This is a genomic window from Alloalcanivorax xenomutans (genome assembly GCF_032810065.1).
In the GTDB taxonomy this organism is placed as follows: Bacteria; Pseudomonadota; Gammaproteobacteria; order Pseudomonadales; family Alcanivoracaceae; genus Alloalcanivorax; species Alloalcanivorax xenomutans.
The window spans coordinates 1656637-1771640 of record NZ_CP136538.1 but is presented as its reverse complement, the minus strand read 5'-3'; the positions used below and the strand labels follow the sequence as shown (position 1 = coordinate 1771640).

Annotated in this window: 107 protein-coding genes (2 of these 107 only partly in view); 24 read left to right on the top strand and 83 right to left on the bottom strand. The window is 59.3% G+C overall.

Annotated features, from left to right (window positions below; genetic code table 11):
* The 3 genes from RYH70_RS08355 to RYH70_RS08345 all read right to left on the bottom strand — a co-directional run.
* Nucleotides 1-1122, bottom strand: partial view of a hypothetical protein gene (locus RYH70_RS08355; RefSeq protein ID WP_284456180.1) — the 5' portion only. The gene continues 144 nt to the left of window position 1, outside the view; the window shows 1122 of its 1266 coding nt (coding positions 1-1122); the start codon lies at nt 1120-1122; its stop codon lies off the left edge, out of view.
* A gap of 14 nt (nt 1123-1136) precedes the next feature.
* Nucleotides 1137-2519: a phosphomannomutase/phosphoglucomutase gene (locus tag RYH70_RS08350; protein WP_317010055.1), complete on the bottom strand. Its 1383-nt coding sequence runs from the start codon at nt 2517-2519 to the stop codon at nt 1137-1139.
* Nucleotides 2520-2684: 165 nt separating this feature from the next.
* On the bottom strand, nt 2685-3836 hold the full coding sequence (locus RYH70_RS08345; RefSeq protein WP_317010054.1) for an MFS transporter: 1152 nt from the start codon (nt 3834-3836) through the stop codon (nt 2685-2687).
* Nucleotides 3837-4146: 310 nt separating this feature from the next.
* Here RYH70_RS08345 and RYH70_RS08340 point away from each other — a divergent pair, with 310 nt between their 5' ends.
* Nucleotides 4147-5538 (top strand): aminotransferase-like domain-containing protein, encoded by a 1392-nt coding sequence (locus tag RYH70_RS08340; RefSeq protein WP_022996160.1) that lies wholly within the window; start codon nt 4147-4149, stop codon nt 5536-5538.
* A gap of 124 nt (nt 5539-5662) precedes the next feature.
* Here the strand turns inward: RYH70_RS08340 and RYH70_RS08335 are convergent, their stop codons facing one another.
* From RYH70_RS08335 to galE, 4 genes are all read right to left on the bottom strand, one after another.
* Nucleotides 5663-7636, bottom strand: a complete 1974-nt coding sequence (locus tag RYH70_RS08335) for a polysaccharide biosynthesis protein (RefSeq protein ID WP_317010053.1) — start codon at nt 7634-7636, stop codon at nt 5663-5665.
* A gap of 699 nt (nt 7637-8335) precedes the next feature.
* Nucleotides 8336-9112 (bottom strand): ElyC/SanA/YdcF family protein, encoded by a 777-nt coding sequence (locus RYH70_RS08330; protein WP_317010052.1) that lies wholly within the window; start codon nt 9110-9112, stop codon nt 8336-8338.
* Nucleotides 9113-9130: 18 nt separating this feature from the next.
* Nucleotides 9131-9745: an acetyltransferase gene (locus tag RYH70_RS08325; protein WP_022997485.1), complete on the bottom strand. Its 615-nt coding sequence runs from the start codon at nt 9743-9745 to the stop codon at nt 9131-9133.
* Nucleotides 9746-9945: 200 nt separating this feature from the next.
* A complete protein-coding gene (gene galE, locus RYH70_RS08320; RefSeq protein WP_026950035.1) occupies nt 9946-10956 on the bottom strand; it encodes a UDP-glucose 4-epimerase GalE in 1011 nt (336 codons plus the stop codon).
* Between the two features lie 233 nt (nt 10957-11189).
* On the opposite strand from galE, the gene RYH70_RS08315 reads away from it, so the two are divergent.
* The 8 genes from RYH70_RS08315 to RYH70_RS08280 all read left to right on the top strand — a co-directional run bounded on the left by RYH70_RS08315 (nt 11190) and on the right by RYH70_RS08280 (nt 18331).
* Entirely contained in the window at nt 11190-12854 is a 1665-nt protein-coding gene (locus tag RYH70_RS08315; RefSeq protein ID WP_317010051.1) for an AMP-binding protein, read from the top strand.
* Nucleotides 12851-14020: a thiolase C-terminal domain-containing protein gene (locus tag RYH70_RS08310; protein ID WP_317010050.1), complete on the top strand. Its 1170-nt coding sequence runs from the start codon at nt 12851-12853 to the stop codon at nt 14018-14020. Before RYH70_RS08315 ends, RYH70_RS08310 begins: the two co-directional genes overlap by 4 nt.
* A gap of 26 nt (nt 14021-14046) precedes the next feature.
* Entirely contained in the window at nt 14047-14469 is a 423-nt protein-coding gene (locus tag RYH70_RS08305; RefSeq protein ID WP_317010049.1) for a Zn-ribbon domain-containing OB-fold protein, read from the top strand.
* A gap of 148 nt (nt 14470-14617) precedes the next feature.
* The gene (locus RYH70_RS08300) at nt 14618-15754 is read left to right on the top strand and encodes a type 2 periplasmic-binding domain-containing protein (protein ID WP_317010048.1); all 1137 of its coding nucleotides are present in this window, start codon (nt 14618-14620) and stop codon (nt 15752-15754) included.
* A 2-nt stretch (nt 15755-15756) separates the two neighbouring features.
* Nucleotides 15757-16287 (top strand): TRAP transporter small permease subunit, encoded by a 531-nt coding sequence (locus RYH70_RS08295; RefSeq protein ID WP_317010047.1) that lies wholly within the window; start codon nt 15757-15759, stop codon nt 16285-16287.
* Complete coding sequence (locus tag RYH70_RS08290) at nt 16280-17602, top strand: TRAP transporter large permease (RefSeq protein WP_055100611.1); 1323 nt, start codon at nt 16280-16282, stop codon at nt 17600-17602. Before RYH70_RS08295 ends, RYH70_RS08290 begins: the two co-directional genes overlap by 8 nt.
* A 64-nt stretch (nt 17603-17666) precedes the next feature.
* Nucleotides 17667-17969: a type II toxin-antitoxin system HigB family toxin gene (locus RYH70_RS08285; protein WP_258954074.1), complete on the top strand. Its 303-nt coding sequence runs from the start codon at nt 17667-17669 to the stop codon at nt 17967-17969.
* Complete coding sequence (locus tag RYH70_RS08280) at nt 17966-18331, top strand: helix-turn-helix domain-containing protein (RefSeq protein ID WP_022997494.1); 366 nt, start codon at nt 17966-17968, stop codon at nt 18329-18331. Before RYH70_RS08285 ends, RYH70_RS08280 begins: the two co-directional genes overlap by 4 nt.
* 494 nt (nt 18332-18825) lie before the next feature.
* Here RYH70_RS08280 and RYH70_RS08275 read toward each other — a convergent pair whose 3' ends face one another.
* From RYH70_RS08275 to RYH70_RS08255, 5 genes are all read right to left on the bottom strand, one after another.
* Complete coding sequence (locus RYH70_RS08275; protein WP_394356130.1) at nt 18826-19383, bottom strand: Fic family protein; 558 nt, start codon at nt 19381-19383, stop codon at nt 18826-18828.
* Between the two features lie 42 nt (nt 19384-19425).
* The gene (locus tag RYH70_RS08270) at nt 19426-19710 is read right to left on the bottom strand and encodes a type II toxin-antitoxin system RelE/ParE family toxin (RefSeq protein ID WP_022997496.1); all 285 of its coding nucleotides are present in this window, start codon (nt 19708-19710) and stop codon (nt 19426-19428) included.
* A complete protein-coding gene (locus tag RYH70_RS08265; RefSeq protein WP_022997497.1) occupies nt 19710-19997 on the bottom strand; it encodes a CopG family ribbon-helix-helix protein in 288 nt (95 codons plus the stop codon). The genes RYH70_RS08270 and RYH70_RS08265 overlap by 1 nt, the downstream gene beginning before the upstream one ends.
* A 345-nt stretch (nt 19998-20342) precedes the next feature.
* Nucleotides 20343-20963 (bottom strand): hypothetical protein, encoded by a 621-nt coding sequence (locus tag RYH70_RS08260; protein ID WP_317010046.1) that lies wholly within the window; start codon nt 20961-20963, stop codon nt 20343-20345.
* A gap of 348 nt (nt 20964-21311) precedes the next feature.
* Nucleotides 21312-21551 carry a hypothetical protein gene (locus RYH70_RS08255; protein WP_317010045.1) on the bottom strand — a complete coding sequence of 80 codons (240 nt, stop codon included), beginning with the start codon at nt 21549-21551 and terminating at the stop codon, nt 21312-21314.
* 144 nt (nt 21552-21695) lie between these two features.
* Between RYH70_RS08255 and hxsB the strand changes: the two genes are divergently transcribed.
* From hxsB to hxsA, 3 genes are read left to right on the top strand one after another with little or no spacing between them, the layout of a single operon-like run.
* Complete coding sequence (gene hxsB, locus RYH70_RS08250; protein ID WP_317010044.1) at nt 21696-23132, top strand: His-Xaa-Ser system radical SAM maturase HxsB; 1437 nt, start codon at nt 21696-21698, stop codon at nt 23130-23132.
* 3 nt (nt 23133-23135) lie between these two features.
* A complete protein-coding gene (hxsC, locus tag RYH70_RS08245; RefSeq protein ID WP_317010043.1) occupies nt 23136-24257 on the top strand; it encodes a His-Xaa-Ser system radical SAM maturase HxsC in 1122 nt (373 codons plus the stop codon).
* Nucleotides 24257-24862, top strand: a complete 606-nt coding sequence (gene hxsA, locus RYH70_RS08240) for a His-Xaa-Ser repeat protein HxsA (protein WP_317010042.1) — start codon at nt 24257-24259, stop codon at nt 24860-24862. The genes hxsC and hxsA overlap by 1 nt, the downstream gene beginning before the upstream one ends.
* A 209-nt stretch (nt 24863-25071) precedes the next feature.
* On the opposite strand, the gene RYH70_RS08235 is transcribed toward hxsA, so the two are convergent.
* The 24 genes from RYH70_RS08235 to rfaH form a co-directional block, all read right to left on the bottom strand.
* Complete coding sequence (locus RYH70_RS08235; RefSeq protein ID WP_317010041.1) at nt 25072-26331, bottom strand: O-antigen ligase family protein; 1260 nt, start codon at nt 26329-26331, stop codon at nt 25072-25074.
* Nucleotides 26332-26574: 243 nt separating this feature from the next.
* A complete protein-coding gene (locus RYH70_RS08230; protein WP_317010040.1) occupies nt 26575-27960 on the bottom strand; it encodes a lipopolysaccharide biosynthesis protein in 1386 nt (461 codons plus the stop codon).
* A 180-nt stretch (nt 27961-28140) separates the two neighbouring features.
* Nucleotides 28141-29316, bottom strand: a complete 1176-nt coding sequence (locus RYH70_RS08225) for a DegT/DnrJ/EryC1/StrS family aminotransferase (protein ID WP_317010039.1) — start codon at nt 29314-29316, stop codon at nt 28141-28143.
* A 57-nt stretch (nt 29317-29373) separates the two neighbouring features.
* A complete protein-coding gene (locus tag RYH70_RS08220) occupies nt 29374-29988 on the bottom strand; it encodes a sugar transferase (RefSeq protein WP_317010038.1) in 615 nt (204 codons plus the stop codon).
* Nucleotides 29989-29992: 4 nt separating this feature from the next.
* Nucleotides 29993-30850: a sulfotransferase family protein gene (locus tag RYH70_RS08215; protein WP_317010037.1), complete on the bottom strand. Its 858-nt coding sequence runs from the start codon at nt 30848-30850 to the stop codon at nt 29993-29995.
* Between the two features lie 2 nt (nt 30851-30852).
* Nucleotides 30853-32073, bottom strand: a complete 1221-nt coding sequence (locus RYH70_RS08210; RefSeq protein ID WP_317010036.1) for a glycosyltransferase family 4 protein — start codon at nt 32071-32073, stop codon at nt 30853-30855.
* Between the two features lie 7 nt (nt 32074-32080).
* Nucleotides 32081-33229: a non-hydrolyzing UDP-N-acetylglucosamine 2-epimerase gene (gene wecB, locus RYH70_RS08205; protein ID WP_317010035.1), complete on the bottom strand. Its 1149-nt coding sequence runs from the start codon at nt 33227-33229 to the stop codon at nt 32081-32083.
* A gap of 3 nt (nt 33230-33232) precedes the next feature.
* Nucleotides 33233-34354, bottom strand: coding sequence for a polysaccharide biosynthesis C-terminal domain-containing protein (locus RYH70_RS08200; protein WP_317010034.1), 1122 nt, complete (start codon nt 34352-34354; stop codon nt 33233-33235).
* 11 nt (nt 34355-34365) lie between these two features.
* Complete coding sequence (locus tag RYH70_RS08195; RefSeq protein WP_317010033.1) at nt 34366-35385, bottom strand: SDR family NAD(P)-dependent oxidoreductase; 1020 nt, start codon at nt 35383-35385, stop codon at nt 34366-34368.
* A 2-nt stretch (nt 35386-35387) separates the two neighbouring features.
* Nucleotides 35388-35945 carry a DapH/DapD/GlmU-related protein gene (locus RYH70_RS08190; RefSeq protein ID WP_317010032.1) on the bottom strand — a complete coding sequence of 186 codons (558 nt, stop codon included), beginning with the start codon at nt 35943-35945 and terminating at the stop codon, nt 35388-35390.
* Nucleotides 35905-37023 carry a glycosyltransferase gene (locus RYH70_RS08185; protein WP_317010031.1) on the bottom strand — a complete coding sequence of 373 codons (1119 nt, stop codon included), beginning with the start codon at nt 37021-37023 and terminating at the stop codon, nt 35905-35907. The genes RYH70_RS08190 and RYH70_RS08185 overlap by 41 nt, the downstream gene beginning before the upstream one ends.
* 12 nt (nt 37024-37035) lie before the next feature.
* Nucleotides 37036-38427 carry a hypothetical protein gene (locus tag RYH70_RS08180; RefSeq protein ID WP_317010030.1) on the bottom strand — a complete coding sequence of 464 codons (1392 nt, stop codon included), beginning with the start codon at nt 38425-38427 and terminating at the stop codon, nt 37036-37038.
* Between the two features lie 9 nt (nt 38428-38436).
* Nucleotides 38437-39306 (bottom strand): sulfotransferase family protein, encoded by an 870-nt coding sequence (locus RYH70_RS08175; RefSeq protein WP_317010029.1) that lies wholly within the window; start codon nt 39304-39306, stop codon nt 38437-38439.
* Nucleotide 39307: 1 nt separating this feature from the next.
* Nucleotides 39308-40582 (bottom strand): UDP-N-acetyl-D-mannosamine dehydrogenase, encoded by a 1275-nt coding sequence (gene wecC, locus RYH70_RS08170; protein ID WP_317010028.1) that lies wholly within the window; start codon nt 40580-40582, stop codon nt 39308-39310.
* 84 nt (nt 40583-40666) lie between these two features.
* Nucleotides 40667-41800 (bottom strand): non-hydrolyzing UDP-N-acetylglucosamine 2-epimerase, encoded by a 1134-nt coding sequence (gene wecB / locus RYH70_RS08165; protein WP_317010166.1) that lies wholly within the window; start codon nt 41798-41800, stop codon nt 40667-40669.
* 267 nt (nt 41801-42067) lie between these two features.
* The gene (locus RYH70_RS08160) at nt 42068-43276 is read right to left on the bottom strand and encodes a type II toxin-antitoxin system HipA family toxin (protein WP_317010027.1); all 1209 of its coding nucleotides are present in this window, start codon (nt 43274-43276) and stop codon (nt 42068-42070) included.
* Complete coding sequence (locus RYH70_RS08155; protein WP_063140798.1) at nt 43264-43515, bottom strand: helix-turn-helix domain-containing protein; 252 nt, start codon at nt 43513-43515, stop codon at nt 43264-43266. Before RYH70_RS08155 ends, RYH70_RS08160 begins: the two co-directional genes overlap by 13 nt.
* 200 nt (nt 43516-43715) lie before the next feature.
* Complete coding sequence (locus tag RYH70_RS08150) at nt 43716-45155, bottom strand: MBL fold metallo-hydrolase (RefSeq protein ID WP_317010026.1); 1440 nt, start codon at nt 45153-45155, stop codon at nt 43716-43718.
* Nucleotides 45156-45444: 289 nt separating this feature from the next.
* Nucleotides 45445-45750, bottom strand: a complete 306-nt coding sequence (locus tag RYH70_RS08145; RefSeq protein WP_233924904.1) for a hypothetical protein — start codon at nt 45748-45750, stop codon at nt 45445-45447.
* Nucleotides 45722-45883, bottom strand: a complete 162-nt coding sequence (locus RYH70_RS08140; protein ID WP_167374824.1) for a hypothetical protein — start codon at nt 45881-45883, stop codon at nt 45722-45724. The genes RYH70_RS08145 and RYH70_RS08140 overlap by 29 nt, the downstream gene beginning before the upstream one ends.
* On the bottom strand, nt 45873-46415 hold the full coding sequence (gene abiEi / locus RYH70_RS08135; RefSeq protein ID WP_317010025.1) for a type IV toxin-antitoxin system AbiEi family antitoxin: 543 nt from the start codon (nt 46413-46415) through the stop codon (nt 45873-45875). Before abiEi ends, RYH70_RS08140 begins: the two co-directional genes overlap by 11 nt.
* Before the next feature lie 445 nt (nt 46416-46860).
* Nucleotides 46861-47247 (bottom strand): type II toxin-antitoxin system VapC family toxin, encoded by a 387-nt coding sequence (locus RYH70_RS08130; RefSeq protein ID WP_063140808.1) that lies wholly within the window; start codon nt 47245-47247, stop codon nt 46861-46863.
* Nucleotides 47244-47471, bottom strand: a complete 228-nt coding sequence (locus tag RYH70_RS08125; RefSeq protein WP_063140810.1) for a type II toxin-antitoxin system Phd/YefM family antitoxin — start codon at nt 47469-47471, stop codon at nt 47244-47246. Before RYH70_RS08125 ends, RYH70_RS08130 begins: the two co-directional genes overlap by 4 nt.
* Nucleotides 47472-47742: 271 nt before the next feature.
* Nucleotides 47743-48267, bottom strand: coding sequence for a transcription/translation regulatory transformer protein RfaH (rfaH, locus tag RYH70_RS08120; protein WP_317010024.1), 525 nt, complete (start codon nt 48265-48267; stop codon nt 47743-47745).
* Between the two features lie 668 nt (nt 48268-48935).
* Between rfaH and cysC the strand changes: the two genes are divergently transcribed.
* Nucleotides 48936-49553 carry an adenylyl-sulfate kinase gene (gene cysC / locus RYH70_RS08115; protein ID WP_063140814.1) on the top strand — a complete coding sequence of 206 codons (618 nt, stop codon included), beginning with the start codon at nt 48936-48938 and terminating at the stop codon, nt 49551-49553.
* A 126-nt stretch (nt 49554-49679) separates the two neighbouring features.
* Here cysC and RYH70_RS08110 read toward each other — a convergent pair whose 3' ends face one another.
* From RYH70_RS08110 to RYH70_RS08065, 10 genes are all read right to left on the bottom strand, one after another.
* Nucleotides 49680-51452: an SLC13 family permease gene (locus RYH70_RS08110; RefSeq protein WP_317010023.1), complete on the bottom strand. Its 1773-nt coding sequence runs from the start codon at nt 51450-51452 to the stop codon at nt 49680-49682.
* Between the two features lie 209 nt (nt 51453-51661).
* Nucleotides 51662-53872, bottom strand: coding sequence for a polysaccharide biosynthesis tyrosine autokinase (locus RYH70_RS08105; protein WP_317010022.1), 2211 nt, complete (start codon nt 53870-53872; stop codon nt 51662-51664).
* A gap of 22 nt (nt 53873-53894) precedes the next feature.
* Nucleotides 53895-54323 (bottom strand): low molecular weight protein-tyrosine-phosphatase, encoded by a 429-nt coding sequence (locus RYH70_RS08100; RefSeq protein WP_317010021.1) that lies wholly within the window; start codon nt 54321-54323, stop codon nt 53895-53897.
* Nucleotides 54323-55456, bottom strand: coding sequence for a polysaccharide export protein (locus tag RYH70_RS08095; protein ID WP_317010020.1), 1134 nt, complete (start codon nt 55454-55456; stop codon nt 54323-54325). Before RYH70_RS08095 ends, RYH70_RS08100 begins: the two co-directional genes overlap by 1 nt.
* A gap of 18 nt (nt 55457-55474) precedes the next feature.
* The gene (locus tag RYH70_RS08090; RefSeq protein ID WP_317010019.1) at nt 55475-56974 is read right to left on the bottom strand and encodes a capsule assembly Wzi family protein; all 1500 of its coding nucleotides are present in this window, start codon (nt 56972-56974) and stop codon (nt 55475-55477) included.
* A 397-nt stretch (nt 56975-57371) separates the two neighbouring features.
* Nucleotides 57372-57779, bottom strand: a complete 408-nt coding sequence (locus RYH70_RS08085) for a DUF1330 domain-containing protein (RefSeq protein WP_022997549.1) — start codon at nt 57777-57779, stop codon at nt 57372-57374.
* Between the two features lie 355 nt (nt 57780-58134).
* On the bottom strand, nt 58135-58746 hold the full coding sequence (locus RYH70_RS08080; RefSeq protein ID WP_317010018.1) for a YigZ family protein: 612 nt from the start codon (nt 58744-58746) through the stop codon (nt 58135-58137).
* A gap of 213 nt (nt 58747-58959) precedes the next feature.
* On the bottom strand, nt 58960-59934 hold the full coding sequence (locus tag RYH70_RS08075; RefSeq protein WP_317010017.1) for a quinone oxidoreductase family protein: 975 nt from the start codon (nt 59932-59934) through the stop codon (nt 58960-58962).
* A 276-nt stretch (nt 59935-60210) separates the two neighbouring features.
* Nucleotides 60211-60666, bottom strand: coding sequence for an REP-associated tyrosine transposase (locus RYH70_RS08070; RefSeq protein WP_317010016.1), 456 nt, complete (start codon nt 60664-60666; stop codon nt 60211-60213).
* A 185-nt stretch (nt 60667-60851) separates the two neighbouring features.
* On the bottom strand, nt 60852-61628 hold the full coding sequence (locus tag RYH70_RS08065; RefSeq protein ID WP_317010015.1) for a helix-turn-helix transcriptional regulator: 777 nt from the start codon (nt 61626-61628) through the stop codon (nt 60852-60854).
* Between the two features lie 111 nt (nt 61629-61739).
* Here RYH70_RS08065 and RYH70_RS08060 point away from each other — a divergent pair, with 111 nt between their 5' ends.
* Nucleotides 61740-62003 carry a hypothetical protein gene (locus tag RYH70_RS08060; protein WP_317010014.1) on the top strand — a complete coding sequence of 88 codons (264 nt, stop codon included), beginning with the start codon at nt 61740-61742 and terminating at the stop codon, nt 62001-62003.
* The gene (locus RYH70_RS08055; RefSeq protein WP_284456216.1) at nt 62000-62398 is read left to right on the top strand and encodes a GntR family transcriptional regulator; all 399 of its coding nucleotides are present in this window, start codon (nt 62000-62002) and stop codon (nt 62396-62398) included. Before RYH70_RS08060 ends, RYH70_RS08055 begins: the two co-directional genes overlap by 4 nt.
* Before the next feature lie 749 nt (nt 62399-63147).
* Here the strand turns inward: RYH70_RS08055 and RYH70_RS08050 are convergent.
* The 4 genes from RYH70_RS08050 to RYH70_RS08035 form a co-directional block, all read right to left on the bottom strand.
* On the bottom strand, nt 63148-63993 hold the full coding sequence (locus RYH70_RS08050; protein ID WP_080530753.1) for a YbaY family lipoprotein: 846 nt from the start codon (nt 63991-63993) through the stop codon (nt 63148-63150).
* Between the two features lie 148 nt (nt 63994-64141).
* Nucleotides 64142-64570, bottom strand: coding sequence for an organic hydroperoxide resistance protein (locus tag RYH70_RS08045; RefSeq protein ID WP_022994211.1), 429 nt, complete (start codon nt 64568-64570; stop codon nt 64142-64144).
* A gap of 89 nt (nt 64571-64659) precedes the next feature.
* The gene (locus RYH70_RS08040; protein ID WP_022994210.1) at nt 64660-65106 is read right to left on the bottom strand and encodes a MarR family winged helix-turn-helix transcriptional regulator; all 447 of its coding nucleotides are present in this window, start codon (nt 65104-65106) and stop codon (nt 64660-64662) included.
* Nucleotides 65107-65326: 220 nt separating this feature from the next.
* Complete coding sequence (locus RYH70_RS08035) at nt 65327-66535, bottom strand: 3-oxoadipyl-CoA thiolase (protein ID WP_284456217.1); 1209 nt, start codon at nt 66533-66535, stop codon at nt 65327-65329.
* 307 nt (nt 66536-66842) lie between these two features.
* On the opposite strand from RYH70_RS08035, the gene RYH70_RS08030 reads away from it, so the two are divergent.
* The 3 genes from RYH70_RS08030 to RYH70_RS08020 all read left to right on the top strand — a co-directional run bounded on the left by RYH70_RS08030 (nt 66843) and on the right by RYH70_RS08020 (nt 70229).
* Nucleotides 66843-67994: an acyl-CoA dehydrogenase family protein gene (locus tag RYH70_RS08030; protein ID WP_022994208.1), complete on the top strand. Its 1152-nt coding sequence runs from the start codon at nt 66843-66845 to the stop codon at nt 67992-67994.
* 129 nt (nt 67995-68123) lie between these two features.
* Nucleotides 68124-69539: a hypothetical protein gene (locus tag RYH70_RS08025; protein ID WP_317010013.1), complete on the top strand. Its 1416-nt coding sequence runs from the start codon at nt 68124-68126 to the stop codon at nt 69537-69539.
* A 387-nt stretch (nt 69540-69926) separates the two neighbouring features.
* Nucleotides 69927-70229 (top strand): helix-turn-helix domain-containing protein, encoded by a 303-nt coding sequence (locus RYH70_RS08020; RefSeq protein WP_163121372.1) that lies wholly within the window; start codon nt 69927-69929, stop codon nt 70227-70229.
* A 106-nt stretch (nt 70230-70335) separates the two neighbouring features.
* Here the strand turns inward: RYH70_RS08020 and RYH70_RS08015 are convergent, their stop codons facing one another.
* From RYH70_RS08015 to RYH70_RS07975, 9 genes are all read right to left on the bottom strand, one after another.
* Nucleotides 70336-71118, bottom strand: a complete 783-nt coding sequence (locus tag RYH70_RS08015) for a citryl-CoA lyase (protein ID WP_055100585.1) — start codon at nt 71116-71118, stop codon at nt 70336-70338.
* 206 nt (nt 71119-71324) lie between these two features.
* Nucleotides 71325-73274 (bottom strand): TRAP transporter permease, encoded by a 1950-nt coding sequence (locus tag RYH70_RS08010; RefSeq protein ID WP_317010012.1) that lies wholly within the window; start codon nt 73272-73274, stop codon nt 71325-71327.
* Between the two features lie 88 nt (nt 73275-73362).
* Nucleotides 73363-74502, bottom strand: a complete 1140-nt coding sequence (locus tag RYH70_RS08005) for a TAXI family TRAP transporter solute-binding subunit (RefSeq protein WP_317010011.1) — start codon at nt 74500-74502, stop codon at nt 73363-73365.
* A 451-nt stretch (nt 74503-74953) separates the two neighbouring features.
* Entirely contained in the window at nt 74954-75874 is a 921-nt protein-coding gene (locus tag RYH70_RS08000) for an SDR family NAD(P)-dependent oxidoreductase (protein WP_080530749.1), read from the bottom strand.
* A 27-nt stretch (nt 75875-75901) separates the two neighbouring features.
* Nucleotides 75902-77059 carry an acyl-CoA dehydrogenase family protein gene (locus RYH70_RS07995; RefSeq protein WP_026948912.1) on the bottom strand — a complete coding sequence of 386 codons (1158 nt, stop codon included), beginning with the start codon at nt 77057-77059 and terminating at the stop codon, nt 75902-75904.
* 2 nt (nt 77060-77061) lie between these two features.
* Complete coding sequence (locus tag RYH70_RS07990) at nt 77062-77826, bottom strand: enoyl-CoA hydratase/isomerase family protein (protein ID WP_026948913.1); 765 nt, start codon at nt 77824-77826, stop codon at nt 77062-77064.
* Nucleotides 77826-78893, bottom strand: coding sequence for an acyl-CoA dehydrogenase family protein (locus tag RYH70_RS07985; RefSeq protein WP_035450817.1), 1068 nt, complete (start codon nt 78891-78893; stop codon nt 77826-77828). Before RYH70_RS07985 ends, RYH70_RS07990 begins: the two co-directional genes overlap by 1 nt.
* Nucleotides 78894-78958: 65 nt before the next feature.
* Nucleotides 78959-79801 carry a MaoC/PaaZ C-terminal domain-containing protein gene (locus RYH70_RS07980; RefSeq protein WP_022994197.1) on the bottom strand — a complete coding sequence of 281 codons (843 nt, stop codon included), beginning with the start codon at nt 79799-79801 and terminating at the stop codon, nt 78959-78961.
* Between the two features lie 7 nt (nt 79802-79808).
* On the bottom strand, nt 79809-81941 hold the full coding sequence (locus RYH70_RS07975; RefSeq protein WP_317010010.1) for an acetate--CoA ligase family protein: 2133 nt from the start codon (nt 81939-81941) through the stop codon (nt 79809-79811).
* Nucleotides 81942-82326: 385 nt separating this feature from the next.
* On the opposite strand from RYH70_RS07975, the gene RYH70_RS07970 reads away from it, so the two are divergent.
* The 3 genes from RYH70_RS07970 (at nt 82327) to RYH70_RS07960 (ending at nt 83921) form a co-directional block, all read left to right on the top strand.
* On the top strand, nt 82327-83163 hold the full coding sequence (locus RYH70_RS07970; RefSeq protein WP_317010009.1) for an IclR family transcriptional regulator: 837 nt from the start codon (nt 82327-82329) through the stop codon (nt 83161-83163).
* Nucleotides 83164-83259: 96 nt separating this feature from the next.
* Nucleotides 83260-83502, top strand: coding sequence for a FitA-like ribbon-helix-helix domain-containing protein (locus RYH70_RS07965; RefSeq protein ID WP_022994194.1), 243 nt, complete (start codon nt 83260-83262; stop codon nt 83500-83502).
* A complete protein-coding gene (locus RYH70_RS07960) occupies nt 83499-83921 on the top strand; it encodes a type II toxin-antitoxin system VapC family toxin (protein WP_317010008.1) in 423 nt (140 codons plus the stop codon). Before RYH70_RS07965 ends, RYH70_RS07960 begins: the two co-directional genes overlap by 4 nt.
* 231 nt (nt 83922-84152) lie before the next feature.
* On the opposite strand, the gene RYH70_RS07955 is transcribed toward RYH70_RS07960, so the two are convergent.
* Nucleotides 84153-85175: an MBL fold metallo-hydrolase gene (locus RYH70_RS07955; protein WP_026948917.1), complete on the bottom strand. Its 1023-nt coding sequence runs from the start codon at nt 85173-85175 to the stop codon at nt 84153-84155.
* Nucleotides 85176-85338: 163 nt separating this feature from the next.
* Between RYH70_RS07955 and RYH70_RS07950 the strand changes: the two genes are divergently transcribed.
* Together RYH70_RS07950 and RYH70_RS07945 are read left to right on the top strand one after the other, a co-directional pair.
* Nucleotides 85339-86298, top strand: coding sequence for a zinc-binding dehydrogenase (locus RYH70_RS07950; RefSeq protein WP_063140851.1), 960 nt, complete (start codon nt 85339-85341; stop codon nt 86296-86298).
* Nucleotides 86299-86545: 247 nt separating this feature from the next.
* A complete protein-coding gene (locus RYH70_RS07945) occupies nt 86546-87304 on the top strand; it encodes a class II aldolase/adducin family protein (RefSeq protein ID WP_026948919.1) in 759 nt (252 codons plus the stop codon).
* An 89-nt stretch (nt 87305-87393) separates the two neighbouring features.
* Here the strand turns inward: RYH70_RS07945 and RYH70_RS07940 are convergent, their stop codons facing one another.
* The 23 genes from RYH70_RS07940 to RYH70_RS07830 all read right to left on the bottom strand — a co-directional run bounded on the left by RYH70_RS07940 (nt 87394) and on the right by RYH70_RS07830 (nt 114588).
* Nucleotides 87394-89688 carry an NADP-dependent malic enzyme gene (locus RYH70_RS07940; protein WP_026948920.1) on the bottom strand — a complete coding sequence of 765 codons (2295 nt, stop codon included), beginning with the start codon at nt 89686-89688 and terminating at the stop codon, nt 87394-87396.
* 162 nt (nt 89689-89850) lie between these two features.
* Nucleotides 89851-90261: a type II toxin-antitoxin system tRNA(fMet)-specific endonuclease VapC gene (gene vapC / locus RYH70_RS07935; RefSeq protein WP_317010007.1), complete on the bottom strand. Its 411-nt coding sequence runs from the start codon at nt 90259-90261 to the stop codon at nt 89851-89853.
* A gap of 5 nt (nt 90262-90266) precedes the next feature.
* A complete protein-coding gene (locus RYH70_RS07930) occupies nt 90267-90500 on the bottom strand; it encodes an AbrB/MazE/SpoVT family DNA-binding domain-containing protein (protein ID WP_063142050.1) in 234 nt (77 codons plus the stop codon).
* A gap of 72 nt (nt 90501-90572) precedes the next feature.
* On the bottom strand, nt 90573-92186 hold the full coding sequence (locus RYH70_RS07925) for a PepSY-associated TM helix domain-containing protein (protein ID WP_284456223.1): 1614 nt from the start codon (nt 92184-92186) through the stop codon (nt 90573-90575).
* 1 nt (nt 92187) lies between these two features.
* A complete protein-coding gene (locus RYH70_RS07920) occupies nt 92188-92493 on the bottom strand; it encodes a hypothetical protein (RefSeq protein ID WP_284456224.1) in 306 nt (101 codons plus the stop codon).
* Complete coding sequence (locus RYH70_RS07915) at nt 92493-92753, bottom strand: hypothetical protein (protein ID WP_055100577.1); 261 nt, start codon at nt 92751-92753, stop codon at nt 92493-92495. Before RYH70_RS07915 ends, RYH70_RS07920 begins: the two co-directional genes overlap by 1 nt.
* 13 nt (nt 92754-92766) lie before the next feature.
* Nucleotides 92767-95244: a TonB-dependent siderophore receptor gene (locus RYH70_RS07910; protein ID WP_284456225.1), complete on the bottom strand. Its 2478-nt coding sequence runs from the start codon at nt 95242-95244 to the stop codon at nt 92767-92769.
* 146 nt (nt 95245-95390) lie between these two features.
* Complete coding sequence (locus RYH70_RS07905; protein ID WP_022994072.1) at nt 95391-96311, bottom strand: ketopantoate reductase family protein; 921 nt, start codon at nt 96309-96311, stop codon at nt 95391-95393.
* Nucleotides 96311-97750 carry an MDR family MFS transporter gene (locus RYH70_RS07900; protein WP_080531860.1) on the bottom strand — a complete coding sequence of 480 codons (1440 nt, stop codon included), beginning with the start codon at nt 97748-97750 and terminating at the stop codon, nt 96311-96313. Before RYH70_RS07900 ends, RYH70_RS07905 begins: the two co-directional genes overlap by 1 nt.
* A gap of 337 nt (nt 97751-98087) precedes the next feature.
* Nucleotides 98088-99116, bottom strand: coding sequence for an NADP-dependent oxidoreductase (locus tag RYH70_RS07895; protein WP_022994070.1), 1029 nt, complete (start codon nt 99114-99116; stop codon nt 98088-98090).
* 151 nt (nt 99117-99267) lie between these two features.
* Nucleotides 99268-100407, bottom strand: coding sequence for an acyl-CoA dehydrogenase family protein (locus tag RYH70_RS07890; RefSeq protein ID WP_022994069.1), 1140 nt, complete (start codon nt 100405-100407; stop codon nt 99268-99270).
* A 10-nt stretch (nt 100408-100417) separates the two neighbouring features.
* Entirely contained in the window at nt 100418-101614 is a 1197-nt protein-coding gene (locus RYH70_RS07885; RefSeq protein WP_022994068.1) for an acyl-CoA dehydrogenase family protein, read from the bottom strand.
* Nucleotides 101615-101692: 78 nt separating this feature from the next.
* Nucleotides 101693-103777, bottom strand: a complete 2085-nt coding sequence (locus RYH70_RS07880) for a 3-hydroxyacyl-CoA dehydrogenase NAD-binding domain-containing protein (protein WP_317010006.1) — start codon at nt 103775-103777, stop codon at nt 101693-101695.
* 325 nt (nt 103778-104102) lie between these two features.
* Nucleotides 104103-105266 (bottom strand): ABC transporter substrate-binding protein, encoded by a 1164-nt coding sequence (locus RYH70_RS07875; RefSeq protein ID WP_063140161.1) that lies wholly within the window; start codon nt 105264-105266, stop codon nt 104103-104105.
* 117 nt (nt 105267-105383) lie between these two features.
* A complete protein-coding gene (locus RYH70_RS07870; protein ID WP_317010005.1) occupies nt 105384-106091 on the bottom strand; it encodes an ABC transporter ATP-binding protein in 708 nt (235 codons plus the stop codon).
* On the bottom strand, nt 106078-106845 hold the full coding sequence (locus RYH70_RS07865; RefSeq protein WP_022994064.1) for an ABC transporter ATP-binding protein: 768 nt from the start codon (nt 106843-106845) through the stop codon (nt 106078-106080). Before RYH70_RS07865 ends, RYH70_RS07870 begins: the two co-directional genes overlap by 14 nt.
* Nucleotides 106838-107893 carry a branched-chain amino acid ABC transporter permease gene (locus RYH70_RS07860; protein WP_317010004.1) on the bottom strand — a complete coding sequence of 352 codons (1056 nt, stop codon included), beginning with the start codon at nt 107891-107893 and terminating at the stop codon, nt 106838-106840. Before RYH70_RS07860 ends, RYH70_RS07865 begins: the two co-directional genes overlap by 8 nt.
* On the bottom strand, nt 107893-108756 hold the full coding sequence (locus tag RYH70_RS07855; protein ID WP_022994062.1) for a branched-chain amino acid ABC transporter permease: 864 nt from the start codon (nt 108754-108756) through the stop codon (nt 107893-107895). Before RYH70_RS07855 ends, RYH70_RS07860 begins: the two co-directional genes overlap by 1 nt.
* 280 nt (nt 108757-109036) lie before the next feature.
* Nucleotides 109037-110713, bottom strand: coding sequence for a long-chain fatty acid--CoA ligase (locus RYH70_RS07850; protein ID WP_022994061.1), 1677 nt, complete (start codon nt 110711-110713; stop codon nt 109037-109039).
* A gap of 305 nt (nt 110714-111018) precedes the next feature.
* Entirely contained in the window at nt 111019-111789 is a 771-nt protein-coding gene (gene surE, locus RYH70_RS07845) for a 5'/3'-nucleotidase SurE (protein ID WP_022994060.1), read from the bottom strand.
* Between the two features lie 93 nt (nt 111790-111882).
* Entirely contained in the window at nt 111883-112941 is a 1059-nt protein-coding gene (locus RYH70_RS07840; protein ID WP_026948926.1) for a phosphotransferase family protein, read from the bottom strand.
* An 81-nt stretch (nt 112942-113022) separates the two neighbouring features.
* Complete coding sequence (locus RYH70_RS07835) at nt 113023-113787, bottom strand: SDR family NAD(P)-dependent oxidoreductase (RefSeq protein ID WP_022994058.1); 765 nt, start codon at nt 113785-113787, stop codon at nt 113023-113025.
* Nucleotides 113788-113940: 153 nt separating this feature from the next.
* Entirely contained in the window at nt 113941-114588 is a 648-nt protein-coding gene (locus RYH70_RS07830) for a TetR family transcriptional regulator (RefSeq protein WP_022994057.1), read from the bottom strand.
* A 159-nt stretch (nt 114589-114747) separates the two neighbouring features.
* On the opposite strand from RYH70_RS07830, the gene RYH70_RS07825 reads away from it, so the two are divergent.
* Nucleotides 114748-115004, top strand: the 5' portion of a protein-coding gene (locus RYH70_RS07825; RefSeq protein WP_317010003.1) for an efflux RND transporter periplasmic adaptor subunit. It continues 943 nt past the right edge of the window; the window shows 257 of its 1200 coding nt (coding positions 1-257); its start codon is at nt 114748-114750; the stop codon falls past the right edge of the window.

Here is a 115004-nt window from a genome sequence, read left to right as displayed (position 1 = left end):
TCGCAGACTCTTCGCGTCCAAACACTGACCTCTTATTTTTTTAAAAAATACCAGAAGGGGAATAAAGAACAACCCTGAAAAACCCACGAACCCGGCAACCCCTTGATCAGACAGCACTTGCAAATAGGCCATATGAATGACCATATCAATACCATACGCGGGCACAGTCGTGCTAAGAACACCTCCCCCCCATGGGAAATTGTCTACCGCCTGGTATATTCCTGAAAGAAGCATATCGAGCCTGGTAACATCAGCACTCAGAACATATTCCGCAGTGTTTGCTCGTTCTGGAAGCGATGAGTCAAGGCTTGAACTAGAAGCGGTCAACCAGTCATTGGTCGCCTGCCACAATATTGGCTTTGCAACGGAAGACACAAGCAGTATCACAGCCAGCATGCAACCTGCCTTCAACCAAAAAGAACCACCCTCCTTTATTACAAATCTGCTCATTAATCCCATAACAGGAATTATCAGTATCGTGAAAAGAAACCCCGTTCTACTTCCATCCAAAACAATCAGTGACATTGCCACAATAAACCAAAAAACATGTTTTAAATTTGCTTTCTTAAAAACAGCCAAGGCCGCCCACGGCATCAAGTAGATTCCCACCTTCCACAGTATCCCAGGAAATGCCACAGCAGTGCCAAATCTACCAGGATAAAAGTGCAACCCTTCTTGCCATCTAAACAAGATCAATCCCCAAAGAACCACCAGTGAGAAAACGGATGCAATCTTCAATCCCTTAACGATCATATCGATACTAGGCTGCAACACAACCAGGATAGCCAGAAGAGCCGCCAGGGCGCTGTATTTTAGAAAGGAGGATACAGCAAAGATATCGGACACCAGCCAAGAGGTGATAAATGACGCCATATACAACAAGAAAAAGACCAGCATTACTCGCCATTGTTTTTCCATGTTCTCGGTGGAAAAAAAGAGGCTTCTGGTTTTCAATTTACGCGCCAAAATCAGGATAAATGGCACACAAATCATCACCCAATAAGCGAAAATTCCCACTATTTCTCTCAAGTTCTCAAGAGATGAGAGCAGCACCATAGCAACCACAGATACACATAAAATCTTAGCCCCTTTCAATTCGAGGCCTGGGTTTTTAAATTCCATTCAAAACCACCAAGTCAGAATTCCAAAGCTTCCTTCATCGCAATTTCGACCTTATCACTTATCCTTTTTCTTATATTCTCCAAAGCTTCTTTGGACGCTCCCTCAAACCTTAAGACAAGCTTAGGCGAAGTATTGGATGCTCTACATAAACCCCAGCCATCTTCGTAATCAATCCTAATACCGTCCATATCAGTAATTATACCTGGCTCATCAACACATAGACGCCTGAGTCTTTCAATGACGACAAACTTCTTTTCCTCGGCGACATTCACTGTTATTTCAGGGGTTGAGAAGAGCGTTGGATACCTATTGAAAAAATCCAGAGGTTTTCCCCCGCCGCTATCAACAGCACGCAACAATCTTATTGCAGCAACAATAGGATCGTCGACACCAAACCAATCATCCTGAAAGTAAAAATGCCCGCTCATTTCACCAGCAAGCAACGCGTGGGACTCCCTCATCTTCGCTTTAATCGGAGAGTGACCCGTTTGACACATCTCAGCCCTTCCTCCCGCCCTCTGTATTACATCAAATACGGCGGAAGTACATTTCACATCGAACAAAATCTTTGCTCCCGGACAACGGCTCAGCAGATCCTCCGCCAGGGCCATCAAAACAATGTCGGAATAAATTGTGCTACCATCGGGTAATACTACACCGAGCCTGTCAGCATCTCCGTCAAAGGCAAAACCAAAGTCCGCTTTCTCTCTCAAAACCACATCTTTGAGCTCGGTCATATACTCGGGAATACTTGGATCAGGATGGTGATTTGGGAAGCGGCCATCGACATCCTCGAATAGCGTAGTTATCGAACACCCCAGCTCGGAGAAGATTCTAGGCGCAAGGATTCCACCCACACCATTTCCGAAATCAAGAACTAATTTGAACTTTTTATTTGGCGCAGCGTGGTGTCTAAGAACTTCAAAAATATAATCTTCCTTGATATCAATCTCCTTGTATTTTCCGAGACCATAATTCAAATTACCAGTCTCCACTCTTTCCTTGAGCTTGGTCAACTCGGCCCCACCTAGAGACTTACCTTTCAACAGAACCTTGAAACCATTATAGTCTCGTGGATTGTGGCTTCCGGTTACCATCACACCTGAAGCCCAATGCCGCCCCGAGCAAACAGCAAAATATAAAGCAGGAGATGGCAGCATCCCCAGATCCACGACATTGCACCCTGAGCTTCGTATACCGTCAATAAGGCAGCTCGCCAATGCCGGAGTCGACAATCGTCCGTCTCTGCCGACCATCACATCAGCTTCATTATGCTCCAGCACCTCTGAACCTATGGCCTTCCCTATCCAATACGCAGCATGATCATCCAGGTCCTCTCCATAAACCCCCCGAATGTCGTAAGCTCTAAATATCGTATCGGACAGCATCAATGACATACTAACCCTCGGCCTTGGGTGGATCAGCAAAGCATTCTATACGCTTCCTTCTCACACTGCTCCCCATAGAGATTCCCTTCCTAGTCATTAGTGCCAGGGACTCTGTAAAAAGTTTTTCTGCTGTGAACGAGAGCTCCCCTGCGCTACGTACCAAATGACCTGAAGCTAATGCACCATCGCTTTTCTCCCCTCATAAAAGGTGCAGATTAGCAGTATGCCAACCAAGCAAGTCAGCGTTACGCCGAATGTCTGAAGTGCGAAGGAGTGACCCAACCAATCCACCAGCACCCCGGTCACCATCACCGGCAGGATGAAACCGAAGTAGGCCATCAGGAAGAACCCGGCGCTGGCCGCGGCACGGCGTTCCTCGCCCAGCGCCAGCACGGCGCTGAGGCCGCCCAGGTAAATGAAGCCATAGCAGGCGCTGCTCGCCAGCACCGCGCCCGCCAGCACGCCGGCGAATTGCCCGTGCAGCGCTCCCCAGGCGATCAGAGCGTAGGCCACCGGCAGGATCAGCAGTCCGATGCGGGTGGAAATGCGCGATGGCAGCAGCCGGGCCAGGGGCTGGAACAGCACGCCGCAGCTGCAAGTGGCCAGCACCGCGAAGCCGGACCACTCGCTCAGGCCGTGCTTTTGCAGTGCCGAAGGCAGGATGGCGATGACCAGCCCCACCGTGCCCCAGGCCAGCAGGATCGCCCATCCGAAGATCAACGAACCCGCCGGGAAGAACGGTAGCCGGGCCAGCGGCGCTAGGCTTGATCTGGCCGCGTCATCCCTCAGGCCAGCGACCAGCACAAAGGCCAGCGCCGCGGCCAGCAGATAAAGTGGAAAACTGGGCGGTGTCAGGCTACTGGCTTGTAGCAGAAACAGGCTGGTCACCGCCGGGCCCAGACCGAAGCCCAGAGAGGTGGCGGCGGTGACCCAGTTGGCGGCACGCCGGTGGTCCCCACCGGAGAACAGGTCATACATGTAACCGGGCGCCACGCTGGAGGCCAGCGCCGTGGCCACCCCGACCAGGAAACGGGCGGCGCCCAGGGCCAGAATTCCCGGGGCGACCAGGGTCAGCGTCGTCGCCATCAGACACAATACCAGCGCCGCCAGAATCAGCGGCTTGCGCCCTACCCGCTCCGACAAGCCATTCAACGCCAACAGCACGGGGATGATGCCGAATACGTAGCAAGCGAAAGCCACCGTGGTGGCTCCCACGCCAACACCGTCCTTGGCGGCCAGGGCGCTATACAGCGGCGCCTGGAGGTTGGAAGCGGAGGTGATGATGCAGAGGGCAAAAGCCAAACGCAGGGCGTCGAAACGGCGCATAACGGACCTTGAGAAAACGGGATACATGGGCCGCCTCACTCGGGCACGCATGCGCGCCCCGACCTGGGCGGGACCACACCATGGTCGTATTCGCCGGATTCGACGGTAAGGTACACTTGGCTCTGGTTATTGATGAACTGTTCCGGGTTTTCCGGTAACGGTCGCGGGTATCGCGGTCTGTAAGCCACTGTGGGAGCTTGCCTGCAAGCTCCCACAGCAGCCCTGTAGCGGCCTCTGAATTCAGGCGAATCGGGGCTCCACAAGAATTCGCTTGCAAGCAAGCTTCCCACAACGGCCTTAAGGACTTGGCATGAAGCTGGATATGGACCCGGACTCGGGGCTTCCCATAGCGCTGCAAATCGAAGACGGAATCCGCCACTGGATCGTGCGAAACGGCGCCGGTGGCGGCAGCCGGCTGCCGTCCATACGCCGCCTCTCCAGTGAGTTGCATGTGAGCCGCAACGCCGCCATTGAAGCCTATGAACGCCTGGTGGCTCAGGGGCTGGTACGTTCCAAGCCCGGGTCCGGCTTCTACGTGGCGGATGGCGCCGCCAGAATGCTGGCCGGCACCGAGCCGGTCTCCGAGGAGGAGGTCGCCGACGATCGCTGGAGCCTGTTTCAGAGCGACGCTTCCACGCTGAAGCTCGGCTGCGGCTGGCTGCCGGGCAGTTGGCTGGAAGTGGAAGACCTCTCCTACGCCATCCGCCAGGTCACCCGCCAGGACAGCGCCGGTATCCTCGATTACAGCACGCCCCTCGGCACCCCGGAGTTGCGTTCACTGATCAGAGAGCGCCTTCGGCTGCTCGGTATCGACGCCGGCACTCAGCAGATCCTGCTTACCGGCGGCGGCAGTCATGCTCTGGACCTGCTGGTGCGGCTGCTGCTGAAGCCTGGCGACACCGTGTTCGTGGAATCGCCGGGTTACTACAATCTGCTCGGCCTGCTGAAGCTGCAGCAGGTGCAGGTAGTGGGGGTGCCTCGGCTGGCCGGCGGGCCCGACCCGGAGCGCATGGCGCACCTGCTCAAGACCCACAAACCCAAACTGTTTTTCACCAACAGCGTGTTCCAGAACCCCACCGGCACCACTCTGGCGCCAACCTTTGCCCACCGCATCCTGCAACTGGCGGAGCAGCACGACTTCCAGATCGTCGAGGACGATATTTATGCCGACTTTCAACATGAGCCGACACTACGTCTGGCGGCCCTCGACGGCCTCAGGCGGGTGATCTATCTCGGCAGCTTCTCGAAAAGCCTTTCCAGCTCACTGAGGGTGGGATTTATCGCCGCGGCACCGGCGCGGATCAAGCCGCTGGTGGACATCAAAATGCTGACCAGCATTTCCGCCTCCCGTTTCTCCGAGCAGGTGGTCATGACCATGTTGCACAACGGCGCCTACCGCAAGCTGGTGGAACGGCTGCGCACTCGGCTTTCAGCGCAAATGGTCACCGCCCTCAACCTGGTGCGGTCGGCGGGCTGGGAGGTGCATTCCGAACCAGCGGGAGGCATGTTCATCTGGGCCCGTTATCCGGGCGTGGCGGATTCGCAAAAACTGGTGGATCTGGCCCGGCAATCCGGCGTCAGCCTGTCCCCGGGGCACCTGTTCCTGCCCGGTGAAACGGCCTCGCCCTGGTTGAGGCTCAATGTGGCTTATACCCGTGACCGGCGGGCGATACGGTTTTTGAATGATCCGCTGGGAATGTGATCGCCCTTTCGACGGCTTGTTTCTCAGCCGCTGTGGGAGCCTGCCTGCAGGCGAATGGGCTTCAAGCCCAAAAGATTCGCCTGCAGGCAGGCTCCCACAGCGGCTCGAAAAAGATTGAAGGAACTCAGTGCGTTGGCGAAGGCGCCTTGTAGGGAGCCGCCTTCTTGTGCACGGCCTGATCGGCGGTCGGCCGCAGAACCGGAGCGTCGTCGTCATCCTGACGTGGCTGGTAGCCGTTCACATAAGACCGCAGCAGAGCACGCAGAGCATCCTGATCACCGCGTTCCAGCGCGGTACGGAAACGGTCCAACGCCTCGTTGATCTCAGCCGGCGTCAACTTCTCTTCGTGGGCCTGCATGATCATCTCATGCTCGGTTTCGATAGAGCACTCACCGATCAGCAGTTCCTCATACAACTTTTCACCAGGACGCAAACCGGAGAACACCACTTCAATGTCACCGTCCGGGTTGGTGGCGTCGCGCACACTCATCCCCATCAAACGAATCATGGTGGTGGCCAGATCCATGATCCGCACCGGCTCGCCCATATCGAGCACGAACACCTCACCGCCCTTGGCCATGGCACCGGCCTGAATCACCAGCTGGGCCGCCTCGGGAATGGTCATGAAGTAACGGATCACGTCCGGATGGGTCACCGTCACCGGGCCACCTTGCATGATCTGCTTACGGAACAACGGCACCACCGAGCCGGAAGAACCCAGCACGTTACCGAACCGCACCATGGAGAAAATGGTGTTGTCGCTGCTGCTGGCCAGGGACTGCAGTACCAGTTCGGCGAAGCGTTTGGTGGCCCCCATCACGTTGGTGGGCCGCACCGCCTTGTCGGTGGAAATCAGAATGAAATGCCGTACTCCGGCATCCCGCGCCCCTTCGGCGGCGGCCAGGGTGCCAATGATATTGTTGCGCACCCCGGCGTCCGGGTTGGCCTCGACAATGGGAACGTGCTTGTAGGCAGCCGCATGGTAAAGGGTATCAATGCGTTGTTCCTCGCACAGGCTCTTTACCAGCCCCCGGTTCACCACGGACCCCAGCATCGGCACCAGTTCGATGTCCTTACCGCTCTCCCGCAGCACCCCGCTCAGTTCCCGCTCGATGTCGTACAGCGCCACCTCGCTCTGCTCCAGCAGCACCAGGCGGCTCGGGTTCAACTTCAGAATCTGGCGGCACAACTCGGACCCGATGGAGCCGCCAGCGCCGGTCACCATCACATGCTTGCCGCTGATACAGCGGCTTAACAGATCCAGCCGCGGCGGCACCGCGTCGCGACCCAGCAAATCCTCGATGGCGACATCCTGAATCTCTTCCAGACGCGCCTTGCCGCTGGCGATATCAGCGAAGGCCGGTACCGTCTGCACCCGCACATCCAGTTTCTCCAGCCAGCTCACCACCGCCATGCGACGCTGCCGGGACAGATTCGGCATCGCCAGCAACACGGTGCGAATACGCTCTTCCGCCACCGCCTGTTTCAAGGTCAGACGATCCACCACCGGCACACCGGAGAGCAAAGTGCCTTGTTTGCCCGGATCGTCATCCACCACTAAAACCGGATGCAGCTCCCGCCCTTGTTGTAAAGCGGTAACCAATTGTCCTCCGGCGCCACCGGCGCCATAAACCGCCACCGGCTCGGTGGTAAAATAGCCGGACATAATCCGGTACAGGAACCGCCGTGCCAAAAAACGGCTGGATCCCAAATACAACACGCCCAGGGCCCAGAAAATCAAAAACACGGACCGTGGCACCATCGCCGGCACCATATAGGAGAGGCTCGCTAAAACCACCACCGTGGCGGTCATGCCAAGCACCACCGACCAAGCCACCTCGGCGCCAAGGTAACGGACAATGGAACGGTAAAATCCAAGGAGATAGAGCGCGGGCAGTCCCACCAGCACGGTCAGCGGGAATAACCAAACATCTTCGATTGGCGGGAACAGATTGCCGAAACGCAAGGCGTAGGCGGTCCACAACATTACCGGCAGTGCCACCGCGTCCGCCATCAGCATGATGGCCCTTTTTTGCCAGCGGGAGCACTTGAGCACCCGAGCCACGGCACTGTGCAGTGGTGATGAAGCGGTATGCATAGGACCTGTCCTTAGTCGTCTCAATGTCAACGAAAGAGAGCCATTATCATGTGATGCAGTTCACACTTCCAGGCCCGCACGTAACGTTTTATAGCCCGCGCGTTAGGTAAACCGAGTGTAAATGTGAATGCGTGACACTCTTTGTGACGCACCCACGACGCCCTGCTGTTTTTGCAATAATTTAACGTTTTTACAGCAACCGGCTGAGCAGGAAAATCCCCCATTCAGGGGATTGACAACATCTGTCCGAATCCTTCCGGCGAAGGGGCGATATAATAGCAGGTTTAATACCCAAGGAAGTGTTCGAAAACGACATTTTTGTAACAGGGGAAAGAGCAACGTCGGCTCAGGAAGCAACACTCCGCAACATTTGGTAATTGTAATCGGCGTGGTGACGCGGCATGCTCGGATTATCGCGCAATGGATGAGCAACAACATGGATGTGGCCGGAGCGTGATGATCAAAGCTTTCTTTACGACATTATCTCCTTTTGATTTCGCATTCCGCGCCTCTTTCAGAGGCGCATTTTATTTCATATTTCCCCACATATCCTGAACATAGCTACGAAGCCGCTGTGGGAGCTTGCCTGCAAGCGAACGGGCTCTTGGTCCCCAACAGATTCGCTTGCAGGCAAGCTCCCACGGACAGGGCGGGCTCCCACAGCGGCTTCGTAGTCCTGTCTGTGGAAAGCTGCAGTTACTACCGCGTGTCCCCCTGCCACCAGGCACCCAGCCTCTCCCACCAGCTCAGTTCCAGCACATAGAGCGGCTCCGCCCCTGGCAAACGGTCCCCCCAGTGCGCCCGCCCCAGCCCCGGGGTCCAGTAGGGCCCGGCCGGCGCCGGCACCGCATCAATGCCATGCTGGCGAAACAGCGCCAACGCCCTCGGCATGTGCAGCGCCGACGTCACCAGGATCACTCGCTCTTCCGGCGGCACCCAGCGGGCCACCGCCCGGGCTTCCTGTTCCGTATTCAGCGCATCCGGGGAGCGCCAGATCGCTTCCTCCGGCACGCCCCAGGCCATCGCTACCTCCGCCATGGCATCCGCCGAGGTCACGGTGTCCGGAGCAGCGTCCGGGGCGCCTCCGGATACGATCAGCCTGGCCGAGGGTTGCAGTTGAAACTGGCGCACCCCTTCGGCCAGCCGGGCCAGGGAATGGGGTCGTAATCGGGAAGGCGGCGGCAACGCAGGATCATCCAGAGCGCCCCCGCCGAGCACCACCACCCAGGATGCCGGCGGCGGCGTGGTCAGTGGCGGATAGGCGTGTTCAAGAGAGCCGCCGAGCCAGCGGGCGGTGCCCGGCATGGTGAACAGTAACAGCAGCACCGTGCCCATGGTGACCATGGCCAGCGCCCAACGGCGCGCCCGGCCCCACCAAAGCAACACCGTGCCGCAGATCAGAAGCAGCAATACCGGCGACACCGGCATCGCCAAGGAGGCCACGACCTTGGCCCATTGAAAAGTGTCCAGAGTCATCGGGGGAAAACGGGCTCCTTATCGCGCCGGCACACCCATGATGGTGACGCCGTCGGGCACATCGTGCAGCACCACGGCCCCCGCGCCCACCACCACGTTAGCGCCAATGGTGACCCCCTCCTTCACCACCGCGCCAATGCCAATGAAGCTGCCCTCCCCCACGGTCACATCACTGGCCAGATGCACGCCGGGGCAGACATGGACACAAGCGGCCAGCCGGCAATCCCGGTCCACCGTGGCCCCGGTATTGACGATGCAGCCCATGCCCAGTACGCAATCCACGTTGACCACGGCGCTGGCGAACACCACGCTGCCCGCGCCCATCTCCGCGAACCGGCTCACCGACGCATGGGGATGAACGATGGTCGCCAGGGTCGCCCCCGACTCCAGCAGTTCCGACAGTTTCTGCAAGCGGACATTATTGCGCCCGATACCGACGGTCACCGAATCCATGGCGCCGAGTTCCTCCAGCAGCTCGCCACTGCGACCAGAAACCTGCCAGCGCCCATTGGTCTGCTTCCTGGGCCAGGCGTCATCGTAAAAAGCGATTTTGCGCCACCCGGACGCAATGGCGGTATCGGCGATGACTTTGCCGTGCCCCCCGGCTCCCAGAATCCCCAATGAACGCGTCATGGCAACCTCCTTGGTCTGGTCAAAGCGTCCTTTCCTTGTATCACCGACCCGCACCACACGCCAGCGGGATTACATTGCTGCTGCTCTGTAGCGCCTCTGTGGGAGCCAGCCTGCTGGCGAATGGTCTTGTCTCCAATCACCGCAACAATTCGCTTGCAGGCAAGCTCCCGCAAAAAGCCTACAAAGCGTCGGGACGGCGCCTAGCGATACCCCTCGGGATTACTCTCCTGCCAGCGCCAATGGTCCGCGCACATGGCGTCCACGCCACGGGTGGCTTTCCAGCCCAGTACCTGTTCCGCGTGAGTCGGGTCCGCATAGCACACCGCCACGTCACCGGGCCGGCGCTCGACGATGTCGTAGGGAATATCGCGACCGCTGGCGCGGGCAAAGGCCCGCACCATATCCAGCACACTGTAACCCTGGCCGGTGCCCAGATTGGTGGTGATCAGCCCCGGACCGGTCAGCGCCTCCAGCGCCGCCAGATGGCCCTGAGCCAGATCCATGACATGGATGTAATCCCGCACGCCAGTGCCATCCGGCGTGTTGTAATCACCTCCGAAAACACGCAGTTTTTCACGCTTGCCCACCGCCACCTGGGCAATATAAGGCATCAGATTATTCGGCTCGCCGTTGGGATCCTCGCCGATACGACCGCTCTCGTGCGCCCCCACCGGGTTGAAATAACGCAGCAACGCCAACCCCCAGGACGGCTCGGCGCGATAAAGATCGCGCAGCATGTCCTCGATGTGGAGCTTGGTGGCGCCATAGGGATTGGTGGCGCTGAGCGGGAAATCCTCGCGGATCGGCACCGTGGCGGGATCACCGTAGACGGTGGCGGAAGAGCTGAACACCAAGCGGCGAACGCCAGTCTTCTCCATCGCCTCCAGCAGGCGAATCGTACCCACCACGTTGCAATCGTAATAACGCAGCGGTTGAGCCACGGACTCGCCCACCGCCTTCAGGCCGGCGAAATGCACCACCGCTTCCACCTGGTGATCCCGCAACACCTGCTCCATGAGCCCGCCGTCACGGATGTCCCCTTCCACCAGCGCCACGCTTTTGCCCGCCAGAGCTTCCACCCGGCGCAGCGATTCGGCGCTGCTGTTGCTGAAGTTATCCACCACCACCACCCGGTGGCCCGCTTCCAACAGCAGCAATACCGTGTGAGAGCCGATATAACCGGCACCACCGGTGACCAATACCGTCGCCATCTTGATTCCTTCTCCTTTGTACGCGTCCTGGATGCTTGGAGTGGTTGCTACCTTAATCGTTTCCCACGGAGAGGGCTACGAAGCCGATGTGGGAAGCTTGGTAGCTCCTCTGTGGGAGCCAGCCACCTCACCCGCATACGTCTAGCCAGTTGACGCAAGAACAGGAGTGTCGCCCGTTCTAGGCTGACCGGTCAGTCGAGCCTGCCCTTCCTCGCCAACAAGGAGAACCGATCATGGCCAGCGAGCCGTCTCTGTTGCACAAAACCATTCCCGACGTGGCCCGGGACGCGGCCGAGCAATGGCCGGACGGTGTCGCGCTGCGTTATCACGGAGAATCGATCACCTTCGCACAGCAATACCAACGGGCCTGCGCGTTGGCCAAGGGACTGAGCAACCTGGGTATCGGGCCCGGCGATCACGTGGCCACCCTGATCGGCGGCCGGCCGGAATGGTTCTATCTGTCCTACGCCATCAGCCTGCTGGGAGCGGTGATCGTGCCGATCAACGTGACCTTCCGCCGCCAGGAACTGGAACACGTGCTGCGCTGCGCCGACGTCAAGGCGCTGGTGACCATGGACGAATTCCGCGACGTGGACTATCTGGCCCTGTTCTCCGAACTGCTGCCGGAACGGGTCGCCGCCGCGCCGGGCTTCCTGCACAGCCAACGCTTCCCCCATCTGAAAACCGTGGTGACACTGAGCCCGGCGGGCAGCACCCACGATGGCTGTTTCGACTTCAACGACGTCATGCGCTCCGGCGCCCACGTGCGGCCATCGGAAGTGGAAGCCTGGTTCGCCCGGCTCTCCCCCAGCGCACCGTCCTATATTCTGTTCACCTCCGGCAGCACCGCCTTCCCGAAACCGGCGTTGCGCAGCCACGGCAGCAACGTCGCCATCGCCGGTCATCTTTATCAATCCACCTTTCGCATGAAACCCGGTGACCGCCAGCTCGGCATGTCGCCCTTCTACCATGTCGGCGGCTGCATCTATACCACCCTGGGCAACGCCTTGTTCGGCGCCACCACGGTGCTGATGGACTACTTCGAAGCGGGCCACGCCCTGAAGCTGATCCGCGAGGAAGGCATCACCTGCATGGGCGGCTTCGACACCCACTACCGGGCCATGTCGGCGCACCCGGACTTCGCCGATACCGACGTCAGCAAGGTCGACCGCATCATGCTGGCCTGCGGTCCCGAGTGGTACGACAAAGTTCGCGAGCTGGGCTTTGGCCACACCTCGGTCACCCACCATTACGGCTTTACCGAAGGCACCTCGGTGGCGGTGCCGCCGGAAGAAAACGACGAGGTCGTGCGCAAGAACAGTAACGGCCGCCCTTTCCCCGGCTGCGAAGTAAAAATCGTGCACCCGGAAACCGGCCGCGAATGCGCCGCCGACGAGCCCGGAGAAATCTGCGTGCGCGGCTGGTCGCTGTTCCTCGGCTACTACAAGATGCCGAAGCAAACCGCCGAGAGCATGGACGACGAAGGCTTCTTCCACACCGGCGACTACGGCTGGAAAGACGCCGGTGGCAACGTCTACTACCGGGGCCGTTTCAAGCAGATGGTGAAAACCGGCGGCGAGAATGTGTCGCAGCGGGAAGTGGAAATGTTCCTGGAACAGCACCCGCATATTGCCACCGTGCAAGTGGTCGGCGTTCCCGACGACCGCTGGGGCGAAGCCGTTACCGCGGTGGTGGAAACCCACCCCGGCAAGGATTTGGAACTGGAAACCCTGAAAGCCTTCTGCAAGGAACGCATCGCCGGCTTCAAGATACCCAAACACCTGGTGGCGGTAACGCGGGAAGAATGGCCGATCACCCTCACCGGCAAGTTCGATAAGCCGGCACTGCGCACCCTGGCCATGGATAAACTGGGTCTGAACACCGGGGCCGCGTCATGAGCCGCTATCGACCGGACACCGCCGCCATCGCCGGCATTGGCGAAACCGAATACACCCGGGGCACCGACAAAAGCGGCCTGCAACTGCTGATGGAAGCCTCGCTGAAAGCCTGCGCCGACGCCGGTATCGAAAGCAGCGCGGTGGATGGCCTGGTGATGACCTCACGGGTGGGCACCAACGAGGACTTCGTCGCCGGCCTGGGCATCACCGATCTGAAGTTCCACGCCCACATCAAGATCGGTGGCGCCAGCCCGGTGGCCGGGTTGCACCTGGCCTGCCACGCGGTGGCCTCGGGCATCGCCGAACGGGTGCTGGTCAGCGCCGGCCGCAACGCTTACAGCAGCATGCGCCTGGGTGCCACCGACTCCGGCCCCCGGGTGGTGTGGCCCGGCGACGACATCCGCCGCAACCTGGAATACCCCTACGGCATGATCGCGCCGATGCAGTGGTACAGCCTGCACGCCAACCGCTGGTTCCATGAAACCAACGCCAGCCGCGAAGGGATGGCCACGGTGGCCTTGAACACCCGCCGTCACGCCCACCTCAATCCGCGCGCCTGGTTCCGTGATCGGCCCATGAGCCGGGAGGACTACGACGCCTCCCCGATGCTGGTAACGCCGTTCAAGCTGCTGGATGTGTGCCTGGAAACCGACGGCGCCGCCGCCATTCTGGTCACCCGCGCCGACGCCGCGCGCCGCGCCGGTGGCAAGCCGCCGGTGTACGTGGCGGCCACCGCCGAAGGCCATCCCGATTCCCCGGACGATCTCAGCAATCGCCCGGACATTCTCGGCATGGGCATCGGCAAGGCGGCACCGCGGGCGCTGGACATCGCCGGCATCCGCCTGGACGAACTGGATTTCGCCGAGATCTATGACTGCTTCACCTTCATCGTGCTGCGGCAACTGGAGGAAATCGGCTTCTGCCAGCGCGGCGAGGCGCCGGACTTCGTCGCCAACGGCCGCATCGCCCTGGGCGGAGAATTACCGCTGAACACCCACGGCGGCTTGCTCTCCCAGGCGCATATCTCCGGCATGAACCATGTGGTGGAGGCGGTGCGCCAACTGCGCGGCGACGCTGGCCAGGCCCAGGTGGCCGGCGCCCATCTCGGCCTGGTCACCGGCTATGGCGATTTCGGCGACGGCGCCATCGCCATCCTGCACAACTAATGGTCACAGGACCCAGCGAGGACACCATGGGTAACCCCGTTCAACGCCCCCAGCCCGACATCGAGGATCCACTCTATCAGCCGCACTTCCAGGGCCTGAAAGAGCAGCAACTGCGGGTACAACAATGCGACGCCTGCGGTCAGTTGCAATGGCCGCCCCGGGACCTGTGCAAACAGTGCCACGGCGACCGTTTCCACTGGCCGGTCATGCCTGATCAGGCGGTGGTCTACACCTACTCCGTGGTGTACCGCGCGCCCCATCCCTGGTTCAAGGAGCATCTCCCCTACGCCATCGTCGTCGCCGAACTGGAAAACGGCTTAAGACTGCTCGGTAACGCCTTCGGCGCAGACGTGGAGAAGATCCAATGCGGCGTGCGTGTGAAAGCGCACTTTCAGCACGACGAGGACAGCGGTGTCTGCTTTTTGCAGTGGGTGCCCACGACGAGTTAATCGAAGCCGCTGTGGGAAGCTGCCTTGGCAGCGAATTGCTTTCCTGCCGTTGGCGATTCGCTTGCAAGCAAGTCTCCCACAGCGGCTTCGTAGGCAGAACAAAGCGAATCAACCAACGCCATTCCTAAAACAAATCCAGGAGCGTTCCATGAATCCCATCAAAACAATGCTGATCGGCATCACCGCACTCACCCTGTTCACCCTGGCCGGCTGCTCCAGCGAAGCCGGTGATGCCGCCGATACCAACACCGAGAAGAGCACAGCAACCTCCCAAGAAACCTTCACCTGGAAAATGGTCAGCACCTGGAGCGACACCTCCCGCTCCGGCGAATACGAGCAGGAATTCGTCGACCTGGTGGACCAGCTCAGCAACGGCCGTTTGAAGATCAAGCGGTATTCCCAGGGCCAATTGGTGAGCCCGACCCAGGTACTCGACACCGTCAGCAAAGGCACCGTGCAAGCCGGTGGCGACTGGCCCAACTACTGGTCCGGCAAGAACACCGCCTTCGATCTGCTTGGCTCCCACGTAATGGGCTTCAGCGGCTACGATTTCTTTCAGTGGATCTACGCCGCCGGCGGCCTGGAGCAATACAATCGCATCTACGGCAAATTCAACACCGTCTACTTCCCGATCACCACTCTGAGCACCGAATCCGGCATCCGCTCCAACGTGCCGATCCGCGGCCTGGAAGATTACAAAGGACTCAAGGTGCGCATCGCCGGCCTGATCCAGACCCGGGTAATGACCGAGCTCGGCGCCTCGCCGGTATCCATCGGCGTCTATGACGTTTATGAAGCCTTGCAACGGGGCGTGGTGGACGCCGGCGAAGTGGGCGGCCCGGATTCCGACGAAATCCTGCACCTGCAGGACGTCACCAAATACTGGTCCACCCCGGGCTGGCACCAGAGCGCGGCGGTCTATGGTATCGCCATCAACAAGGACGCCTGGAACGAACTGCCCGAGGACCTGCAACACATCGTCGCCACCGCCAGCGAAGCGATCATGGCCCGCTCCACCGCCGTCCGCAACTATGTGGACGGTGTCGCCGCGCACCGCTTCGAGGACGAGTACGGCATCGAGGTCAACCAAATGCCCGACGAAGATCTGAAAACCATCGAAGGCATCGTCAACAAAGCGGTACGCGACATCGCCGCCAAGAACCCGGACTTCCAGGAAGTGCTGGAAAGCCAGCAAGCCTACCTCAAAGCCTACGCGCCCTACCGCCGCATGCAGGGCCCCTGGAGCTTCGGCACCAATGAACTCAACGGCTACCGGCTGGATTGATCATGCAGGCCATACGCCACCTTATCCGTATTCTCGACGGCATCAGCGACTGGGTTGGCCGCATCGGCGCCTGGTCGGTGCTGGCGATGATGCTGGTCACCGTGTTCGAAGTGGTCAGCCGCCGGGTCTTCAACGCCCCCGGCATCTGGGCCTTCGAGACCATCACCATGCTGTTCGGCTTCCACTTCATGATCGTGGCCGCCTATGCCCTGTTGCATCGCAGCATCGTCTCCGTGGACCTGCTCTACGAGCACCTGGGCCCGCGCGCGCAGGCGCTGCTCAGCATCGTCAGCTACCTGGTGCTGTTCTTCCCGTTCGTGATCACCGTGGCGGCCCACGGCATCGCCTTCACCGAGTATTCCTGGTCCATGGGCGAAACCAGCAACACCGCCTTCGCGCCACTTCTGTATCCGTTCAAGGCGGTGATTCCGGTCTGCTTCGCCCTGCTGGCGCTGCAAGGCCTCTCGGAAACCCTCAAACACCTTCTGGTACTGATCGAAGGCGGCGACCAGCCGGAGGCGCAACATGAATGAAGTCTGGATCATCGCCGGCATGTTCGCCGCACTGCTGCTGGGCATCGCCACCGGCCACCCGATCGCCTTCGTGTTCGGCGGTATCGCCATGCTGTTCGGTCTCACCAGCTGGGGCACCGGCATCATCGACATTTTTGTCAGCGCCGTGTTCTCCACCATGAACAACTACACCCTGGTGGCGATCCCGCTGTTCACCCTGATGGCCAACTTCCTGTCACGATCGGCGGTGGCGGAAGGTCTGTTCGAATCACTGCGCTACCTGCTGGGCCCGGTCCGCGGCGGACTGGCGGTGGCGGTGATCGTGGTCTCCACCATCTTCGCCGCCACCACCGGCATCGTCGGCGCCTCGGTGGTCACCATGGGGCTGCTGGCCGCCCCGGTGCTGGAAAAATACGGCTACCGCAAGGAAATCTCCGCCGGGGTGATCACCGCCGGCGGCACCCTGGGCGTACTGATCCCGCCCAGCATCATGCTGATCGTCATGGGCAATGAAGCGGAGCTGTCGGTGGGCAAGCTGTTCCTGGCCGCCATCGTGCCAGGGCTGCTGTTGTCGCTATGCTACGTGCTGTACGTGCTGGGGCTGTGCTGGCGCTACCCGGAACGCGGCCCCGCGCTCAGCCCGGAAGAAGCCGCCGCCATGCCGGTTGGCAAACGCATCAGCGGCGCGCTGGTCAATCTGGTGCCACCGGTGATTCTGGTGGCGGCGGTGCTCGGCTCGATCTTCTCCGGCTGGGCCACCCCCACCGAAGCCTCCGGCGTCGGCGCCTTCGTCGCTCTGCTGATGACCATCGCCTACGGCCGCTTCAGCCTCACCATGCTCAAGGAATCGGTGCAGGAAACCGCCAAGATCACCGCCATGGCGATGGTCACCATTGTCGGCGCGGTGTGCTTCACCGCCCTGTTCCACAGCATGGACGGCGACCAGATCATCGTCGATTTCGTCAGCCATCTGAACCTGAACAAATGGGGCGTCTACCTGGTGATCATGGTGCTGACGTTCGTCCTCGGCGCCTTCATCGACTGGATCGCCATCGTGCTGATCCTGTTCCCGATCTTCCTGCCGCTGATCCGGCAATACGATCTGGACCCGCTGTGGGTGATCACCTGCGTGGCGGTGATGCTGCAAACCGCCTTCCTGACCCCGCCGGTGGGCGGCAGCCTGTTCTACTTCAAGGGCGTGGCACCACCGGGCATGCAATGGGGCCACATCCTGCGCGGCGCCCTGCCCTTCGTGGCGGTGATGCTGGTGGTGGTGGTGCTGATTTCCCTGTTCCCGCAACTGGTGCTGTGGCTGCCCGGGCAGGCGAAGTTCTGAAGCGTCCAGGCAGTTCACTTGACTCCCAATATGGGAGGGCGTATTTTCTCCCAAAAAGGGAGGAATGATGAGAGTCATCGCCAAACGGACGGTAAAGGCGTTTTGGGAACAGCCGGGGCACAGCGACGCTCAAACGCCTCTCATCGAGTGGTACAACATGCTGCTAAAAGCGACATGGGCTACCCCGAATGAGCTGAAGGCCGACATCGCCACAGCCAGCATTCTTAAAGGAGGGCGTGTGGCCTTCAATATAGGGGGGAACAAATACCGGGTGATCGTTGCGATCCGGTATGACAAACAGATTGCCTGGGTACGCTTCATTGGTACCCACGCTCAGTATGATGAGGTTGATGCGGAGACAATATGATGAATATTCAGCCGATCCATACCGACGCCGATCTGGAGCGCGCCTTTGCTCGCATGGAGCAGCTGTGGACCGCCGAAGAAGGCTCGGAGGAAGCCGATGAGCTGGAGGTACTGTCCATTCTGATCGAGAAGTACGAGGATGAGCACTACCCCATCGGCCCATCCGATCCAATTGAAGCCATTAAATTCCGAATGGAACAATTAGGGCTTACCAACCAGGACTTGGAGCCCTACATAGGTTCCAGTGGCCGGGTTTCCGAAGTCTTGAACCGGAAAAGAGGGCTCAGCCTGAATATGATCCGGCGTCTCCATCACGGTCTGAGAATTCCCTATGAAAGCCTGATGAGCGACGCCGCCGCCTAGCCGGAGCGTTCCAACTGCCCCAGCACCGGAAGCCGCATTCGCCAGCAGGCTGGCTCCCACGGATTACGCCACGGAGCCGCTGTGGGAGGCTTGCTTGCAAGCGAATTGCCAACGGCAGGGAAAATAATTCGCTGCCAAGCGGAGCGCCGCCCGGGCAGCTCCCACAGGGGCTTCGTAGTTGAGGTTCCTGTGGGAGCCAGCCCGCTGGCGAATGCGGCTTCCGGTGCCAGGATTCGCTTGCAAGCGGAGCGCCGCCCGGCAAGCCTCCCACAGCGGCTCCGAATTCAGGCCCGAGCCCCTTCTCCCCCACCCTCCGGCGTCGCCTTCAACAAACACCAGCACGCCGTCAGCACCCCGAGAAAGCCGGACAACCCGCGCACGTCCCGCAACAGGGACTGCGTCAGCCCGCGACCGTATCAAAGACACCACCGTTGAACTGAATGAGGGGCACCTGAGCGGGTTTCAGCATGATGTACTCAAAATGTTGTTCGGAATCAGTTTGGTTTAGAGGATGCCAATGCAGCGCGGCCTTTTTCCGTTAAGCGGTATTGCTGCAAGCGGCTATTGGGTTTGTCTGGCAGGGTGTATTCAATATAGCCTTCCGACAATGCTGGGCGGAGGTAGAGTTTTTCAAAATTATCACGACCTCGAAGCCCAAGGGTATTCATCATCTCCTTACGGCTCATTGGCACTTGCAACACCGCAATGAGCTTGGCGACTTGCCCTGTGACTTGCCCTCCCACTCTTCCAGCCTCACCCATCGGCATACTCAATCGCACAAACTGGGACACGAAAGTAAACTGCTCCCGAGAGTAGGCTTTAAGAATGCGCGGCATGGAATAGCCGGAAAAGAAATCCTCCTGCTCTTTGCCAGGATGGATAATCGCCGCCGAGGTGAATCGCCCCGGTTTTGTCGGAGGCTCCAAACCTTGAGAGGATGGAGCAATGAGCAAACCAATGAGATACCCCCCAGAGTTCCGGGAGCGGGCTATGCGGATGCTGCTGGAGCAGCAAGATAAATACGACGCCCAGTGGGCAGCGATGAACTCCATCGCGGCCAAGGCAGCTTCCCACAGTGTGAGCTACGAAGCCTTCTACTCTTGATCAGGCGGCCACAGGCGCGCTGTATGCACGACGTTCAGCACACGAACCTGGCCTTCCACGACTTCATATACAAACATGTAACTGGGATGGACGACCAACTCTTGAGTACCTGGAGCACGGCCAGGCCGCCCGCCGTCGGGATGATCCAACAGCAACGCGGCCTTGTCGGAAAACAACGCATCAAGCCTCAAGGCCGCCAGCGGATTTTCCGACTCTATGTAATCGTAAATGTCATCACGGTCCTGTATTGCCTCTGGCGTCCAAACCAGCTCCATCACTTCGCCTTCGCCAAGCGAGCGCGAGTTGCGGCACGGCGGGCAGCAAACCTGGCCTCAACATCAGCGTCAGGGATGAGGTTCCCTGCTTCCGCCGAGGCTCGTGATTGCTCCACCTTGGTAATCAGCCAGTCGTCGTAATCCTGTGCTTTCTGCTGCCGCGCCACATAGTCACGCATGAAGTCGCGCAGAAGCTGGGCCCCAGTGCGGTCGTGAGCTTTGGCCGCACTGGCGAATTCCGCTTTCAGACCTTCATCGACCCGAAAGGTGAAGGTAGCATCGCTCATGACATTCCTCCCATGTGTTACATATTAAATACAAGGTAACACATTAATCCGTGGCGTCGCTACCTCCTGCCGCGGCCAGCCAACCGTCCCTTCTCTCCCAACCTCCGGCGGCTCTTTCAATAAACAGCCGGATAACCTACCCAAGGGTTCCAAGAACACTATGGCGCGGAGAGAAAGGTGGGGATGTCAGCCGGAGCGGCAGTTGGTGTAAGCCGTTGCCGTCACTTTGTAGGAGATCAATCGGTGGGAGGCTCGCGCAGTATCGTGGTCCGTGGATCGCGATGTCCAGTGCTTAAGCCCTGGCGAAAAGTAGCGGGAAGCCACCATCCAGCGCTGCCGGCACCGCTATGCGCCGTCCTCTTCCGAACGCAGCCTCCCAATAATCGAACGCAGAAGATAATCCGCGCCTGGCGGCACCGAATCGTCTGACGGAACCAGCCCTCCAACCGTTGAATCATTGCGACGAGAAAGGTGGCTCTCCCGGATCATACGTCCGATCATCCGATTGTGATGGGCCGGTCCGAGTACGTTGAATACGAGCGACACGAACTCCCGGCGCAGTTCATATAAAACCCGAGACACATCAACCTCGCTATCCGTACCCTTATTAAGCACCCGAACCGCGGCCACCAAAGGGTCCAGGGCAGCATGCCGGAGCCCCTGGTACGCAAGTGGCTTGTTCCTGCCGTAGTCCACGCTTTGATTTGGGAAATAGAACCGCCCCACCTCCACCAAAGCTGAGATATTGCGGGCAAAGGAATGCCTGTCTTGTGCCGTACACTCCTCGTCCATAACGGCATAGGTCGCGTGTGAAAGCTCCCCAATCGCCTTCTCGGCCCAGGAACGCACTTCCCGCATCCACTCCGCGACGGCGAATTCCGACCGCCGGCCAAGCCGGTAGCTCATCAAACAAGCCGCAAGCGCAATCACGACGCCAAGGATATTAACGAGTATGGAAAAGTTCACAGCCCCCCCTTTGTATCCTGCAATAGCAGATGGAAATAGCTTCCGTCACGATGAAACAACGGTATCGCGACTGGAGATTGTTCTTCGATTTAGTATTTGATCATATCAGGCCCGGCGCCTCCACGTGCACATGCCTCAATCCACTCCACAGCAGTAAACTGGAAACCTTTGAGGCAGCCTTCGCCGAGCTTGGCAAGTATGTGGAAATGCGAGTCGCATAGCTTGCCAGCAGGCTGGCTCCCACAGAAACCTCAACTACGAAGCCGCTGTGGGAGCCAGCCTGCTGGCGAATACGGCCTCCGGTGTCAGGATTCGCTTGCAGGCAAGCTTCCCACAGCGGCTCCGCACTCAGGCCTGAGTCCCTTCTCTCGCACCCTCCGGCGTTGCCTTCAACAAACACCAGCACGCCGTCAGCATCCCGAGAAAGCCGGACAGCCCGCGCACATCCCGCAACAGAGACTGGGTCAGCCCGAAGCCGATGAACGCCACCACCACGATCACTTCGGACACCGCCAGGGCTCTGCCCTGAATGTCCTTGCGGCGGCACAGATTGCGGGCGAAAACACCATGGGCTTCTTTGGGCACCATACCCCAGTATGCAAACCTACTACTACAGGACCCCAAAATGTGATATTAGTCACAACATTGGGGGTGTAGAGGGCTACCAACCCTTATCATCAGAGCAATACGCAATCGGCAGACCAGTTCATAATAAGAGTCGAGAGAATTGCGATGACCTACTCTTCATCACTATTACCATATAATTTACGGTGCCTTGGGGAACATTGGCTCGCCGTGAGTTCGTCAGGCGACCATATCTTTTTGGATGATGCAGAAGCCGAATCTCTACGCGCTGGAGATCCGCAATCCCTGCCTTTATCAACGCAGGCGGCCCTCAAATCCCGCTTTTTCTTACGCTCAGAGCCAGAGAGTCTGGGTAGCGCCCGTCTTTTGGCTGCGCGCCGTTCAGCCCGACACGAGACACTGAAGACTGGACCAAGTCTCCACATCATTGTGCCAACGCTACAATGCGCCCACTCTTGTCAATACTGTCAAGTAAGTCGGGCTCTTGAAGATAATGGCCACACCATGCCTTTAAATGATCTCTACGCTGCCTGCGACAGTATCTTCGACAGCAACGCACCAGCGCTGACCATCGAGTTTCAAGGGGGAGATCCTCTGCTCAGATATGACTTGGTTCAGGCCGCCATATTACGGATAGTGGCGAGAAACGAGGTAGAGAAGCGGTCCATACGTTTCGTGGTTGCTTCGACCTTACATCAGTTAAACGAAGACATGTGTGACTTCTTCAAACAACACCAGGTTTACCTGTCTACAAGTCTGGACGGCCCTGCCTCCCTTCATAACCAAAACAGACCGACCCCAACACGTGATTCATATCAGAAAACCATACGGGGAATCGGCTTGGCACGGCAGCATATCGGGAAAGACAGCGTCTCTGCACTCATGACAACGGCCCAAATATCCTTGAAACACCCAGAGGTCATTGTGGATGAGTACGCCTATCAGCAGCTCCCAGAGATATTCTTAAGACCATTGAGTCTTTATGGATTCGCCAAGAGAAATCAAACGCGATTGGGATATACACTGAATCAATTCCAGATGTTCTATGAGCGGGCACTAGACCGCATCATCGAGTGGAATCGGCGAGGTGTCTATCTCAGAGAAGTCTATGCATCCATAATCTTGAACAAGATTCTATCCCCCTTTGATAATGGCTATGTGGACCTACAAAGTCCCACCGGAGCAGGTTCCAGCGTTCTTGTTTACAACTATGATGGTTATGTTTACCCCAGCGATGAAGCTCGGATGCTTGCGGAAACCGGAGACACATCATTAAGACTCGGAAAGATAGGAACATCCCTTGCCAAGCTCCAAGAGAGTCCTATCCAGCAATCGCTGATTCAAGCCAGCCTGATCGAACACTCCCGTGACTGCCGGACTTGCGTGTACAACCCCTTCTGCTCACCCAATCCCGTGGATGCTCAGGCGCAACTACATGACCTGTACGCCCCAGCATCCAGCACCGAGCATTGTCAGCGACACCTTTGGCTCTTTGATCTTTTTTATCGGCGCATACGCCAAGCCGACGATAACCTCCTGGATCTCTACTACTCCTGGGCGCAACCAGATAGTGTAGGAGAATAAGACATGCGCAAAACCACCGTTCAATGTTCAGAGTGGGCTGCCCCGGGGGTATGGAGAGTCATTGCCCCAAAGGAGATTGCGAACCAATGGCGGGATGATTTGCGGTTTCTGGTTCTCCTTGATGACGACAAGGACCAAGAAGCCGTCGATGCTCTTCACCGGCGGGGGCTACCCAATATCGCATGGCTAAAAACGGCAGGCTGCAAACCCGGAGATGTCGTAGCACTGACACAATCGCGCAAGGCCATCGTGCTCATACGGGACGGGGACCGACATCACTCACTACAACTTACCAACCGTTGTAATAGCTATTGTCTCATGTGCTCACAACCGCCAACCACACATAATGACGATTGGATGGTGGAAGAAGCCATGGAGGTGATACGTCACATGAAGGCCTCTCCGGCGGTATTGGGATTTAGTGGAGGAGAGCCGACATTATTGCGGGAGAAGTTAAGAAACGTAATTGACTGGGTAGCCATCCACCATCCAACCACGGAACTGGAAGTTCTTACCAATGCACGCCTGCTAAAGGACTTTCCCCTGTGCAAGATACTGAGCGAAGGCAGCCCTCCGGTATCCTGGCTTGTCCCCATATATGGACATGCGGACTTTCTGCATGATTTCGTCGTTCAATCCCCTGGTGCATTCGAAGACACGTTACAAGGCATCCTTAACCTGCAAGCTCTCCGTCAACCGATACAGCTGCGTATAGTACTCATTCCTCAGGTTTTGAATATTCTCCCTGAGCTCGCACTTTTTATAGGACGAAACCTGCCTTTTGTAAGAGAAGTTGCCTTGATGGCCTGCGAGTCCATAGGATTCGCGTTGGCGAACCGCGAGCAATGCGAGACCGACCTGACAAACTGGTGGCCAGCCTTAATGAGCTCTGGTCGTATTTTGCAGCGCCATGCAGTGCCCTTCCTCTTCATGAACACCCCATTATGCGCCCTTCCCGAGGAGCTCCGACCACACGCACATAAAAGTATCTCCGATTGGAAAAACGTTTACATGGACGATTGCTCAGTTTGCACAGCCCAACCGGACTGCTCGGGCTTCTTTTCATGGCATGAACGCGGCTGGAAGCCCACAAAAAAAATAAAAGTCATCCAGGAGGCATTATAATGAGCCGCTTTATAAAATCTCTTACCCTGTTTATCGCCAGCGCGGGGTCACTTATCGCCAAGCCGGGCTTCAGCACCGTTGGCACACCGTATCTCACCCCCGGTGCATTCGATAACCTCGATCCAGTTTCATTGCGTCCACTGAATTTCGACCATGAGAACCAGTTCGCTGCCCATAGATCGCACTCAAGCCATAGGTCCCACTCAAGTCACAGATCTCACTCCAGTCATCGATCCCATTACTCCGGGTCCAGTGGACGCAGCACCTATTCAGCACCTCCTCCTGCCTACCATGCTCCCGCATCCCCCCAAGTGGCCCCATCATCCGGGTCGTCGGCGGGTACGGCCAACCGCTTACTGACCCCAAGCTCTCAAGGAAGCAGATCAACGGCGGATTCGAGCTACCAGGAGAAACTCAAATTACAGGTCATGCGTGTGCAAATCGAACTTACATCCCGGCGTCTATATTCCGGGGATATTGATGGGCTTCTTGGGCCCGCTACAAAAGCAGCGCTAAAACGGTTTCAAACCAGTCAATCACTACCTGCCAATGGGTTGATGACAACGGCCACCTTGAATGCTCTGGGTATCCCTGCAGTGCAGTGAGATATTCCTCGCACAGTTGTGATTAAACACGTTGACACGCTCATCACCACTCGTGACCGGAAGGTCGATCTAAAGCAGGCTGGCACCCACAGAAACCTCGACTACGAAACCGCTGTGGGAGCCAGCCTGCTGGCGAATGCGGCTTCCGGTGCCAGGATTCGCTTGCAGGCGGAGCGCCGCCCGGCAAACTTCCCACAGCGGCTCCGAATTCAGGCCCGAGCCCCTTCTCTCCCACCCTCCGGCGTCGCCTTCAACAAACACCAGCACGCCGTCAGCATCCCGAGAAAGCCGGACAGCCCGCGCACATCCCGCAATAGGGACTGCGTCAGCCCGAAACCGATGAACGCCACCACCACGATCACCCCGGACAAGGCCAGCGCCTGCCCCTGAACATCCTTACGCCGTCGAAAGTGTTTAGCGAACAGGACGAGCGGTACACCGTACAGCAGCAATAACGAAATCAGGCCCACCAAGCCACGGCGGGCGGCGGTGTCGATCAGGTCGTTGTGGAGCTGGTCGTAACGGCTGATGCCCTTATCGTAAAGCCCCTCAGCCACCCATTGGTCACGGCGCGCTTCCAACCGCCCTTCCCCCCAACCAAGAATGGGCTTCTCGCGGAACAAGCGGGCACCGGCCCGCCACATTTCCAGGCGAATGCCCAGAGAGGAATAGGTATCGCCTTCGGTATATTCCTCCAGATTCTCCACCGCCTGGGCCACACGCTGGGTCACTCCTGCCCTGGGCATGAAGGACACACTCAGGACCACCACCGCCACCAAGACCGCCAAGGCCACCATGCCACCGCGGTGTAACTGCCGCCAGAAAACACCAAACACCAGCAAAATCAGTGCGGGGAAAACAATCCAACTGCCTCGGGTGCCCGACAGCACGGCGGCGAGCAAACCGGCACCGACGGCCAGCGCGTAGAAGCCACGCAACCACCACTCCCCCTTCACAGGGCGCATCCCCAGTCGCGCCAACAGCCCCACCAGCGATAGCGTTGCCAACAACAACGAAATATTACCGAAGGGAATGGCGTTCATCCCGTTATCCGGCCGCCCGCGCCCCAGCACCCAATGCTCATAGGAAGCGATGCCCCCGGCCAGCAACGCCCCCAACGCCACCCCGGCCCACCAAAACCCAGCCTTCGGCGAAAACGCCCGCCAGGCCATTAGCACCAGGGCCGCCAGCATGGGCCACAATGGCAGCAGAATACCCTGGTTACCTTCACCTACCGGCCACTTGCCAGTTCGGCCCACATCCGCCAGCCAAAGCAGAGAGAAGAGAAGAAGAACAGCCAGGCAAAGAATATCTCCCCGGCCCAGCCGCAACGAATGCCCCGGTTGAAGCCATACAAACACCAGTCCACAGAAGGCCACGCCTCCGGCCAGTAAAGGCACCACGGCATAGCTGTAGCGGAAGGTCATCAACAGGGAGAGGAAGGCGAAAAGCAGAAGGCTGGAAAGCACGGAGAAAAAACGATCCGGCCCAGACGCGGGGGGACAAGAGGAAACCATAATCACCTGTATTCCTTTATCAGGGCCAGTGTTTATCAAACCAGACCTGGCGAATGAATCCGTCGGTGATTGGACAGAAGGAAAGTAAGGCCGTTCCTGTCGAACGCATGAACAGGTTCACGAAACGGCCGAAAGAACAGAAAGACCATGGTCACAACAGGTGCGGCCCGCAGACCGCGCCATTCATTCAACAAACTACCTCACGACGGAGCTCTTAATCCCCATGAGGACCAGAAAATTGGGCCCCGGCAAAGTCCAAATACCCAAGCGGCGCCAAACGAACAACAATGCCACCAGATTTTGCACCACGAGGACAAAAGCCAGCGCCAGAGCGGCGCCGAGAGCACCGAAGGGAGGGATTAGTACGAAGAAGGCGAGCAAGCCAAGCGCATTGCAAATCAAGGCAATATTGCGCATCAGGCGCTCATGTCCAGTCATGTTCAACAGGAAGCCAACGGACCCCGTAGAAACATTCACCAGTTGTGCCAGGGCGATCATCCGTAACAACGGTGCACCATTCTGGAAGCCGTCGCCAAACCAACTCAATACCCAGCCCGGAAAGACCAAGCACAGCAAAAGGAGCGGCGCAGCAACCACAGCACCCAATAGCGCCCCCTGACGGGCCAAACGCCCAAGAGCCGCGATTTGCCCTTGGTGATACAGCGACGCAAAGCGAGGCGGGAAAATAGCGTTGATGACAATCAGAATAAAGCCGATCAAGGTCGCGGTCTGCTGAGACGATTTGAACAGCCCCAAATCTGTGCTGCTCAACAACCAGCCGGCAACCATCACGCCTAGCACTTGCTGCATAAAGCTGGCTAAATTCGTCATGAAGAATGCGCGGGAGGTTGCCGTGAACTGCGCTAAAGAAACAGGTGCGCCCTCTGAAGACGTCGCTTGCTCAGCGCGTCTCGACCACCAAGGTTGTCGGCGGCACCAGCGCCATACCTGATACCCACCTTGCAAAGCCACGAGCCAGGCCGCCACCGCATAAGCGTAACCAATAATGGTCAGACCAGCGCTGTTCCCTGTTTTTTCCCAAACCAGAATTAACACCCCGGCCACCAGAGCCACGGAACCATTTTCCAACAGACAGGCGGTGGCCGGTTTGCGAATGCCCTTGAAAAAACCGGAAAGCAGGAAGCCAAACGCATAAGCGGGCACCGCCAAGGCAATTCCCGTCAAAACACCGGCCAGCCCCGTGGCATCGAAAAGGGCTTCAAACCAGGGGCGCCCAACCCACAGGATCGCCGCTGCCACCAGGCTAATTATAAAACAGCGGGTTACCGCCCAACGTAAATAGCGCAATACAAAGGGCGAACTATGATCCTGGCCCACATAACGCATCAAGGCGTTATCCATTCCAGTCCGGGAGAGCAGTCCAGCCCCCAGTAAAAGCCCCTGAGCCAGGGCGTAAACGCCAACACCCGCCGGGCCATACAAACGTCCGATCACCAGCGCAAGCGCCAAGGCCCCGAGAGCAGCTATGGCCCGAGCGATAAAGGTGCGTATCAGCGCCTGCCCCATCTCCCCGCGGAGACGGCCTTGCAAACCAGCCGATAAACGGCGAACACGACTCAATTCATGACTCCACGCATATCAAGCTAATCACGGCTAGTGAGCGAGACGTTGCCCCACCTCTGCTACAAAGCCGCTGTAGGAGCCGCCAGCCCTGCTGGCGAACCCTATGCCGTTGCACCTTACATTCACCAATAGGCGGAGGACTAGTCCATCTGGCTCTAACAGATCCTGCCGCCACCGCTAAACCGACGCTTCCGCCATCACCGCCCGAATCGTCTCGCATGTCTTGTCGATATGTACCTGCTCCAGGGTGGGATGCACCAGGAACATCAGGCTGGTTTCGCCCAGTTCCTTCGCTACAGGCAAACGCTCTTTCGGTCCCAAGCCAAGATCTTGGAAGCACTTCTCCAGGTAAACTTCGGAACATGAACCGGAAAAGCAAGGCACGCCACGGGCAACGATCTCGTTCATGATACGGTCCCGGTCCCAGCCCTCGGCCAGTTTATCCGGCTGCACAAATACATAGCATTTGTAACCGGCATGCCCTACTTCGGCGGGAATATTTGGCACGCGCAAAGCCGGGATGTCACCGGCGGCTTGCCAAATGGCCTGGGAATGAGCCAGACGCTGACGGGTCCACTCCGGCATGCGCTTCAGTTGAACGCGCCCAATGGCCGCCTGCATTTCCATCATCCGCCAATTGGTGCCCACGCTCTCATGCAGCCAGCGGAAGCCCGGTGGATGGTCACGCTCATACACCGCATTCCAGCTCTTGCCATGGTCCTTGAAGCTCCACATGCGGGACCAGAGGTCGCGATCATTCACGGTGACCATGCCACCCTCTCCACCGGTGGTCATGATCTTGTCCTGGCAGAACGACCAGCAGCCCACATGGCCCAAGCCGCCCACCGGGCGCCCTTTCCAGGTAGCGCCATGGGCCTGCGCGCAGTCTTCAATAACATAGAAGCCGTGCTCTGCCGCCAAAGCCATCATAGCATCCATATCGCTGGGCCAACCGGCCAGGTGCACACAGATAACGGCTTTGGTACGCGGAGTTATCACCTTGGCTACGGTTTCAGCAGTGATGTTCTGAGTATCCGGATCCACGTCGGCAAATACCGGTGTTGCCCCGGCATTGATCACCGTGGTGGCGGAAGCCAGGAAAGTACGTGGCGTCACCACTACTTCATCGCCAGGCCCAATGCCCAGCCCTTGCAACGTCAGGTCCAGCGCCACAGTGCCATTGGCCACAGCAATGGCGTATTCCGTGCAGGCAAAGGCAGCGAATTCTCTCTCGAATTCCCGGCATTCCTGCCCGGTCCAGTAGTTCACTTTATTAGACAGCAGCACGCGTTGTACCGCGTCCGCTTCCTCCTGGGTAAAGGAAGGCCAGGGGGGAAAAGGTCCGTTGAGCATACTTAGCCCTCGACAATATCAGAGCATGGACGATGTGGTTAACGGCCGATGAAAGGCTCAGCCAAAGACGGTTTGCAGGATATAACGAATATCACCCCAGAACGTCCAATCGCGGATGTATTGCAGATTCACTTGGACTTTGTCCGGATAAATGACTTCACGATTGTATCGCTCAGGATCTGGTTGAGCCGCCAGAATGTCTTCTTCATCCCGATACTTCAGAGTAGCCGGCCCAGTTATGCCCGGCCTGATGGACAGGACTGCACGCTCTATGCCGGTGAGAGTGTCGGCATATCCAGGTACGTCCGGACGAGGCCCCACAAAACTCATATCACCCAGCAAAACATTCCACAGCTGTGGCAACTCGTCGATCTTCGTTTTTCTGAAGAAGCGCCCCAAAGGTGTAATACGTGGGTCTCCGGAGCGGGTCACCGTGGTTGTCGTTACCTTGTCAGGTCGCATGGTTTTGACCTTGACCACTCTGAAAAGGCGACCATCCTTACCCACGCGCTGCTGAATGAAAAAACCGCTACTTCTGGTATCCCAGCTAGCTGCCAGGAAAGCAAGGGCAATCAGCCACCATGTACAGATCAGACCAAACAAAGCCACCAGAAAATCAAAAGCCCGCTTGATAAGGGCCTGGGATACCGAAAGCGCAGGTACATCCGTCATGGTCCTAGAGGTATCCATATCGTTTCAGTGTTTCTCCGGTCAATGATTCCAGCCGCGCAACCTCTTCATCTCCCAGGGCTTTACGCCCCTTGCCTAGACTGCCGTTGGACACACCTTTAACTGCTGCCTGAACCTGTTCCAGCGAGACGCTGTAGTCCAGAAACTCGAGAATACGTTGCAGCTCCGGAGCCGGGTTGGACACAAAGTCCTCATAACGCACTCGAATAACACGCTCAGGATCGATCTGGCCCAAATCGTGATCCGCCTTGTCAACACAACGCTGCCACTGCAAGGCACACACTTCGTTCAATGTGTGCTTCTCTAGAATCTCATCCATGCCATCCAGTTTCGGCCCCCAGAAAGCCAGCCGTTTCTCCTTGGAGAACAACCGGTAAACCCGACTCCATAGGTAGCGAAAGCCATAATACGGCAGGTCCGTCGCCGGCACGAAACGCACCTTCTCCATGATGTAAGGGATATCCAGCTTAGCAGTCCATCTCAGCTTGGCCGAACCAGTGGCATCGATACCATCCCGATAAATGTAGACGTACTTGGCTTCCGGCAAAATACGGTCCACGAACGGCACTCTAAGGCAATTGGCGCAAGTCTTCTCTACAACAATGTCCGCCTTTTGAGCATGCCTAATGTCTTGGAAACGAGCGCGAATATAAGCGGAGACAGCCGGGGTCGCCCGATCCGCCGGAATTTCGTCCGAGGGATAGCGCACATTGCCGTGCCGCCAGATATAGTTGATTTCATCGCAAGGCCAGGTTCCAATGCCCTGAAATGACGTCAAAACATCTCTCAACATGTTAGTGCCCGATCTTGGGGCTCCGACAATTACCAAATCGGTGAATGCCATACTTACTTGTCATCCTTTGCTGATAACAACGCAGACCAGGTATCCAAAACAGGAGCTTCAGAGTATACCGTGGCCAGTTCCCCTGCCTTCTTCTTCATTACTTTCAAGTCATCGGCCTCGTCCGCCAACCTTAAAATGACGTCTTTAAGCTGATCGACGTCGCCACCCGGAACCGCTACTCCGACATGATTACCCACGATATCTCTTGCTAATTGACTATGCGTCTCCACAGCAAGCAGAACGGGACAGCCTTGTTCCAGATAGGTTATTGTCTTGCTTGGGTAGGCATACTTGTATAGCTCAGGAACTAGGCTGACAAATCCTACGCTGGCGTTTCGCATAGCCTGTTTGGCAACCTCAACTGGATGATGCCCAACAAAGCGCACATTAGCCTGTAACGATTCCACCATCTGCTCCAGTGATGCCTTCGCCGTCCCCTCCCCCATCATCAACAGGCAAATGTCCTCCCGATGCTTGATGTCCGCCATAACTCGCACCAGAGTCTCAAGCCCCTGGAAACGTCCGATATTCCCAGCAAAAAGAATCACGAAGGGTTCTTCTGGCCAGACAAATGGTAAAGCGGCCTGAGCGGAGTCATTGGACGGTAGGCTGAAATTATTGATCACCTCTGTTGCCGGCCCCTTGCTGGGGTTTCTGGCCTCCAAGCTATGAGCCATGTCCTCGGAGAGCACAACAACCGGGGCAGCCTGACGGCAAGCCCAAGCATCCAGCTTCTTTAAAACCCCGAACACATGAGGATTACTGAACTCACCCGATATCCTGCCAATTTCGGGATGAATATCCATGCAATGATAGATAAACCGTGCTCCGCTCAAGCGTGCCGCCAAAGCGGTAAACCATCCTGCCAAGACCGGTGGCGAGGTCGAAACCATGACAACGTCATATCGTTTCTGGATAACCACACGCCATAAGATACAGAGCCCCAGTTTCAGCGCATTGGTAATTCGCCTTATTGGACGTCCAGCTTCAGGAGGCAGTTCTATGCGGGTGACGGTTGCGCCATCCACATCCTGCTTGCTCGGTTGTCGTTCGTTATTCAGGGCTGCCTTATAAGAAGGCTGTGACGACAACACATCGACCTCATGCCCGTCATCCACCCATCGCCGTACAATGGAGCGCAGCATTGATGCGTAAGGAGGCGTATCCGGCCAATAGTATCTATGAATCGCGAGAACTTTCAGGGGTACAACCGGAGAACTCATCGGCCGCTCAGCTCCAATCATACCGGCTGAACGAATCCATATTTTTCCAATGGCCGGCCAGTTTGGCCGTACCCGTAATCAGGCGCACCACCCGCTCCGAGGTGTTTCTGACCTTGTATTCCTCGGGAATCTCCCGTTCTACTCCGGAGAAAACATCACGGGAAGCCGTGGCAATCTTCACCCCTTCAATCAATACTTCCTTGTCCAAACCGGTAAGTGCGATAGAGCCGGTATCCAAGGCCTCGGGGCGCTCAATGGAGCGACGCAGGGTTACAGCAGGAAAATCGAGAATCGAGGATTCCTCACTGATGGTGCCGCTGTCGGAAATGGCACAGAAGGCGGTCATCTGCAGTCGGTTATAGTCGAAGAAACCGAAAGGCTTCAGGAATCGAATGGCATCACTCTCCTGCGCCAAACCCAGCTTCTCCAGACGATTACGAGTACGGGGATGGGTGGAGACCACCACCGGGAATCCGAACTCGTCATGGAGCGCCTGTAAAGCCTCAACAACTTGCGTTAGATTTTCCCGGCTATCCACGTTCTCTTCACGGTGGACACTCACAATAAAGAAGCGTTTCTCGTCCAAACCTAATCTATCAAGCACATCAGACTGGTTGATCTTATTCAGAGAGTGTTCCAGCACCTCTCTCATTGGGGAGCCCGTCAGATAAATGAAGCGATGAGACAGCCCCTCGCTTATTAGGTGACGGCGGGCATGCTCTGTGTAGACCAGATTGAAGTCCGCCAGATGGTCCACCAACTTACGATTGATCTCCTCCGGCACATTGGCGTCAAAGCTGCGATTACCTGCCTCCATATGGTAGGCCGGTATTTTCATGCGTTTTGCCATGATGGTGGCCGTGGCACTGTTGGTGTCACCCAACACCAGCACTGCATCGGGCTGTTCTTTAAGCAACACTTCCTCGGTCTTGATCAGGATTTCACCCAGGCTACGACCAAGAGAAGAGGTATCCACGTTCAGAAAGTGGTCCGGACGCCGTACACCCAGCTCCTCAAAGAACACATCATTGAGTTCGTAATCGTAGTTTTGGCCGGTATGAACGATCTTGTGGTCCACTACCTTGTCCAGGGCCGCCATTACGCGGGACAGACGAATAATCTCCGGGCGGGTGCCCAGAATAGTCATAATTTTCATCAATCAGCTCTCCTGATCCTGCAGCACCGGCAGGAAATAGGTATCCGGGGCGCCAGGATCGAAAATCTCGTGACTCCAAAACAGCGTCATCACTTCCTCACTCCCTACGTTAGTGATGCTGTGGGTGTGGAGGGTGGGCATGTCGATATAGACTGGTTCACTGCCGGAAACGTGAAACTCCTTCACCTCGTCATCGAACAGGCGACGCAGCCGAATGACCGCCTCGCCCTTGATAACCAGAAAGCGCTCCACCTTATTGAAATGAAAATGATTACCGCGGGTAATGCCAGGTTTCGTCGTCGAAAGGAACGCCTGGCCGCCGTTATCCGCCTTAACCGCCTCAAACAATGAACCCCGATCGTCGGTGTGCAGCGTCAAGGCGCAGGGGTAATGGGCAGGATACAAGAAGGAGCGCAAAGTGTTGAATAATTCCAAATCGAACCGATCACGCAGATCTGGTACTACATGCCCTGTATAGCTGGCGTGCATAGCGGACAGCTTGCCGGCGACCTCTGCAGCGGAGATAGACCGCCCTTTCAAGCGCAGCTCACCGACTTCTCTCTTCTCAAGCACATCCACGATACGGGCACAGATATCCTGGGCATGCAGCAGTTCCAGCATACCACCCGCATTAATAGACAGGGACTCCCCCGCTACGATCTGCTGACAGAATGTGAAAACCGCTGAATTGTAGAAGGCCCGCCCACCTTCACCAAACACGTGCGGCAACACCAATTCCATGTATCGGGCGCCTTCACTTTCCGCCCATCCGCGAAGCACCCGGTCAGCGCCAGCCTTACCCCGGCCATAGGCATTATCGCGCTCTTTATGGATTGTGTTGGTATAAATCAAGTGGGGTCTGGCACCGGTACGGCGCATGGCGGACACCAATCGGTCCGCCAAATCAATATTGCCCTGCTCCAGTGCCTGGTCATCAGCCCGGTTTATACCCGCACAATGAATAACAACCTCTGCGCCACTAAGAGCCGCATCGAGGGTAGAGTCGTCGTTAAAACCGAGACGATCCAGCGCGACAACCTCTTCCTTCCAGGCATCGAGTACGCTCAGATGGCTACGCAGATGCCAACCCAACAGGCCAGCAGCGCCGGTAATGACGGTCTTCATGAGAAGCTCCTTCAGTGTTCCAGTGCGGCTTGCACTTCGGGGAGAGTCAAAAGCAGGTCTTTCAACTCATTTTTGATGAGTTGGTAGGTGTTATGAGAGTGATAGTCCTCAACAGCCGACTCCTGAACATCACCCTCAGTGAAATACTTGGCGTAGTTGAGATCCCGGTCGTCGTAGGTTACCCGGTAATAGTCGCCCATATCCTCGGAGCGACGCAATTCCTCGGCACTGGCCAGCGTCTCATAAAGCTTCTCACCGTGACGCATACCGATAACCCGAATGTCGTTATCAGCGTTAAATATCTCCTGCAGCACCTCTGCCAGAAGCCGAACAGTGCAGGCAGGCGCTTTCTTGATGAAAATGTCGCCTTGGTTGGCATTCTCAAAAGCGAAATGGACCAACTCAATGGCATCATTCAAGGAAAGCATGAAACGAGTCATGGAAGGCTCGGTTAATGTCAAAGGCTTACCTTCCTTGATTTGCTTGATGAAGAGAGGAATAACAGAGCCCCGCGAACACATCACGTTACCGTACCGAACACAGGAAATGACCGTGTCGCCCTCACCTAGTTGGCGGCTGGAAGCTTGCGCCACCTTTTCCATCATTGCCTTGGACATGCCCATGGCATTCACCGGCATCACCGCTTTATCGGTACTGAGGCACACCAAGCTCTTCACCCCCGCGTCCACCGCACTATCGATAACATTCTGGCTGCCGATGATGTTGGTTTTCACCGCCTCCATCGGAAAAAACTCGCACGAAGGAACCTGCTTCAGCGCAGCAGCGTGAAATACCAGATCGACGCCCTTCATGGCTTTATCAACCGCGGCACGGTCCCGAACATCACCGATATAAAATTTAAGCTCAGGGCGCCCGTAGGCAATTCGCATTTCCTCTTGTTTGGCTTCGTCCCGGCTGAGGATACGGATCTCTTTATAACCTTCGGCCAACAACTTGCTAACCATCGTCTTACCGAATGATCCGGTTCCTCCAGTTACAAGAACAATATTTTCAGCTTTGTTTTCAGCCATGACTAGGTAACCTTTCCTGTGAACTGATGTATTCCACGGTATCCATCCTTAATCGAATCGAGGTGGCTGGCTAAATCCGCATCACTATTAAAGCGATTTTGAATAAATTTAGCGGGCACACCACCCCATACTTGTCCTGCAGGAACGTCCTTAGTAACTACTGAGCCTGCAGCGACTATACTAGCATCCCCAATTTTGATGCCTCGCATAATGATAGAATTCTGCCCAATCCATACATCATCGCCAATATGAGTATCAGCGACCTCCTCCCTGCCAGAAAAAATTATTGGCACGCCAACAGATCGAAAAGCGTGGTCCCCACCAATAATCGAAACATTCTTAGCAAACATAACGTACCGGCCGACTAAAACCCGCGGATATATCAACGCTCCGGAGTTAACAAACCCGCACTCCCCCATAACAAAGTCTTTTGATATCTTTGACCCAGCAGCCAAATAACACGTATTATGGACTTTGGACAAGCCGTACTTAATTAGCCTTAACCTTCCTATGATTTTTCTAATCAGTAGACGCATCATCTCCACCTGTAACAGCTGCATGAATCCTTCTAGCCTGAGGAACGGGAGACCACTTAGATATAACTTCGTCCAGGCATCGTGCCCTTATCTTAGATCTATCCTCTGGGCTATTATATATAGTTGCGGCCTTCAAAATAGCATTCGCCAACCCCTCAACATTTCCTATTTCGAATAAAAAACCTGTCTCATTTTCTATAACCGCCTCAGACTCAGGTGCCTGTCTCGTATTGTCGGAGTGTGTAATTACTGGAACCCCATGAGACATACTCTGAATGGCAGTCAAACCAACCATTCCCGGAGCGACAGTCACTGCGGCTGAAGAATAAAGAGAGGAAAGTTCTTCTTTATCATATGAAGATCCCCAGAATTGAACTTGAACTCCATATTCTTGTGCACATTGGACCAGAAAATCCCGCTCAGATCCGTCCCCAACAAGCAAAAGCTGTGGTCGCCAGCCATGCCGATCTTCTATTATCTTCATTGCCTTAATTATTTCATCAATGCCCCGCTTCTTTTCAAGCCTCGTCACACATATCAGATAACCAGGGTCAAGCTCTGTAATATTATCCCTCTCTTTCATATTGCCAGCATCAATACCCGACACCGAATTATATACAGAAAAGATCCATTTCTTTGAAAGAAAAGGAATTCTTTTCATTATCTTTTTATTTCTATCGTTATACAAAAGAATCCCGCTTGGAATTAAGTAATAAAAAATCTTCACCATATCTCTAAGAGGACGAAGCGGCCGATGCCAACCTATAGTCCAAAAGAAAACCTTTTTCCCAAGCATTCTCGCCGCAAGCGCCGAAACCCAAGTAGAAAGATAATAGGGATTTGCCAAATAAATCAAAACATCATAATCATGCGATATAGAGTTTGAAAAAACCCCTTTCTGCCACATAAATTTCTTATAAACTTTAATGCACCTAGTTTTGGTAAAGCTCCGCAGCTCTTCCTTGCCAACACCTTTTATACCTTGAGAGGTGTAATCATTTTCGTCAGCGAAGAAATGATAATCCCCTTTTTTCTCCAACTCTAAAAACACTTCTTTTCTATAATGAGCAATAAAATGATAAAATATGGCGACCTTTTTCATATAAACCAAAACTCATTCACGCCCAACAATAGATCGAGAGAAGTATAGCTTATCGGCCATCAAGGAAATTAAGTACGCTGCGATCAACAAATACACCGTATTGTTGAAATTACCTCTCACAAGATAAGGTAACCACATCCCCATCGTACTAATCACTGTCATCCAACGCAAAGACAAGGGGCGGATTAAATTAAAAAAACAGCCCCACAAAAACATGACAATGCCACCGCCCCAGTATCCGAAATTGATATACGCATCACCTATAACACCAGGAGAAACACTCACTCGGCCTACAACCCCGTCTACAACTTCGTTGGCAAAGACGTACGCTGTAAGCTCCGGACGCTCTACAAAGGGAGCGAACCCGTACAATATCCTGAGATACGAATCCCCATTTAAAAAGGGGTGAAACTGAGGAAAGCGTTCCAGCGCCTGCCTAACATAATAGGCATATCCTAGATCGGTCCTCTCTATAGATCTTCTAATAATAATTTCTGCCCGCTCCATATCGATATTATCAAATCCAGAAACAAAGCCAGACCTCAAAATAGCAACTCCAACCACCAAAAGGACGACCACAAATATCAAGGCCATATACTTAGGGATGCTTGCTATCTTGAGCCCCTCTGTAATCAGGAAACCCTTTCTATAAAAAACATAGCCAAAATAGAAGGAAAGAATAATAGCAATAGGGAATGATCTAATTCTGTACACTGCAAAATTCGCCACAACAACGAATATAACAAATAGTATATTTCTTACTTTAAATAGATTACCAGACGCCCCCGACAGGAATATCGACATCGGAGCCATTAGAAGGAAGTACACAAAAAGAGCGTAAATTAAAGAGATCCCTCCCCCCTGCACCCGAACACTCTTCTCAGCAACTAGGGGGTTAACCCCGCTGGCGAGCATAATACCCAAGAAAACAAAAAAACCTATAATAACGGCCTCTTGCATTCTTTTTGACGCCCAGAGCAACCCTTCCGAACTATATAGAACTCTGTCTTTCTCTACCGAACCAATCAAAAGATCAGAAACCACCAGCCCCAAAACAAAAAAAACGTACCCCATCCCAATTAAAAGATTAGAAGAGATAAGCGTTAATGACGAACCGTAATATTCAACAACCCCAAAACTTATGAGCAACGGATTCGTCATAAAAAGCAGAACATACGAAAGGCAAAAAAGCCCTGAAATCAAAGACTTATTTATTATGTAGCAAGAAAGAACTGCGGATTCGATGAAGAATACCGAATAAATAGTATGATAAATATAGTCCGCATGACCCTCTGAATAAAATGATTGAAAAAAAATAATAGCCGCAAGCACAGTAATGTGAATTATCAGGCCAGGCCCTAGTATAGCTCTTCTGACAGGGACTATTGTTGTAATAGCAGCCATTCCGCTTTACTACCTCCACAACCCCAAATCTTTCTTTGTAATTTTCTCTAATTCCAGAATATCATTCTGGAAGATCTCTTTCATTTCCGCCTTTAACTTATCCTCAACCTCAACTCTCCCACCCTCTCTAGAATTCATTCTTTGTAATTTAGACGCAAGCCCCACGGAGGAATGCAGCCCCATTTTTCTTTTCGCTTTTCCGAGAAGGGATAAAGCCTTATTTAGAAACGGATACTTGATCATAAACCCTGAATTTTCAACAGGAAAATCAAATCTTCCATCATCCTCGACACCAATAAAACCCAAGGTTTCCAAGTAAACTTTTCTTGGGGCTTTTTTTAGCTCATCGAAAATCACAAAATGGACACTGTCACTATGCACTTCATTTATTAATTTCTTACACTGCTGTCCCAACATGCATCTATCAATGTAGTTTTGTAAATATTTTTGTTTTGGGCTCAGACTTTTTTTATTTCTATTCAGCTCCAGACTATGTTTCCAGCTCTTTGCAAAATCCTCATTGAACGCATAGTCACCTCTTATAGCTTGACCATGAAGGGAAATACACATATCAACTGGATTCCTAAGAGCAACAATAAACTTTGCCTGTGGCTGGTACTCCATTATCTGCCTCACAGCATTGTCAGAGTGCAAGTAGCCTGTAGATGCGTCTATGACAGCCGTGTGCGACTCGTTAGCACGAGAAAAAACCCGCTTGTATTCATCCCAGCTACTAACCCCCCGAATATCAACATCCTCAAAAAATGCAGGTTCCTTTGGGTTACTTACAAACACATCGGGGTGGCCAGACAAATATGTAGCCAACGAAGTTGTCCCGCACTTTGGCGCTCCGAGCATAAATACATTAGGCTTCTTCATTTTATAACCCATCTCTTTTAACAATACCTTTAGTGTCAAATATCTCGCCAGACACTTTTTCGCTTTTATCTAAAAACTCTTTATGGTCCACGAGAAAAACATGCAAATCACAACATTTAGCAGCCTGATCAAACTCCTTCATAACACCTTGCCCTTCCAAACTAGAAGGCAGCTTTTTTATGTTCGGTTCTACAAAAACAAACTCAGCATCAATGTTCGAGACAATCAACTCACTCACCCTCATAGCAGGGCTTTCCCTCAAATCATCAATGTCAGCCTTAAATGTTAACCCGTATACACCCACCGTAACATTGCCTTTCTTATTCCTTATCCTCTCTACAGCTTCTTTCACTTTCTCAAACGTCCAGATCGGCTTTCCATCATTAACATCTCTGGCCGATTTTATAACTTTGGACTCATTGGGAGACCGGCTTACGATAAACCACGGATCGACTGCAATGCAGTGACCACCAACTCCTGGACCAGGATTAAGAATATTTACTCTTGGGTGTCTATTTGCCATTTTAATTAGCTCCCAAACATCGATGGAAAGCCCATCACATATAATGGAAAGCTCATTGGCAAACGCGATATTCACGTCCCTAAAGGCATTCTCTGTCAGTTTTGCCATTTCCGCTGTTCGAGCAGTTGTGGTGAGACACTCCCCTCTTACAAAGGTTTTGTAAAGGTCACAAGCTGCAGTACTACTCTTCGCGGTCATACCACCAATGATACGGTCATTTTCGATTAGCTCGTACATAACACGTCCAGGAAGCACCCGCTCAGGACAATGCGCCACCATAACATCCGCCTCCTCTCCCGCTTGTTGGGGGAAGGTCAGATCAGGTCTTGCCTCAGCCAGCCAATCAGCCATTTGCTCCGTTGCCCCCACAGGAGATGTGGATTCCAAAATCACCAGGTTTCCCTTCTCCAGTACTGGTGCAATGGAGTCCGCTGCCGCTTGTATGTAGCTCAGATCGGGAGAGGGGATTTCGTCTTCCGCTTGCCTCTTCTTGAAGGGAGTCGGTACTGCTACCAGGAATGCGTCCGCTGGCTCCGGGCGGGCAGTCGCCCGCAGATAACCTTCTTTGACGGCGGCATGCACCGCAATATCCAACTCTGGCTCAACAATATGGATTTCACCACGGTTAATCGTGTCCACCACATGTTTGTTAACATCCACGCCAACCACCTTTTTGCGGCGAGATGCGAACATGGTGGCGGTGGGCAGGCCGATGTAGCCGAGGCCAACTACACAGATCGTGTCGAAGTTCATACGGTTCCTTGTCCTAGATCAATATTCGTGTTTGGGGGTGTCGTAGCGGCCCTTTCTGTATGAAGAGAACCGCTCCTACAAGCGTTAGGGGGATGCTTGGGCAATATGATCTGCAATTTGGGCTGCTGCAGTGCCGTCACCGTAGGGATTGTGCGCCCGACTCATCGCTTGCCAAGCGTCTTCGTCGGTGAGCAGGCGGTGTGCTTCGCTGAAAATGTTCTCACTTTGCGTGCCGACCAGCTTGACCGTCCCCGCAGATACGGCATCCGGGCGTTCGGTGGTATCGCGCATTACCAGTACGGGCTTGCCTAATGAGGGTGCCTCTTCCTGGATACCGCCGGAGTCGGTGAGAATCAACCGTGCGTTCATCATCAGCCAGACAAAAGGCAGGTAATCCTGCGGTGGGATTAGATGAACATTCCTATGGCCTTTCAGCAAACGATTCACCGGCTCCTGAACGTTGGGATTCAAATGCACGGGGTAAACGAATTCCTTCTCCGGGTGCTCCCCGGCCAATTGAGCGATGGCCTGGCAGATGCGTTCAAAGCCGCCCCCGAAGCTCTCACGGCGGTGACCGGTGATCAGAACCAGAGGCCGCTCCGTGCCGTAAGGGAGTTGGCCCTTTAAGTCCGCTCGTAACCCGTTGTCGTTTTCGATTCGCTCCTTCACCCATAGCAAGGCATCAATAACGGTGTTGCCAGTCACTTTGATGATGTCCTCATTGACGCCTTCCGCCAGCAGCGCGTCCCGTGCTGTATTGGTAGGCGCGAAGTGTAGCCGGGCCAAATTACCCGTGAGCTTGCGGTTGGCTTCTTCCGGCCAGGGGGACATCAAGTTGCCGGTGCGAAGTCCCGCTTCCACGTGGCCGATGGGAATTTGCTGGTAGAACGCGGCCAGCGAGGCGGCCAGGGTGGTGGTGGTGTCACCGTGCACCAGGACCATATCGGGCTTTTCTTCCTTCAGTACATCGCGCAGCCCGACAAGGATACGGGACGTGATGTCATACAGATCCTGACCTGGCGCCATGATGTTCAAATCGTGGTCCGGGGTCAGTTCAAACAGATTCAGTACCTGATCCAGCATTTCCCGGTGTTGAGCGGTAACGCAGAGACGGCTGTCGAAGCGCGGGTCGGCGTCCAGCTGTTTGACCACCGGGGCCATTTTTATGGCTTCCGGGCGGGTGCCGAAGATGCTGAGGATGCGTTTCTGTTTGGTCATTGGGGTTTTACTTCCCGTATTTCTGAGTTGCGGGTCCCGGTAGTGGGGCCAGGTAATTCGTGTGTAGCTTCGGGCCTTGGGGGGCACCTCGTTCGCCTGCAAGGCAGGCTCCTACAGTGACTCTGTTCGCTTGCAAGCAAGCTTCCCACAGCGGGTTTGTCGGCGTTGCGTGGGGATACAGAGAGTGTATTCCACGGGACCGAAGGTTCATTCGCCAGCAGGCTGGCTCCCACAGGGGTATAAAATGCGGCATTGGGGGAGCAGGGCCTATGCCCATGCCGCGATTTCATTCACTGCTTCTTCCCAGGCTTTGATCATGGCAGGTGCCACATCCGGAAAGCGCGGGGAGGCGTCTTTCAATTCAGGCAAGGTCGTTGTCAGCGCGCTGCCCACGGCGCCAATCGTCTCTTTGACCTGCCGGGTATTCTGGGCACAGTGCCGGGCGCCAAATTCGGCCAGACGATCCAGAGGCCACCAGCGCTTACTGCCTGCAAGATGGAGCGCCGGCACATCGTTACGCAGGTACGCCGTGGTGGTCACGATATCGTAGGCCGGGGCCAAAGCCACCGTGCCGCCGGGGCGGTCATAGATCACACCAAAGTTCTTCAGGTGCGCATCGCCATTTCGCACCGCCCAGGAAAGCACGATGGAGCGAAACAGGCTGGCCAGCGCGGTTTGTCGCAATGCCGGCGATACGAATTCGGATACGGCTCTGGCCAGGCGCTCATAGGTGCCGTCGTATTTTTCTTCCGGTGACAGTCCCTGCAATACGCAGCCATCTTCAAAGCCCAGGTAGGCGCCCGTTTCCGTGACGTCGAAGCGTTCCATGATGAACAGCCGGCCGTCACGGGAGACATCGAAACGGGGAACGTCCAGCCCCGCCCTGCTGGCGGCCCGCATACAGAAATATTCATTCAGCGCCAGGTCCGGGTAATCCGTGCCCCAGGCTTTGACGATCAATCTGCTGGAGCGAATCGCGGCTTTGTCTCTTGGTGGTTCAGCGGCAACATCCACCAGCAGTTTGGGTTGCACTCCCGATATACCCGAGTTCAGTGCGTACTTTTCCACCAGCTCGGCGAACAAATCCGGATTGTCTGAATCCAGCAGTGTTTCCAGCCTTTCGGTCGAGTGCGCCATTTCCGTGGCCTGGCCTGGCAAAACATAGCCCAGGCGGCCGATCTGGTATGGGCCAAGCGCGGCGAGCAACGCCAGATCACTGGCACCGTGCAGTTTGCTTACCGTGCGGCGAATGGCATCCCGCAAATAGCCTTCGGGAAGGTTCTGGGCAAACGCCGGGTGCAGCCTCGGGAACTGGTAGGATGCGGTGCGCAGCGGCATGGTCAGCGAGACCGCCCGTTCCGGCTCATCGGTACGGTAAGCGAAGCTGTACTCTTCGCCGGCGTGCCTGGCGCTCCTGCTCAACCGTCCCGCCAGTTCATTGCCACTGGTGACGTCGAGTTCGTCTACTGAGGCCATTCACGCTCCCTCACCAGATCATCCAGCGTCGGCGTTTTACGGGACTTTGGCGCCAGTTCCATCCCATATAGCGCGAATAGCCGCTCCACTTTGCTGAAGCCCAGTTCCGTGATCCGGCCGGATTCAAAGCGGGAAACCGCGGTGCGATCCACCCCGCTCATGGCGGCCACTTGTTGTTGGCTATGGCCGTTTGCCTTGCGTAACCCGGCAAACTGGGTGCCAAGTTCTTGCAATGTCATGTGAATATATGCCTCAAATTCGATTAATTTACTTTGTTTGTAGCATATATTCACATTACATCCAAGCGACCTAAGCCTACGGAGCTGGCCATTAAAGTCATTCGCTTGCGAGCAAGCTTCCCACAGGGGGCTTCGAAGCCGCTGTGGGAAGCGGCCCGGGCGGCGCTCCGCTTGGCCGCGAATACAGCGTTCGGCATGGCTTATTCGCCAGCAGGCTGGCTCCCACAGGGGTATAAAATGCGGCATTGGGGGAGCAAGCGCTTCAGCTCGCCTTGCAATGTCCTCTTTGCGCCATCGTCGCCGTGCACGATGCGGATGGCAGTTGGAGCCTTCCGCATGCCAGTGACAAACCGTATCAACCCTTGCTGGTCGGCGTGGGCGGAGTAGCCGCCTAGGTTGTCCACGCCGGCCTGGATGGCGTGGTTTTCTCCGTCCAGAGTCACGGTACCACCCTGCCCTTGCCGTTGTATTTGCCGCCCCGGTGTGCCTTTGCCCTGGTAGCCGACAAACAGCACATTATGCCTGGGATCGTGCAGCATCGCCTTCAGATAGTTGACGATGCGGCCGCCGGTGCACATGCCACTGCCGGAGATCACCACGGCGGGGCGGGCACTGTCCGCCAGGTGGCGGACCATTCTCAGGTGGGCGTCGTGGTCGTCCACCGTGAGCAGTTGTTTAAAGCCCAGGGGCTTGCGGCCCTTGGTGATCCGCTTGAGCGCCTCCTGTTCCCAGAAGGGTCTCAGTTCCCGGTAGGCCCTGGTGAAGCGGCTGGCCAGCGGGGAGTCCAGGATCACCGGCAGTTCGTTCCAGGGCAGGGTTTTGTGCACTCTGCTCTTTGGGTTGCGGTGGAGGATGTCCTCCAGTTCGTACAACAGTTCCTGAGTGCGGCCGATGCTGAAGGCCGGGATCAGGACGGTGCCCTGGTCCTGCAGGGCGCGGGCTAGTACCCGCTGCAGCCGCTGCTGGCGTTCCTTTCTGTCTTCGTGGTTGCGGTCCCCGTAGGTGCTTTCGATCACCAGGGTGTCGCAGCCGTGGGGCGGCTTGGGTGCTGGCAACATGGGGGCGTGCGGTGCGCCCAGGTCTCCGGAGAACACCACCCGGTGCCGGCCCGGCGGCCCTTTTACGTCGCATTCCACGTAGGCGGAGCCGAGGATGTGCCCTGCTCGTCTCAGCCTTATTCGTATCTGGCCGTGGCCGGCGTCCAGGGCGGTGTGCCATTGGTCGTAGGGCAGCGGCACCAGGCGCCGTTTGATCACCCGCAGGTAACGGTCGATGTCGTCTGGCCGGCGGCTGAAGCCCAGTTTGAAGGCGTCCTCGAGGACGATGGGCAGCAGCTTCGCCGAGGGTTGGCTGCAGAGGATCGGGCCTTTGAAGCCCGCCGCCAGCAACCAGGGTATTCGGCCCACGTGGTCTATGTGCACGTGGGTGATTACCAGGGTCTTGATTTGGGCCACCGGGAAATCGATGGTCAGGTCGTCGGCGTTGGCGCCGCCGGGGCCCTGGTCGCGGCCCTGGAACAGGCCGCAGTCCACCAGTAGGCTGTGCTGGTGGTCCAGACACAATTCGTGGGCGGATCCGGTGACGCCGTCGACGGCGCCGTGGTGGCGGATTTCCGGCCAGCGGGTGCTGGATTGGTGCATTGTGGTTCCCCCCTTCCTTGGTGTTGCCTTTTTTATGTTTTTTTGTCCGTTCTCCCTGTTGGGGAGAACGGATTCGCCAGCAAGCTGGCTCCCACAGCGGCGGTGTAGAGGGCGGGTTCGCTTGCGAGCAAGCCTTCCCACAGGGGTCTCGAAGCCGCTGTGGGAAGCGGCCTTGGCCGCGAATACGGCGTTCGGCGCCGGCCTACTTCGCCAGCAAGCTGGCTCCCACAGGGGTATACAATACGGATGGCAGTTGGTGCTTTTCGTATGCCGGTGACGGAGATCATCTCTACATGTTGAACGGTGGTTCAGGCGCGGAGCCCGCTCGCAACGCCTTTAGGGCGGTTTGCAAATGGCCACCGACGGCGCTGGTCAGATAGTCCAGGAACCCTGCCCTTTTGAGGGTCCGATCCAGGGTATCCTCGGGCAGAAAACGGCTCAGTGTATCCATGAACGCTTGGCTTTGGATACGTCCCGGCAGTTCCTTGATGGCCTGTTCCAGCTTGCCGGGATAATCCTCAAGCCCATAATCATCGATTTTGGCGCGCAGTACGGCTTCGTCCATTTTAGCTTCCCGCTGGGCCAGCCATTGCAAGTCCCAGATGTCGCGGTAGCGGGGGTGCGCCGTTGCCGAAAATGCACAGCTTTTCCACCACCGGGCGCATGTGGGTCCGGCCCGGCACCGCCATGGCCCGGGTGACCAGCGCCTCGAAATCCTTACTGGCCATCACCGGCCCCCTCCTGTTCCATCAGATGGCAATTGCGGCCTACACGGCGCAAGTCCCGGCGGGCGGCGGCTAGCGTGGCGATGCGCAATGGCCGCCCCGGTACCGGCACCATGCTCTTTAATATCTCGTCGAGCCCTCTCTTGGTATGAGTGAACTCGATGGTGCCGTGACGGGTCCGGTAGGTGCCCTTGCGGCCGGTAGTCATCACGGTGAGCCGGTCGATGGGGATCTGCGAAATCACGCCATATTCGCTCAGGGCGGATTCCAGACTCACGTAGTTGTAATCACCGGGACGCAGCGCCTTGGCGATATGCTCGATGGCGTAGCCGTCCTGGCTGCCGGCGTAGGGGTTCAGATATACCCCTCGGGCGGCGCGCTGCAGCAAGCCACGCTCTACCATGCGCGCCAGACTCTTTTCCAATGACTTTTCCGATTCATTGGGAAACAGGCGCCGCATCTCGTGGCGGGAGAAGACGTACCGGCCACGTTTGTCCCATTCGCTCAAGGTTTTCTGTAGTTCGTCTCGGGTCATAAGTGCACATTTACACCCCTTTATTGGGGGTTAAGTGTACACCTTTTTATGAATACGGGCATTTTCAATGTTCGCTTGCGAGCGGAGCGCCGCCCGACAATCTTCCCACAGGGGGCCTCGAAGCCGCTGTGGGAAGCGGCCTTGGCCGCGAATACGGCGTTCGGCGTGCCTACTTCGCTGGCAAGCCCGCTCCCACAGCGGCGATGTAGAGGACGCCTTATGCTGAGAATGGGATTTGGGGCATATAGCTCATCGAATCAGTGCCCGGGCCTTCTTCAATACCTCATCTCCGGGCGTGGGTTGGATCACACCCTCGTCCCATTCCGTTGCTCTACGCTGAGCTTCTCTGAGCCAATCGTCTCTCAATTCCTCATTGGAGGAGGCTTCAATAGTCCGAAAATTCATATCCTTGCCCTCTGCCTCTTTCATGGCTCCGATTTCAAGGTTATGTGTCCGCGGCCAGGGTTTTGACAGGGTATTGGAGGATATGTTGATCCACTGTTACCAATGTCAGCCCTTCCGCCTGGGCCTGGACGATCAACATCCGGTCAAAGGGGTCTCGATGAAGGTCCGGTAGTGAACCCGCCTGATCACCGTGGTAGACGGAGATTGGCAACTTGCTGAAACCTTCATCCTCGACCACTGCGTCGATATCGTCTGGTGCCCGCAGTTTACCCAGCCCCTTCTTGATGGCAATTTCCCAGGCGGTCACGGCGCTGACATAAACTTCATTTCGTGGATCGGCCAGCAGTGTGCGGCAGTGCTCGCCGAGACGAGCATCATCACCCAGCCACCACAGAAAAGCGTGGGTATCCAGCAACAGACGTCTCATCCGTCACCCTCGAACGCTGCGATAATCTCTTCGGGGGTGTCATCGAAATCCTCGGCGATGACGATCTGCCCTTTGTATCGACCCGGCCGGCGAGGCTCCTCCTGGTGAGGCACCAAATCCAAATATGGCTTGCCCGCACGGGCAATAATGATGCGCTCACCTTTCCACGCTTTTTCTCCCAGCTTGGAGAGTTGCGACTTGGCTTCATGCATATTGATTTTCATCGGGCCCATCCCGGATTAGCTAGGTTAGCTATATTCTGCCCCTGCCTCGCTTGCGAGGCAAGCCGATTCGCTGGCAAGCCCGCTCCCACGGCGGCTCCGTAGTGCCCGCTGTGGGAGCGGGCTTGCCAGCGAATACAACAGCCGGTCTGGTTCCAGGCACGCTACCGCCACAGGGTTTACCGTCGGTTCCCTGAGAACGGGTGGGCAGTGTTGGCCCGGTTGCATTGTATGGCCGCCGATCCGGTTGGCCATTCCCCATTTGGGGGATGGTCTAATGGCGGCTGACGTCCTTGATGGACAGGGTTAACTGGTGCTGCTTGTGCAGCATGCCCATCAGAACAATTACTCTTTCCTGGCCATCAAAGCGCTGGAATACCGCTTCCAGATCCTTGAACGGACCATTTTCAATGCGCAGGGTGTCGCCAGGAGCAAAGGCCTGCTCCTGGTGCTGACTTTCGGTACGGGTTTGCAGTTCTTCCACCACCTGGTCGGGCACCGGCACCGGCTGGTTGCCGAAGGTGACCAATTTTTGCACCCCACGAGTGGAGCGCACCGTGTGCCAGCCACCGGCGCGATCGAGACGGATAAACAAATAGCCGGGGAACAGCGGCTCCTCGCGCTGGATACGGCGTCCGGCGCGCAGGCGTTCCACGGAGAGTTCGGGGAGAAAGCAGGTGAAGCCCTGGTTTTCCAGGTTTTCCCGGGCTCGGTAGTTCTGGTTGGCGCGGCACTGCACCACGTACCAGGCATTCTGACTGGCGGCGGTGTTCATGGCGGATGAGCTGGGGTCCAACATAGGTTACCCGAAGCCTCTACAAGCGGGCCGGCATGGGGTGCCGAACTGTGGCTGTCGCGGGGCGTCCCAAGCTGCTTGCCTCCTCATGCCGATCGCATCCTTACATCCTGGCTGTTACCAACTACTCGGCCTGGCCCGCGATCATTCCAATCGCGCCAGCCGCTCCGCACTGTACTGGGATCCCCCTGACCTGAACATTGAGCGGATACCGGTTTGTGAAGTTTTTACACCCCTGTAACACTTCATCGGTTTCTATTATTTGCAGCCGCCGCCCGGGCACGATACTACCGATACCCCAATACGTTCACAATATTGTCAGCTGGCGATTCTGGTAGTCTTTTGTGACCCTTTCCTGACAATACCGATTTCCGTAAAAGTGTTGCCGCTTCAAGGGGTTGGGTTGGACGATGGTGCTCTTTTTGGCTAACCCTAAAGGGTTAAGGATAAATACCGGACAATGCTTTTTTATTATCCTGGCATTTTTTGATGCGAAGGGGGCACGGCATACATTCGCTAGCAAGCTCGCTCCCACAGCGGCTTCGTGGATTGCTGTGGGAGCGAGCCTGCTGGCGAAGGTTTAAGCAAAGAACCAATAGATATTGAACCCCCCGGCCAAAGCCCTACCATAGCGGGCTGCCAGCCGGCATTTACCATCAATGGAGGATTCAATGAGCGACAGCCCTTATCAGAAGCGTGAGCACGACGCCAAGGCCGAAGTGATCTGGCACCAATCCCACTTGACCAAGGCCGACCGGGCCAAGGCCAAGGGCCAGACCCCCAAGTGCATCTGGCTGACCGGTCTGTCCGGTTCCGGCAAATCCACTCTGGCCAACGCTCTGGAAGTGGCTCTGACTCAGCAAGGCAAGCACACCTATCTGCTGGACGGGGACAATGTGCGCCATGGCCTGAACAAGAACCTGGGCATGAGCGACGAGGACCGCACCGAGAACATCCGCCGTGTCTCCGAAGTGGCGAAGCTGATGGTGGACGCCGGCCTGGTGGTGGTGACCGCGTTCATCAGCCCCTTCCGGGCCGACCGCGATGCCGCCCGGGCACTGTTCGAGGACGGCGAGTTCGTGGAAGTGTTCGTGGATGCGCCGCTGGAAGAGTGCGAGAAGCGTGACCCCAAAGGGCTGTACCAGAAAGCGCGCCAGGGCATCATCAAGGAATTCACCGGCATCGACAGCCCCTATGAGGCGCCGGAGAAGCCGGAGGTGGTGATCAACACCGCCGAGAATGATATTGAGACCTGCGTGAAGCAGTTGATTGAAGGGATTGGGGTTTAATTCGCTGGCAAGCCAGTCTCCCACAGCGGCTTCGTAGTTCGTCTGTGGGAGATTCTCACACAATAAGCATGACTACGGAGCCGCTGTGGGAAGCGAGCTTGCTCGCGAATAGTGTTTCGACAGAATTCAGAACGGCCAGACCAACGGGATCAGCGTGATGGATACCGCCCCCGCCAGCAGGCTCATGGGCACGCCGATGCGCAGGTAGTCGGTGAAGCGATAGCCGCCGGGGCCCATGACCATGAGATTGGTCTGATAACCCAGCGGCGTCATGAAGCTGGCCGAGGCGGCGAACATGACCGCGACGATGAAGGGCGTCGGGCTCACGCCCAACTGCTCCGCCACTCCCAACGCCAGCGGAAACACCAGCACCGCGGCGGCGTTATTGGTGATCAGCTCGGTGAACAGCGCTGTGATCACATAGATCAGCACCAGCGCCATCCACGGCGAGGTGATGTGGGCACGGAACAGGCTGTCCACGATCCAGCCCGCCGCCCCGCTCTCTTCCAGCGCCGTGCCCAAAGCAAAGGACGCGCCAATCACCACCAGCACCGGCAGGTTCACGCTCACGTTCATGCGCGCGCGGTTGACGGTGACACAGCGGGTCACCAGCAACAGCCCGGCGGCCAGGAACGCCGCTTCCAGTACCGAGAACCAGCCCAGCACGTTCATCAGAATCATCAGCCCGAGAATGCCGGTGGCCAGCGGCGCCTTACGGAAATCCGGCGGCGTGGAATCCCGCAGCGGACTCACCAGCATGAAGTCCCGGCGGTAGCGGTACTGTTCGATAAAGCTCTCGCCGGTGTCCAGCAGCAGCGTATCCCCCACCTTGAGCACCATTTCCCCCACCTTGCCGGGCAGGCGCAGGCCATGACGGCTGATGCTGAGAATGGCGGCCTGGTAGCGGGTGCGGAACGCCGCTTCCTTGACGGTCTGGTTGACGCCGGGGAATTCCGGCCCGATCACCACTTCCACCAGACAGCGCTGGTGGGTGTTAAGGTTCAGCTTGTGCACGGCGCCGTGGGCGGGCACCAGGCCGTTGATGCGCTGCAATTCCCGGGCGGTTTCCGGAGCGCCGATAAAGGCCAGCTGATCGCCGGTCTGCAGCTGCATGTCCGGGCCCACCGCGGTATAGAGATGGCCGTCGCGCTGGATCTCGGTGAGATAACCGTGGGTGAGATTGCGCAGGCCGGCTTCCTGGATGGTCTTGTTATGCAGCGGGCTGCCCTCGGGGATGCGCATTTCCACGTGGTATTCGCGGGCGTGCTCCAGTTGCTCCACCAGCCCTTCCCGGCTGGGCAGCAGACGCCGCCCGAACAACAACAGAAACACCGAGCCGATTACCAACAGCGGCAAGCCCACCCAGGTGAGGTCGAAAATGTGGAACCCGGGCAGCCCTTTTTGTTGCACCAGGCCGTCCACCACCAGGTTGGTGCTGGTGCCGATCAGGGTGCAGGTGCCACCAAGGATGGCGGCGTAGCTGAGCGGCATCAGCAGTTTGGAGGCTGACAACCGCAGACGCTGGGCCCATTCCTGCACCGCCGGGATCATCATCGCCACCACCGTGGTGTTGTTGAGGAAGGCACTGAGCAAGGCGGTGGGCGCGATCAGACGGAGTTGGCTGCCGAAGGCGGTTTTGGGCTGGCCCAGCAGCTTGTGGGCCACCCAATAGATGGCGCCGGTATCCCTCAGCGCGGCGGCCACGATGTACAACACGCCGACGGTCATCAACCCTTGGTTGGCGAACCCCGCCAAGGCCTGCTTCGGGGTGATGATACCGGTGACCAGCACGATCACCATGGCCCCCATCATGGTCACTTCCGCCGGTACCCGGTTACTGGCCAAAGCGATCAACACGCCCAGAACAATCAGCAGTGTGAACAGGATTTCCGGAGTCATAGGTCAGGGAGCGCCCGTGGTCAGGTAGCGGATTACCTTAAAGCCATCCATGGTACTGGCTCGCATATTCCATTCAATGATTGATTGGCTATGGGAATATAGCGTTTGGGTTTATGTGTGGATTTACTGTGGGAGCTAGCTTGCTAGCGAATTGCTCTTACGTATGAATAAAAACATTCGCTAGCAAGCTAGCTCCCACAGAGAGAAGCTCAACTCTTATCGCTACTGTACTTGTAGTAGCTGTAATAGCCGTATTCGTTGGAGGCGCGGCGTTCAATGCAGTTGAGGATGGCGCCTTTGATGGTGACCTTGTTCTGCTCGAAGCGGTTGATGGTGACGTCGATTTCCTTCACCGAGTTCTGGCCGTAGCGGGCCACGATCAGGCTGGTGCCGGCCAGCTGGCCGACAATGGCGGCGTCGGTCACCGCCAGGATCGGCGGCGTGTCCACCAGCACCAGATCGAATTGCTCGGAGAGTTTGTCCATCAGCTCGCCGAAGCGCTTGTGCATCAGCAGCTCCGCCGGGTTCGGCGGGATCTGGCCACGGGAAATGAAGGAGAGGTTTTCTTCCTTGGTTTGCACCAGCACCTGCTCCAGATCCGCCTGGCCGGAGAGGAACGACGACAGCCCGGTCTGGCCATCGTTCTCAAAGTAGCGGTGCAGGTGTCCCTTGCGCATATCGGCGTCCACCACCACCACGCGCTGCCCCACCTGGGCCAGTACCGCCGCCAGGTTGGCGGTGACGAAGGATTTACCCACCCCCGGGCTGGGGCCGGAGATCATCAGTACCTTGTTGTCCGCCTCCATCATGGCGAAATGCAGGCTGGTTCGCAGGCTGCGCAGCGCCTCGATGGCCAGATCACCCGGATCTTTTTCCGCCAGCAACGGAATCGGCTCATGTTTGCTGCGTTTGCGGCGACGCAGGGCATCCAGTACCCGATCCAGTTTTTGCTGGCTTTCAGACAACGGCACCGCCGCGTAGACGGAAATGCCCTGCTCTTCCAATTGGTCTGGGGTCTCCACGCCACGATTGAAAGCGGCACGGACCAGCACATAGCCCACGGACATCATCAATCCCAACAACGCCGCCAAAGCAGCGACCAGGCCTTTTTGTGGTTTCACCGGCTGCGGCTGAACCAGCGCATTGTCAATAACACGCACATTTCCCACGGTGCTGGCCCGCATGATGCGCAGCTCCTGCACCTTGTTCAACAGGGCAACGTAGATCTCCTGATTCACTTCCACATCGCGCATCAGCCGCAGGATTTCCTGCTGAGTTTCCGGCAGTTGATTGATCTGTTTGTTGATTTCCGCTTTCTCGTTTTCCAGGGAGCGGCGCTGTTGCAAAAGGGTGCGGTAGGCCGGGTGCTCACGGGTAAAACGGGCGGAGACCTCGCTTTCCTTGATCTTCAGCTCGTTGAGCTTGGCCTCGATGGAGACCAGCCGCTCCAGCACGGACTGGGTTTCCAGGCTCAGGTCCACGGACTCGCTCTTGAGCCGGTAGGCATTAAGCTTCTCTTCCGCGCTGGTCAGCGTGCTTTTGATTTCCGGCAGTTGCTGATCCAGGAACTCCAGGCTCTTTTCCGCCTCCTCGGCGGTGCGCTGAATGTTCTGCAATACATAGTTATCGGCAATGGCGTTGAGCACGGCACGGATGCGGCCCTTATTAGGACCGGTATAACTCATATTGATGATACCGGTCTGTTTGCCCACTTCACTGACGCCAAGATTGGCACGAATACCGTTGACCACGGTCAGCACCGAATATTTGGTGAGGATCAGCTCTTCTTCACCAGGCTGCCACTCGCCCAGCTCCAAATGGATGCCGCCGTCCTCGCTGCGCAGGGGCTGATCCGCCGGGCCCTTGGCCACCAGTTCTCCGTCGTAATAGAGCGCCGGCTGGCCGTCCTCGGATTTCAAGGTAAAGGGTTCGTCCAGCAAACGGTCCGGCACATTGAAATGGTTCACGGTGACGTAGGTTTCGCTATCCCGGAAACCGGCGAACAGCGGCACCTGGGTTCCTTCCGGTGCCGGCTCCGGCGCCCCGAAAGCCCCGATCAACGGCAGCCGGTCCGGCGCCAGACCAATGTCCATGTGCAACTGATCCACCACCTGGCCGAGCACCATGCGGGAGCGGATCAACTGGATCTCGGCTTCGGAGGAGGATTCCTGACTTAGCAGCTCATTCAGATCGCCGATGCTGGCCATACTGCCTGTTTTGGGTTCCACCTGCAGCAGACCATCCGCTTTATAGATCGGAGTCGCGACGAAGCCATAGGCCAGCCCCAATACCAGGGCGAGCACCGTGGTGCCGATGACCAGCCAGCGGGCGTCCAGCAACAGCCCCCACAGGCGGCGCAGGTCGATTTCGTCGTTGATCACATTGAGGCGGCCGGAGTTGTCGGTTTGCGGGCTGCTCATAGGGAAAGATCGTTCCTTTTGATCAAAGTTTGCCGGCCCAGGCCTCGGTGGCCTGCCGCAGCATGGGGTAGATGCGTTCAAACACTTCCCGCCCGCGGCGGAAAGGGTCCGGAATGTCGTGACCACCGTTCCAGTGGCTCAGCAGGAAGGTCTTGCCACTGGCCTCGGGAAACTGGCTGATAATGCGGTCCCGCTGGCGGGTTTCCATCACCAGAATCAGGTCGGCGCCGCGACACAGGGCACTGGTGAGCTTGCGCCCGCTATGGTCGCCACAATCGAGGCCGTTGGCCCGGGCCACGTCCCGGGCCATCTGGTCCATATCGTGCCCTTGGAGGCCCACCAAGCCGGCGGAGCTCACCGTCTTTTCCGGCTTTAGCTCACGCAATAGCGCTGCCACTGTAGGGCTTCGACAGATATTGCCGTCACACACGACCAGGATGTTCTCAAACATCAGCTGTCAGGGTCCCGGATTCTGTCATTGGCCAGCGCGCCGAAATAGATCATCTGCACCGTAGGCAGAATATTCTGGATAATGCGATTCCAACGGGCCACCGGCGCAGCCGTAATATAGACGATATCGCGCGATTGCAACGTGAAGGCATCGGCCATGACCAGAGCCGTGGCGTCCTTGGCATTCAGTTGATACACATCCACCAGGTTCTCCGCACCCGGCTGAGCTCTACGAATCACGAAGACGCCGGATGCATCCGCGGTCTGCTGATTGAAGCCGCCCACGGTGGACAGGGCTTCCGCCAGGGTCAGGCCATTGCGGGTCATGGGTACCGGTTTCGGTTCCTTCACTTCACCCAGCACAAAGACCTTGTTGTCCTCATTACGCGCCACATGCACCACATCGCCGGGGCGCATCAGCACGTTATGGGCCGGATTCCCTTCCTGGTATACCGCTCTCAGACTCAGACGATAGTCCGTACCATCCCGGCTCAGATCCACATCGGTCCAGTCCGCGTTTTCACCCAGGCCCCCAGCGGCGTTCACCGCGTCCAGCAGACGCATGGGCACATTGGTGATGGGGTAAGCCCCCGGCTGTTTCACTTCACCGGTGACGTAGACCTTCTGGCTGCGGAACGCCGCCACGGTAACATCCACTTGCGGGTCTTCGATGTACTGGGAAATGCGGCTGGCGATCAGATCACGGATCTCGGTGACCTTCAGACCATTGACGTCGATTTTCCCCACATAGGGGTAAAAGATGGTGCCGTCGTTGTGCACCCAGTTACCGGACTCAGACGGGCTGCGCATGGAGCCGGCGGGAATGGTCAACTCCGGATGATCCCAAACGGTGATTTGCAGTACGTCACCGGGGCCCACCCGGTAATCGTAATCTTCCGGCTCTTCCAGCAACGCCTCGGGGGGCATCAGCGGCCCTTCCTGCTCCGTCTGCCGCAAAATGGCGGTGCTGATCTCGTGTATTTCCACCACATCGGGCAGCGCCTCGGCTTCCACGCCGTCGTCTTCGCTGAACCAGCCCGGCGCGTTGGAGATGTGCGCGCCCGGAGCGAAGGCACAACCGCCCAACGCACCCAACAGGGCGGCGATCAGCAGGGACTTGGTAGTTGTCGTCATAGTCACCGGAAAATCCTGTTACCAGTCAAAGGTACGGCGCCATTGCGCCATGGCGGTCAAACGTTCGCTCTCGCCAGCGAAGGTTTCCACCGGATCGTCGGTGGCGGCCAAGGCCCAGGTGAGCCGGCCACCGAGAAAATCGTGTTCCAGACGCAGCTCGCCGAGAATCACATCCTGCTCATCCACGGCCTGGAGGATTTCAGCACCGTCCGGGTGCACCTGGGCCCGTTTGCCGCCGTCCACATTGAGGGTGGCGCTGCTGAGGGCTGCGGTGAATACCACACCGCTGCGGAAAAACTGCTGTACCCCCAGGGTCGCCACCTTGGCGTCGCTTTCCCAGGTGCTGGCCAGGTTGCGTCCATAATATCGGAAGCCGCTGGTATATCTTGAATGTTCGTACATCACGCCTTCACGGGCATTGCCGAACAGATCGCCGGCAACGGTGTTGGCGCCCTCAATAAAGAAGCGCTGACTGCCCTTGCCCATATGGGTAAGGAAATCGAAGCCAAACTGGGTGGCGTACTTGGACGGCATATAACCGGCCTCGTCCTCGCCCATGGCCTGGCCATAGAAACTGGTGGGCACACCGAACAGCGGGAAGCTGGCCCGGAAGTCAAAGCCAGCGAGTTGGTTACTGGGGTCCTCGCCTTCGTCAAAGCCCGAGGTTTGGCCGTTGTCCTTGCCGATGATGGCGTCGCCCAGCGAGCCCCAACTTTCGGAGGCGCCTTCCCCACCCCATTGGAATAAACGGGTGAAGCCGATTTGCAGGAAGGAGGCCGGGCGCAAAGTCAGGCGGCCACCCAGCAATTTGGCATCGGGGATGCCGCGATCCTGCTCCAGTTGCCCGCCGAACATCTGCAGATCCCAGGGACCGATCCAGTTTAGCCAGCGGGACTGGGGTGCATAGGGGGTTTGGCGGCTGACCCAGAAACCGGCCACGGGCCGGGCATTGGACGACCACGCCAGGGAGCTGTGCCAGCCCGGGCCCCACCAGCGGTCGATAGCGCCGACGCCCAGTTGCCAGTTGCCGAAACGGCCGGCCACGTAGCTGCCGTCGGCGCGCACTTCGCGCTCATCCCGGTCGTTGTCGATGTATTGGGCTTCGATGTTGGCGGCCCAGCGCCGGCCGGTGTAGCTGACGGCCATGCGGGCATCGGCTTCGCCCATGGGCTGGGAGCCGAAATGGGAGAACAGCGGTTCCTGGTTGGCGCCTCCCAGTGTGAGGGTGGCGGTGCGGGTCTGGCCCTTGGCCTGATCCATGGCGGCGCGCAGGTACGCAGCGTGGTCTGAGCTGCGGCACTCTTCCGGCATGCCGGACATGCCCACGGCAATCGCCGACCAGTTCAGCGGCCAGGTCAGGGTCAGGCCCTTGAAGCAGCCCATGGCGGACAGCGCTTCCACGTGGTGCCTGGCGCGCAGATCACCGGTTTCCACCCAGGGCGCGGCTTGCGCCCCGGACACCCATCCAACCAGCGCGACGGCGGCGCTGCCTTTTAACCACTTAGCCCAATCAACCACTGGGGATCCTTTTCCAACCCGTTTTGACACTCCTTCCGGAGCGGGATTATGACCCGGCCGTTACGTCGTGAATACGGCGGCAGGCGGCATTTTACATCGACTTTACCACCAGATGGCTATCCCAACGGCGATTCCCCGATCCTGCCCGGCCCGAGGCCCTGATCATTTCGCCATCGCCAGCCCCGGCGCGCTGTGTTCTGTTCGACAGAAATCACGGTTGGCACGGTGGCCTGCTCTAGCGCCACAGAGCAACAGGGTCAGGACTCTTTGTTACCGGTACATGACCACCCCCGGGGCCTGGCAAGCCAGGACGGTACCGGCGGGGAGGCTCCAGCGCAAGGGGCTTGGGCGTTTTGGCGCGCCGGCCCAGCCCTGGTTGCGAAATTGTTACAGTGCATTAACCGGACTGTTGCTTCATGGCGACCAGGCGGGCTTCTTCCAGAGCAGCGGTGCGGTGACGGGTGGCTTCCCGGTATTCCGGGTCCGCCAGCATATCGGCGAAGGCCTGGATCGAGGGGTAGCGTACCAGCAGCACTTCATCCCAGTGTTCGTCCGGCGGCGCGATCACCCCGGCCAGGGCGTCCCCGGACCAGATCAGTTTGCCGCCCACGCCTTCGACTTTGCGGAACGCCACTTCGGAATAGCGACGGTAGGCTTCGCGGCCATCGTAGTCGGCGTCGCCGCTTTTCCGATAGTGGGCCACGGCGCGGAAACGCAGCAGGTTGAGCATGACGATGGGGGTATCGGCGGGAATGCCGGCGAGGATCTCCGGCAGGCGGTCTTTGTCCGGATCAACAATGGACATGGGGCTCTCCTTTTATTATCGGAATGGGGCTTTCGAGAGTGCCTGGAGTGGAATGGTTAGCCCATGGTGAAAGGCGTCATGTGTTTGGCTTGGGGCTTCCCTGACTCTGTGGGAGCCAGCCTGCTGGCGAATCCCGGTCTGTGGGAGCTAGCCTGCTGGCGAATTCCGGCCTCCGGCGTTGGCACATTCGCTTGCAGGCAAGCTCCCACAGCGGCTTCGTGGCACGATCTGTAGGAGCCAGCCTGCTGGCGAATTCCGGCCTCCGATGTTGGCCCATTCGCTTGCAGGCAAGCTCCCACAGCGGCTTCGTAGCATGGTCTGTGGGAGCCAGCCTGCTGGCGAAGATTCCATCCCCCTACAACTTCTCGATGGCAAACCCATGCGCCGCGCAGAACGCCCGTAGATCCGCCAGGGCCAGGTCCGGCAGACTGATGCGGGCGGTCACGCCCTCGCCGTACCGGATCTCCATCAGTTCGGCTTCATGCTGGCCGCACCAATGGCGCAAGGGTTGCTCGCCGGCGAAGTCCAGGCTCACGGCCACCTCACAGGTGGGCTCCTGCTCGACCACTTCCATGGCCGCCAGCACCGCTTCCGCCGCGGCGGAATAGGCCCGCACCAGGCCGCCAGCGCCCAGCTTGACGCCACCGAAGTAGCGGATCACCACCACCATGGCGTCGCCCACGCCTTTGTGCTGCAGCACATTGAGAATTGGCCGTCCGGCGGTGCCGGAGGGCTCGCCGTCGTCGTTGGCGGCGCCCTGCGCGGAGGATGGCGGCCCGATCAGCCAGGCATAGCAGTGATGGGTGGCGTCCGGGTAACGCTCACGGGCTTCCGCCAGCACCGCCTGTGCCGCCGCCCGGTTGGTGACCGGTCGCAGCCAGGCGATGAAGCGGCTTTTGTTGATTTCGATCTCCCGCTCCACCGCCGCGGCGGGGACCGGATAAGAAGGGGGGGCCGGTTCCGTCATGGCGGCATTGTACGGGGTCCCGGCCTTTGTGTCCGGTCTCGGTGTTCACTCCACGCGTGAGAACGCTTTGGTGAGCCGGTTTCGCGACCATGATTTCACAAACCCGTCTACGAAGCCGCTGTGGGAGCTTGCCCGCAAGCGAATACCTCAACACCGCAGGTTCGGAGTTCGCCAGCAGGCTGGCTCCCACAGCGGCTTCGTAGTGATCTGTATTTACACCTTCAATGCCACCGCGCCGCTGGTGAGACGATCCTCCATGTCCTGGTGCGCCTGGCCGATCTGCTCGAACGGATACACGCGCGGCGGCTCCGGTGTCAGCACACCGCTTTTCAGGGCCTCGAAGAAGGCGGCGGCGGTGGCGTCCCGCACTTTCGGATCACGGGTGTAGTGGCCTCGCATGGGACGCACCACGGTGTTGGAGCCGCGCGCCAGCAACGACACCGGCATCGGTTCCACCGGGCCGGAGGACTGGCCGAAGTTGACCAGATGTCCCAGCGGCGCCAGGCAGTCCAGGGACTTGTAAAAGGTGTCCTTGCCGACGGAATCGTAAGCCACCGCCACGCCCTCGCCCTGGGTGATCTCCCGGACCCGCTCGACGATATCTTCCTCACGGTAGAGGATCACGTGGTCACAGCCCCGGGCGCGCACCAGCTCCGCTTTCTCCTCACTGCCGACGGTGCCGATCACCGTGGCGCCCATGTGGTGTGCCCATTGCACCAGCAATTGCCCGACACCTCCGGCGGCGGATTGCACCAGGATGGTTTGGCCGGCCTGTAGCGGAAACACCTGATGCAGCAGGACGTGGGCGGTGGAGCCGCGCACCATCATCGAGGCGGCGCTGATCTCGTCCACGCCATCGGGAATCTTCACCAGGGTATCGGCGCTGATTAGCCGTTCGTCCGTGTAAGCGCCGTAGTTACCGGACACGTACACCATCCGCTCCCCTACCGCGAAGCCTTCCACGCCCTCACCCACCGCGGTGATTTCTCCGGCGGCTTCCAGGCCGGGGACGCCGGGCAGCGGCAAGGTTTGATACAGACCGGAACGCACATAAATGTCATGAAAATTGACACCGATGGCGGTCTGCTTGATCCGAACTTCCCCGGGACCGGGGTCGCCCACGTCCACCTCCTCCACCCGCAATACTTCCGGACCACCGGTTTCACGCATTACCAAGGCTTTCGCCATTGTTGTTCTCCCGAGTTCGCAAAGGGTTTAACGGTACCCGGGCTATTCGCTTGCAAGCAAGCTTCCCACAGCAGCCCTGTAGAAAAGCTGTGGGAGACCAGCTTGCTGGCGAATCCCGGCCCTCCGGCGTTGGCACATTCGCTTGCAGGCAAGCTCCCACAGCGGCCCTGTAGAAAGGCAGTGGGAGATCAACCGGGCGGCGCTCCGCTTGCAAGCAAGTCTCCCACAGCGGCTTCGTAGCACAAATTGTGGGAGCCAGCCTGCTGGCGAATGTCTTTATAGCCAGACCGCATCCCAGAGCGAATAATCGCGAACGGAGCGGACCAAGCCTGCTCGCAGAGGATTCGCGATGATGTATTTGGCCACGGCGACGACATCGTCGTCCTTTCGGAGTGCCCGATCATGGAAGCCCCTTTGCCAAAGGGGCTCTTTTGTCCCCTCCTCAAGGCGCCAATATCTCGTTGCTACTGACTTCGCCTTCTGTACCGTTCCGGACAGGCCGGCATCACGTCGCAATTGCAGCAACCAGTGCAGATGGTCCGGCATCACCACGAAGCACAGGGTATCGGCATAATCCGAAACAGCCCGCAATGCTCTTACCGCACAGCGCCCCTGGCCGAGCTGCGCAAAATTAGCGTGTCGGTGATGGCACGTTATTGACACATGATAAATCCGCCCGGCTTCGCTATGGCGGCCTGCCCTTAGGCGATGTGACTGTGCCTTCCCTGGCATGTCGGTCTTCCGGTTCTTGATGGGACTCTGAACTTAGCAGGGTGAGCGTCGGGATACGGATACCGGTCGTCGTGGAAAAAACGCCATTGGACGGACGGCAACCCCGTTCGCTTGCAGGCAAGCTCCCACAGCGGCTTCGTAGCATGATCTGTAGGAGCCAGCCTGCTGGCGAATCGTTACGCCCCCTACCCCCGCCACTTCCCTGGCGTCACGCCGAACCTGTCGCGGAAGGCGGCGATGAAGGCGCTGACGTTATCGTAGCCGAGTTCCAGGGCGACGGTGGTCACCGGGGTGTCGTTGGCCAGCCGCTCCAAGGCGCGCAGCAGCCGGGCCCGTTGCCGCCATCGCTGGAAGCTGAGGCCGGTTTCCTGAGGAAAGCGTCGTGACAGGGTGCGCGCCGAGAGTCCGGCCCAACGCGCCCATTCGCTTTGGTCGCGCCGGTCCGCCGGCTCATCCAGCAGGGCGCGGGCCACTTTCAGCAGGCGTGGATCCGTGGGCATGGGCAGCCCCAACGGCGCTTCCGGCAGCTCGCGAATCTCGGCGGCGATGACCGCCGCCAGCGGATCCTGCTGTCGATCCCAGCTTTGCTGGTCCCAGCTGGCGGCACGTTTCACCGCTTCCATCAACAGCCCGGAAACCCGCACCGTGCAGGGCTTCTCCGGCAGCCCCGCGCACAGATCCTCACGCATCAGCAGCGCCCAGCCATCGAACCGGCCATGGGGGTCGATACCGTGCTCGCAGCGCGGTGGAATCCAGATCGCGTGAACCGCCGGCACCGCCCACAGGGTGGCGCCGGTCCGTACGGTCAGCAGACCGTCGATGGCACCGCACAACTGGCCTTCGTCATGACTGTGCACGCCGGCCATGCGCGCCTCGCGTTCGGCGTCCCGTTTGCTCCAGACACGAGCCACCAGAGGCCCGGGAAAGGCGGGGAAAGAACCGCTGCCAGAGGTTAAAGCCATGATGGCGAGTTTCCGTTATTGAATGACCTCCATACCGTATTTCAGTCATCCGCTTCGCGCTAGTCTGTTTTCACCCTCTTGTTCCCGCCCTTCCATTGAAAGGACCTAACCATGCGAGCCAATGACATACTGCCCGACGAGCAAAGCACCCTGAATCTCGACGGCGTCACCATCCGCAAGGGGTCGGTGGGCGCGTTTCTGGTCAATGCCCGCCTGTGGCTGGACCCGGCCACGCCGGAGCCGCAACGGCGGGAAGCGGAGCGGGATCTGGCGGAATTACTGCCCGCGCTGGAGGCGCCGGGACTGTTCGACATCCTGCAGGTGCGCCAACCCAGCCTGCGCCAGTGGCTGGATGATCAACGGGAGGGGCGATGATGACGCTGGACGACTTCGAGATTCACGACATCAGCGCCTTTCCCGTGGTGCGCTTCTTCCCCGAGTCCCTGCCGGAGGGCTACGCCCTGCGCTGGGAGGAAGAGATGGATGCCCTGATTGCCCAGCCGGAACCGTTCGTGGTGCTGCTGGGTAACGCCGAGGTGGCGGAGGAGACTCACCAGGACCGCAAGCGGCGCACGCTGTGGCTCAAGCGCAACCGGGACGCGCTGGCCCGTGCCTGCAAGGGCATGGTCGGGGTTCAGCCGAACGCCGCCAAACGGCTGGTGATGCAAACCCAGAGCGCGGCCCTGGCCGGACTGTTCAATGTGCCGCTGCGGGTAGTGGCCAGCGTTGAAGAAGCGGAACGGCTGGGGCGGGTGTTTTTGTCGGAGTGAGGGGCACTGCTCGAATCGCCTTTTCGACGTTGGGACATTCGCTTGCGAGCAAGTCTCCCACAGCGGCCCTGTAGAAAGGCTGTGGGAGACCAGCTTGCTGGCGAATTGGCCCTCCGGCGTTGGCATATTCGCTTGCGAGCAAGTCTCCCACAGCAGCCCTGTAGAAAGGCTGTGGGAGGCCAGCTTGCTGGCGAATTGGCCCTCCGGCGTTGGCATATTCGCTTGCGAGCAAGTCTCCCACAGCGGCCCTGTAGAAAGGCTGTGGGAGACCAGCTTGCTGGCGAATTGGCCCTCCGGCGTTGGCATATTCGCTTGCGAGCAAGTCTCCCACAGCGGCCCTGTAGAAAGGCTGTGGGAGACCAGCTTGCTGGCGAATTGGCCCTCCGGGCGTTGGCATATTCGCTTGCGAGCAAGCTTCCCACAGCAGCCCTGTAGAAAGGCTGTGGGAGACCAGCTTGCTGGCGAATTGGCCCTCCGGCGTTGGCATATTCGCTTGCGAGCAAGCTTCCCACAGCAGCCCTGTAGAAAGGCTGTGGGAGGCCAGCTTGCTGGCGAATTGGCCCTCCGACGTTGGCATATTCGCTTGCGAGCAAGCTTCCCACAGCAGCCCTGTAGAAAGGCTGTGGGAGGCCAGCTTGCTGGCGAATTCTGACCCTCCGACGTCGGCACATTCGCTTGCAGGCAAGCTCCCCACAGCAGCTTCGTAGCACCATCTGTGGGAGCCAGCCTGCTGGCGAATCCCGATACCTTTACAGCTCCTGCCCACACCCGTTCAGAGTGGTATCGCCGTAGCTGACCACCACAGTGTACGGATACTGTTTCCCGCTCATGTCGTCCTGGCAGGGGCTCTGTTCAATTTCCACGGTCAGGTCGGTGTCTTCGTTGCTGGCCTGATAGAGGGTTTTGCCGCCCTCTTCCTTGGGACCGGGATCCGGAGTGGCGATGGTGGTTTCACCGTAATCGGTGACCAGCTCCAGTTTCACCTGCGGATAGATGGCCAGGCTCCAGCCGGGCTCATTACCCGCCGCCCAGAACTGGGCGCCCTGCTCACGGACTTTCTGCGCCGCCGGAGACAACCCGGCCCCCTCCACCCCTTCCATGTTCTCCGGATTCTCCCGAGGCGTGTCGTCACCGGGCACCCGATGAACGATGACGGTTACCGGCTGGTCGTTGCTCTCGCCCACTTCCACGGTATGCCGTTCGGTGGTGGTCCACAGCAGCTTGTCCTGCTGATCGCGAATTTCCGCGCGCACCGCGTAGCCCATGCCCATGTCCGGATTGACGTCACCACGCATGTACGTCAGTTCAAACGGAATCGGCACCTGGGTTTCCGGTTCGATGGTCTGCTCGGCAATCACCTTGGCCGCGGCATCGGCCAGGGACACATCCTCCAGCACTACCCTCACGGTGACATCCGGCGGCAACGCGATGCGCTCCCGGTAGAGCACTTCGCCTTTGAGGGTCACCTGCTGTTCTTTCTGTTCCATGGCGGCGCCTCCTTGCCCGGAGGATTGGGAATCGTTGGCCGGCCCCTGGTCACAGGCGGTGAGCAAGGCGGCCACCGTCAGGGCGGAAAGAGAAAGCGTGGTTTTCATGATCGCTCCTTGAACATGGCACAAGACTGGGAATTCACCTGCAAACTCTAGCAGGCGCCGGGGCAAAAGCGATGATGACGGATGAAGGTTTGATGAAAATAAACAAAGCCCCTCGCCAGGGTCCTGGCAAGGGGCTCGGGGGCGGGAATCAGACCTGCACGTTCAGACTGACGTCGATGTTGCCGCGGGTGGCGTTGGAGTACGGGCATACTTCGTGAGCCTTGTTGACCAGTTGCTCCGCCTGGGCCTGATCCAGCCCCGGCAGGCTTACGGTCAACGCCACTTCCAGGCCGAAACCAGCGCCCACCGGGCCGATGCCCACCTGCCCCTGAACACTGCTTTCGGCGGGCAAAGCCACCTTGGCCTTGCCGGCGACCAGTTTCAGCGCGCTGAGAAAGCAGGCGCTGTAGCCGGCGGCGAACAACTGCTCCGGGTTGGTGCCCTCGCCACCCGGGCCACCCAGGGCCTGCGGCGTGGTCAGCTTCACATCCAGGGCGTTGTCGCTGCTCACGGCGCGGCCGTCACGGCCACCGGTGGCTTTGGCTTCGGCACGGTACAGTACTTTTTCGATGCTCATGGTGTTCTCCTTTACGGTCATTTTGCGCTATTAAATAGCGCACTATTTAAATAAACCCAAAGCAAGGCGCCAATGTGCAACGTGGCGCCCTACCCGTTCAGTTTACGGCGCAAGGCATGAAGCTGATCTTTCAGTGCCATCAGTTCTTCCGGCTGGCACTGGCTGGCGCAGGCCACCGCTTCGGGAATCGCTTCAGCCCGGATGCGCAGCTCACGCCCCTGCTCGGTAAGCCGCACCTTTACCCGGCGCTCGTCGTCGGCGGCCCGGCGGCGGGACAGCAGCCCCATGCCCTCGAGTCGCTTGAGCAGCGGCGTCAGCGTGGCGGAATCCAGGAACAACCGCTCGCCGATCTCCGACACGCTCTGTCCATCCTCCTCCCACAACACCATCATTACCAGGTATTGCGGATAAGTGAGCCCCAGTTCGCGCAACAACCGGCGGTAGACCTTGGTCATGGCCAGGTTGGTGGAATACAGGGCGAAGCAGACCTGGAGGTCAAGCTTGAGCAGACTGTCGGGGGTGTCGTGATCGTTCATGAGGGCGATATTAAATCGCGCGCTATTTAATAGCAAGAAAAAAACAGGGTCTGACAGCGGGCTTCCCACGGAAGGGAGCTACGAAGCCGCTGTGGGAAGCGGCCTTGGCCGCGAATTGGGACTGGAGATATGAATTCACACTGTATTCGCTGGCAAGCCAGCTTCCCACAGCGGCTTCGTAGCAGTGCCGTGGGAAGCAGGATTGCTCGCGGTAAGGACGTTAGCGCGGCAGGCGCTCGATCAGCATGGCCACGCCCTGGCCGATACCGATACACAGGCTCACCAGCGCGTAGCGGCCACCGGTGCGCTCCAACTGACGCAGCGCGGTCAGAGCCAGACGGGAACCGGAAGCGCCCAGCGGGTGACCAACGGCGATGGCGCCACCGTTCGGGTTGAGGCGCTCGTCGTCGCCTTTCAGGCCCAGTTGCTTGCAGCAGCCGAGCACCTGGGTGGCGAAGGCCTCGTTGATTTCGATTACGTCCATGTCCTTGAGAGTCAGGCCGGCACGGTCCAGTACCTTCTTGCAGGCCTCCACCGGGCCCAAGCCCATGACCCGCGGTGCCACACCGGCCACGCCGCCGGCGATGATGCGGGCACGCGGCGCGATACCGGCGGCTTCGCCGGCGGCGCGGGAGCCGATGATCAGCGCGGCGGCGCCGTCGTTGACCCCGGAGGCGTTGCCGGCGGTGACGATGCCGCCCTCAACGATGGCCGGCAGCTTGGCCAGTTGCTCGGCGCCGGTGCCCGGGCGCGGGTGCTCGTCGGCATCCACCACCAGCGGCGGCTTCTTGCGGCCCTGGGGCACTTCCACCGGCATGATTTCTTCCTTGAAGAAACCGTCGGCGCGGGCGGCTTCATAGCGAGCCTGGGACTGGGCCGCGTAGGCGTCCGCTTCCTCGCGGCTGATGCCCAGTTCGGCGGCCACGTTGTGGGCGGTTTCCGGCATGGTGTCGGCGCCGAATTCCTTCAGAATACGCGAGTTGGGGAAGCGCGCGCCGATGGTGCTGTCGAACACCTTCATGTCACGGCTATAAGCGGTTTGTGCTTTGGCCATGACGAACGGGGCGCGGCTCATGGATTCCACGCCGGCGGCGATCACCAGGTCGCCTTCATTGACGGTAACCATGCGGGCGGCGTCCAGAGTGGCGGCCAGACCAGAACCGCACAGGCGGTTCACGGTGACACCGGCCACCGACTCCGGCAGGCCGGCCAGCAAACCGGCGTGACGGGCCACGTTACGGGCATCTTCGCCGGCCTGGTTGGTGTTACCGGCAACCACGTCCTCGAACTTCTCCAGCGGGAAGTCATTGCGGTTGACCAGGGTGCTGATGACGGAAGCCAGCAGGTCATCCGGACGCACCGGTGCCAGGGCGCCGGCGTGGCGGCCAAAAGGAGTGCGCAAACCGTCGTAGATATAGGCGTCAAGCATGCTGTGAGGTCCTCAAAGGTTGGTCCCGAATCCAAGTGTTCCGGTGAGGCGGTAATCGACCGCAATGGCGGTCCATAAGCCGCTCCCACGAGGCACGGCGCCATTCATAGGGAAGCACGGGAAGTGGCGTCCGCTGTGCGGAATATTGTTTTGAAACTTGACGGAAAGGATAGGCCGTGACAGAGTGCCTTGCAAGTCGGGTGACCGCCCGGTCCGCCCATTCCAGGGAGGCGTCCACACCGCGATCCACCTCGCGGCTCCGGTTCATCCTCCGCGAAACTCTCTTGCCGATCGAAACGACAGAATCATGATTCGTGACTCCGAACTGCTCAACCAGCTCGTCGACACTGTTCGACGCTTTGTCCGTGACCGTCTCGTGCCCGCCGAGCAATCCGTGGCCGAGAACGATGCCATTCCCGAAGACATTGTTCAGGAAATGAAAGAGATGGGCCTGTTCGGCCTGTCCATCCCGGAAGAGTATGGTGGTCTCGGCCTGACAATGGAAGAAGAGGCACTGGTGGCGTTCGAGATCGGACGGACCTCGCCGGCTTTCCGTTCCCTGTTCGGGACCAATAATGGTATCGGCGCCCAGGGTATTCTGATCGACGGCACCGAAGAGCAGAAGCGCAAGTACGTGCCGAAGCTGGCCACCGGCGAAGTGATCAGTTCCTTCTGCCTGACCGAGCCGGACGCCGGCTCCGATGCCGCCAGCCTGAAAACCCGCGCCGTGCGCGATGGCGACCACTACATCCTGAACGGCACCAAACGGTTCATCACCAATGGCCCGAAAGCCAACCTGTACACGGTGATGGCACGCACCGACCCGGACAACAAGGGCGCCGGCGGCATCACCGCATTCATCGTCGAAGGCGATACTCCCGGCCTGATCCGTGGCAAGCCGGACGTGAAAATGGGGCAGAAAGGCGCCCACACCTGCGACATCACTTTTGAAGACTGCCGGGTACCGGCGGAAAACATCATCGGTCTGAAGGAAGGCCAGGGTTTCAAAACCGCCATGAAGGTGCTCGATCGTGGCCGGCTGCACATCTCCGCGGTGTGCGTGGGCGTGGCCGAACGCCTGATCGAGGATGCCCTGCGCTACGCCATGGAGCGTAAGCAGTTCGGCCAGCCGCTGGCCGAGCACCAGTTGATCCAGGCGATGCTGGCCGATTCCCGCGCCGAGGCGTTCGCCGGCCGTTCCATGGTTCTGGAAGCCGCCCGCACCAAGGACGCCGGCCAGCCGGTGAGCCTGGATGCGTCCTGCTGTAAACTGTTCTGCGCGGAAATGGTGGGCCGTGTGGCCGATCGCGCGGTGCAGATTCACGGTGGTTCCGGCTATATGTCCGAATACGCGGTGGAGCGTTTCTATCGCGATGTGCGTCTGTTCCGGATCTACGAAGGTACCACCCAGATCCAGCAGATCGTGATCGCTCGCAACATGGTGCGCGAGGCGCAATAAGCATAGCCGTCCTTTTCTGTATGAAAAGGACGGCTATTCGCTGCCAAGGCAGCCTCCCACAGCGGCTTCGTAGCACGGCTGTGGGAAGCTTGCTTGCAAGCGAATGTTTGCAATCGGGGGACACGTTAATTGAACAGGGAATGGCCCCGGCGTTTGCGCCGGCTGCTGGATTACGCCTTGCCGCTGTGCATGGCCGCCACCCTGGTTTCCCTGTTGTTCCCCAATCCGCTTTCCCCCTGGATCGCGCGCCCCACTCTGCTGATCTATCTGCTGGTTCAATGGCGCCGCAAGAGCAAACTGGCCAAGGGCCTGCTGTTGTTCATCGCCGCCCTGTCCGTCCTGATATCGAGCCAGAGTGACAATCCCCTGCCCCAGTTTCTGGCGGCCTGGGACCGCTTCTGTTTCTTCGCCACTTTTGTCTCCGCCCTGGGCCTGTTACGGGTGTCGGCCATGCGCTCCCGTCTGGTCCGTCACGCCGGTCAGGTGTTGATCCGCCAGCGTCCGGCCTGGCGTTATCCGACGCTGTCCATCGGCACCGCGGTGTTCGGCATGATCATCAACATCGGCGTGATCGGCCTGTTCGGCTCCATGGTGCAACGCAGCAACAGCCTCAGTGCCGCCGGCGGCGAACGGCGTGTGCAGGCGGTGCGTGAACGGCGGATGATGCTGTCGATTCTGCGCGGCTTTGCCCTGGTGCCGTTGCTGTCGCCACTGGGCGTGACCATGGCGGTGATGCTGTCGAACATGCCGTCGCTGCGCTGGCACACCATCGCGCCGGTGGCGCTGCCCACGGCGGTGCTGATGTTCGCCATCGGCTGGTTACTGGATTGGGTGCTGCGCCCGCGCAACCTGAAAGTGCCGCCGGTGGATCGGCGTTCTTCCAAACCCTTGTGGCAATTCACCGCCCTGGCCGCGGTGATCACTGCAGCCGTGTTCCTGTGTGGCTGGGTATTGGATGTGCGCTTGCCGGTGGCGGTGTTGATCGCCTGCCCGCTGAGCGCCTTCACCTGGTTGTCGTTGCAGCGGCGCCGGCTGGGTGGCGGCACCGGTGCGCGCCGGGCGGCCATGCTGTTGTACCGGCATTCCCGCCTGATCTTCGGCGCCAACCGTAACGAAGTGGCGATTCTTGGCGGTTCCGCTTTCCTCGGCGCGCTGCTGGTGCCGGCGATTGATCGCGACATGCTGGCCGAGGCGCTGTTGCACACCGGCCTGTATGGCCCCTGGTTCGCGGTCGCCGCGATGATGGCGGTGATCCTGCTGTCGCAGATTGGGCTCAACCCGATTGTCTCGGTGACCCTGATCGCCGGCCTCTTCGCCGACACCCATGAGATCGGACTGGAACCCGTGGTGCTGGCGGTGGCGCTGATGAGCGCCTGGTCCCTGGCGATGATCACCTCCCCCTTCACCGCCGCCATGCAGGTGCTTGAGCAACTGTTGCAGCGCTCCTCCTACATGATCGCCTGGCGCTGGGACGGCCTGTTCTTCTGGATCATCGTGCCAACACTGTGCGTTTGGGTGTTCGTGCTGCACTCTTTGCTGGGGTGAGCTGCCGGGGTGAGAGATGGGGGCAAACGCCCCTTCTCCCATCCTCTTGACGAAATACGTCTTAGACGTATACTGACCAAATGTACACGGTAGTTGAAACGCCCACTTTCGCAGCGGATGCGGACAAATTGTGGAGCACAGAAGAACGAGCCGAGTTTTGCGCCTGGATCGCAGCGCACCCATATGCCGGTAATGTCGTCCCTGGCAGCGGCGGTTGTCGCAAAGTCCGCTGGTCCCGGCCGGGAATGGGTAAAAGAGGCGGGGTACGCGTTCTTTACTTCACCCGCCTGGCCAATGGAGAAATCTGGCTGCTGGTGATGTACGCCAAAAACACCACTAGCACTATCCCGCCGCACCTGCTGAAAGCCATACGCGAGGAGTTGGAAAATGGCCAAGGATAAAACTCTGACCGGAGAGGAACTGGGCAAGAGGCTGCTGCAGTCGGTTCGAGAAATGAAAGCGGGCTACGTTGCCCGCAAAACCGAAGTGAGCGACAACGAAGTGGCCCAGGCCCGCCACCGTACCGGTTTGTCTCAGTCCGAATTCGCCCAGGCTCTGAATATTTCCCATCGCACTCTGCAGGAATGGGAACAGGGTCGGCGCGCGCCGTCCGGCGCCGCCCGGACACTGATCGCTATTGCCTTGCGCCACCCCGAGGTGATCGTGGAGGCGCTTGCCGACGAGGGATAATTCAGAGGTGGCTACGCGGCCGAGAGCCTATTCGCTGGCAAGCCAGCTTCCCACAGCCATGCTACGAAGCCGCTGTGGGAAGCTTGCTTGCAAGCGAAGGCCTGACTTATTCCGGCCGGATGTGCGCGGTGGCTTCGTCTTCCACGCGTTGCCAGATTTCCACGCCCATGGGGTTCTCCGATTCTTCCAGGATGTGCCCCACCAGGCCGATGGCGCGGGCCATGACGCCGAAGCCGCGCACGATTTTCCAGGGGAAACCGAATTCACAGCAGATCGCGCCGATGGCTCCGGTGGCATTGATCGGCAGTTGTTTGCCGGAAGCCGCTTCGGCTTTGGCGGCGATGCGCTGCATCAGATCCACGTAGCGACCGGACAGGCCGTTCTCCTCGGCGATCTGGAACAGCCGCGGGGTGCGCGGATCCACCGGCTTGTGCAGCGGGTGGCCAAGGCCTGGAATGATTTGCTTGCGGCCACGGAAGTCGGCGACCACTTGATCCGCCAGAGCCTCCAGATCCACATCGGCTTTCGGATCCGGCAGCGCTTCATAAAGCATTTTCGAGGCGCCTTCCATGCTGCCGACGAACACCGTGCCAAGACCGCACAGGCCGGCGGCCACCGCCGCTTGCAGGGATTCCGGCGCACCGGCATAGGTGATACGGGCGGCCAACGCGGACGGCGTGATACCGTGTTCCACCAGGGTGATGACGATGGCGTTGAACACCTTGGATTGCTGCTCGGTGGGCGCTTGCCCGGTCAGTTGCAGGTAGGCGAGATCCCCCAGATTCATGTGCCCGAGAATTTCATTGGGCAGATCCTTGCCCCGCACTTCGATGCGGTCACGGGTGCTCCAGGCGATGTCGGAGCGAATCGGTTTGTTTTGACGAGCCATGGTGACTTCCTCGTTTGGGTTCGTTGGTATGAAAGAACGGATCGCGTTACAGCGGCTTCGTGACTCCTGTTCTGTGGGAAGCTGGCTTGCCAGCGAACTGGCCTGAGGCATATCTTCAGGGCCCCATTCACTGCCAAGCGGAGCGCCGCCCGGACAGTTTCCCACAGCGGCTTCGTAGGCCGGTCTATCTGTAATAGAGCGACGATTCAGGTTTCGGTTTGCGCGTCCTTCCGGGTTCCGGGCAGTAGCAAACCGCTGAGGTAAACCAGCCCCACCAGTGCCACGCCGGCCACGTCCGTCTCCCAGCCGGGCACCATCATCAGCAGGCCGCCGATCAGGAACAGCAACGCCTTGAAGCGGCTCAACGCGCCGTGGAAATAGGCGTAGCGTTCCAGCCCGGCGGACAGCATCCAGACACCAATGGCGGCAGTGATGACATAGCGGACGATCAGTATCGGTTCGCCGCGCAGAATCAGTTCCGGTTCCACCACGAACAGGAACGGCAGAATGAACAGCACGGATCCCAGTTTGAAGGACTGAAAGGCGGTCTTCATCGCCGGCTCGCCGGCCACACCGGCGGCGGTAATGGACGCCAGCGCCACCGGCGGCGTGATGTAGGACAGCATGCCCCAATAGAGAATGAACATGTGGCTGGCCACCGGGTCCAGGCCCATTTTCACCAGCGCCGGCGCCAGCACGATAGCCAGGAAGATGTAGCAGGCGCTGGCGGTCATGCCCATGCCCAGCACGAAGCTGGTGAGCGCGCCCAGTATCAACAGCAGTGCCACGTTGTCGCCGGCGTACTGGATCAGTTCCCGGGAAAAAGCCGTGCCGGCGCCAGTCAGGGACAGCGCCCCCACCACCAGCCCGATGCCGGCCAGAATCGCCACCAGGTTGGCCACGTTTTTTCCGGACTCGACGATCACATCCAGGATCACCCGCTTGCGGTTACCGCCACGATGCAGAACCAAAGCGGTCACCAGCAGCGCCACGGACGCGTAGAACGGCGCCATGGATTCGATACGCCAGGCCAGCAGCAGAAAGACCAGCAGCGCCAGACTGAAAAGATAGATCCAGCCTTCCAGCAGGGTTTTCACCACCGATGGCAGCTCTTCCTTAGGCAGTCCTTTCAGTCCCTTGCGCGCGGCGTGCGCGTCCGCCTGCAGGAACAGGATCAAATAGAAAAACAGCGCCGGCACCAGAGCGGCGGACGCCACTTCCAGGTACGGGACATTGAGAAAGGACGCCATGATAAAGGCCACCGCACCCATGATCGGAGGCATGATGGTACCGCCAGTGGAGGCACAGGCTTCCACCGCGGCGGCATAGGTGCCGGGGTAACCGTAGCGCTTCATGGTGGGGATGGTCATCGGGCCGGTGGACAGCACATTGGACACGGCGCTGCCGGAAAGGCTGCCGAAAAAGCCCGAGGACAGAATCGAGACCTTGGCCGGCCCGCCACGGCGGGATCCCATCAGCGCGTAGGCCAGCTTCATGAAGAAATCACCGCCGCCGGACACCGTCAGCACCACACCGAAGACAATGAAGCCGATCAGCAGATCCGCCACCACGCGCATGGGAATGCCGATGATGCTCTCCACGCCCATGGCGTTGGCGCGCACGGCTTCCTCCAGGGTGTATTGGGATCCCCACAACACGCCGGGCATGCTGTCGGCGAACAGCGGATAGATGCTGAAAACCAGACACACCAGCAACAGGACGGTGCCACCACAACGGCGCACGCCCTCCAGCGCGATCAGGACCAGCACTCCGGACAGCACCGTGGGCAACATCGGGGCATCGATATCCCAGCCACTGTTGATAATGGTGGCCGCGTTGGAAGAAAAGTAGACGCCCACCGCCAGCGTTATCAGCGCCAGCAGCCAGTCGTACCACGGCACCCGCTCACGGCTGCCCTTGGTGGCCGGAAAAACCAGAAAAGCCACGGCCACGAACACGCCGATCAACAGGTAATAGAAAGCGGTACTCAGTGGCTGAAAGCCGAACAGCTTGAGTGTAAAGACCTGGTTCACCGCCAGGGTCAGCCCCAGGGCGGACAGTATCAAGACAGCGACGTAAGCGGCGCCGGATACCCGTGTGGCCTCCCCTTCCGGGCTCGTGGCCGGGGTGGCGTCGGGATTGGTTTCGGCCTGCATGGTGGTTTCTCCGTCATTCAGTCGATGGCGACGAAGCGGCCGCGACGGGATCACCGCGCGACCGTTTCGCTCACAAGCCTGAGCGGTCTCAATCTGCGCTCAGGGCCTCTTTGCGGTAGTCCATCCAGAATTGCGGCCAGGCGTCGTCACTGACGCCTTTGGTTTTGGCTTCGTCACGCGCGGCCTTCCATGCGGCCTTCACTTTCTGAAGATGCTCGATACGCTTCTGATTCCATTTGTCGTCCTCGGCGGTCCACACGCCGATTTCCTTCAGGTAGCGAATCGCACCGGGGTGGAAAGGTGCATCCACCGGCGGACGTCCGGACAACTTCACGTCCCAGCGGGGCATCACCGGATTGGAGTCCTTGTACAGGTCGTAGGTGGACACCACCGCCTTGGTCATGCTGTAGGCCTCGTCGTCGGAGAGCGCGGCGTAGGTGACGATCATCGGATAGCGGTACGCCGCCATCGGTGCCGGTTTGTCCTCGGACATACCGGCGCCCACGGTTTCCATGGCCGCTTCGAAGATCGGTGCGACCTTGTTCAGACGGTCCCAGGCGTCCTTGTCGTCCAGCGGGATATTCGGCCAGGCCAGACCGCGGGGGCTGGACTCCAACTCATAGAGCGTTGGCGCTCCCGGAGACACGATGGCGGCATCGACGGTGTCTTCGATCATGCCGCGCAGGGACGCGCCATAGGACGGCAGGCGCACCTGCTGGACGTCATCCCAGGTCAAACCGGCGGACGCCATCAGCGCTTCGGCTTTGATATTCACCGAAGGGTTGGCCTCCACATAGGCCACGCGCTTGCCACGCAGATCCTCGAGCGTCTTGATGTTGGCATCGGCGGCGGTGGCCAGCGACACCGAGGCCGGACGGCCCAGCAGCACACGCAGATCCTGGGGGCCCCAGTCGGGGCTGGCGAAATCGTAGATCCCTTCAGCGGCGAAATAGGTTTCGGTGGCGAGGAACGCGAACTTGACCCGGCCGGTTTCCAGCGGCTTGAGACGGCCAATAGCAGTACCGGAAGGCATGATGCGAATACGCACGCCGTACTCTTTCATCATCGCGTCGGCGATCATTGAGGCTTCGGTATAACCGGAGGAGCCCACATCGTAGGCGCTCCAGAGCATGGAACGTTCCAGGTTGACGTCGTCGGCCAGCGCGCCGTGCGCGGCGGCCAGAGGCAGAGCGGCCAGCGCCGCCCATTTGGCGAGGGACTTGAACATAATGATTATCCTTATTGTCGAGTGTTGGTCGTGAAAGGTCAGGCTCGGGTTGTTGCATGATCTGTAGGAGCTAGCCCTGCTGGCGAATTCCAGCCCTCCGGCGTTGGTACATTCGCTTGCAAGCAAGCTTCCCACAGCGGCCCTGTAGAAAGGCTGTGGGAGACCAGCCCTGCTGGCGAATTCCGGTCCTCCGGCGTTGGCACATTCGCTTGCAGGCAAGCTCCCACAGCGGCTTCGTAGCATGAGCTGTGGGAGCCAGCCTTGCTGGCGAATCCCAACCCTCCGGCGTTGGCATATTCGCTTGCGAGCAAGCTTTCCACAGTGGCTTCGTAGCATGGTCTGTAGGAGCCAGCCCTGCTGGCGAATCAAGGCCCTCCGGAGTTGGCACATTCGCTTGCAGGCAAGCGCCTACAGAGGCTTCGTAGCTACGTCGGGTGCTGGGAATGCCCTGTTAAATCGGATCCCAGGTGAACACGTCGCCGCTGCGCTCCAGCGGATAGAAGGTGGACTTCAGTGCCGGGATGGCGTGGTCGGCCACGGTTTCCGGAGTCCAGCCTTCGCCGCGGTGCACGCTCTTGAGCGGACGGCTCTGGCCCATGGTGAAAATCTCGTTGTTGCGCACGGAGAAGATCTGGCCACTGATGTCCTGGGCCTGATCCGAGGCCAGGAACACCACCAGAGGCGCGTTCTTGTCCGGAGTCATTTGCTTGAGTTTTTCCACTCGCGCTTTTTCTTCGTCGGTGCGGGCGGGAATGGAGCTGGTCATGCGGCTCCAGGCGAACGGCGCGATGCAGTTGGAACGCACGCCGTAACGCTGCATGTCCAGAGCGATGGACTTGGACAGCGCGGCAATGCCCAGTTTCGCGGCGGAATAGTTGGCCTGGCCGAAGTTACCGATCAAACCGGAGGTGCTGACAGTATGAATGTAGGCACCACTGTGCTGCTTGCGGAAAATTTCGGCGGCGGCACGGCTTACATAGAAAGTGCCGTTGAGGTGAACGTCCACCACCAACTGCCACTCTTCCAGTGACATTTTGTGGAACATGACGTCGCGCAGCACACCGGCGTTGTTGACCACCGCGTCGAGACGGCCGAAGTGATCCTGCGCGCAATCGACGATGCGGCGGGCGCTGTCCCAATCGGACACGCTGTCGGTGTTGATGACGCCTTCGCCGCCCAGCTCGCGCACCATGGCGAGGGTTTCTTCCGCCGGGCTTTGCGAACCGCCTTCACCGGTGAGGGATACGCCGATGTCGTTGATCACCACTTTGGCGCCGGCGGCGGCGGCCGCCAGAACATAGGCGCGGCCTACACCGCCGCCACCACCGGTGACGATGACGACTTTGTCTTCCAGCATGGGTTGTTGTGCCATGATTTCTCTCCCGTTGATACTTTTGTCTCAGGACGGCAGCCCGAGAACGTGTTTGGCCAGAATGTTGCGTTGAATTTCGTTACTGCCACCGTAGATGGTGGTGGGCCGGGACTGGATGAAAATCCCCGCCGGATGCAGATCCGGGTCACCGGGCAAGGGTTCCAGGGTGCCGGAATCCTCACCGGCGGTGAGCAGCGCCAGTTCGCTGATGCGTTGATACAACTCGGACTGGTGCACTTTCAGCATGGAGACGTCCGGCCCCAGGGACTCGCCGCGTTTCAACTGATCCGCGTAGTGCTCGTAAAGCGCTTTGTGGCAATCCAGGTCCATCGCCAGAGTGGTGTAACGGTCCTGGAACAGCGGGTCGTTCCAAACACCGAGCCGGCGCGCCAGACGCTCCACCCGCACCAGGGCGTTGGAAGATTGCTTCGGCGAGCCGAGGAAAATCCGTTCGAAGCCGAGCAGCGCCTTGGCCATGCTCCAGCCCTTGTTGACCTCGCCCACCAGATTGGCCTTCGGCACGCGCACGTCGGTGAAGAACACTTCGGCGAATTCGGCCTGGCGTTCCAGATTGGGAATCGGCCGCACTTCAATACCGGGGCTGTCCATCGGCACCAGCAGGAAGCTGATGCCTTGCTGCGGCTTGCCTTCACGGCTGGTGCGCACCAACACGAAGATCCAGTTGGCCTCGGTGGCCATGGTGGTCCAGATTTTCTGGCCGTTGATTACCCATTCGTCACCATCGAGCAGCGCTTCAGTGCGCAGGCCCGCCAGGTCGGAGCCGGCGTTGGGCTCGGAATAACCCTGGCACCAGATGTGCTCGCCGTTAATGATCTTCGGCAGAAAGTGCGCTTTCTGCTCGTCGCTGCCGTAACGGATCAGCAGCGGACCGAGCATAGTGATGCCGGAGTCCGGCAGACGGGCGCAGCCGTAATTTTCCATCTCCTCCATCATCGCCAGCTGCTTGCCGGCGCTGAGACCCATACCGCCGTGCTCGGCGGGCCAACCCGGTGCCAGCCAGCCTTTTTCCGACAGCTTCTGGTACCAGGGGCGGCAGGGGCCGATACCCAACCGGTACGGCGGATTACGGATTTCCTCCGGATAGTTTTGTTCCAGCCAGCGGCGCACCATGACACGGAAGTCTTCGTCGCTCATGCTGTTGTAGTCGGTGTTTTGCTCAGCCATGTTCAGTTACCTCCGAAACGGGGTGCGCGTTTTTCGGCGAAGGCGGCTTTGCCTTCCTGGTGGTCGGCGCTGATCAGCAATTGGCTCTGCCAATCCACCTCACGGGTGAAGGCCCATTCCAACTGACCGGCGAGCATGGCCTTGGTGGCGGCCACCGCCAGCGGTGCCTGATCGTTCAGGGCCTCGGCCTGTTGCAAGGCGGCTTGCAGGGACTGGCCGGCCTCCACCATGCTGTCCACCACACCCAGGCTCAGGGCCTCGGCGGCTTCCAGCCGCTGGTTGTACATCAGGATCTGACGCGCGCGAGCCATGCCGACCCGGGACGGCAAGGTGTGAAACAATCCCAGATCCGCGGCCAATCCCACTTTGCCAAAGCCCGATTGAAAGCGGGCGTTGTCCGCGGCGATCACCGTGTCGCAGGCCATCGCCAGGGAAAAACCGGCGCCCACCGCCCAGCCTTCCACGGCGGCGATCAGCGGTTTGCCCATGGTCAGCATCTGCTGCACCAGGCGGGTATTGCGGCGCATGCGGGTGCGGGCACTGGCCAGTTGGGTTTCGTTCATTTGGCCGATGTCGCCGCCGGCACAGAAGGTGCCTTCGGCGCCGGTGATCACCACGCAACGCACCCCGGCGTCCTGCTCCGCCGCCAGCAAGGCGTCATAGAGCTCAGCGCGCATTTCCATGGAGAGCGCGTTTTTACGGGCCGGCGCATTGAACGTGAGCACCTGGCAGTTGCCTTCACGGCGAGACAGCAAGGGACCGCTCATCAGGCGTCCTCCTCATCGATCAGTGACATGAAACGGCGTTTGTGGCCGTCGACACCGCCAAAACGGTTGAGCAGCACCAGCACCTTGCGCGGGAACAAACCGATGTCGGCTTCGTCGGTATAACCGATGCCGCCGTGGAACTGCACTGCTTCGCGGGTCACCAGCATGGCGGCGGTGGAGGCTTTTACCCGGGCGGTGGACACGGCGCGGCGAATGCGTTCGATGGGGAATTCCTGATCGATGGCGCGGGCGGCGCTGGTGACCATGGCGCGCGTCAGTTCGATCTGGATTTTCAGGTCCACGGCGCGATGCTGCAGGGCCTGGAAACTGCCGATTTCCTTACCGAACTGACGGCGGATTTTCAGATAGGAGAGGGTTTCATCGAACGCCGCCTGCATCACACCCAGCAGGTAGGCGGCACACCCCAGGGTGGCGTCTTCCAGCGCGGCATCCACATCGACGCTGCTCACCAATTCCCGCACCGGCGTGTTATTGAACTTCACGGTGGCGACGTGGGAACCGTCCTGCTGCAACTGACGTTCCAGGGTCAGCCCGGCGGCGTCCTTGTCCACCAGAGCCAGTCCCTGATCACAGGCCACCAGGAAGGCATCGGCGGCACTGGCCAGGGACACCCGGCGCACCTCGCCATCCAGCGCGTTATCACGGCACACCGGCGGCTGGTCAACGCCCCCGATCCCGGCCGGCAGAATCAGTTGCTCGCCCTGGATATGCGCGGTGGCGGCGGCTTGCGGCAACAGCGCGGCGGTAAGCGCGCCTTCAATCAACGGCTCCGGCACCAGGCCTTTGCCAAGCTCCTCCAGCAGCGCCACGTATTCCAGCATGCCCAGACCGGCACCGCCTTTCTCTTCCGGCACACGCAGGCCGGTCCAACCCATTTCACAGAATTCCCGCCAGATCGCGGGATCCAGGCCGAGGTCGCTGTAGCGGGTTTCGCGGGCCCGCTCCAACGCACCATGACGGGACACCAGCGTCACCGCGCTGTCACGGATCATCCGCACCTGTTCTTCCCGCGCCTCGAGGTCCTCTTGGGTCCATTCGATGGTCATTGTTCTCTCCCGAATTTATTGGCTAACGTCATTCGCCGCCAAGGCGGCTCCCACAGGGGCGCCGGTCAAACAAAATCCAGTTTGCCGTTGTTCACCACCACCACGTCACGCTCCACCACCCGGGCGCGGAAGGACCCGTCGCGCCAGATTTCAGTACGGATGGTCTCGCCCGGAAAAACCGGCGAGGAAAAACGCAGGGACAGGGCCTTGAGGCGATCTTCCCGGTAATCCACCAACTCGCGGAACAACGCATGGAAGACCACGCCAAGGGTGCACAGGCCGTGCAGAATCGGACGCGGATAGCCGGCGGCCTCGGCGGTGGCGGGATTGGAGTGCAGCGGGTTGTCGTCGCCGTTGAGACGGTAGTACAGCGCCTGCTCGGCACGGGTGGGCAGATCCACGCTGATGTCCGGCTCGCTGTCCGGCAGGGTGTGTACCGCGTGCAACGGCTCGCTGTCGCCACCGAACCCGCCCTGCCCGCGCAGCACCGTGGTCATGCCGGCGGTAGCCAACAACTCGCCGTTACCGTCGCGCAGTTCCTTTTCGCTGTACATCAGCGCGTTGTTGCCCTTGTCCACCACACCGGTGACGCGGGTTTCGCCCACCACTTCGCCCGCCACCGGCAGCGGCTTGTGCCACTCAATGCGCTGTTCGCCGTGCACCACGCGCACCGCATCGATGCCGGTATCGTCACGCGCCACCCAGAAACCGGGATGTCCCAGCACCACCGCGATGCTGGGCAGCGCGCGGAAATCCCGGGCGGAATCGACGAAGCGCAGTTGTTTTTCGTCCAGGGGGTCCATACCGAGGCCCACCGACAGGGCATAAAACGCGGTGTCCTTTTCGGTCAGTGTTTGACGTACCTGGGGAATGGGGTAATTGAGCAAATGTTGCGGATCGATAGCCATGCCGCTCTCACTTTTGTTCGTTCAATTGGATCACCGCGTCGGCGGCGAAGGCACCCTGCCCTTCGGGCATGGCGAAAACCGGATTGATATCGATGGAGTCCAGGCGCTCGCCGGCGCCGACCGCAAAGCGGGACAAATTGGCGAGCACCTGCGACAGCGCATCCAGGTCCACCGGCGCGCGACCGCGGGCGCCTTGCAACAACGGCGCGCCCTTGATCGACAGAATCAGATCGCGGGCTTCCTCGCGGTCGAACGGACAACGGCGGAACGCCACATCCTTGAGCACTTCAACGAAAATGCCGCCGAGACCGAACACCGCCACCGGGCCGAATTGGGGATCGCGCTGGATTCCCATGAAGCATTCCACGCCACCGACGATCTGCCGGGCCACCAACACACCATCCAGTTTGGCGTCCGGGACATGGCGTTCGGCATTGCCCAACAGTGTCTGGAAGCCTTCGCGCACGGAGTCCGCGTCGGCAACGTTCAACAGCACGCCACCGATTTCGGATTTGTGCACGATGTCGGCGGAGGCGATTTTCATCACCACCGGGAAGCCGATTTGTTCGGCGTAGGCGGCGGCCTCCTCGGCGCTGCCGAGCACTTTTTCCGGCACCGCGGGAATACCGTGCGCGGCCAGCAATTGTTTGGCTTCGGCTTCGCCGGGCGTGACTTCCGGCAAGGTTACCGGTGACACCGCTTCCCGCCGTGGCAAGGGCCGGGCGAAGGCGTCGCCCAACTGCCCCATGGCCTTGATTACTTTCACCGCGTCGGTGGGGTCTTCCATCAATACGAAGCCGGCCTCTTCATAGGGCCGGTTCTGCTCCGGCTCGCCGATCAGTGACATCACGAACAGACGATCCGGATGGGCATCCTTTACTTTTTTCAACTCCGCGCACAGTTTCGGCGCCACCGATGGCACCGTGCCGGCCTGGCTGAAAAACGCCAGCACCGAAGCGTAGCCGCCATCGGACACCATGCGCTCACCGAAGGTGCCGGCCAGGGTCAGGTCGTTGAGCACCTGGGCGGTGCAGTCCACCGGATTGATCGGGGAACAGAACGGCACCGCGGCTTTCAGGTCGGCCTGTGCCGGCTCCGGCATGGGCGGCATCGGCACGTCCAACTGTTCCGCCAGGTCGCTGACGATGATGCCGGCGCCACCGCTGATGGTGAGCATGCCGAGGGAATTGTTGGCCGGATAAATGCGGCGGGTGGCGGTATAGGCCACGTCCAGCAGCTCGGCGCTGCTCTCCACGCGGATTACCGCGTAGTCCGCCAGCATCGCGTCGAATACCCGATCGTCACCGGCCAGGGCGGCGGTATGGGACATGGCGGCTTTCTGGCCCAGGGCGCTGCGGCCCACCTTCTGCAGAATCACCGGTTTGCGCGCGGCGTGCGCGGCTTCCAGCGCGGCGATGAACGAATCCACATCGCGCACCGCTTCGGCGTAGGCCATCACCACGTCAATGTCCGGGTTCTCCACCATCCAGCCAATGGCTTCGCCCAGGGTGACGTCACATTCGTTGCCGGTGGCGGCGCAGATAGGCGTGCCCAGCCCGCGCGCCCGTGCCAGCCCCAACAGATGAGCGCCGTAGGCGCCGGACTGGGAGGCGATGCCGATGCGGCCCGGCAGCGGAAAACCGCGTTCCAGGCCGGACATGAAACTGCCGAAGAAGCCGATGGTGCTGTTGAAGGCGCCGGCGGTATTGGGGCCGAGCAGGCGCATGCCGTGGCGGCGCGCGGTGGCCAGCAGTTGCTGCTGTAGCGCTTCGCCCTGCGCGCCCACTTCACTGAAACCGGAAGAGAAAATAATGGCGCTGCGTCCGCCCCTGCGGCCCAGGGCATCCACGGTGTCCACCACCTGCGCGGCCGGCACCGCCACCACCGAGGCGTCCGGCGCGTCCGGCAGGTCATCGATGCTGGCATAGGCCGGCAGCCCCTGAATTTCGCTGCGTTTCGGGTTCACCGGCATTACCCGGCCCTGGAACTCACCGCGCAGCATGTAGCTTACTGGCCGGCCACCGATACGGGTGGCGTCGGCGGATGCTCCCACCACCGCCACGGACCGTGGCTGCAGCAGTGGCGTTAGAGAAGCGAACCGGCCGTTGGCGGTGCCGTTCGCGTTGGTGTCGTCTTGCATCACCGCAAGCTCCTTTCTGGTCCGGCTATTTCTGACTGTTCTTATTGAAGGGCTGACGAGGGACGCCCACCCCGTCGCCACCGGCGACAAAGCCGCCGGGGCGGGGGGATCTTCCCAGGTGAGCGCATGGGAAACGGAGTACAACGATCTCGGCGACAGCGGTGCGAGAACGGGCTATCCGGGCCGGGACCGGCGCCGGGACTAAAGGTATAGTGACGACGTGACCGGGACGGGCCACCGGGGGCATGCTCATCACTGTGCTCTCCCACTTTGTTGTTCTGTGCCGTGGTTTCGAGAATGGCGCCGGGTCGTTGCCCGGGCCGGAATTGCGGTTTATGGTAGATTCACCATTCTGAATGTCAATCCTTATTGTGAATACAAATCCATGACATCCCCAAAAGACGAACGCTCCGATACCAGCAACCGGAACGGCGGCAGCCGAAATGGCAGCACCAAGGACGTGGGCGCCGTGGTGAACGCGATCCAGCTTTTGCGCCACCTCGCCCACCAGCAGGCCCCGGAGGGCGTGGCCGCCATCGCCCGCGCCACCGGCGTCAGCCCCAGCAGCGCCTTCAACATTCTGCGCACCCTCAACAACGAGGGCTTCGTGCGCTTCGACGAAAGCAGCAAGACCTACCAGTTGGGCATTGGTCTGTCCGAACTGACGGTCAATCTGATCGGTCAGAGCTATGCCGATCTGATTCAGCCGGAACTGGAACGGCTGGCCCTGAATCTGGATATCCTGATCGTGTTGTGGCGCATCACCCACGACAACCATGTCAGCGTCATCGCCCGCGGCATCCCCAATGTGGCCCATGTGGATGTGCGGCTGGACAGCCGCCTGCCGGAGCTGATCGGCGCCTGCGGCCGCGCCATCGCCGGGGTACGCGACCTGCCCGACGCGGAACTCCGACGCCGCTTCGCACGGCTGCGCTGGGAGAATCCGCCCAGCTTCGAGGAATACCAAAAGGGCGTTAAGGAAGCACGGGAACAGGGCTGGGCCCTGGACGACAACTGCCTGTATCGCGGCATCAGCATGGTGGCCAGCGTTCTCACCGATCACCACAACCAGCCGCGCTTCGCCATCTCCGGTATCGGCATCACCGCTCAGCACAATGCCCGGGGCCTGGCCCGGGCCGGCGAGGCCATCCGCGACACCGCGCACTTCCTGGAACGCTCACTGTTTCCCCGCAACCTTAGGAAAAACACTATCGATGAATAGCATTCAGGATATGGAATAAAAATACCGAACACCTGGCGTCCAGCGTCTGGCGTGCTATGCTTTCATTGATATCAATGAAAGCATCCGGAGAACCCCATGGCCTCCATTACCATCCGCAACCTCGACGATGAATTGAAAGCCCGGCTGCGCTTGAGCGCCGCTGAACACGGCCATTCCATGGAGGAAGAGGTAAGGCAGATCCTGCATCGCGCGCTGGAACCGGGTTCGGATACCGGTCTTGGCACCCGCATCCGCGAGCGCTTTGCCGCTTACGACGCCGAACCGCCGGAGTTCGAACGGCGCCAGGACGCGCCCCGTGATCCAGGTCTGGATCAATGATTGTCCTGGACACCAATGTGCTGTCGGAATTGATGCGGCCGGCCCCCGAACCTCGGGTCATCGCATGGCTGGACCGCCAGAGCGGCCGGGATGTGGCGGTTACCAGTATCACCGTGGCGGAAATACTGCATGGCATCCGCCGCTTGCCCGCCGGGCGACGCAAGCGCCGTCTCACGGACCTGTCCATAGGCTTGTTCAACGAGGAGTTCGCCGGCCGCGTGCTGCCTTTCGACGCCCCGGCCGCCGCTTACTACGCGGAAAAACTGGCGGCCTGCGAAAAACGCGGACGGCCCGTGCACATGGCCGACGCTCAGGTCGCCGCCATCTGCGAGCGGCACGGCGCTGTACTGGCCACTCGCAATATCAAGGATTTCGAACCCTTGGGGGTGTCTTTACTGAATCCGTGGATGGCCGATTAGGTCACTGCCCCGCCAGCTTCCCACAAAAGGCCAGGGAGCCCCTGCAGGAGCCAGCCCTGCTGGCGAATGGGACTCTCCGGGAAGAAATTCGCTTGCGGGCAAGCTCCCACAGCCGCTCTGTAGAAAAGCTGTGGGAGACCAGCTTGCTGGCGAATTCCGGCCTCCGGCGTTGGCACATTCGCTTGCAAGCAAGCTTCCCACAGCGGCTTCGTGGCACCCACAAGGGACCCATCAGGCAGCGTAGTAGCGCCGGCCCTGGCGATCGGCACGGGTGGCGCGGCCGTGGGCGTGCAGGCAATTGAGGTGCGCGATGCTCTCCCCCATGGCGAACATCATCTGATTGTTGTCGAGCTTGCGGTTGAACAGCAGTGGCAACAGATCGTAGGCGGTCAGCGGCGCTTTCTCACAGGCTTCCTCGGCCACGCTCAACTGCTCGTCATGGTGCTTGACCAAAGCATCGATACGAGCGTGCAGACCATGGAAGGCCAGCCCATGGGCGGGCAATACCAGACTGTCTTCCGGCAGTGCGTTCTTAATTGCCGTCAATGAATCGACGAAAGCGCTGACCGGGTCATCATCCGGGTCGCGTGCATGCACGGTCAGGTTACTGGAGATGCGCGGCAGCACCTGATCGCCGCTGATCAGCACATGATCGTGTTCACGGAACAGGCAGGCGTGCTCCGGCGCGTGGCCCCGGCCGATGTGCACCCGCCAGGTTTGACCATTGATTTGAATGGCGTCGCCGGCAGCGATGAACTCCGGGGTCGGCGGCATGATCGGCACCACTTTTCGAAAACCGTTGCCGCGGCCACTGAGCGCATCCAGCGGCTCCCCATGCAGACCATGCAACCCCATGAAGCGGCGCACGTCCCGACGCACGGTGTCGTCCTCGGCGGAATGCAAATGATTGAGCAGCTCCCATTCCCCGCGCGTCATGCGTACCGGTGCATTGAATCGCTGCGCCAGCCAGCCGGCCTGGCCGACATGGTCCGGATGATAATGGGTGACAATGATGCGGCGGATCGGCCGGCCTTCCAGGGCGTTGTCGAACGCCTGGGCCCAGATTTTCTGGGTGTGGCGGGTGCCGAATCCGGTATCGACCAGGGTCCAGCCGTCCCCATCCTCCAGCAACCACAGATTAATGTGGTCCAGCGCCAGCGGCATGGGAAAGTACAACCAGTACACGCCCGGCGCTACTTCCAGACGCTCGCCGGGCCGCGGCGGTTGCGAAAACGGATACTGCAATTCGGACATGGGGTTCTCCCGAAGACCACTTTGTCGTTATTGTGTTGACCCAACCTCAGGGATGAAACCAGACGGAAAGGTGAACCCAGTATACCTATGGAATCCCTCATTTTCTTCCCTTCCCGGGTTCAGGGGAAGCACGGGGATTCACTCATAACGGAGAGAGCTATCCATGCAAGCGTGGCAGATCAACGACGGCACCATGGCCCTTGGCCCCTTTGATACCCCGGAACCGGCACCGGATCAGGTACGTATCCGGGTGCGGGCCGTGGGCATCAATCGCGCCGATATCCTGCAGGTCAAGGGCATGTATCCGGCGCCCCCGGGCTTCGACCAGCGGGTGCCCGGACTGGAATACGCTGGCGAGGTGGATGCGGTGGGCAGCAAGGTCACCCATCGCCAGGTAGGTGACCGGGTCATGGGGCTGATTCCCAGCGGCGCCTACGCGGAATATCTGGTGGTGCATGAAGATGAACCGCTGACACTGCCGGACAATCTGGACTTCGCCACCGGCGCCACCATTCCGGAAGCCTTCCTGACCGCCTATCGGGCGCTGTTCCTGGATGGTGGCCTGCAACCGGGGCAATGGTGTCTGATCCGCCCGGCCAGCGCCGGCGTGGGTCTCGCTGGCACCCAGTTGGCGGCGGCGCTGGGCGCCCGACCGATCGGCTCCAGCCGCAACCCGGCCAATCTGCGCACCGCCGAAGGCATGGGGCTGGTGGCCACGGTCACCGAGGACGACACCCTGGCCGAGCAGTTGAAGAGCATCACCGGCGACGGCGTGGCGGTGATCATGGATATGGTGGGCCCGGACTGGAGCCAGGTGCTCAAGGGCTTGCGCACCGAAGGCACGCTGAGTCTGGTGGGCGTGCTGGGCGGGGCCCAGACCATGATGGACCTGCGCCCGTTTCTGCAGCGGCGTCTGAAAATCACCGCCATGACCATGCGCAGCCAGACCCTGGACCGCCGCATCGCCATGGCCGGGCTGTTCAACGACCGCCTGGCACCGTTGTTCGCCGCCGAACGGCTGCGTCCGTTGCCGATGGAGACCTTTGCCTTCGCCGATGCTCTGGAGGCGCACCGCCATATGGTGGAGGACGACTTCAGCGGTAAGCGGGTGTTGGTGCTGTAGGGCTCTCGCCGGCACGTCATTCGCTTGCAAGGCAAGCTCCTACAGTGGCTTCGTAGCTCGGTCTGCAGGAGCCAGCCTTGCTGGCGAATGGGCTCCAGATCAAAAGATTCGCCTGCAGGGCAGGCTCCTACAGCGGCCTTGTAGCGACGAGTTGGGACACCCTCTCTTCCCTACTCCATGGTATGGCCGCCGCCGCCCTGCCCTGATATATTCCCGAAACGCAATTTCATAATAATGAGGTGCCGCAATGTCTCAAGCCACCGCCACCGCCCGGCCGCAAATGACCGAAGCCGAGTGGGAAGTTCGCAAGGACCTGGCCGCCGCTTATCGTTTGGTCGCGCTCTACGGCTGGGAAGATCTGGTGTTCACTCACCTGTCCGCCCGTGTACCGGGACCGGAGCATCACTTTCTGATCAATCCGTACGGTATGTTATTCGATGAGATCACCGCCTCCTCCCTGGTGAAAGTGGACCAGGACGGCGAAATCGTCGATCCCGGCGCCACCAACCGGGTCAACCCGGCCGGTTTCACCATCCACAGCGCCGTGCACATGGCCCGCGAGGAAGCCGGCGCGGTGTTGCACTTGCATGCCGCCGACGGTGTCGCCGTGAGCGCGCACAAGAACGGCCTGCTGCCGTTGAGCCAGACCGCCATGCTGTGTCTGGATCATCTGAGCTATCACGATTTTGAAGGTGTGGCTCTGAACCTGGACGAGCGCGAGCGTCTGGTGAAGGATCTCGGCGACAAGAACCTGATGCTGCTGCGCAACCACGGCACTCTGAGTGTGGGCAAGGATGTGGGTGAAGCCTTCACCTACATGTACTTCCTGATGAAGGGCTGCGAGATCCAGGTGCGCGCCATGGCTCAGGGTGAGACTTACCAGCCTTCCGCCGAAGCCATCGCCACTACCTCCGATCAGTCCAAGAGCCTGGGCATGGCCAGCAAGCTGACCTGGCCGGCCCTGCTGCGCAAGCTGGAACGCGCCGGCAGCGACTACGCGCGCTAAAAGAATTCGCCTACAAGGCAAGCTCCCACAGAGCGGCTTCGTAGTCCGCTGCTGTGGGAAGCTGCCTTACAGCGATGGTTCTGGTTGCCCTACCCCTTCCCTTCCAGATTGGCGCGCAGCACGGTGAGTGCCGCCATGTTGACGATGCGCCGTACCGTGGCGCTGGAAGTCAGAATGGTCACCGGCGCGTTGACGCCGAGCAGGAACGGTCCCACCGCCACGTTGCTGCCAGCGGCGGTTTTCAACAGGTTGTAAGCGATGTTGCCGGAATCGCCGTTGGGACAGACCAGCAGATTGGCCGATCCTTTCAGAGTGGAATCCGGCAGGATGCCCTGACGAATCGATTCCTCCAGCGCGGCGTCGCCGTGCATTTCCCCATCCACTTCCAGTTCCGGAGCCGCCTCACGGATCAGCGCCAGCGCCTGACGCATTTTCTCGCTGGCGGCGCAACGTTCGGAACCAAAATTGGAGCGCGACAACAACGCCGCCTTCGGTTCCAGATTCAGGCGCCGCATTTCCTCGGCGGCGGCCACCGTGAACTCGGCGATCTGTTCGGCGGAGGGGTCCTCGTTGACATGGGTATCCACCACCGCAACCGTGCGCTCCGGCAGTAACAGCACATTCATCGCCGCATAGGTACGGGCGTTTTCCTTACGGCCGATAACCTGATCGACAAAGCGCAGGTGCTCGGCGAACCGGCCCACGGTCCCGCAGACCATGCCATCGGCCTCACCCAGGTGCACCATCATGGCACCGATCAACGTCATGCGGCGGCGCATCTCGGTACGGGCCACTTCCTTGGTGACACCCTGGCGGCAAAGTTTTTCCCAATACTCGTTCCAGTAGCGGTGGAAACGTTCATCCTGCTCCGGATTGGTGACTTCCACATCCTCGCCGAGACGCAGGCGCAGCCCGTAGCGCTCGATGCGCATGGCCAGCACTTCCGGGCGGCCCACCAGAATCGGGAACGCCAACCCTTCATCCACCACAACTTGCACCGCGCGCAGCACCCGCTCTTCCTCGCCCTCGGTGAACACGATGCGGGCCTTGCCGCCGTCGCGCACCAGCGCCTTGGTGGCGGAGAACAAGGGCTTCATGAAGGCGCCGGAGTGGTAGACGAAGCGCTCCAGCTGTTCGGCGTAGGCGTTCAGATCGGCGATCGGCCGGGTGGCGACGCCGTCGGCCATGGCCGCTTTCGCCACCGCCGGTGCGATACGCACGATCAGGCGTGGATCGAACGGTTTCGGAATCAGGTACTCTGGCCCGAAACTGATGTCATAGGTGCCATAGGCGGCGGCCACCACCTCGTTCTGCTCTTCCTGGGCGAGACCGGCGATGGCGTATACCGCCGCTTTTTCCATTTCCCGGGTGATGGTGGTGGCACCAGCGTCCAGCGCGCCCCGGAAAATATAGGGGAAACAGAGGACGTTATTGACCTGGTTCGGGTAATCGGAACGGCCAGTGGCCATGACCAGATCATCACGCACCGCCTTGGCGTCTTCCGGCAGGATTTCCGGGCTCGGATTGGCCAGCGCCAGAATCAGCGGACGGGCCGCCATGCGCTGCACCATGTCCGGCTTCAGCACACCGCCGGCGGACAGACCGAGGAACACATCGGCACCGTCGATTACCTCGCCCAGGGTGCGTGCGTCGGTGGGTTGAGCGTAGCGGGCCTTGTCCGGATCCATCAGCACTTCGCGCCCCTGATACACCACGCCTTCGATATCGGTGACCCAGATGTTTTCCTGCGGCAGGCCCAGATCCACCATCAGATCCAGGCACGCCAGCGCCGCGGCACCGGCACCGGAAGTGACCACCTTGACCTGATCGATGGGCTTGCCCACCACCTTGAGACCGTTGATGAAGGCGGCGCTGACGGTAATGGCGGTGCCGTGCTGATCGTCATGGAATACCGGAATGCTCATGCGTTCACGCAGTTTGCGCTCAACGATAAAACACTCCGGCGCCTTGATGTCTTCCAGGTTGATGCCGCCGAAAGTCGGTTCCAGAGCGGCGATGATCTCCACCAGTTTGTCCGGGTCGCTTTCGTTGATCTCAATATCGAAGACATCGAGGCCGGCGAACTTCTTGAACAATACCGCCTTGCCTTCCATCACCGGCTTGGACGCCAGGGCACCAATGTTGCCCAGCCCCAGTACCGCGCTGCCATTACTGATCACCCCCACCAGATTGCCGCGCCCGGTGTAACGGAACACGTTGTTGGCATCGTCGACGATCTCTTCGCAAGCGGCGGCCACGCCGGGCGAGTAAGCCAGCGCCAGATCACTCTGGTTGGTCAGTGGTTTGGTGGCGACGACGGCGGTTTTGCCGGGAACGGGGAATTCGTGGTAATCGAGTGCAGCACGACGGCTGTCGGTGGCCAAGGTCAGGTCTCCTAATGGTTTTTCCTGGGAAGATTGTGCGAACCAGTGTACTGCTCCCCACCGGCATCACACTAGGGAGTAAAGCCCCTGGAACCCACCAAACTGTTACATTTCGCCAACTGTTACAATTCGGTTTGGTCAATCTATTCCGGAGTCACCGTGTCAGGAGACCACCCAATTCTCCAGGGCCAGATCCGGAACCCGCCGAAACTCACGGAGATTATTGGTCACCAGGGTCACGCCCAGAGCGAGCGCGTGAGCCGCGATGAGCGTATCCAGACTGCCTATCGGTGTGCCGCACGCCTCCAGATAAGTACGCAGGTCGCCATAGCGCTCGGACGCGGCCTCGTCGAAGGCCATCACTTCAAGCGGTGCGAGGAATTTGCCAAGTGCCTGTTGATTGCGCTTCGAACCGCTCTTAGCCACCCCGAACGCCAACTCCGCGGCAGTAATACTGGACACACCAACGTTACCCGCGTTCAGTAATTCGAAGTGACGAAAGACCTTCTCGGGCCGCCGATTGATGATGTAAATACAGATATTGGTGTCCAGCAAATAGCGCAGCCCTTCCATTGGCCTTACTCCATTGACTCTCGATCCTGTGCCGCCGGTTGCTCCCGTTCCATTTGGAAATCCGCGTCAAACTCCTCGAGAGCCTCGCGCATGATGTCCCAAGGGCGTTCCACCGGCAGCAATAACACACCATTACCAAAACGCCGGGCGATCACTTCCGTCCCTTCGAAGCGCAGGTCCTTGGGCAGCCGCACCGCCTGACTGCGGCCGGACATGAAGATTTTAGCGAACTGGGTCATGACAAACCCTCCGAAGAGCCCTGATACATACCGCCGGTATATATCACCTGGGACACGGCGTCAAGACCGTCACTATCCACTATCGCCCACCGGCGCCGCCCAGACGCTGTCCGCTGGCCCCTGCCTCACCCGCCGGGCGGTACGCTTCGCCGCCAGCATCAACAGCACCGCCGCAATCAGGGCCGTCCCTTCCACCGCCAACGTCGCCGGAGCGGTATGCAGCCAGGGCGGCAGGGAGGGCAGCGTCAGCGCCAGCAACCCGGTCAGAGGAATCGCCAGAGTGGTCAGCGCCGCCAACCACAGCAGTTCCACCACCGCGCGGGCGGCGCCGCGCCAGAACGCCCAGCCCACGCTGGCCAGGAAGACGGCATAGTAGACGCCCGGGTACCAGGCGTTGCTGTCCGCCACCAGTCCGTTCACCCATTTGCCCACCACCATGGCGGCGGAGACAGCCGCCACACAGCCCCAACAGACGCCCACGGTGGCCGCCGCCATCAGTTCGGTGGTGCGGCGCTGGGACACCGGTGCCTCATTGCGGCGTTGTTTGCGGCGGCGGGTTTCCACCCACAGTAAATTACCGCTGTAAAACAGAAAGGCCCCACCCAGCCCCATTAGCACATAAATCCAGCGCATCAGGGGGCCACCAAAATTGCCAAAGTGCAGGCCGAAAAAGGTGGTGATGATATCCACCCAGGGATCCTCATGGCCCGGCATGTAATCGGTATCGGTGATCTCGCCGGTATAGGGGTTGAGCTCGACGAAACCCCGATCCGCGCCGCGCACCATGTGCGCCGGATTTTCACCGGCGATACGCACCGAGGCCCGTGGACCAAGCACATCGGAGTACATCATTTCCCGGGGCTCGAAGTCAGGATCATAGTTCCGCACCGTAGCCAGCAGTGTTGCCGGCGCCACTAGATTGTCCACCTGCCGGGGGATACCGTCATCGGATGGCGCCGGCCTGGAAAACAGCGGCCGGTCTCCGTACGCCACCTTGCCCAGACCATCGTAAATCTGATCGTGGAAAGCAAACACAATCACTGTCAGGCCGATCACCAGATGAAACGGCAGGCTGGTGATACCCACCACGTTATGGGCATCGAGCCAGAACCGTTTGCGGTTCTTACCCGGTCGCAGGGCGAAGAAATCCTTGATCAGCGTGGGCAGCAACACGATCACGCCGGACACCAGCGCAAGCACATAGAGAACGCAGACCACTCCCATGACATAGACACCGAAGTAATGATGCCCCTGTCCGGGAACGCCGCCGGTCTGGTGCAGCAGATCGATCAGTTCGGCCATGGCCGAAGGTTGGTAGGACGCCGTCCGCAGAATGCCGTCGCCGTCCAGCGAGGCCCGTCCGGTGACACCGGGAAGGTGCCGACCGCCCTGCTGCTGCCAGGTCAGGGGCACCGGCGCGCTCTCACTTTGCCGCAGGTGCAAGGTGAAGCTCCGGGCCGCTTCCGGATGGGCCCGCAGCACCGCGCCGATCAGCTCCGGCCAGCGTTGCTCCCCGGTCCACCGCCACTCGCCCTGCTCCGCCACCGGCGGCGACGCCCAGCGATCCAGTTGCGCCTTGAACATGGTCAAGGCGCCGGCGTAAAAGCCGATGAACAGCATCATGCCGGCGATCAGTCCTGTCCAGGTGTGCAGCGTCTTGTAAGTCCGTATTACGTCGCTACGCATATCAGCCGCCTTCCATGATCACACGCACCACCGCCAAGGCGGAAAAAGCCGCCATATTGGCGGCTCCCAGCCACAACCAGGCACGCAGGCCGGTGCGAAACAGATAGACGAAAGCGAACACCGCCATCCAGATCACCGGTACCACCCACATATTGAATTGCACCTTGTTCGGGGCTTCGATGCCGCCCGGCCCGAGCCAGGCGAACAGCCCCATCAGTGCCAGGGCCAGGGTGAATCCGAGCACGCCGCCGGCCAGAGTCTTGCTCCACCAATGCGGTTGAATCGGCGATCGTTTCGGCTTGGCCATCAGGCGCGCCCCTCCTTGAGCAGTGACAGCAACGGCAAGGTGCCGAGCAACAGCATGAGCACGGTCAGAGCGGCGAAGAACCCTGCCTTGGCGTCCAGCGTCACCATCCATGCCGGCCAGGACAGCAACAACAGCGCCCACGACAGAACCCGCCAGCCGATACCAGCCAGCGGCCGCGCCAGCCACCGCTGATTGGGTGAGCGCAGGTACACCAACACGCTCCCGGCGACACTCAACAACAGGCAAATCGAAACCGTCATTTCATCACCCCGGTCACCAACGGTATTTGACGCTGGCGGTGATGTTGCGGGCGGAGCCGTAGGAGCAACCGTACTGGGTACAGTAGGTCAGGTAGCGCTCATCCTTGAGGTTCCGCCCCGTCAACGCGACGCTCACACCGGGCAACCCGAGATAGCTCATGTCATAGCGCAGAGACGCGTCGTACAACACATAGCTGTCCACCCGATAATTGTTTTCCGCGTCGCCATAAAGGTCGCTGATATAGCGGGCACCGACACCGAGCCCAAAGCCAGCCAGCGCCCCTTCACGCCACTTATAGTCCAGCCAGAGATTCGCCATATTGCGCGGCGCCAACGGCTTCTCGTTGCCCTCCTCCCCCTCTTCACCGTCAGTGACTTCGGTATCCAGATATGTGTAGCTGGCGGTCACGCTTAGCCCGCTTTCGTTCCACATTTTTGCTTCCAGCTCGGCACCACGTGTGCGGGTTTCACCGGTCTGGCGCTGGCAACTGTTGACCGCCTCGCACGGCGCGCCGGCCGGCGGACTGATATCGGTAACCACCAGGTTGGTCTGGCGCAAATCAAAAGCGGAAATCGTGATCATGCTGTTGCTGCGCGGAGGCTGGTATTTCAAGCCCGCTTCATACTGTTCACCTTCGGAAGGTTCAAAAGCGCTTTGCGAGGAGTCCTGCCCGCTAACCGGTTCGAATGAGGTGGCGTAACTCAGATAGGGGGCCAGACCGTTCTCTAACAAGTAGGTGGCGCCGGTTTGCCAGGTAAAGGCGTCGTCATCACTGGAATCCTCGTCTTCCAATGCATCCACCTTGAACTGATCATGGCGTACACCGAACATGAAACGCCAGTTATCCAGGGCAATCATATCCTGAATATACAAGCCGGTTTGGCGCTCCACGTTTTCTTCGTCGATCTGCACCATCAGGCTGTCTTCAAAACCCGCCGCACCTGAATACACCGGATCAAACACGTCGATGTCATCAATGGTGGCGGTCACACTGTAGCGGGTATGGTCCCAGTGGGTGCGCAGGTAATCCAGACCGAACACCAGGTCGTGGCGCAGACGCCCGGTGGAGAAAGCCGCTTTGAACTGATTGTCCACCGCCACTTCCCGCAGCTCACCCGCGCCTTTCACACCTCGACGTGGAAAAGTCCGGTTGTTGCTGTTCAAACCACCGTTGCCCACGGTGGTGCGAGGATTGGAAACCACAGTGCGGAACAATGTGTCCACGTAGCTGTACTTGGCGTTCTGGCGGAACGACCAGACATCATTGAATGTATGGTTCAGATCATAGCCAATGGCCCACTGCTCGCGATCATAGGTGTTCCAATCCGGCTCACCAAGAAAGGTATCACGGTCAATGTAGCCGTAAGGTGTCGGGTAAAGCAGGCCCTGAACGGGCAAGAACTGAAACGTGGAGCCACCCTCGTCCTTCTGATAGTAGCTAAGGAAAGTAATATCGGTGCTGTCGTTTACAAACCAGGTGGCGCTGGGGGCAATGTAGATGCGGCTCAACTCAGTCTCGTCCACCTGGGCGTCACCGTCGTTATAGCTGCCTACCAATCGCCCCAGCCAGTTGCCGCTCTCATCCAGCGATCCGCCGAGATCAAAAGCCCCTTCGTATTGATTAAAGCTGCCGCCACTGAGTATCACCTCATTCCGATGATCAAAGGAGGGCCGCTTCGCAACCATATTCACCAACCCGCCAGGCGTGACCTGCCCATATAGCACGGCGGCAGGTCCCTTCAGCACTTCTACTCTTTCCAAACCATAGGCGTCTACCTGCGCTGTGGTCCATTGTCCGCCCCTCGGTAACCGCAGCCCGTCGAGATACATATTGTTGCTCCAACTGCTGGCATCGAAACCACGGATCCTGATGTCATCCACCCGGCTGTCTATCCCCTGAAGCTCGGTACTTACCCCCGCGGAGTACGTCATTGCATCCATGACGCTGTTTGCTCCCCGGTCCTCCATCTCTTGTCGGGTCACCACCGAGATCGAGCGTGGTATTTCCACGATCGCGGCATCCGTTTTAGAAGCGGTTCCGGTATGCGTGGCCAGATAACCCATGCTCGCCGCGCCCCAGGCGTATTCCTCCATCGGCGTGTCCGCGGTGACCTCAACCGCCTCGATCCGGTGAGGCTCGCCCCGCCGCCCTACTTCCACGCCATTTTCCGTGAAGGTGTAGGTAAGCCCGGAGCCCGCCAACAGCGTGCGCAGAACCTGATCAAACGACATGGTGCCGTTGACGGCATTGCCGACTTCATCCTCGGCACCGGCGGGATAGTGAATCTCAACGCCGGTCTGGCGGGACAACGCGGCCAGGGAGGGGCCGAGTTTTTGCGCCGGCAGCGCGATCCGCACGCGTTGGTGCTGATGATTGTGGGAGGGTTCGGTGGATTGCGCCGATACGGCGCCGGCAGCCAGGCTGAGACAACAGGCAAAAGACAATAAAACGGCGCCACCAGTGGCCGCCGGAAAACGCCATATACGCATTGATGTGTCCTGAGATCAATCCGGAAGAATCATTAACGGTTGATAATAATTCTCGATTGTATAGATGGTATTGATTCTCATCAACAACAAAGCGATACGGGAGACATGCGGCATCGCGGCTCATGAGCCGCGATGCGCGCTTTCGATCAGCCCTGACGCATGCGCAGAGTCACCAGGACGGTTTCCAGACGCGGCACCGGAACGTTCAGGCGATGGGCAATGGCCACCACATTACCAAGGATGGCGTCCAGCTCGATGGGACGGTCGTTGAGGTAATCCAGCGCCATACTGTTTTTATAGGCCGGCATTTTTCGGGTGCCGGCGATATTGCTGTCAGGCAGGTGCGATGGCAGCGGGTGGCCGTCGGCTTCGGCCACCGCCATGACCTCCGCCATCAGGTCCCGGATCAGCTGTTCGCCGCCCGGAGTGTCCAGGATGGTGTAGGTGTCGGCGCCGTTGGCCAGCACCGATAGCGGATTGAAGGGGGTGTTCCAGACGCACTTGAGCCAGCGTTCGCCCACCACCTGTTCGGTGAGCTTGATGTCGATGCCGCCTTCCACGAACAGATCCCGCAACCGCGAACAATGTTCGTCGATACCTTCCGGGAAACGCCCCATGACCAGACGGCCGTAGGCATTGTGTTTGATCTGGCCCGGCGCCACCCGGCTGACCGCGATAAACGCCAGACAGCTGATGATCGGGTTATTGGGGAATGCCTCGGCCAGTTCCCGCTCGATATCCAGGCCGTTCTGAATCAACACGATACCGGTATCCTCCCCCAGCCACGGGCGGATCAGCGCGGCGCGGTCCGAGTTCGGCAGTACCTTGGTGGCGAGAATGACATAGTCCGGCTGGCTGTCGGCCTGATCGCCGTCCCGATACAGATGATCCGGTCGCCAGGAAATATCCCCCAGCGGGCTCTCGAACTGAAAACCACCGTCGCGGATAGCCTCGTACTCGGAACGCACCACGGCGCTTACGGTACAGCCAGCGCGCTTGAGAATGGCACCGTAGAAGCTGCCAATGGCGCCGGCACCGATGATCAGAACATGGGGTTGTTGACTCATTATGAGGTCTCCGTGCGTTTAAGGCGCTGTCCGCGCGACATTCGCGCGAGCGGCCACAGCGCCAGAATGAACAGCGACGCCGTAATCAAAAAGGCGTCGTCAAAACCGACTTCGAAAGCGTGAGGGTGGCCCGCTTCCGGGTGAGCATGCCAGTGACGGTCACTGAAAAATTGTACGCAAATAGCACTCAGGTTCACGCCCAGAGCGCCTCCGATCTGGCGGGCGAAATTCACCACTCCGGATCCCTGCGGAATCATTTCCGCCGGCAGCAGTGCCAGCGATCCGGTATTCACCGGCGGCATCATCAATCCCAGCGCCACCCGCCCCAGAGCGACCCAGAACATCAACCAGACCATGCTGGTGCCGATATCCGCCGCCCGCAGAAACAGCAAACTCGCCGGCATCAACAACAGCCCGGTGGTGATCATCACCGCGCCCGGCAGGCGGTCGGAAAGATGGCCAGACAAAGGAAAAATGATCGCCATGGCGATGCCGGCGGGGATCAATATAAAGCCCGCGTCCGTGGCCGTCATGCCCTGTACCTGCTGGAAGTACAGCGGCATCAGGTAAGTGGTGCCGAACACCCCGGCCCCCATCACCATGGCGACAAAAAAACCGCCGGCGAAACCGGGATAACGAAACACCCGCGGATCAAACAACGGATAAGGATGGCGGAACTGCCAAGCGGCGAATACGCCCATGATCAGCGGTCCGCCGACCAGGGCGGTGAGCAACACCGGATCCTGCAGGCCGCGCCGGGCCAGTCCCGCCAACGCCCATAACAATGCGGTCAGTCCGACACCGAGCAGAATAATGCCCAACCAGTCCAGGCGGTGATTGCGGGCGTGAGCGGTGCCGGGTAAGAAACGTGATGCCATGAATAGCGCCAGCAAACAACTGGGCAACACGGCGAAGAACACCGCCCGCCAGGACAGCGTGTCCACCAGGATACCGCCAAGCGCCGGCGCCACCGCCGGCCCCAGCACCACGCCCATGCCGTAGATGCCCATGGCCTGCCCGCGCTTGTTCCAGGGGAACACCTGGAAGATGGTGACCAGGGCATGGGGTTGAATCAGGCCGGCCATGACGCCCTGCACCGCCCGAACCGCCACCAGGACCTCGAAGTTCTGACTGAACCCGCCCATCACCGACGCCACGATAAAGATCGTCATGGCACACAGGAAGGTACGGCGGGAACCGAAACGCGCCAGGCACCAGGCGTTCACCAACATACCGACGGTCATGGCGGCCAGAAACGCGGTGGACAACCAGTGCACCTGATCCTGGCCAAGATGAAATTCGCCCATGATCGCCGGCACCGCCACGTTGATGATGGTGGAGGTCAACACCATGGACAAGGTGCCCAGCATCACGGTAGCGGTGGCCAGCCAGCGATAGCGGGGACCATGACGTTCGAAGAGTTGTTCTATGGTGGGCATGAAAACATCATCATCGCGGTCCGTGGGCGATTGGTGTCCCACAATGTCAGCAGAGTCTGACGCTCTGGCTTCTGAATTCCTGCAATGCCGCTGGGAACACGAACTCAGAGAGGGCTACAAGGCCGCTGTGGGAGCTTGCCTGCAAGCGAATCCAGAGGCCCGGAAGCCCATTCGCTCGCAGGCAAGCTCCCACAGCCGGGCAACTCGGCAATGGACGATCCGGGCTTCAGAAGCCATGCACCAGTACCGTCAAAATTCGTGGGACACCAGTGGTCCGTGGACCGCTCCCCTACAGGACCTCGTGATGCCAATTGCAGGAGCGGCTCACGGGCCGCGATCAGCGGGTCGGGTCTTCCCCCACCTGAATCAACAGCTTGCCACGGTTCTTGCCCTGCAGCAGACCCTGGAACGCGGATACCGTGTTTTCCAGGCCTTCGACCACATCTTCCTGATACTTCACCTTGCCTTCGCGAATCCAGGCGCTCATGTCGCGCTGGAAGTCGGCGGCACGGTGGATGTAATCGAACTGGATGAAGCCCTTGAGCAGCAGCCGTTTGACCAGAATCTTGCCCATGAACGCGGGCAGACGATCCGGTCCCGGCGGCAGGCCGGTGTCATTGTAGTGGGCGATACGGCCGCAAACCGGGATCCGGGCAAAATCATTGACCAGCCCCATCACCGCGTCGAACACCTTGCCGCCGACGTTTTCGAAGTAAACGTCAATGCCGTTGGGACACGCTTCGGCCAATTGCTTCTCGAAGTCATCATCCTTGTAGTTGACGCAGGCATCGAAGCCGTAAGCCTCCACTACCTGGCGGCACTTGTCCTCGGCACCGGCCACGCCGACCACCCGGCACCCTTTCATCTTGGCGATCTGGCCCACCACCTGGCCCACTGCTCCGGCGGCGGCGGACACCACCACGGTTTCGCCTTTCTGCGGCTTGCCAATCTCTTCCAAACCCGCGTAGGCGGTGAAACCGGGCATGCCCAGCACGCCCACGGCGGTGCTGATCGGCGCTTGCGCCGGATCCAGCTTGCGCAGTGCCTTGCCCTGTTCCACGGAGTACTCCTGCCAGCCGCCGCGGCCGAGCACGTAGTCACCCTGATTGAAATCCGGATGGCGGGATTCCACCACCTGCCCCACGGTGCCCCCTTCCATTACCGCGCCTTCCTCGACGCTGGCGGCGTAGGATTTGGCCGCGCTCATGCGGCCACGCATGTACGGGTCCAGGGACAGATAAATGGTGCGCACCAGTACCTGGCCGTCGCCACACTCCGGCACGGCGCCTTCCTGCAGCACCAGGTTGGATTCGTCCGGCATGCCTTCCGGACGCTTGGCGAGAATGATCTGGCGATTCACGGTCATACAAACTCTCCCGAATTTTATTATTTAATCAATTGATAGTTGATAGGTAACGTTGAGGCCTTCGCTTGCAGGCAAGCTCCCACAGGGGGCTTAACTGTTCACTATTAACTATTAACTGAAAAAAAGGCGGCCTCTCGGCCGCCCCTTCTTTTTACTCCACGTCCAGCAGGCTTTCCAGCCGGCCGAAGTGGTATTCGCTGTCGCCCAGGTGATGATCGATCATCACGATGCGCTTGGCGTAGTGGGAGATGGGGGTTTCTTCCATCATGCCCATGCCGCCGAACAGCTGGATCGCTTCCTCCGCCACGCGACGGCCGGATTTGCCGACCTGCGCCTTGGCCGCGGCCAGACGCTTGTCACGCAGTTCACGTGACTCGTTCAGGCTGCAAGCGGCGAGCATGGTGATGGAGCGCACTTTTTCCAGTTCCATGCGCATTTCCACCATGCGGTGTTGCAGCGCCTGGAATTTACCGATCGGCACGCCGAACTGCTGGCGTTCCTTGATGTATTCCAGGGTCTGATCACAAGCCACTTCCATGGCGCCGGACGCTTCCGCGCACAGAGCCACCAGACCCAGTGCCAGGGAATCCTCCAGGGCGTCAATGGCCTGGCCTTCCGCGCCCAGCAGCGCGTCGGCGCCGACCTTCACGTCCTTGAGGACGACTTCGGCGGCACGCAGACCATCGATGGTCGGGTAACCGCGGCGGCTGACGCCGGCGGCGTTGCCGTCCACCAGGAAGGCGCTGAGACCGTCACGATCGTCCTCGGCACCGGAGGTGCGGGCGATGACCACCAGCTGGTCGGCGCTGTCACCGTTGATGACCACGGCCTTCTCGCCGTTCAGGACATAACCTTCGCCGTCTTTCTTGGCGCTGGTGGTGACACGGTTGTGCTCGTAGCGGCTATTCGGCTCATACAACGCCAGGGACAGGCGGGTTTCACCGCCGATGATCGCCGGTATCAGGGCTTCTTTCTGCTGGTCGCTGCCGAGCTTGTCCACCAGAGTGCCGCACAGCACCACGGTGGCCAGGTACGGTTCCACCACCAGACCACGGCCGAAGCCTTCCGCCACCACCATCAATTCCGCGCCACCGCCGTTGAAGCCACCGGCTTCCTCGGAGAACGGTACGCCCAGCAGGCCCAGCTCGGCGAACTGCTGCCAGACGTCGGCGCTGAAACCCTGCTCGGATTCCAGGATTTTGTTGCGGGTCTCGAAGGTATAGGTATCACGTACCAGGCGACCGACGGTCTCTTCGAGCATGCGCTGCTCGTCGCTAAGTTTGAAATCCATGATCGCCTCCTTACAGACCGAGAATCATCTTGGAGATGATGTTCTTCTGAATTTCGTTGGAGCCCCCGAAAATGGAGAGCTTACGGAAGTTGAAGTAGCGGGCGGATACCGAAGCGGCAAACTCCGGGCCGACATAGTTGCCGTCGAAATCATCGTGCAGCGCTTCGTTGAGGAACGGCAGCGCGTAAGGACCGGCGGCGGTGCGGAACAGGTGGGTGATTTCCTGACGCAGCTCGGTGCCCATGATTTTCAGGAAGGAACTTTCCGCCCCCGGTACGCCACCGGCCTCGGCGGCGGCAACGGTACGCAGGTTGGTCATTTCCAGGGACATCAACTCCATTTCCACATCGGCCAGGCGGCGGCGGAAATGCGGGTCCTCGATCAGCGGGCGGCCGTTGCTGATCTGCTGCGCGGCCACTTGCTTGAGGTGCGCCAGGGCAGCCTTGGACTGGCCGACGCCGGCGATGCCGGTACGTTCGAAGGTCAGCAGGTACTTGGCGCAGGTCCAGCCCTTGTTCTCTTCGCCGACCAGGTTTTCCACCGGCACTTTCACGTCGTCGAAGAACACTTCGTTCACTTCGTGCTCGCCGTCCAGGGTGATCAGCGGGCGCACGGTGATACCGGGGGTGTTCATGTCGATCAGCAGGAAGGAGATACCCTCCTGTTTCTTCGCCTCCGGGTCGGTGCGCACCAGACAGAAGATCATGTCGGCGTGCTGCCCCAGGGTGGTCCAGGTTTTCTGGCCATTGACCACGTAGTGATCACCCTCGCGCACGGCGCGGGTTTTCAGGCTGGCCAGATCGGAACCGGCGCCCGGCTCGGAGTAACCCTGACACCACCAGTCCTCGCTCTTGAGAATACGCGGCAGGTAGTAGTCCTTCTGCTCCTGGGTACCGAATTTGATGATTACCGGAGCGACCATGTTGACGCCGAACGGAAGCACGGTGGGGGCACCGGCCTCGGCACATTCTTCCTCGAAGATGTGCTTCTGGATCGGGCTCCAGCCGGTACCGCCATACTCTTTCGGCCAGTGCAGAGCCAGCCAGCCCTGCTCGTTGAGAATCTTCTGCCAGCGGACCGTGTCTTCCTTGCCAAGGCGTTTGTGTTCCTTGACCTTGCGGGAAATATCCGCGGGCAGCTTGTCTTTCAGGAAGGCGCGGACCTCATCGCGGAAAGCGGCTTCCTCAGCGGTAAAGTTAATATCCATAACGTCCTCTCGTTGTTCTCGCAACGACACTGACATCGCGGCCCCGCGTTCCAGGGGCCGCGATTTTCATTGTCTGCTTCAGCTGTAGAAGCCCTTGCCTTCTTTGGCCAGTTTCTCCAGCAGCGGCGCGGGTTTCCAAACGTCATCGCCGGTTTCCTGGTGGAACTGGCTGACTTTGTCGTAGATCGTCTTCAGGCCCACCTGATCCGCCCAGAACAGTACGCCGCCACGGTAAACCGGGAAGCCGTAGCCGTAGATCCAGATCACATCCACGTCCAGCGGACGGGCGGCGATGCCTTCTTCCAGGATTTTGGCGCCTTCGTTCACCATCACGTACATGCAGCGCTCGAGGATTTCCTGATCCGTCACCTCACGGGTGGCGATGCCATTTTCCTCACGGAATTTGGCGATGATCTTGTCCACCTCGGCGGACGGCACGGGGGTACGGTCGCCTTCTTTATAATCAAACACGCCGGCCTGGGTTTTCTGGCCCATACGGCCGTTTTCCACCAGCTCGTCGGTCCAGTTACGCGCCGGCGCGTTTTCCGGGTTTTCCTTACGCAGCTCTTCACGGATACGGTAACCCACATCCATGCCGGCCAGATCGGACATGGCGAACGGCCCCATGGGGAAGCCCAGATCGAACAGCACCTTGTCCACTTGCGCCGGGTTGGCGCCTTCATTGACCAGTTGCACCGCTTCCGCCTGACGCTTGTGCAGCATGCGGTTGCCGACGAAGCCGTGGCAGACACCGACCAGGACGCCAACCTTGCCAATGCGGCGGCTCAGGTCCATCACGGTGGCGATGACGTCGTCCGCGGTTTTCTCGCCACGCACGTTTTCCAGCAGCTTCATCACGTTAGCCGGGCTGAAGAAGTGCATGCCGATCACGTCCTGCGGACGTTTGGTGAAGCTGGCGATGCGGTTGACGTCCAGCGTGGAGGTGTTGGTGGCGAGGATGGCGCCGGGTTTGCAAACCCGATCCAGCTCCTTGAACACCGCTTCCTTCACGTCCATGTTCTCGAACACCGCCTCGATCACCACGTCCACATCACCGAGGTCGTCGTAGCTCAGGGTCGGCTGGATCAGCGCCATGCGCTGCTCCACCTGTTCCTGGGTCAGACGGCCTTTCTTGGCGGTGTTTTCGTAGTTCTTGCGGATGATGGCGATGCCCTTTTCCAGGGCCTCTTCCTTCACTTCCAGAATCTTCACCGGAATGCCGGCGTTGGCGAAGTTCATGGCGATGCCGCCGCCCATGGTGCCGGCACCGATCACGGCGGCGCTGTTGACTTCACGCTTGGGAGTGTCCTTGGGCAGGCCCGGCACCTTGGCCACTTCGCGCTCGGCGAAGAAGACATGGCGCTGCGCCGCGGACTCGGAGCTGACCAGCAGCTCACCGAACAACTCGCGCTCACGCTTCATGCCCTCTTCGAACGGCAGTTCCACCGCCGCCTGTACCGCCTTGATGCAGTGGAACGGGGCTTTGAAGCCACGTTGTTTGCGGGCGATGGATTTCTCGTAGCTGGCGAACAGATCGGCTTCCTCGGTCTGTACGTCCAGATCGCGAATGCGACGCAGCGGCGCTTTGTCGGCAACCAGTTTGCGGGCATAGGCCAGAGCGCCTTCCAGCAGGTCACCGCTGACCACGTCATCAACAATACCCATTTGCAGGGCGTTTTTGGCTTTGACCGGGTTGCCGCCGACGATCATGTCGAGGGCAGCCTTGGCGCCCACCAGGCGCGGCAGACGCTGGGTGCCACCGGCGCCGGGCAGCAGGCCCAGCTTCACTTCCGGCAGACCCACCTTGGCGGAATCCAGAGCGACACGATAGTCACAGCCCAGAGCCACTTCCAGACCGCCACCCAGAGCGGTGCCGTGGATGGCCGCGATCACCAGCTTCTCGCTGCTTTCGTATTCGTTGATCACATCGGGCAGCGCCGGGCCGGCCGGCGGCTTGCCGAATTCACGGATGTCGGCGCCGGCGGGGAAGGTACGGCCTTCACCAATCACCACCAGGGCTTTGGCCTGATCATCCGCCAGCCCTTCCCGCAGACAGCTCTGCAGGCCCTCGCGCACCCCTTGTCCCAGGGCGTTCACCGGGGGGTAATTAACACTGATAACGCCGATTTCGCCTTCACGGCGGTAGCTGACAACCTCGCTCATGGTTCCTCCTTACCTAAAGGTTGGCCTCCGTGTTTAACGACGAGCATCACGGAAACCATGGGAATACGGGCGCGGGATAGATCCCGGGGGGGTCCCAGTATAAGAAAACCCGGCCCATTATCAATTATTTCGGAATATCATTTCATTTATCGGACCAAGGCTTGGAAGCGGATGATTCCGAGTCACCGGTCCCAGTCGATACCATTCGGTTTGAATACCATACCCCCAACCCATGCCATGGCACAGAGCCAACCACGCCATGGGTATAGGCCGGAAACGACAAGGGCACCCGTCGGGTGCCCTTGAAGAAACGACCTAGGAAAAATTACTGACTCAGCACATCAGACAGGCGACGCAGCACCACCTTGCCATCGATGACCTGGGCCAGTTGCACATCGGTCTCCAGAGCGCCGTTTTCGGAAATGCCGTTCACGTCGTAAGGGTTGTACTCGGCCGGGATCTTTTTCAACGCGGCCGGCATGGCGGCGCGGATCTTGGCCGGGTCATCCACGGAACCCGCTTCCTGCATGGCTTGCGCCAGCATATGCATGGCGAAGTAGTTGTATGCGGTTTCGGAGGTGGCCACGTTTTTGTGGTTCTGCTGGTACTTCTCGACGAACTTGCGCGCCCCTTCGATTTCGGAACTGCCCAGCGGCGTGACGCCCACGGAACCTTCCACCGCCTGCAAACCACCGGCCACTTTCGCCACTTCATCGATCTTGGCCTGGTCCATCAGGATGAAGCTGCCCTTGAAGCCCAGCTCACGGGCCTGACGCACCACCAGACCGGTGGGTTCGGAGGCGCCACCGATGAACAGCACGTCCGGCTTGGCCGCCAGCACCTTGCTTACACCAGTGTAGAAGTCCGCGGACTTGTTGTAGTCCATCGGGTTGTCAGCGACCACTTCACCGCCCATGGCTTCCCACTTCGGCACGAACGCCTTGGTCCAGTACTTGGCGTAGTCGTGGGTGGCGTTGGCCACCGCCACTTTCTTGCCAGACGTTTCCATGGCCATTTTGGAGAACGGCTCGATGTAGTCGGTGAAGGACGGCGGAATCTTCACGGTCAGTTTGTTGCCCTTCTCGGTCACGGACGGGATCGAGGTGTAGGACATGACGATGAAGCCATCACGCTGATTGAAGGCCTGCAGAGCAAAGGTGCCGCCGGAATGCGGAGTAAATACCGCCGGGGTTTTGTATTGCTGTACCAGGCGCTTGCCGTTCACCGCCGCCTGGCTCGGGGAATACTTGTCGTCCAGGGAAACGATGTTGATTTCGTAGCTTTCGCCGCCGACTTTCACGCCACCAGCGGCGTTGATTTCCTCGGCCGCCATGCGCAGGCCTTCCAGCGTATTCTCACCGTACAGCGCCGCGCCGCCGCTGAGCGGACCGGTAAAGCCGATGTTGACTTCGGCGGCGTTGACGGCCCCCATACCCATAACCAGAGCACTGGCGGTGGCCAGGCGAACAAACGTTTTCTTCAGTTTCATTACTTCACTCCCATTTATTGTAGGGATCAGTTATAGACGTAGCACATTACGCTAACGCACGTTAACGATCATAAAGCACCGAGCAGAGGCCGCCAGGGGCCGCTAATCGGATTGTGATCAGGCACCGATATAGGCTTTACGCACCGCCTCGTTACCAAGCATGGCATCGCGGTCCCCTTCCATCACCAGGCGACCGTTCTCGATCACATAGGCACGGGTGGCGATCTTCAGCGCGGCAAAGGCGTTCTGCTCCGCCAACAACACCGTGGTGCCCGCGCGGTTGATGGTCTGGATGGTCTCGAACATCTGCTTGACCACCAGCGGTGCCAGCCCCAGGGACGGCTCGTCCAGCATCAGCAGCTTCGGGCGCCCCATCAGAGCACGGCCGATCGCCACCATCTGCTGCTGGCCGCCACTGAGCGATCCCGCCGCCTGGTTTTTCTTCTCTTCCAGGATCGGAAACATTTCCAGCACCTGGTCCAGGGTCTTCTTGATGCCGGCCTTGTCGCGGCGATGCACGTAAGCGCCCAACACCAGGTTCTTCATCACCGACATTTCCGGGAACAGCTTGCGGCCTTCCGGACACTGCACCACGCCGGCCTGCACCAGCGCGGACGGCCGCCGTCCGGTCACGTCCTCACCATTCAGGGTGATGCTGCCGGCGGAGGGCTTCAGCAGACCGCTAATGGTGTTGAACAAGGTGGTCTTGCCGGCGCCGTTGGCCCCCAGCAGCACCACCAGCTCGCCCTGCCCCACGGTCATGGACACGTTATCCAGGGCCTTGAAGCTATCGTACTTGGCGTCGACGTTTTCAAGCTTCAACATCTTGTTCACTCCCCAGGTAAGCCTCGATGACCACCGGATCGTTCTTGATTTGTTCCGGGGTTCCCTCGGCGATCTTCTCGCCGTGGTCCAGCACCATGATCTTGTCCGCCAGACTCATGATCATGTCCATCTTGTGCTCGATCAGGCAGACGGTGATGCCGTGCTTGACCATCTTGCGAATCAGGTCGGCCAGATTCTCCGTCTCCTCGGGGTTGATACCGCCAGCCGGTTCGTCCAGCAGCACCAATTCCGGGTCCGTGGCCATGGCCAAAGCGAAGGCCACGCGCTTGCGTTCTTCCTGGCTGATATCGGCGATGTAGCGATGACCGATATGGGACAGCCCGACGAAGTCCAGCACCTCGGCGGCGCGGGAGCGGCACTTCTTCTCCTCGTCACGCAGACGCTTGGAGTTGATGATCACGTCCCACAGGCGCGACTGGGTGCGCAGCCGGTGACCGACGATCAGGTTATCCAGCACGGTGGACTGATCGAACAGCATGGTGGTCTGGAAAGTCCGCGCCACGCCGAGACGGGCAATCCGGTCCGGCGCCATGCCGGTGATGTCCATGCCCTGATATTCGATCTTGCCTTCACTGGGCGGCATCGCTCCGGCCACCAGATTGAAGAAAGTACTTTTACCGGCGCCGTTGGGGCCGATGATGGCGTTCACCTGATTGGCGGGAAATTCCACGCTGACGTTATTGACCGCCGCCAGGCCGCCGAAACGCTTGGTCAGATTACTGATCTTAAGCATTGTTGCCGGCCTCCTGTTTGTCCGCGCTGGGCGTGCTGGGGGTTTGGACGGAGGCTCGGGATTCCCCGCCCTGATCCTGTTGAGACGCTTTATTGGCCAGGCGACGTCCGCGCCAGGTCAGGAAACCGCCAACGATACCGCGCGGGAAGAAGATCACCAGGATCACCAGCATCGGGCCGAAGATGATCATGCGGTACTCTTCCAGGGACTGCAGCATCTGCGTCAGCCAGGTGATCGCCAGGGTGCCGAGCAGCGGCCCCATCAAGGTGCCGATGCCGCCCACCAGCAGGTAGGTGATCATGTCGAAGGTATGCACCACGTCCGCTTCCGCCGGGCCGATGAAACGCACCACGCCAGCGTACAAAGCGCCGGCCGAGGCGGCGTAAACGGTGGACAACACAAACGCCAGGACTTTGTTGCGCATCAGGTTTATGCCAAGCGATTGCGCCAGGTCGTCACTGATGCGGATGGCCAGAAAAGTCCGGCCCAACAGCGAACGGGAAAGGCGGCTCACCAGCCACACGGACAGCACCAGGAACGCCAGCACCAGATAGTAGAACGGCACGGTCTCGGTGAAATCCACGAAACCAAACCCTTCCGGCGGGGCGATGTTGATAATGCCGAGGGAACCGTGTGTCAGTGCCTCCCACTTTTCCAGTAGCAGGTAAATGATGAAGCCCACGCACAACGTGAAGATGGCAAAGTAATGCTCCTTCAGACGCAGGGACACCACGCCGACGAGGAAACCAAAGATGGCGCCGGCCAGACCGGCGGCGATGAACGCCGGCCAGAACGCCCACTCGTGATCCACCGTCAGGATCGCCACCACATAGGCACCAATGGCGAAAAAGCCGCCATGAGCCAGATTCAGCTGGCCACAATAACCGGTGATGATGTTCATTCCGTAAACGGCGATGGCCCAGATAAAGGCCGTGGCCATCACGTAGATGTGGTACTCGTTACTGGAGATCAGCGGGAATACCACCGCCAACACCAGCAAGGCCCATTTCAGCACCGGGCTGACCAGGAAATTCATCAGGCGATCCATTAGCGCACCCCCTTGGTGAACAGCCCGGTGGGTTTGACCGACAAAATCACCACCAGCAACGCGAAGGCGATGACGTCCTTGTATTCATTGGAGATATAGAAACCGCCCAGGGCTTCGGCGAAACCAATGATCAGACCACCGACGATGGCGCCGGGAATGCTGCCCATACCACCGAGAATAATGATCACGAAGGCCTTCATGATCAGCAGATGCCCCATGGCCGGGTAGACCAGGTTGATCGGCGCGAACAGGGTCGCGCCCACCGCCGCCAGCATGCCGGCGATGGCGAATGTCATCATCGCCACGCGGTTGGCGTCGATGCCCACCAGGAAGGCGCCTTCCCGGTTTTGCGCCATGGCGATGATGGTGGCGCCGGTCATGGTCTTTTTCAGATACAGGTGCAAGGCGCCCATCAGGCCGAAGGCACCCGCGATGATCAACAGACGTTGAGCCGGAATGGTGAGACCGCCGAAATGCAGGATCTCGGTATAGGGTGTGGGCATGCGGCGGAAATCCGCGCCCCAATACATCTGCACCACCGCCTCCAGGAACAACAGGATACCGATGGCGGCGATCTTGTCGTGAATGGGCGGCGCATGACGCAGCGGGTGAAAGACGAGACGCTCACAAAGAACGGAAAGGATGGCCACTACCGCGCCGGCGGCGATCATCGCCAGCCAGTAGTTCAGACCCAGGTCCACCATGGTGAAGTAAGCCACATAGGCCCCCACCATATACAGCGCACCGTGGGCGAAATTGGGAACATGGAGAATGCCATAGACCAGGGTCAGGCCCAGGGCAACCAGGCCGTAAATGCTTCCCAGGGTCAGGCCATTGAGCACTTGCTGCAGAAACAAGTCCAAAACTGCGACTCCTTATAATAATAATGAAACGCGCCTTGTGTAGTTATCCAGTGACGCTCCACCGCCACTCTCCACTGCCACTCTCTACCGCCAAATGGCACGCTTCACTTTCTGGGTTGTTATGGTACGGACGCTCTCGCCGGCACACTTTCATGCACGATGGTGCATGAAAGCCAAGACGCTAACAGCACCTCACCGAAGCGTCAATATTCGGAATAGTATTTCGCAGTGCGAAAACAGCAACGGCAATCCACCACCGGGATTGCCGTTGCTCAAAGGATCAGGAAGCGCTTTCGCTCTTCGCCCATTCCTGTTCTTGCAACGCCCGCCACATCACCTTGCCGGTGGGAGAACGAGGCAGCTCATCACGGAATTCGACGATCTGCGGCACTTTGTAGGCGGCCATCTCATTCTTGCACCAGGTGATGATATCGTCCTCGCTGACGTTATCTTTATCCTTGGCGCTCAAAACCACACAAGCTTTCACGGTTTCGCCACGGCGCTCGTGCGGCGCGGAGATGATGCAGCACTCCTGAATGGCGGGATGTCGGTACATCAGGCTTTCCACTTCGGCGGGCCAGACCTTGAAGCCTGACGCATTGATCATGCGTTTCACCCGATCAACGATGAAGAAATAGCCTTCTTCGTCGTAGTACCCCATGTCACCGGTACGGAAGAACCGCTTGCCATCCAGTTCAATGAAGGCCTTCTCGGTTTCCTCCGGACGGTTCCAGTAACCCTGGAAAATCTGCGGACCATGGGAAATGATCTCGCCCACTTCCCCGACGCCCAGCTCCTTGCCCGTGTCCTGGTCGATGACGCGGGAATCCACGTCGAAAACCGGAATGCCAAGGCACTGTTTCTTCGGCTTCTCGGCGGGATTGATGTGGGTGGCGGCGATGGTCTCGGAGAGGCCATACCCTTCGATATAGCGCAGGCCGGTAAGCTTGAACAGCTTGTCGGAGACCGCTTCCGGCATGGCCGCGCCACCGCCACCAATGTTCTGCAGGCTGGACAGATCGAAGGACTCAACCTCCGGATCGGACAGCAGATCGATGGCCATGGTGACGATGTTGGTCCAACTGGTGACCTGATAACGCTGAATCAGAGTAGCCGCGGTACGGCGATCCCAGCGGGTCATCAGCACGATGCAGGCACCGGTGTAGATGGGCGCGTTCATGGCGCCCTGCATGCCGGTGACATGGAAGTACGGCAGGGTGGAGAGGATGATTCCCTCACTGCCGCCACCGGAACGCCAGGCCACGCCATGCACACAGGTGGCCATCACCGACCGGTGGGTATGCATGCAGCCTTTGGGAGCGCCAGTGGTCCCGGAACTGTAGGGGAACACCGCCAGGTCATCCGGCCCCACCAGCAATTCTCCGGGGGTCTTGCCGGCGTCGATGGCGTCGCGCCAGGCGATGGCGCCTTCGGTTTGCAAAGGCTGCGCCGGTGCTCGCACTTCCGCGGGAAGGTCCAGATCGGTTTGCGGATCAATATAGTCGCTGTAGGACGCCACGATGACATGGCGCAGCTGCCGGGTGCCGATCAGCGGCGCGATATTGGCGAACACCTCCTGCGCCGCCAGCGTCACCGTTGCCTGGGTATCTTCCAGGTAGTGTTCCAGTTCCGCCGTGCGGTTCATCGGGTTGATCGGCACGACGATGGCGTTGGCGCGCAGAATGGCGTAGTAACCGATGATGAATTGAGGAGCGTTCTGCATGTACAGCAGGACGCGGTCACCTTTGTCCACGCCCAATGTTTGCAGGTAGCCGGCCAGAGCGTCGACCTGGCGCTTCAGTTCCCGGTAGGTGATGGTGTGGTCGTAATAAATGATGGCCGGTTTTTCCGGATAGCGCAGCGCGGAGACATCAAGATTGGTGCAAAGGCTGGTTTCCGGAATGGTCAGGTGATGCGGCAGGTTTTCAGGCCAAACGGCAAAATGCCGATCAAACATGCTAACTCTCCCTACGATTCGACTGTGGCGACAAAGGCCACTTTTTTCTTGGGGCCCGCGTTATGGAGGCTGGTACCCGCTTGTTGTTGCTGCATAGGCAACAGGTGATACGACGAAACCGCCACTTCCGGCCGGGGCGGAAATGCTTCGGAAAACGTCGTTAACCTTCGGCGGTCGAGACCCTTTCGTACTTCACGGCCCGCCAAATGGAATAGCCGGAGAATCTGACACGCGCCCCGCGGGGCGTCAATACTATTTCGGAATATGGTTTCATATTTTCGGTGGTGAATGATCTGACAGGCCGCCTACCACTCTCCTTTTTCCCACAATGCATCGGCCAGATCGTCATCACAGCGGGACGGCCGCAGCGGCATCACCGACACACGACCATCACGCAGTGCCACCACGTCGGATTGCGGGTGATCAATGGAATCCGGATCACGCTCAAAGGAGAGCCAGTGATAGGACAGATTGCGGCCGTCGCGGCCAGCCATCAACCGGGCCCGGCGAATGCTGCCGGGAACCTGGCGGGTGATACGATTACCCTTGATCTCCGCCGGCGGCAGATCGGGAAAATTGATGTTCCAACAGCAATCCCCGGCATGACGTTCCCACAATTGCCGGATCAGCTCCGCCGCCAGCTCGCTCACTGGTGTGTAATCAATGGCATCCCGATCCAGAAACGCCTGGCTCAAGGCCACGCCGGGCAGCCCCAGATGGGCCGCCGCCAGCACCGCGCCAACCGTACCGGAATACATCACCGAGTCACTCAGATTGGCGCCGCAGTTGACCCCGGACAGCACCAGGTCCGGCGGCGTTTCCTCCAGCCATTCGGCCATGGCGAACAGGACACAATCCGCCGGTGTGCCGGAAACCGCATAGCGGCGCTCACCGTGATGATATACCCGCAAAGGACTGTGCAGCGAAATACTCTGCCCCACCCCGCTTTGATCATGCTCCGGCGCCACCACCCAGACCTCCTCGGCCAGTTCCGCGGCGATCGCCTCGGCCACTTTCAGACCGGGGGCGTCGATGCCATCGTCGTTGGTAAGAAGGATACGTTGGAAGGGCTTCATGGTGGCTCCTGTGTTGTCCGAATTCTTGTTTACCGTCCGCGCCGCCAATGTTGTACGGCCGGGGTGAAGCGATGATGACGCTCGCCGATCGGGCTATTGGTGCATGCGGGCGATTTGCCAGCCGCGCTCGGCCATCAGTCCGGCCCGCTTACCGACTTCCAACGCGTCACGATTGCTGGCGTTGCCCTGCAGGGCCCGGGCATAAACCCCCTGCAGGATCGCCGCGGTGCGGAACAGCGCGAAGGCCAGGAATACCGGCCAGTCGCTGATGCCATCGCGGCCACAACCGCGACAGTAACGCTCCAGCAATGCACGCTCATCGGGAATACCGCGCTCGCTCAGATCCAGACCGTCCAGACCGCGTACCCCTTGAATACCGTGGGGCAGATGATATGGCAGACAGAAGTAAGCCAGATCAGCCAGCGGATGACCAATGGTGGCCAGCTCCCAATCCAGCACCGCCACTACCCTCGGCTGGTCCGGCGCCAGCAGCAGATTGCCCATGCGGAAGTCACCGTGAGCAATGGCGGCACTGTCGTCCTCGGGAATGTGCTCCTCGAGCCAGTCGATCAGGTTGTCCATGGCCGGCAGGTCGTCGGTCTTCGAGGCCTCGTACTGAGCCCGCCAGCGTTTCACCTGGCGTGCCACATACCCTTGAGGACGTCCAAAATCCTCCAAACCAGCGGCCTTGTAATCAACGCTGTGCAGCTTGGCCAGCGTGTCCACCATGGCCTCATAGACAGCACGGCGTTGCTGATCAGTGGGCAGGCATTCCAGCAGCGGCTCGGAAAATACCCGTCCGGGCACGAAATCCATGACGTAAAAGCTGGTGCCGATGACGTCATCGTCCTCGCAGAGAGCACGCATGGTCGGCACCGGCACGTCGCTATGCTCGCCCAATGCCTTCATCACCCGGTATTCGCGGTCCACCTGATGCGCCGAGGGCAACACCTTACCCGGCGGCTTCTTGCGCAGAACGTAGCGGCGCTCGCCACTTTCCAGCAGATAGGTGGGGTTGGACTGTCCGCCCTGGAACTGTTGCACCCGCAACGCTCCTGCCAACAGCCCGGCCTGATCCAGATACCGGGACAGACGGGATTCATCGAAACGATGGGCCTCAAGGACCGGCACCAGTTCCGGTTGACCTTCCATAAGGAACCTCAAAAATCGCTTAGCGTTTGCCTCTAACGCCGGTCGCGGTCCGCAAAAGCAAATGCGGCGCGCCCGCGGCCATCAACAAATGGTCTCGCCACCGTCCGCCACGATGGTCTGGCCGGTTACGTAAGCACTGCCGGCACTGGACAGGAACAACGCCACCCCGGCGATATCCACCGGATCGCCGATACGACGCACCGGCGTGCGTTCCTCGGCACGCTGACGGCGTACCGGATCTTCCACCAGAGCCTTGGCGAAATCGGTGCGCACCAGCCCCGGAGCAATGGCGTTGACACGAATATTCCTTGGTCCCCACTCCACCGCCAGGTTTCGGGCCAGAGCCGCTTCCGCCGCCTTGGAGACGCCATAGGTGCCAATCACGGTGTTGCCGCGCAGGCCAGCGATGCTGGAAATGATCACCACATTACCGCCACCGTTCTCGGCCATGATCGGCAGCACCCGGTTACACAACCAGAAAGTGCCCTTGACGTTGGTGTCGAGAATCTTGTCCCAGGCCTCGTCGCTGACTTCCGCGGTAGGGCCGTAAACCGGATTGGTGGCGGCGTTACAGACCAGAATATCGATCTTGCCAAAGGCGGCCAGGGTTTCATCCACCAAGTTCATCAAATCGTCCTTGCGGCCCACGTTGCAGGGCACGGCGATGGCCTCGTGACCTTCCGCCTTGATTGCCTCGCACACCTCATGGCAAGGCTCCGGCTTGCGGCTGGAGATCACCACCTTGGCGCCGGCGCGGGCCATTTCCTCGGCGATGGCTTTACCGATACCCCGGGTGGAGCCGGTGATCAGAGCGACTTTTCCCGTGAGATCAAACAGTTTACTCATCGTTATTCTCCTGTTCCGTTGGCGGTAGCGGCGGGCACCGTAATCACAGGCCGGGATTCACGGACCTGTCCCTTCGGGAGGGCACAGAATGTGACATGCGCCCCTGATCGCGTCAATTATTTCGGAACCACGTTTCGAAATCAGGAGGAAGAATCAAGAAGGAGAATCCGGGCATCCGGAAATGGAGGGGCACAATTTCAGTGTATTAAGATAGCAGTCCACATGATGGGCCGCTTCCTGCTCGAGATCAAAGGTCTCCGGCACCAGCAACCAGACATAAAGAAGGCCGCACACTTGCACATGCAGCAAGGTCACGGCACGCTCGATGTTCAGGCTTTCGGGCAGTTGCCCGCGCTCAATGGCACGGCCAAGGATGATTCGCATGGATTTGGAGGCTTCCAGGAAGGATTCCTTCTGGCGGGTCATCAGAGGATCAGTTTCCACAGTAAATTCACATTTTTGGAATATGATCTCCAATACCCGCCGACGGCTCGGATCACGGACGGTTTCACAGAGCACGTAGATCAGGAATTCCCGCAAACGCCCCAGCGGATCCTTCTCTTCAGGGTGCTCCGCCCGCTGTGCCAAAGCCTCGAGCGGCAAACGCTTTCGCTCCAACATGGCGGCAAAAACATCATGTTTGTTTTTGAAGTGCCAATAAATGGCACCACGAGTGAACCCCGCGGCGCCGGCGATGTCATTCAAGGAGGTCCTCGATACGCCCTTTTCATGAAAGACGCGCTCCGCCGCGTCGAGTATCTGCTCACGGGTCTCCTGAGCTTCCGCCTTGGTGCGCCTCATGGCCGGACTCCTGTGATCTCGCTGGAGGGAGAACTATACATACATCTACGAATGTATGTATACTCTTTTCGCTTTTGTGCAATTATCGGGTATCCGCGCTTTCTCGCCGTAACGGAAGCAACCAAAATTCATTGATTTTCATAGGAAACCGAGGTTTCTATGCGCGCACGATCGGTCCATTTTTCTGTCCTTTTCTTTTTTGCCCTCGCCCTGACCGCCTGCGGAAACGACACGCCTCAGCAGCAAGGTGCCGGCGGCGCGGCGCAGGTGGGTTTTATCACGGTTAAACCGGAACCTTACACCGTCGTCAACGAACTGCCCGGCCGCACCACTCCCTACGAGGTGGCGGAGATCCGCCCTCAGGTAAGCGGCATTATCAAGGAGCGTCTGTTCGAGGAAGGCGCCGAAGTTGAGGT

What these genes read in the sequence shown, in the direction of transcription:
- RYH70_RS08350 (WP_317010055.1), bottom strand. Translation starts at nt 2,519, where the DNA reads ATGTCATTGATGCTGTCCGATACGATATTTAGAGCTTACGACATTCGG.
- RYH70_RS08345 (WP_317010054.1), bottom strand. Translation starts at nt 3,836, where the DNA reads ATGCGCCGTTTCGACGCCCTGCGTTTGGCTTTTGCCCTCTGCATCATC.
- RYH70_RS08340 (WP_022996160.1), top strand. Translation starts at nt 4,147, where the DNA reads ATGAAGCTGGATATGGACCCGGACTCGGGGCTTCCCATAGCGCTGCAA.
- RYH70_RS08335 (WP_317010053.1), bottom strand. Translation starts at nt 7,636, where the DNA reads ATGCATACCGCTTCATCACCACTGCACAGTGCCGTGGCTCGGGTGCTC.
- RYH70_RS08330 (WP_317010052.1), bottom strand. Translation starts at nt 9,112, where the DNA reads ATGACTCTGGACACTTTTCAATGGGCCAAGGTCGTGGCCTCCTTGGCG.
- RYH70_RS08325 (WP_022997485.1), bottom strand. Translation starts at nt 9,745, where the DNA reads ATGACGCGTTCATTGGGGATTCTGGGAGCCGGGGGGCACGGCAAAGTC.
- galE (WP_026950035.1), bottom strand. Translation starts at nt 10,956, where the DNA reads ATGGCGACGGTATTGGTCACCGGTGGTGCCGGTTATATCGGCTCTCAC.
- RYH70_RS08315 (WP_317010051.1), top strand. Translation starts at nt 11,190, where the DNA reads ATGGCCAGCGAGCCGTCTCTGTTGCACAAAACCATTCCCGACGTGGCC.
- RYH70_RS08310 (WP_317010050.1), top strand. Translation starts at nt 12,851, where the DNA reads ATGAGCCGCTATCGACCGGACACCGCCGCCATCGCCGGCATTGGCGAA.
- RYH70_RS08305 (WP_317010049.1), top strand. Translation starts at nt 14,047, where the DNA reads ATGGGTAACCCCGTTCAACGCCCCCAGCCCGACATCGAGGATCCACTC.
- RYH70_RS08300 (WP_317010048.1), top strand. Translation starts at nt 14,618, where the DNA reads ATGAATCCCATCAAAACAATGCTGATCGGCATCACCGCACTCACCCTG.
- RYH70_RS08295 (WP_317010047.1), top strand. Translation starts at nt 15,757, where the DNA reads ATGCAGGCCATACGCCACCTTATCCGTATTCTCGACGGCATCAGCGAC.
- RYH70_RS08290 (WP_055100611.1), top strand. Translation starts at nt 16,280, where the DNA reads ATGAATGAAGTCTGGATCATCGCCGGCATGTTCGCCGCACTGCTGCTG.
- RYH70_RS08285 (WP_258954074.1), top strand. Translation starts at nt 17,667, where the DNA reads ATGATGAGAGTCATCGCCAAACGGACGGTAAAGGCGTTTTGGGAACAG.
- RYH70_RS08280 (WP_022997494.1), top strand. Translation starts at nt 17,966, where the DNA reads ATGATGAATATTCAGCCGATCCATACCGACGCCGATCTGGAGCGCGCC.
- RYH70_RS08275 (WP_394356130.1), bottom strand. Translation starts at nt 19,383, where the DNA reads ATGGAGTTCATCGCTGCCCACTGGGCGTCGTATTTATCTTGCTGCTCC.
- RYH70_RS08270 (WP_022997496.1), bottom strand. Translation starts at nt 19,710, where the DNA reads ATGGAGCTGGTTTGGACGCCAGAGGCAATACAGGACCGTGATGACATT.
- RYH70_RS08265 (WP_022997497.1), bottom strand. Translation starts at nt 19,997, where the DNA reads ATGAGCGATGCTACCTTCACCTTTCGGGTCGATGAAGGTCTGAAAGCG.
- RYH70_RS08255 (WP_317010045.1), bottom strand. Translation starts at nt 21,551, where the DNA reads ATGGTGCCCAAAGAAGCCCATGGTGTTTTCGCCCGCAATCTGTGCCGC.
- hxsB (WP_317010044.1), top strand. Translation starts at nt 21,696, where the DNA reads ATGACCTACTCTTCATCACTATTACCATATAATTTACGGTGCCTTGGG.
- hxsC (WP_317010043.1), top strand. Translation starts at nt 23,136, where the DNA reads ATGCGCAAAACCACCGTTCAATGTTCAGAGTGGGCTGCCCCGGGGGTA.
- hxsA (WP_317010042.1), top strand. Translation starts at nt 24,257, where the DNA reads ATGAGCCGCTTTATAAAATCTCTTACCCTGTTTATCGCCAGCGCGGGG.
- RYH70_RS08225 (WP_317010039.1), bottom strand. Translation starts at nt 29,316, where the DNA reads ATGCTCAACGGACCTTTTCCCCCCTGGCCTTCCTTTACCCAGGAGGAA.
- RYH70_RS08220 (WP_317010038.1), bottom strand. Translation starts at nt 29,988, where the DNA reads ATGACGGATGTACCTGCGCTTTCGGTATCCCAGGCCCTTATCAAGCGG.
- RYH70_RS08215 (WP_317010037.1), bottom strand. Translation starts at nt 30,850, where the DNA reads ATGGCATTCACCGATTTGGTAATTGTCGGAGCCCCAAGATCGGGCACT.
- RYH70_RS08210 (WP_317010036.1), bottom strand. Translation starts at nt 32,073, where the DNA reads ATGAGTTCTCCGGTTGTACCCCTGAAAGTTCTCGCGATTCATAGATAC.
- wecB (WP_317010035.1), bottom strand. Translation starts at nt 33,229, where the DNA reads ATGAAAATTATGACTATTCTGGGCACCCGCCCGGAGATTATTCGTCTG.
- RYH70_RS08200 (WP_317010034.1), bottom strand. Translation starts at nt 34,354, where the DNA reads ATGAAGACCGTCATTACCGGCGCTGCTGGCCTGTTGGGTTGGCATCTG.
- RYH70_RS08195 (WP_317010033.1), bottom strand. Translation starts at nt 35,385, where the DNA reads ATGGCTGAAAACAAAGCTGAAAATATTGTTCTTGTAACTGGAGGAACC.
- RYH70_RS08190 (WP_317010032.1), bottom strand. Translation starts at nt 35,945, where the DNA reads ATGCAGCTGTTACAGGTGGAGATGATGCGTCTACTGATTAGAAAAATC.
- RYH70_RS08185 (WP_317010031.1), bottom strand. Translation starts at nt 37,023, where the DNA reads ATGAAAAAGGTCGCCATATTTTATCATTTTATTGCTCATTATAGAAAA.
- RYH70_RS08180 (WP_317010030.1), bottom strand. Translation starts at nt 38,427, where the DNA reads ATGGCTGCTATTACAACAATAGTCCCTGTCAGAAGAGCTATACTAGGG.
- RYH70_RS08175 (WP_317010029.1), bottom strand. Translation starts at nt 39,306, where the DNA reads ATGAAGAAGCCTAATGTATTTATGCTCGGAGCGCCAAAGTGCGGGACA.
- wecC (WP_317010028.1), bottom strand. Translation starts at nt 40,582, where the DNA reads ATGAACTTCGACACGATCTGTGTAGTTGGCCTCGGCTACATCGGCCTG.
- wecB (WP_317010166.1), bottom strand. Translation starts at nt 41,800, where the DNA reads ATGACCAAACAGAAACGCATCCTCAGCATCTTCGGCACCCGCCCGGAA.
- RYH70_RS08160 (WP_317010027.1), bottom strand. Translation starts at nt 43,276, where the DNA reads ATGGCCTCAGTAGACGAACTCGACGTCACCAGTGGCAATGAACTGGCG.
- RYH70_RS08155 (WP_063140798.1), bottom strand. Translation starts at nt 43,515, where the DNA reads ATGACATTGCAAGAACTTGGCACCCAGTTTGCCGGGTTACGCAAGGCA.
- RYH70_RS08150 (WP_317010026.1), bottom strand. Translation starts at nt 45,155, where the DNA reads ATGCACCAATCCAGCACCCGCTGGCCGGAAATCCGCCACCACGGCGCC.
- RYH70_RS08140 (WP_167374824.1), bottom strand. Translation starts at nt 45,883, where the DNA reads ATGGCCAGTAAGGATTTCGAGGCGCTGGTCACCCGGGCCATGGCGGTG.
- abiEi (WP_317010025.1), bottom strand. Translation starts at nt 46,415, where the DNA reads ATGACCCGAGACGAACTACAGAAAACCTTGAGCGAATGGGACAAACGT.
- RYH70_RS08130 (WP_063140808.1), bottom strand. Translation starts at nt 47,247, where the DNA reads ATGAGACGTCTGTTGCTGGATACCCACGCTTTTCTGTGGTGGCTGGGT.
- RYH70_RS08125 (WP_063140810.1), bottom strand. Translation starts at nt 47,471, where the DNA reads ATGAAAATCAATATGCATGAAGCCAAGTCGCAACTCTCCAAGCTGGGA.
- rfaH (WP_317010024.1), bottom strand. Translation starts at nt 48,267, where the DNA reads ATGTTGGACCCCAGCTCATCCGCCATGAACACCGCCGCCAGTCAGAAT.
- cysC (WP_063140814.1), top strand. Translation starts at nt 48,936, where the DNA reads ATGAGCGACAGCCCTTATCAGAAGCGTGAGCACGACGCCAAGGCCGAA.
- RYH70_RS08110 (WP_317010023.1), bottom strand. Translation starts at nt 51,452, where the DNA reads ATGACTCCGGAAATCCTGTTCACACTGCTGATTGTTCTGGGCGTGTTG.
- RYH70_RS08105 (WP_317010022.1), bottom strand. Translation starts at nt 53,872, where the DNA reads ATGAGCAGCCCGCAAACCGACAACTCCGGCCGCCTCAATGTGATCAAC.
- RYH70_RS08100 (WP_317010021.1), bottom strand. Translation starts at nt 54,323, where the DNA reads ATGTTTGAGAACATCCTGGTCGTGTGTGACGGCAATATCTGTCGAAGC.
- RYH70_RS08095 (WP_317010020.1), bottom strand. Translation starts at nt 55,456, where the DNA reads ATGACGACAACTACCAAGTCCCTGCTGATCGCCGCCCTGTTGGGTGCG.
- RYH70_RS08085 (WP_022997549.1), bottom strand. Translation starts at nt 57,779, where the DNA reads ATGTCCATTGTTGATCCGGACAAAGACCGCCTGCCGGAGATCCTCGCC.
- RYH70_RS08080 (WP_317010018.1), bottom strand. Translation starts at nt 58,746, where the DNA reads ATGACGGAACCGGCCCCCCCTTCTTATCCGGTCCCCGCCGCGGCGGTG.
- RYH70_RS08075 (WP_317010017.1), bottom strand. Translation starts at nt 59,934, where the DNA reads ATGGCGAAAGCCTTGGTAATGCGTGAAACCGGTGGTCCGGAAGTATTG.
- RYH70_RS08070 (WP_317010016.1), bottom strand. Translation starts at nt 60,666, where the DNA reads ATGCCAGGGAAGGCACAGTCACATCGCCTAAGGGCAGGCCGCCATAGC.
- RYH70_RS08065 (WP_317010015.1), bottom strand. Translation starts at nt 61,628, where the DNA reads ATGGCTTTAACCTCTGGCAGCGGTTCTTTCCCCGCCTTTCCCGGGCCT.
- RYH70_RS08060 (WP_317010014.1), top strand. Translation starts at nt 61,740, where the DNA reads ATGCGAGCCAATGACATACTGCCCGACGAGCAAAGCACCCTGAATCTC.
- RYH70_RS08055 (WP_284456216.1), top strand. Translation starts at nt 62,000, where the DNA reads ATGATGACGCTGGACGACTTCGAGATTCACGACATCAGCGCCTTTCCC.
- RYH70_RS08050 (WP_080530753.1), bottom strand. Translation starts at nt 63,993, where the DNA reads ATGAAAACCACGCTTTCTCTTTCCGCCCTGACGGTGGCCGCCTTGCTC.
- RYH70_RS08045 (WP_022994211.1), bottom strand. Translation starts at nt 64,570, where the DNA reads ATGAGCATCGAAAAAGTACTGTACCGTGCCGAAGCCAAAGCCACCGGT.
- RYH70_RS08040 (WP_022994210.1), bottom strand. Translation starts at nt 65,106, where the DNA reads ATGAACGATCACGACACCCCCGACAGTCTGCTCAAGCTTGACCTCCAG.
- RYH70_RS08035 (WP_284456217.1), bottom strand. Translation starts at nt 66,535, where the DNA reads ATGCTTGACGCCTATATCTACGACGGTTTGCGCACTCCTTTTGGCCGC.
- RYH70_RS08030 (WP_022994208.1), top strand. Translation starts at nt 66,843, where the DNA reads ATGATTCGTGACTCCGAACTGCTCAACCAGCTCGTCGACACTGTTCGA.
- RYH70_RS08020 (WP_163121372.1), top strand. Translation starts at nt 69,927, where the DNA reads ATGGCCAAGGATAAAACTCTGACCGGAGAGGAACTGGGCAAGAGGCTG.
- RYH70_RS08015 (WP_055100585.1), bottom strand. Translation starts at nt 71,118, where the DNA reads ATGGCTCGTCAAAACAAACCGATTCGCTCCGACATCGCCTGGAGCACC.
- RYH70_RS08010 (WP_317010012.1), bottom strand. Translation starts at nt 73,274, where the DNA reads ATGCAGGCCGAAACCAATCCCGACGCCACCCCGGCCACGAGCCCGGAA.
- RYH70_RS08005 (WP_317010011.1), bottom strand. Translation starts at nt 74,502, where the DNA reads ATGTTCAAGTCCCTCGCCAAATGGGCGGCGCTGGCCGCTCTGCCTCTG.
- RYH70_RS08000 (WP_080530749.1), bottom strand. Translation starts at nt 75,874, where the DNA reads ATGGCACAACAACCCATGCTGGAAGACAAAGTCGTCATCGTCACCGGT.
- RYH70_RS07995 (WP_026948912.1), bottom strand. Translation starts at nt 77,059, where the DNA reads ATGGCTGAGCAAAACACCGACTACAACAGCATGAGCGACGAAGACTTC.
- RYH70_RS07990 (WP_026948913.1), bottom strand. Translation starts at nt 77,826, where the DNA reads ATGAGCGGTCCCTTGCTGTCTCGCCGTGAAGGCAACTGCCAGGTGCTC.
- RYH70_RS07985 (WP_035450817.1), bottom strand. Translation starts at nt 78,893, where the DNA reads ATGACCATCGAATGGACCCAAGAGGACCTCGAGGCGCGGGAAGAACAG.
- RYH70_RS07980 (WP_022994197.1), bottom strand. Translation starts at nt 79,801, where the DNA reads ATGGCTATCGATCCGCAACATTTGCTCAATTACCCCATTCCCCAGGTA.
- RYH70_RS07975 (WP_317010010.1), bottom strand. Translation starts at nt 81,941, where the DNA reads ATGCAAGACGACACCAACGCGAACGGCACCGCCAACGGCCGGTTCGCT.
- RYH70_RS07970 (WP_317010009.1), top strand. Translation starts at nt 82,327, where the DNA reads ATGACATCCCCAAAAGACGAACGCTCCGATACCAGCAACCGGAACGGC.
- RYH70_RS07965 (WP_022994194.1), top strand. Translation starts at nt 83,260, where the DNA reads ATGGCCTCCATTACCATCCGCAACCTCGACGATGAATTGAAAGCCCGG.
- RYH70_RS07960 (WP_317010008.1), top strand. Translation starts at nt 83,499, where the DNA reads ATGATTGTCCTGGACACCAATGTGCTGTCGGAATTGATGCGGCCGGCC.
- RYH70_RS07955 (WP_026948917.1), bottom strand. Translation starts at nt 85,175, where the DNA reads ATGTCCGAATTGCAGTATCCGTTTTCGCAACCGCCGCGGCCCGGCGAG.
- RYH70_RS07950 (WP_063140851.1), top strand. Translation starts at nt 85,339, where the DNA reads ATGCAAGCGTGGCAGATCAACGACGGCACCATGGCCCTTGGCCCCTTT.
- RYH70_RS07945 (WP_026948919.1), top strand. Translation starts at nt 86,546, where the DNA reads ATGTCTCAAGCCACCGCCACCGCCCGGCCGCAAATGACCGAAGCCGAG.
- vapC (WP_317010007.1), bottom strand. Translation starts at nt 90,261, where the DNA reads ATGGAAGGGCTGCGCTATTTGCTGGACACCAATATCTGTATTTACATC.
- RYH70_RS07930 (WP_063142050.1), bottom strand. Translation starts at nt 90,500, where the DNA reads ATGACCCAGTTCGCTAAAATCTTCATGTCCGGCCGCAGTCAGGCGGTG.
- RYH70_RS07925 (WP_284456223.1), bottom strand. Translation starts at nt 92,186, where the DNA reads ATGCGTAGCGACGTAATACGGACTTACAAGACGCTGCACACCTGGACA.
- RYH70_RS07920 (WP_284456224.1), bottom strand. Translation starts at nt 92,493, where the DNA reads ATGGCCAAGCCGAAACGATCGCCGATTCAACCGCATTGGTGGAGCAAG.
- RYH70_RS07915 (WP_055100577.1), bottom strand. Translation starts at nt 92,753, where the DNA reads ATGACGGTTTCGATTTGCCTGTTGTTGAGTGTCGCCGGGAGCGTGTTG.
- RYH70_RS07910 (WP_284456225.1), bottom strand. Translation starts at nt 95,244, where the DNA reads ATGCGTATATGGCGTTTTCCGGCGGCCACTGGTGGCGCCGTTTTATTG.
- RYH70_RS07905 (WP_022994072.1), bottom strand. Translation starts at nt 96,311, where the DNA reads ATGAGTCAACAACCCCATGTTCTGATCATCGGTGCCGGCGCCATTGGC.
- RYH70_RS07900 (WP_080531860.1), bottom strand. Translation starts at nt 97,750, where the DNA reads ATGCCCACCATAGAACAACTCTTCGAACGTCATGGTCCCCGCTATCGC.
- RYH70_RS07895 (WP_022994070.1), bottom strand. Translation starts at nt 99,116, where the DNA reads ATGACCGTGAATCGCCAGATCATTCTCGCCAAGCGTCCGGAAGGCATG.
- RYH70_RS07890 (WP_022994069.1), bottom strand. Translation starts at nt 100,407, where the DNA reads ATGGATTTCAAACTTAGCGACGAGCAGCGCATGCTCGAAGAGACCGTC.
- RYH70_RS07885 (WP_022994068.1), bottom strand. Translation starts at nt 101,614, where the DNA reads ATGGATATTAACTTTACCGCTGAGGAAGCCGCTTTCCGCGATGAGGTC.
- RYH70_RS07880 (WP_317010006.1), bottom strand. Translation starts at nt 103,777, where the DNA reads ATGAGCGAGGTTGTCAGCTACCGCCGTGAAGGCGAAATCGGCGTTATC.
- RYH70_RS07875 (WP_063140161.1), bottom strand. Translation starts at nt 105,266, where the DNA reads ATGAAACTGAAGAAAACGTTTGTTCGCCTGGCCACCGCCAGTGCTCTG.
- RYH70_RS07870 (WP_317010005.1), bottom strand. Translation starts at nt 106,091, where the DNA reads ATGTTGAAGCTTGAAAACGTCGACGCCAAGTACGATAGCTTCAAGGCC.
- RYH70_RS07865 (WP_022994064.1), bottom strand. Translation starts at nt 106,845, where the DNA reads ATGCTTAAGATCAGTAATCTGACCAAGCGTTTCGGCGGCCTGGCGGCG.
- RYH70_RS07860 (WP_317010004.1), bottom strand. Translation starts at nt 107,893, where the DNA reads ATGGATCGCCTGATGAATTTCCTGGTCAGCCCGGTGCTGAAATGGGCC.
- RYH70_RS07850 (WP_022994061.1), bottom strand. Translation starts at nt 110,713, where the DNA reads ATGTTTGATCGGCATTTTGCCGTTTGGCCTGAAAACCTGCCGCATCAC.
- surE (WP_022994060.1), bottom strand. Translation starts at nt 111,789, where the DNA reads ATGAAGCCCTTCCAACGTATCCTTCTTACCAACGACGATGGCATCGAC.
- RYH70_RS07840 (WP_026948926.1), bottom strand. Translation starts at nt 112,941, where the DNA reads ATGGAAGGTCAACCGGAACTGGTGCCGGTCCTTGAGGCCCATCGTTTC.
- RYH70_RS07835 (WP_022994058.1), bottom strand. Translation starts at nt 113,787, where the DNA reads ATGAGTAAACTGTTTGATCTCACGGGAAAAGTCGCTCTGATCACCGGC.
- RYH70_RS07830 (WP_022994057.1), bottom strand. Translation starts at nt 114,588, where the DNA reads ATGAGGCGCACCAAGGCGGAAGCTCAGGAGACCCGTGAGCAGATACTC.